The organism is Pseudomonas sp. sp1636, from assembly GCF_030376615.1.
Classification (GTDB): domain Bacteria; phylum Pseudomonadota; class Gammaproteobacteria; order Pseudomonadales; family Pseudomonadaceae; genus Aquipseudomonas.
In genome coordinates, this window is record NZ_JARRAB010000001.1 from 283,319 (window position 1) to 367,290 (window position 83,972).

Sequence of the window (83,972 nt, forward strand, 5' to 3'; positions counted from 1 at the left end):
TCGCTAGCCAGCAAGTTGTTGCGCATGTGATAGATCACCTTGCGCTGCTCGTTGGATACGTCATCGAACTCCAACAGCTGCTTACGCATGTCGAAGTTGCGCCCTTCGACCTTGCGCTGGGCCTTCTCGATGGCGTTGCTGACCATGCGATGCTCGATTGCCTCGCCTGCCTGCATGCCCAGAGCCTTCATGAAATTCTTCACCCGATCCGAGGCGAAGATACGCATCAGGCTGTCTTCCAGCGACAAGTAGAAACGGCTGGAGCCCGGGTCGCCCTGACGCCCGGAGCGGCCGCGCAGCTGATTGTCGATACGCCGCGACTCATGCCGCTCGGAGGCGACCACATGCAGGCCACCCGATTCGATCACCTGCTGATGGCGCTTCTGCCAATCGGCCTTGATCTGCGCGACCTGCTCGGCCGAGGGGTTTTCCAGGGCGGCCACTTCGACCTCCCAGTTCCCCCCCAGGACGATGTCGGTACCACGACCGGCCATGTTGGTGGCAATGGTCAGGGCTCCGGGACGCCCCGCCTGGGCGATGATCTCGGCTTCCTTTTCGTGGTACTTGGCATTGAGCACCTGGTGTTCGATGCCTTCCTGGGTCAACAGGCGCGAGACATATTCGGAGCTGTCGATGGTCGCCGTACCGACCAGGATCGGCCGCCCCTCAGCCTGGCATGCCTTGATGTCGGTGATGATGGCCGCGTACTTCTCTTCCTGGGTCAGGTAGACCAAGTCGTTGAAATCCTTGCGCTCCATCGGCCGGTTGGTCGGAATCACGATCACCGCCAGGCCGTAGATCTGCTGGAACTCGAAGGCCTCGGTATCGGCGGTACCGGTCATCCCGGACAGCTTGCTGTACAGGCGGAAGTAGTTCTGGAAAGTGGTCGAGGCCAGGGTTTGGCTCTCGGCCTGGATCGGCAACCCTTCCTTGGCCTCGATAGCCTGGTGCAGCCCCTCGGACAGGCGGCGGCCCGGCATGGTGCGGCCGGTGTGTTCGTCGATCAGCAGTACCTGATCGTTCTGCACGATGTATTCGACATTGCGCTGGAATAGCTTGTGCGCCCGCAGGCCGGAATAGACATGGGTCAGCAGGCCCAGGTTATGCGCCGAGTAGAGGCTCTCGCCCTCGGCCAGCAAGCCGACCTCGGTGAGCATTTCCTCGACGAACTGGTGGCCGGCCTCGTTCAGCTCGACCTGACGGCTCTTCTCGTCGACCTTGTAATGGCCCTCCTGAGTGACCACCCCCTCCTCTTCCTCGACGTGCAGCTTGAGGGTCGGGATCAGCTTGTTGATCTCGATATACAGCCTGGAGCTGTCTTCGGCCTGACCGGAGATGATCAACGGGGTACGCGCCTCGTCGATGAGGATCGAGTCCACTTCGTCGATCACCGCGAAGTTCAGCTCGCGCTGGAATTTATCTTCCAGGCTGAAGGCCATGTTATCGCGCAGGTAGTCGAAGCCGAACTCATTGTTGGTGCCGTAGGTGATGTCGGCGGCATAGGCCGCACGCTTCTCGTCCGGCGGCATGAACGGGGTGACGATGCCCAATGACAAACCGAGGAATTCGTACAGCGGACGCATCCAATTGGCATCGCGGCGGGCCAGGTAGTCGTTGACCGTGACCACATGCACGCCTTTACCTTCCAGCGCGTTGAGGTAGACCGCCAGGGTTCCCACCAGGGTCTTGCCCTCGCCGGTACGCATTTCGGCAATTTTGCCTTCATGCAAGGTCATGCCACCGATCAACTGCACATCGAAGTGACGCATGCCCATGACACGCTTGCCCGCTTCACGGGCTACGGCGAAAGCTTCCGGCAGCAACTGGTCGAGGGTTTCGCCTTTGGCCAGACGGGCTTTGAACTCGCTGGTCTTGGCACGCAGTTGCTCATCCGAGAGTGCAAGCATCTGCTCCTCGAAGGCATTGACGGCCTGAACCGTCTTGAGCATGCGCTTGACTTCACGCTCGTTCTTGCTTCCAAAGAGTTTTTTCAACAAAGGCGCAAACATATCGGCAGGATCTTCCACGCGTATGGATGGAGGGCGGCCCATGAGTCGCCCATGCAGCCCTCATGGCTGCGTGCGAAGGGGGCATTCTACTCGGAAACGGAGATGAAGAAAGCGGCGTTATTCGACGCTGCTGACTCGCGCGATATAGCTGGAGGGATTGACCACCCGGCCATTTTGGCTAACTTCGAAGTGCACGTGGGAACCGGTAGAGCGGCCGGTGCTGCCAACCTTGGCAATAACCTGGCCGCGCTGCACCAGATCGCCAACCTGCACCAGGTTGCTCCGATTATGCGCATACAGGGTGATGTAACCGTCGGCATGGCTGATTTCCACGGTATTGCCATAGCCGGAGCGCCGGCCCGAGGCGGTCACCACGCCAGCGGCTACCGCAACCACATCACTACCGGCCTTGGCGGCGAAGTCCACGCCCTTGTGCACGCTCAAACGGCCGGTCAGCGGATCGGCACGCCGGCCGAACGGAGACGACACATAGCCTTGCAACACCGGCCGTCCAGCCAGGTATTCGGCCTCATTCAGTTGGCGGTCGGCAAGCAGTTGCTCGAGAACCTCGAGCTGCTGTTCGCGGCTGTCCAGGCGCAGGGCTAGATCATCGAGGGTGCTGATGAATGACGGCGGCGCATAGGCCGAACCACCGAACAGTTCTTCCGGGCCGCCCTGACCGACATTCAGGGAAAAATCGAATTCACTGGCATCCAGCTCGGCCAGCTCGGTAAGCCGCTCGCCCAACGCATCCAGACGAGTCAAACGGGCCTGCAACTCGGCAACATGGGCGGCGAAGGCATCCAGTTGCCGCTGCGCATCGACCCGCACCGCACCCACCTCCGCACGCTGCCGATTCAGCGCTTCGGTCAACTGCGCAGTGCCTGGCAGGCGATCCACTTGCGGCACGACCCACGCCCCTACCGCAATCCCACTGCCCAGCGCCGCCGCTATCAACATGACCAGCGCAACCAGCAACCAACGTAAATCCAGGCTCAGCGAGCGCGCGGCGCCGTGACTCCGATCGAGTAGAATAATGTGCATGGCTTCCCCTTATAGGCGGAGCCCAAGTCGGCGGCAGGGATTCTGCTACCATGGCGGCCCCACAATCTCAGGCGTCCTGCCATGACGTTTCGTCCTTTGCCGGCTAAAGCACCCGCCGCGCTAATGCGCGAAGCGAAGCCCTTGAAAGCGCTGTTCAACCAGGCGCAACGCATCGATCGCCTACAGCACTTACTGGCAAGCCAGCTGCAACCCGCGGCCCGCGAACACTGTCATGTCGCGTCCTGGCGTGAGGGCTGCCTGCTTCTTATCGTCACCGATGGCCACTGGGCCACCCGCTTGCGTTATCAACAACGACGCCTGCTCAGGCAGTTGCAGACCCTCGAAGAGTTCGCGACCTTAACCAAGATCCTGTTCAAGGTGCAACCGCCAGCTGCCGAAAGGCGTGCGTCCGGTCGCACTATCAGCCTCTCCAGCGCCGCCGCCGAGCACATCCAAGCCACTGCCGACGGCATTACCGACCCGAAGCTGCGCGCGGCGCTGGAGCGGTTGGCCAAGCATGGCGAACCCGACGAATGATGCCCAAGCGAGCCGGATCAAGACGCCGCTGCAGGGTCGCCGTGCAGGAAAAAACAAGCCACCCGAGGGTGGCTTGAAAACACAAAGGATGAGAGTTTTGGCTTACACCGCCGCAACCGGGCGCATGTAGGAGATAGGCGCATTCTTGATGTCGTCGAAGGTGACCACTTCCCAAGCATCCGTCTGCTCGATCAACGCGCGCAGTAGACGATTGTTCAAGGCATGCCCCGACTTGAAGCCACGGAACTCGCCAATCAGGCTATTGCCTAGCAGGTAGAGATCGCCGATGGCATCGAGGATCTTGTGCTTGACGAATTCGTCCTCGTAACGCAGGCCGTCTTCGTTGAGCACGCGATGCTCATCCACCACAATGGCGTTATCCACGCTGCCGCCGAGCGCCAGGTTCTGCGAGCGGAGGAACTCGATGTCGCGCATGAAGCCGAAGGTGCGCGCCCGGCTGACTTCCTTGACGAAAGAGGTGCTGGAAAAATCCACGCTGGCCGACTGGGTGCGGTTGCGGAACACCGGGTGATCGAAATCGATCTCGAAGCTCACCTTGAAACCTTCGAACGGCACGAAAGTGGCGCGCTTGTCGCCCTCTTCGACCGTTACTTCGCGAAGGATACGGATGAATTTCTTGTGCGCCTCCTGCTCCTGCAACCCAGCGGACTGAATCAGGAATACAAAGGGGCCAGCACTGCCATCCATGATCGGTACTTCGGACGCGGAGAGCTCGACGTAGGCGTTATCGATGCCCAGGCCAGCCATGGCCGAAAGCAGGTGCTCTACCGTATCCACCTTGACGTCACCATTGACCAAGGTGGTCGACATGGTGGTTTCACCGACATTACCCGCACGCGCGGCGATTTCCACCATGGGCTCGAGGTCGGTGCGACGGAACACGATACCGGTGTCCACAGGTGCCGGCTTCAGGGTCAGGTATACCTTCTCCCCGGAATGCAGGCCGACGCCGGTGGCGCGGATAATGTTCTTCAGGGTACGTTGTCTGATCATGGCTTGGGCCGCTATAGCACTAGTTGCGAATTGTTTTCAACAATGGCCGGCGATGATAGCAGAACCGGCCTTTGCTGAACACCAATCGCCCCAATACTCCCGATGCATTCCATCAATCGACCTGACGCCGCAGGAAGGCCGGGATGTCCAGATAATCCAGGTCATCCTGCGGGTTCAACTTGGCCGCAGTGGCACCGCCGCCATGGCTTTGACGCTGAACGGTGGGGCGTTCGTAGTCCTTGTAATTGACGCTTTGCTCGCCACGCGCCGGGGCGGGTTGGGCGACGGCCGGTGCACTGACTTGCACGGTATTGTCGATCACCTTGACCGGCTTCTCGATTTTCGCGCCCAGACCCGTGGCGACCACGGTGACGTGTAACTCGTCGCGCATGTCCGGATCGATCACGGTGCCCACCTTGACGGTGGCGTGCTCGGAAGCGAACTGCTCGATGATGTTGCCGACGTCGGAGTACTCGCCCAGGGACAGGTCGGGACCGGCGGTGATGTTGACCAGGATGCCACGCGCGCCCTGCAGGTTGACGTCTTCCAGCAGCGGATTGCGGATCGCCGCCTCGGTGGCCTCGCGCGCACGGTTCGGACCGCTGGCGCAGCCGGTGCCCATCATCGCCATGCCCATTTCGCTCATCACGGTTTTCACGTCGGCGAAGTCGACGTTGATCATGCCCGGACGCTTGATGATGTCGGAGATGCCACGCACGGCACCGGCCAGCACGTCGTCGGCCTTGGCGAACGCCGACAGCAGGCTGGCGTCTTTACCGAGGATGGTCAGCAGTTTTTCGTTGGGAATGGTGATCAGCGAGTCGACGCTTTCCGCCAGGGCGCGAATGCCCTCTTCGGCGATCTGCATGCGCTTGCGCCCTTCGAACGGGAACGGACGAGTCACCACCGCGACGGTGAGAATGCCCATTTCCTTGGCCACCTGGGCGATCACCGGCGCGGCGCCGGTGCCGGTACCGCCACCCATACCGGTGGTGATGAAGACCATGTCGCAGCCTTGCAGCACTTCGGCGATGCGCTCGCGATCTTCCATGGCGGCCTGCCGGCCGACTTCAGGGTTGGCGCCTGCGCCCAAGCCCTTGGTCACCCCAGTGCCCAGCTGCAGGATGGTGCGCGCACCGATATTTTTCAGTGCCTGGGCATCGGTATTGGCGCAGATGAACTCGACGCCTTCGATGTTGTTCTTCGCCATGTGGTTGACCGCATTACCGCCGCCGCCGCCCACGCCAATTACCTTGATGACCGCACTTTGCGGGATGTTGTCTACGAGCTCGAACATTTTCCCTCTCCTTTGCTTTTCTAGTTGTAACGCCTACTGCACACACGGTTCTAAATCAGAAATTGCTTTGTACCCAGCGCTTCAAGCGCTCGAATGCCGGCGCCTTGAGTTCATCGCCGTAACTGCCGATGGTCGACATGGAGATGCCGTCGGCCTGCTTCTGCAGGCCATACAGCAACAGGCCCACGCTGGTGGAATAAATCGGGTTGCGCACCACGTCGGCCAGACCCTTGACGCCGTGCGGCATGCCCAGGCGCACCGGCATGTGGAAGATTTCCTCGGCCAGCTCGACCGCCCCCTCCATCTTCGAAGTGCCGCCGGTGAGGACGATGCCCGCCGGAATCAGATCCTCGTAGCCGCTGCGCCGCAGCTCGGCCTGGATCAGGGTGAACAGCTCGTCGTAACGCGGCTCGACCACTTCGGCCAGGGACTGGCGCGACAGGTCGCGCGGCGGCCGGTCGCCGACGCTCGGCACCTTGATGGTCTCGCCGGCACCGGCCAGCTTGGCCAGGGCACAGGCATAACGAATCTTGATTTCTTCGGCATATTGGGTCGGCGTGCGCAAGGCCATGGCGATGTCGTTGGTGACCTGATCGCCGGCAATCGGAATCACCGCGGTGTGGCGAATCGCGCCCTCGGTAAAGATGCAGATATCGGTGGTGCCGCCGCCGATATCGACCAGGCACACACCCAGCTCTTTCTCGTCGTCGGTCAACACCGCATAGGCCGAGGCCAGCTGCTCGAGAATGATGTCGTCGACTTCCAGGCCGCAGCGGCGCACGCACTTCTCGACGTTCTGCGCCGCATTCACCGCACAGGTGACCACATGCACCTTGGCTTCCAGGCGCACGCCGGACATGCCCAGCGGCTCGCGCACGCCTTCCTGGTTGTCGATCACGTAATCCTGCGGCAGGGTGTGCAGCACCCGCTGATCCGCCGGAATGGCCACGGCCTGGGCCGCATCCAGCACGCGCTCGAGGTCGGCCGGGCTGACTTCGCGATCGCGGATGGCGACGATGCCGTGGCTGTTGAGGCTGCGGATATGGTTGCCGGCGACGCCGACGAAGGCCGAATGAATCCGGCAGCCGGCCATCAGCTGCGCCTCTTCCACCGCGCGCTGGATCGACTGTACGGTCGATTCGATATTCACCACCACGCCCTTTTTCAGGCCCCGCGACGGATGGGTGCCGATACCGACGATTTCCAACTGGCCATCGGCGGTCACTTCACCGACCAGCGCCACCACCTTGGAGGTGCCGATATCGAGGCCAACGATCATCTTGCCGCTCTGCACATTTGCCATGGTTGCTGCCTTCTCCTGATTCACTGCACGACAGCGGTATCGGCCGCCGTGGGCGCAACCGGCTCACGCCACGCCACGGCCAGGCCGTTGGCGTAACGCAGATCGATCCGCGCGATATTCGTTTGTTGCTCTTTCAGCGCCTTGTCGTAGATGGCGCTGAAGCGACGCATTTTTTCCACCAGGTGGTCGCGGCCCAACAGCAGCTCGATGCCCTGCCCGGTGGAGAGGAACCAACTGCCGCGCTCACGCAACTCCAGACGCGCCACGGAAAAGCCCATTGGACGCAACATCTGACTGAGCACCTGATACTGCTGCATGACTTTCTGCTGGGCCCGCTTGGGGCCATACAGCTGCGGCAGGTGCTGATAATTCGCCTGTTCCTTGGGCGCGAAAGCTTGCCCCTGGTTGTTCAACAGGGCTTCATCGCCCCAACGGGCAATCGGCAAGTGCTCCTCGAGACGCACCAGCAGCTGATCCGGCCATACCCGACGTACCTGCGCGCTGGCGATCCAGGGCATCTGCTCCAGTTCATGGCGCATACCCGGCAGATCGACACTGAAGAAGCTCGCCTTGGCGAACGGCTCGATACGCTGCTGTACCGCCTGCTGGCTGATGTAGCTGAGGTCGCCCTCGACGCTGATCTTGGCGATCGGCCGATCGGCATAAGGCAGCAGACGCTGCGCCAACTCGTAAGCGGCGAAGCCCAACAGCAACAGCAGCAGCGGCCAGGCGATGCGCTTGAGCAAAGAGAGATTGGGCCTGGGCAAGCGCAGGCTGATCGGCTCCTTGGCCACCAGGCGGCTGGCGCCGCGCTGCGCAGGCTTGCCGCGCAACGGAGCACGTGCAGAACCTGGCTGGTGGCGCAGAGTGGCGATCATGGCTTACCCCCGGGCCTCAAGGCTGTCGGCGAGGATCGCCAACACCAGTTGTTGAAAGTCCAGGCCGGCGGCACGCGCCGCCATCGGCACCAAACTGTGGTCGGTCATGCCCGGCACGGTATTGACCTCTAGCAGCCAGAACTGGCCGGCAGCGTCCTGCATCACATCGACCCGCGCCCAGCCCTGGGTGCCGACCGCCTCGCAGGCCCGCGCGCTGAGGGATCGCAACTCTTCTTCCTTGGCCGCATCGAGGCCGCAGGGGATGCGGTACTGGGTGTCATTGGCCAGGTACTTGGCGTCGTAGTCGTAAAACGAATGCGGCGTGCCCAGGGCAATCGGCGGCAACACCTGGCCACGCAGCACGGCGATGGTGAACTCCGGGCCGTGGATCCATTGCTCGACCAGCACCTGCGAGTCGTAACGGCTGGCGTCCTGCCAGGCGGCGATCAGGGACTCGACATCGGCGACCTTGGCCATGCCGATGCTCGAGCCTTCGTGGGCGGGCTTGACGATCAGCGGAAAACCCAGCTCGGCCGCGGCGGTGCGGCAGTCCTCGGCACTGGCCAATACCGCATGGCGCGGCGTCGGCAGGCCGAGACTCTGCCACACCTGCTTGGTGCGCAGCTTGTCCATGGCCAGGGCGGAAGCCAGAATGCCGCTGCCGGTGTAAGGGATACCGGCGCACTCGAGCAGCCCCTGCATGCTGCCGTCTTCGCCGCCACGCCCGTGCAACACGATGAAGGCACGGTCGATTTTCTCGCGGCACAGACGCTGCAGGAAATCGTCGCCGACATCGATGCCAAAGGCATCCACGCCCGCATCTTGCAGGGCGCCGAGCACCGCATTGCCGGACTTCAGCGAGACTTCGCGTTCGGCACTCTTGCCGCCGAACAGCACGGCGACGCGGCCGAAGGCAGTGACGGGCAGGTGCGATTTCAAGGTTTCGCCGCTCATTTGCACCCCGCCTCTTTCGACTCGCCGGCAGCCGCGGCGAACAGCGCGCTCTGCAACAGTTGCGGGGCCAGGCCGCCGATATCGCCGGCGCCCTGACACAGGAGGATGTCGCCGGCACGCAACAGCGGCTTGATCAGCGGCGCCAGCTCGACGCCGCGCTCGATGTAGATCGGATCCAACTGGCCGCGCTGGCGAATGCTGTGGCACAGGTGCTTGCTGTCGGCGCCGGGGATCGGTTCTTCGCCGGCCGGATAGACTTCCATCAGCAGCAGGACGTTGGTTTCGGCCAGCACCTGGACGAAATCCTCGTAGAGGTCGCGGGTACGGCTGAAACGGTGCGGTTGATAGACCATCACCAGACGCCGCTCCGGCCAACCGCCGCGCACCGCCTTGATCACCGCGGCGACTTCGCGCGGGTGGTGGCCGTAATCGTCGACCAGCATCACGCTGCCGCCGGCCACCGGCAGTTCGCCGTAGACCTGGAAGCGCCGACCGACACCCTGGAAGCCCGACAGGCCCTGGACGATGGCCTGATCGCTGATGCCTTCATCGGTCGCGATGGCGATGGTCGCCAGGGCATTGAGCACGTTGTGGTTGCCCGGCATGTTGACCGACACATCCAGCGGTTCGCAGTCGCGCCGCAATACGGTGAAGAAGGTCTGCATGCCTTGCTGGCGCACGTTGATCGCGCGCACGTCGGCATCTTCGCCGAAGCCGTAGGTCATGACCGGGCGCTTCACCTGTGGCAGGATCTCGCGCACGATGGGGTCGTCGACGCACATCACCGCCAAGCCGTAGAACGGCAGGTTATGCAGGAACTCGACGAAGGTCTTCTTCAACTTGTTGAAGTCGCCCTCGTAGGTGCTCATGTGATCCATGTCGATATTGGTGACCACCGCGACCATCGGCTGCAAATGCAGGAAACTGGCGTCGCTCTCGTCCGCTTCGGCGATCAGGTAGCGGCTGGTGCCCAGCTGGGCATTGGTGCCCGCCGCATTCAGCCGGCCGCCGATGACGAAGGTCGGATCCAGGCCGCCGGCGGCGAACACCGAGGCCAGCAGGCTGGTGGTGGTGGTCTTGCCATGGGTACCGGCCACGGCAATGCCATGCCGGTAACGCATCAGCTCGGCGAGCATTTCCGCACGCGGCACCACCGGCACACGCCGCTCCAGGGCTGCGGCCACTTCCGGGTTGGCGGTATTCACGGCACTGGAGACCACCAGCACGTCGGCACTCTCGGCATTCTCGGCGCGGTGGCCGATATGGATCTGCGCGCCGAAACTCTGCAGACGCTCGGTGACCGCCGACGCCTTGAGGTCGGAACCGGACACCTGGTAGCCCAGATTGAGCAGCACTTCGGCGATGCCGCACATACCGGCGCCACCGATACCGACGAAGTGGATACGGCGGATACGGCGCATTTCAGGCTGCGGGAAAGCTTTGCGACTCTCAACCACGGGCCACCTCCAGGCAAATATCGACAACAGTACGGGTTGCATCGGGCTTGGCCAGACGCCGCGCGGTGCGCGCCATTTCTTTCAATCGTTCTGGGTGCATCAAAACCTCGGACAGCTGGGCGGCCAGCGTGGCGGCGTCTGTGGAGCGTTGCGGCAGAAGGACGGCAGCGCCCTCCCTGGCGAGATAGCCGGCGTTATGGGTCTGGTGATCGTCGATGGCATGCGGCAGCGGCAGCAGGAATGACGGCAGACCGGCGGCGGCCAGTTCGCTGACGGTCAAGGCGCCGGCGCGACACACCACCAAGTCGGCCCAGCCGTAGGCACCGGCCATGTCCTTGATAAAAGGGGCGACCTGCGCTTCGACGCCGGCATCGCGGTAACGTTCGCCAGTAATTGCATCGTGCTGCTTGCCGGCCTGGTGAAACACCTCCGGGCGCAACTCGCCCGGCAGCAACGCCAGCGCGGCCGGCAGCAGTTTGTTCAGCGGCTCGGCGCCCAGACTGCCACCCAGGATCAGCAGGCGCGGGCGGCGATTGCGCAGTGCCGCGCGCGGGGTTTCCAGGAACAGCTCCTCGCGCACCGGATTGCCAGTGGTGCGGCGCTTGGCCGAAGCACCGAAGGTATTCGGGAAGGCCTCGCACACGCGACTGGCGAAGGGCACCAGGCTGCGATTGGCGGTACCGGCCACGGCATTCTGCTCGTGGATGATCAAGGGCGCGCCGCCCAGCCTGGCCGCCAGGCCGCCGGGACCGGTGACGAAACCGCCCATGCCGAGCACGCACACCGGCTGCAGCTCGCGCACCACTTTGCGCGCCTGGAACAGCGCCTTGAGCAGCTGCAACGGCGCCTTGAGCAGCGACAACTTGCCCTTGCCGCGCAGCCCGCTGACGTCGATCAGATGCAACGGCAGGTTGGCGGCCGGTACCAATTCGTTCTCGATGCCGCGCGGGGTGCCCAGCCAGTGCACGCGGTAACCGCGCGCCTGGAATTCGCGCGCACAGGCCAGCGCCGGGAACACGTGCCCGCCGGTACCGCCGGCCATGATCAGCACATTACCGGGCATGGGCAGGCTCCTCGGTAAAATCCGACTCAGCGAAGTCGACATCCTCGCTACCCAGTTGGGTGCGCCGCTCCCACTCGATGCGCAGCAGCAGCGCCAGGCTGACGCAGCAGATCACCAGGGAACTGCCGCCGTAGCTGAGGAACGGCAGGGTCAAACCCTTGGTCGGCAGCAGGCCGATGTTGACCCCAATATTGATCAGGAATTGGCCGATCCACAGGAAAGCCAAGCCGTAGGCGACATAGGCGGCGAAAAACTGCTTGGCCTGCTCCGCCCACAGACCGATGTACAGGGCACGCACGCTGACGAAGACGAACAAGGCCACGGTGGTCAACGCGCCGATCATGCCCAGCTCTTCGGCGAGCACGGCGAAGACGAAGTCGGTGTGCGCCTCCGGCAGGTAGAACTGCTTCTGAATGCTGTTGCCCAGACCGACACCCAACCATTCGCCCCGGCCGAAGGCGATCAGCGCCTGGGTCAACTGATAGCCGGAACCGAATTGGTCGGCCCAGGGGTCGGTGAAGGTGATCAGGCGTTGCAGGCGGTACTCCTGGGTCTGCACCAGGACGAACACCGCGCCGACGGCCAGGGCGACCATCAGGCCGAAACGCAGCAGGCCGACGCCGCCGAGGAACAGCATGGCCGCCGCGGCGCCCATCATCACCACGGTGGCGCCGAAGTCCGGCTCCAGCAACAGCAGGCCGGCCATGGGCAACAGCACGATGAAGGGCTTGAAGAAACCGGCCCAGCTTTCGCGCACTTCCGCCTGACGACGCACCAGGTAACCGGCCAGGTAGATCACCACGAGCAGTTTGGCGATTTCCGACGGCTGCACGTTGAAGGCGCCGAAACCGATCCAGCGCATCGAACCATTGACCTCCCGGCCGATACCCGGCACCAGCACCAGCGTCAGCAAGGCGAAGGCCGCCAGCAGCGCCATTGCGCTGAAGCGTTGCCAGCTTGCCAGCGGAACCAACAGCACCACAACGGCGGCAGCGAGGCCGACCAACAGGTAAATCAGGTGACGGAGCATGTAGTACAACGGGCTGCCCGCATTCACCGCGGCCACCTCGGTGGAGGCGGAAGCGATCATCACCAGACCCAGGCCGAGCAGGGCCAGGCAGCCGGCCAGCAACGGAAAGTCCAGATCCACACCCTGACGGCCGAACAGCGGGGACGGGTACAGGCGCAGGAAGGCCAGCATCAGACGAGTGCCCCCACGGCCTGGGCGAACAGGCGTCCGCGCTCTTCAAAATTCTTGAACATGTCCAGGCTGGCGCAGGCCGGCGAGAGCAGCACCGCATCGCCCGCCTGGGCCAGTTCTGCGGAGCGCCGCACGGCCTCCTCCAGGCTGGTTACCCGGATCAGCGGTACGCCGTCGCCGAGCGCCGCGGCCAGGCGCTCGGCATCGCGGCCGAGCAATAGCACGGCGCGGCAGAACCGTGCGACCGGCTTGGCCAAGGCCGAGAAGTCGGCACCCTTGCCGTCGCCGCCGGCGATCAACACCAGCTTGCCGGCGATATCCGCGCCCAGGCCCTCGATGGCGGCCAGGGCGGCGCCGACGTTGGTCGCCTTGGAATCGTCGTAGTAGCTCACGGCGTCACGCTCGCCGACCCACTGGCAGCGATGCGGCAGGCCGGCGAAGCGCTTCAGGGCCTCCAGCATCGGCTCGAACGGCAGGCCGACCGCATGCCCCAGGGCCAACGCCGCCAGGGCGTTGGCCTGATTGTGCGCGCCACGGATTTTCAGCTCGCGCACCGCCAGCAGTGCGTCGAACTGGTAAGCCAAGTATTTCTCGCCGTTCTCCTCGAGCAGACCGAAGCGCTTGAAGTCCGGCTTGCCCAGACCGAACAACCAGCACGGCAGGTCGTCCGCCACCAGCGGCCGCGACAAAGCATCGTCGCGATTGACCACCACCTGGCGCGCGCCGCGGAAGATCCGGTGCTTGGCCAGGTGATAGGCGGCCAGCGAGGCATAGCGATCCATATGGTCTTCGCTGATGTTCAGGCAGGTCGCCACTTCGGCGTTGAGCTGATCGGTGGTTTCCAGTTGGAAGCTGGACAGCTCCAGGACATACAGCTCCACTTCATCGCTCAACAGGTCGAGCGCCGGGGTGCCGAGGTTGCCGCCGACCGCGACCTTCTTGCCGGCCGCCGCCGCCATCTCGCCGACCAATGTGGTCACCGTGCTCTTGGCGTTGGAGCCGGTGATGGCGACGATCGGTGCCTTGGCATAACGGGCGAACAGGTCGATGTCGCCGGACAGCTTGACCCCGCGCGCGGACGCCGCCTGCAGCGCCGGGGTGGCGATGGCCAGGCCCGGGCTGACCAGCAGCTCGTTGGCGCGGCAGAGGAAGTCCACGTCCAGTTCGCCGCAACGCACTTCCACCTGCGGGAACTGCTCACGCAAGGTGGCCAGTTCCGGCGGGTTGGCACGGGTGTCGACCACGGCGAACGGCAAGCCCTGGCGCGCGAGGAAGCGCACCAGGGACAGGCCGCTCTTGCCGAGGCCGACAACGATGCGGAATTGGTCGGAAGCGATCAGGCTCATAGTCTCCTCAACGCAATTTCAGGGTGGCAAGGCCGATCAACACCAGAATCACGGTGATGATCCAGAAACGCACGATGACCCGCGGCTCGGGCCAGCCTTTCAGTTCGAAGTGGTGATGAATCGGCGCCATGCGGAATACCCGCTTGCCGGTCAATTTGAAGGAGGCGACCTGGATGATCACCGACAGGGTTTCCATGACGAACACCCCGCCCATGATGAACAGCACCACTTCCTGGCGCACGATCACCGCGATGGTGCCCAGGGCCGCGCCCAGCGCCAGCGCGCCGACGTCACCCATGAACACCTGGGCCGGGTAGGTGTTGAACCACAAGAAGCCCAGGCCGGCGCCGACCAGGGCGGCGCAGAACACGATTAGCTCGCCCGCCCCCGGCAAATACGGAATAAACAGGTATTCGGCAAACTTCACGTTGCCCGACAGGTAGCAGAAGATGCCCAGGGCGCCGCCGACCATCACGGTGGGCAGGATCGCCAGGCCATCCAGGCCGTCGGTCAGGTTGACCGCATTGCTCGAACCGACGATGACGAAATAGGTCAGCACCACGAAGCCCGCGCCCAACGGGATGCCCACGTCTTTGAGCAGCGGCAGGATCAGGGTGGTTTCCGCAGGAGTCTGCGCGGTCATATAAAGGAACAAGGCCGCCGCCAGACCGAACACCGACTGCCAGAAATACTTCCAGCGACTCGGCAGGCCGCGCGAATCCTTCTCGATCACCTTGCGGTAGTCGTCGACCCAGCCGATCGCGCCGAACAGCAGGGTCACCGCCAGCACCACCCACACGTAGCGATTGCTCAGGTCGGCCCAGAGCAGGGTGCTGATCGCGATGGCGGAGAGAATCAAGGCGCCGCCCATGGTCGGCGTGCCCTTCTTCGACAGGTGCGACTGCGGCCCGTCATTGCGCACCGACTGGCCGATTTGACGGATCTGCAGGGTGCGGATCATCCACGGCCCCAGCCACAACGACAGCGCCAGTGCGGTCAGCACACCGAGAATCCCGCGCAGGGTCAGGTACTGAAAGACCGCGAAGCCCTTGTAGAACTGTTGCAGGTACTCCGCCAACAGCAGCAGCATTTAATGACTCTCCATTGGGTGATTCTCGCTGGATGTGCCACAGAGCGCCGCCACGACTTTATCCATCGCGGCGCTGCGTGAACCCTTGATTAGAATGGTGGTGTCGCCCTGCTCGGCGCGTAACGCTTCGATCAGGCCGGCTTGCTCGGCAAAATGCCGGCCAGCGGCGCCAAACGCTGCCACCGCATGGGCCATCAGGGGGCCAACCGCATAGAGCGCGGTCACCTTGCCCGCGGCATAGCTACCTAGATCGCGGTGGGCCTGCTCGGCCCAGGTACCCAACTCGCCCATGTCCCCGAGCACCAGAACGGTGCGACCGGAGAAGCCGGCGAGTATATCAATCGCCGCGCACATCGACGCGGGGTTGGCGTTGTAGCTGTCATCGATGACCCGCACGCCATTGTCCGCCAACTGCGCTACGGCGCGGCCTCTGACCGGCTGCAGGTTTTCCAGGCCGGTTTTAATATCGACCAACGGCACGCACAGGGCCTGCGCAGCCGCAGCTGCCGCCAGGGCATTGGCGACGTTGTGCTCGCCGAGCAGATTGAGCTGTATCCGTGCCAGACCCCCGGCGCAGTGCAGGGTGAAGGCCGAGCAACCGCGCGCATCGCGGCTCAGGTCGCGGGCATGGAAGTCGGCCATCGGATTGTGCAAAGCGAAACTGAGGATCCGCTTGGCGCCAACGCGCCGTTGCCAGAGCGCAAAGGCCGCATCGTCGCGATTGAGCACGGCAACCCCGCCCTCGCCCAACCCTTCGAGGATCTCGCCTTTGGCCTCGACGATTTTTTCCGGCCCGCCAAACTCGCCAACATGGGCGGTGCCGGCATTGGTGATGATGGCCACCTGCGGTTGGGTCAGCCCGACCGTGTAGGCGATCTCGCCGACATGGTTGGCGCCCAGCTCGATCACCGCCGCGACATGTTCGGGCGCCAACTCAAGGAGCGTCAGGGGCGCCCCCAGGTCGTTGTTCAGATTGCCGCGGGTAGCGAGCACGGCACCGCCTTGCGCGCCGAACGCCGTGCGCAGAATGCTGGCCAGCATTTCCTTGACCGTGGTCTTGCCGCTGGAACCGGTGACCGCCACCAGCGGACCGCCATAGGCCTGACGATTGAGGGCGCCGAGCCGACCAAGCGCCAGACGCGTATCGGCCACCAGCACCTGTGGCAATGGTGCATCCGCCACTTCCCGCTCGACCAGCGCCGCCACCGCGCCCTTGGCGGCGACATCGGCCAGGTAGTGGTGGCCATCGAAGTTCGGCCCGCTCAGGGCGACGAATAGCTGGCCCGGTTGAATAGAACGGCTGTCGGTGCTGACCGCCGCGAAGGCGCAATCTTCACCGATCAGGCGCGCCTGCAGCGGCGCGCTGATTTCGCTCAAACGCAGGGTTTTAAGCATGCGCCACCTCCCATGCAGCCAGGGCTTTGCCTGCTTCGAGCAAATCGGAGAATGGCTGGCGCACGCCGTTGATTTCCTGATAGTCCTCATGCCCCTTGCCGGCCAGCACCAGCACATCGGCCGGGCTGGCAGTGGCGATCAACTGGGCGATGGCCTGGCCGCGACCATGGACGAACTGCACCCGCTCAGGCGCGGCAAAACCTGTGCGGATATCGCTGAAGATCTGCTCGGGCGCCTCGCCACGTGGGTTGTCGTCGGTGACCAGCACGCCATCGGCGAGACGCTCGACCACGGCCGCCATCAGCGGGCGCTTGCCGCGATCACGCTCGCCGCCGCAGCCGAACAGGCACAGCAGACGACCTTCGACATGCGGGCGCAGGGCTTCGAGCACCTTCTCCAGGGCATCCGGGGTGTGCGCGTAATCGACCACCACCAATGGCTGCCGGGCGCCACCCAGACGCTGCATGCGCCCCACCGGGCCCTGCAACTGCGGGAGCACCCTGAGGATTTCGTCGAGCGGATAATCCATGCCCAGCAGCGCACCGACCACCGCCAGCAGGTTGCTCAGGTTGAAACGCCCCAGCAGCGAGCTGCGCACGTTACCTTCGCCGCGCGGGGTGACCAGCTTGACGCGCACGCCCTGCTCGTCGAATTGGGCATCGCGGCAGTACAGATAGGCCGCGGGGTCTTCCAGGCTATAGCTGATCAGGCGCGAGTCATGCTCGGCACGGGCCAGCTCGCGACCGAATTGGTCGTCCAGATTGAGCACCCGGCAACGCAACCCCGGCCAGGCGAACAAGGCCGCCTTGGCTTCGCCATAGGCGTCCATCGAACCGTGATAGTCCAGATGATCGCGCGACAGGTTGGTGAACACCGCCACGTCGAACGCCAGCGCGGTCACGCGGCCCTGGTGCAAGCCGTGGGAGGAGACTTCCATCGCCACCGCACGGGCACCGGCATTCTTCAGGTCGGCCAAGGTGGCCTGCACGCCGATGGGATCCGGGGTGGTATGCCGGCCCAGGGCCAGCGCGTTGTAAAAGCCGTTACCCAGGGTGCCGACGATGCCGCAGCGTTCCCCCAGCAGATCCAATGCCTGGGCCAACAGCTGGCTGACGCTGGTCTTGCCGTTGGTGCCGGTAATGCCGACCAGATGCAAACCCCGGCTCGGCTCGCCGTAGAAGCGTCCGGCAATGGCCGACAGCTGGCCGGCCAAGCCCTTGATCGCCAGCAACTCGGCGCTGCTGGCCGTCATCGCGGGCGCAGCCTCGGCCTCATAGGCCACCGCAGCGGCGCCGCGGGCAATAGCGTCGGCAATATGCACGCGGCCATCCTGCTGGCTCCCCGGCACGGCCAGGAACAGATCACCGGGGCGCACCTTGCGGCTGTCCAGGGTCAATTCACGGATCAGCACCGCACTGGCGGCTTCAGGTAACAGTTGATTCAGCGGCATGGGCATCAGATGCGCCCTCCCTTGACGACGTTCACCGCAGTCGCTTGCGATTCGACCGGCGGTGTCAGGTTATCCGGCACGACATTCATCAGGCGCAGGGCACCGGCCATGACTTTGCCGAACACCGGCGCAGACACCAAACCACCGTAGTAGCCGCCCTTGCTGGGTTCGTCGATGACGATGGCAACGGCAATCCGCGGATCATTGACCGGGCCGAAACCGGCGAACAGTGAACGGTAGGCATTCTCCCGGTACCCTCTGGAGTCGGTCGAAACCTTGCGCGCGGTACCGCTCTTGCCCGCGACGTGGTAACCCGGAACCTTGGCCCGGAACACTCCACCGGGCGCTTCAATCACCTGCTGCAACATGCCCTGCATGGTCTTGGCGATAGCTTCAGGGATCACCTGCACGTCATCCGGTTTACGATCCATGCGCGTCAACGACAAGGGCACGCTGCGACCGCCATTGGCCAGCACCGAGTAGGCATGCGCCAACTGCACGGCCGTTACCGACAAGCCGTAGCCATAAGACAACGTGGCGGTTTCAGCCTTGCGCCATTCGCGGTAATTGGGCAGATTGCCGACCCGCTCGCCCGGAAAGCCCAAGCCGGTGTCCTGGCCCAGTCCGACCTGCTGCATCACCGAGTAGATGGACTCGCCGCCGATATCGAAGGCGACCTTGCTCATGCCGACGTTGCTCGACTTGATCAGAATCTCGGTGAGGCTCAACGGCCCACTGCTGCGTGAGACATCGCGAATCGTGTAGCGGCCAATCCGCAAGGTGCCCGGGTACACATCGACGGTATCGGTCGGCTTCCAGCGGCCACTCGCCAGAGCGGCACTCATGGAGAAAGGCTTCATGGTCGAACCCGGCTCGAATACATCGATCATCGCCCGGTTACGCATGGCGGCCGGCTGCAGATTGCGCCGGTTATTCGGGTTGTAGGTGGGCTGGTTGACCATGGCCAGCACTTCGCCGGTCTTCACATCAAGCATGACCAGACTGCCCGCCTTGGCCCCGAACTCGACCAGGGCGTTGCGCAGCTCGCGATGCGCCAGATACTGCAGGCGCAGGTCGATCGACAACGCCAGCGCCTTGCCCGCTTTGGCGTTCTGGGTGACCTGGACATCCTTGATCAAACGGCCGCGGCGATCCTTGAGCACTTGGCGCTTGCCCGGCACGCCGGCCAGCCACTCATCGAAAGCCAGCTCCATGCCTTCGCGACCGCGATCATCGATATCGGTAAACCCAACCACATGCGCGGTCACTTCGCCGCCCGGATAGAAACGCCGAAACTCTTCGATGGCGTACACGCCCGGCACCTGCAGATCGAGCACAAGTTGCCCCTGCTCCGGCGTCAGACCACGCACCAGGTACATGAATTCGCGTTCGGCATTGGCCTGCAGACGCACGCCAAACCCCTGCGCCTCCTGCCCCAACGCAGCCGCCAAGGCCGGCCATTGGCCCTTGCCGGCCTGCAATTCCTTGCCATTGGCCCACAGGGTGGTGACCGGGGTACTGACCGCCAACGGCTCGCCATTGCGATCGGTGACCAGGCCACGATGCGCTGGAATCGGGATATGCCGCACGCTACGCGCATCGCCATGGGCCTTGAGAAAGTCATGGTCGACCACATGCAGGTCGACCATGCGCCAGACGATGGCACCGACCATCAGCGCCAGGAGCAGCAGCACCAGGCGAAAACGCCAGGGATAAAGCGCCCCTTCGAGTCTGATCATGGCCCCACCAAGCGCACTTCGGCGGCTTCGGGAATGCGCATCTTCAGCTGTTCGCTGGCCAGGGTTTCGATACGGCTGTGGGCGGTCCAGGTGCTTTGCTCGAGAATCAAGCGCCCCCATTCGGCCTGCGCCCGGTCGCGAATGCTCAGTTCGGCATACAGCCCGTTGAGCAGTTGACGGTTCCAGTGCGCGCTATAAGAGACCGCTAGCGCCGTGCCGAGCACACCCAGGAACAGCACCAGCATCAGCAGGCTGCCCCTGGGCAATGGCTTGGCGAAGACCGTGCTCATCGCATTTTCTCCGCCACACGCATGACCGCGCTACGCGAGCGCGGATTGGCCTTCAGCTCGGCTTCGGAAGCGAATTGCGGCTTGCCGATCAGCTTCAAACGGGGCTCGAAGGCCTTGGGGATGATCGGCAGGTCACGCGGGTACTTGTCCTGCTCGCCCTTGGCCTGCTTGCGCATGAACTGCTTGACGATGCGATCCTCGAGGGAATGGAAGCTGATCACCACCAAGCGCCCGCCCACTTCAAGCGTCTCCAGCGCGGCGTCGAGGCCACGTTGCAGATCGCCAAGTTCGTTATTGATGTAAATGCGCAGCCCCTGGAACGCGCGGGTCGCCGGATTCTTGCCCTTCTCCCAGGCAGGATTGGCCACCGTCAGCACCTGCGCCAGATCGGCGGTGCGCTCAAAGGGCTGCTCCGCGCGGCGCAACACCACGGCTCGGGCCATGCGCCTGGCGAAACGCTCTTCGCCATATTCCTTGAACACCCTGGCGATTTCCTCTTCGCTGGCGCTGGCGATCCACTGCGCCGCGCTGACGCCGCGCGTGGGATCCATGCGCATGTCCAGCGGGCCGTCGTTGAGAAAGCTGAAGCCACGTTCGGCATCGTCCAGCTGCGGCGAGGAAACCCCCAGATCCAGCAGAATCCCACTGACCTTACCAGCCAGGCCGCGGACAACAGCTTCTTCGCCAAGTTCCGCGAAACTGCGCTGCACAACGACAAAGCGGCCGTCTTCGGCCGCTAACTCGTTGCCCGTGGCAATCGCCAAGGGGTCCTTATCGAACCCCAACAAGCGCCCGTCTGACCCGAGCTTTTCGAGGATCAACCGGCTATGCCCGCCACGGCCGAAGGTGCCATCCAGGTAGCAGCCACCCGCACGCACGGCCAACCCGTCGACAGCCTCGTCGAGTAGCACAGTAATATGGCGAAAGCTGCTGGTCATAGTCACAGGATCAAGTCACGTAGTTCGTCGGACAAAGCACCCGGTTGCTTGATGGCCGCCAAATCGGCATCGGCGACCGCATTCCAGGCATCTTCGTCCCACAGTTGAAATTTATTCAGTTGGCCGACCAACATCGCGCGCTTATCCAGCTTGGCGTACTCGCGCAGACGCGGCGGCACCAGAAAACGGCCGCTGGCATCCAGCTCGAGGTCAACGGCATTACCGATCAGCAAGCGCTGTAAACGGCGATTCTCCTCACGAAAGGACGCCAGCTCACGCAACTTGGCCTCAATCAGTTCCCACTCAGCCAGTGGGTAGACACATAGACAGGGGTCGATGGCATCGATGGTCACGATAAGCTGGCCCGCACAACGCGACACGAGCTCGTCCCGATACCGACTTGGTATCGCGAGTCGCCCTTTGGCGTCGAGACTGATGGCGTTGGCTCCACGAAACACAGTTGCGCTTCCCCTTAAATTAGCTATCCATGCCCAAAAAACCCCACTTCATGCCACTTCTTACCACCTGCACACACTATAGAAACGCCCACACCCCACCGTCAAGGCGCGCCTGGAGGGAAAAAGCCTTACAGAACGGCAATTTAGCCAACTAAAGAGGAGTAAGAGCGGAGCATTGGACGGGGTTTTTTGAGGCAATCTGAGCGTGCACAGCAAGCTGCACTTCAAACTTAAAGTAATTTGTTAAGAGTAAGATTTTTTCGGTCTTAAAAAAGCGAGGAGTAAAGGTGTCGCGGATAGAAAGGAAAGGTGGAGAGTCGATCTGTAAGCCGGGTTCTGTCGAGGACAGTCATTCCTCTACGGCGTACATCACTGCACGCCTTTAGCAACCTACCCGGTTCCAGCGCGGGCCACGCCAATGGAACCCTATTTGGTCTTGCTCCGAGTGGGGTTTGCCTAGCCACGGACTGTTACCAGCCGCGCGGTGCGCTCTTACCGCACCTTTTCACCCTTACCGGCGCCGAAGCGCTTAGGCGGTTATTTTCTGTGGCACTTTCCGTAGGCTCACGCCTCCCAGGCGTTACCTGGCACTCTGCCCTATGGAGCCCGGACTTTCCTCCCCCGCATTTCGCAGAACGAAACACGGCAGCGACTGTCCGATCGACTCTCCGCCGCCAAGGTTACCGGCACGCGCCCGATAGAACAAGGCTCAAGCGTCGTTCTGCCGCGCCAACGCCGCCTGATAGAGCAGGTTCTTGCGCACCCCGGTAATTTCCGCCGCCAGCGCCGCCGCTCGCTTGAGCGGCATTTCCTTGAGCAACAGCTCGAGCACCCGCAGCGCCTCGGCACTGACCGCCGCCTCGCCCTCGGGAGCCTGCCAACCCGCCACCAGCACCACGCACTCGCCGCGCTGCTGATTGCTATCGGCCGCCACCCAGGCGCTCAACTCGGCCAAGGGCAGGCCTTTGAGCGTCTCGAAGGTCTTGGTCAGTTCACGCGCCAGCAGTGCCGGGCGCTCGGCGCCGAACACCACCTGCATGTCTTCCAGGCACTCGAGGATGCGGTGTGGCGCTTCATAGAAGATCAGCGTGCGCGGCTCTTCCTTTACCTGCTCCAGGCGCGCACGACGCCCAGCCGTCTTGGCCGGTAGAAAACCCTCGAAAATAAACCGGTCGGACGGCAAGCCCGCCGCCGACAGCGCCGCAATCAGCGCACAGGCGCCCGGCACCGGCACCACGGCGACTCCGGCGGCCCGCGCCTGACGCACCAGGTGGTAACCCGGGTCGGAAATCAACGGCGTACCAGCGTCGGAAATCAACGCCACATCCTCGCCGCCCAGCAAGCGCGCGAGAAAGCGCCCGCCCTGATCGCGCTCGTTGTGCTCATGACAGGCGGCCAGCGGCGTGGCAATCCCGAAGTGCTGCAGCAGGCGGGCGGAGTGGCGGGTGTCCTCGGCGGCAATCAAGCTCACATCGCCGAGCACCTTGAGCGCCCGCGCACTGATGTCGTCCAGGTTGCCAATTGGCGTGGCGACCACATACAGGGTGCCGGGGGTGGAATTCGATGCACCGGAAGTGGTCACAGCACCAGCCTCTTCAATCGCAAAAGCGCGCATTGTAGCCCGTTTCACGCCATCGACATCGCGCCAGGGCCAGGCCTTGGGTACAATTCGCCGTTCATTTGATCAAGTATCAGGAACGCTTACATGATCGCCTGCCTGCGTCCGCTCCTCGTTCTCTGCTTTGCCGGCCTGCTTGGCGCCTGCGCCAGCTCGCCCTCATCTACCCTGGGGGAACTGCCGCGCACCCCTCAAGCCAACATCGAGCAACTGCTGCAGCAAGCCGACGCCAGCAAGCCCGAACCAGCCGCCCTGCTGCGCCTGGCTGCCGCGGATCTGGCTTACCAGCAGAAAAATATCGCGCGCGCCGACAGCATCCTCGAACAAGTGCCACTCAACAACCTGAAACCGGCCCAGCAGATCTACGCCAGCACCCTGGCCGCCGAACTGGCACTGGCACGCGAAAAACCCAAAGCCGCCCTGAAAGCGCTCGGCCATCCGAGCCTGGAGCGCCTGGCAGAGCTGCCGATTGAGCAGCAAATACGCACCCAACTGGCTCGCGCCAACGCCCTGCAGGCCGATGGACAGATCCTTGCCGCCGCGCGCGAACGCGTGTACATCGCCCCACTGCTCAGCGGCGAAACCGCCCAACGCAACCACGAAACGATCTGGGAGCTGACCTCCAGCCTACCCAGCGAGCAACTGCTCAGCAGCGACGGAACCGACCTGGCCGGATGGCTGGGCCTGGCTCGGGCGGCCAAGCCCCCCGGCACCCTGCAACAGCAGCAAGCCGCCATCGATACCTGGCTGGCACAGAACCCGCAGCATCCCGCCGCCCTGCAGTTACCGCCGGCACTGAGCCAACTGCAAGAACTCTCCAGCCAACCTTTGCACGAAATCGCCCTGCTGCTGCCACAACAAGGCCCGCTTGCAGCCGTAGCACGCGCCTTGCGCGACGGCTTTCTCTCCGCCCACTATCGGGCCAAGCAGGCCGGGCAGAACCCGCCCGACATCCAGTTCTATGACAGCTCGAGCATGGACTCCCTGGATGAGTTCTACCGCCAGGCACAGGCGGCCGGCGTCGAGCTGGTGATCGGCCCACTGGAAAAGCCGTTGGTCAAACAACTCAGCGATCGCGAGCAACTACCGATCACCACCCTGGCCCTGAACTACAGCGATCCAGGCCAGGAAGGCCCGGCGCAGCTGTTCCAGTTCGGCCTCGCCGCCGAAGACGAAGCGCGCGAAGTGGCACGCCGCGCCTGGGCCGACGGCATGCGCCGGGCAGCCGCCCTGGTGCCGCGCGGCGACTGGGGCGACCGGGTTCTCGATGCCTTCCGGCAGAGCTGGCAAGCCCAGGGCGGCACCCTGATCGCCGCCGAACACGTCGACCAACCGGTCGAACTGGCCCGGCAAATTGCCGAGCTGTTCCAATTGCGCGAAAGCGAAGCACGCACCAAGCGCCTGAAGAACACCCTGGGCGTTGCGGTGGCCGCACAGCCGGCACGGCGCCAGGACATCGATTTCATCTTCCTGGCGGCGACCCCGCAGCAAGCGCAGCAGATCAAACCGACCCTGGCCTTCCAGTACGCTGGCGACGTGCCCGTGTACGCCACTTCGCACCTGTTTACCGGCAACCACAGCAGCGCCCAGTATCAAGACCTGAACGGCATTCGCTTTTGCGAAACGCCCTGGCTGCTCAACGTCAACGATCCCGTACGTCAGCAAGTCGAAAGCCAGTGGCCGCAAGCCGGTGGCAGTCTCGGCCGGCTCTATGCTATGGGCGCCGACGCCTACCTCCTGGCCCCGCGCCTGAGCCAGCTCAAGGCCCTGCCAGAGACGCGGATCGACGGCCTGTCGGGCAGCCTCGGCCTCAATCCGGCACAGCGCATCGAGCGCCAACTGCCCTGGGCCGAGTTTCGCGGCGGTCGCGTCGAGCACCTGCCAGACAACCTCAATTGATCGACCACAACAGCACCCAGAGCAGCGGCAGGGCCGCCGAAGAGCTGGCCCGCCTGCATCTGCAGCAACACGGTCTGAAGCTTTTGGCGCAGAACTGGAGCTGCCGCCGCGGCGAGCTTGATCTGGTCATGCTCGACGCCGATACAGTAGTATTCGTCGAGGTCCGCTACCGTCGACACTCCGCCTGGGGCGGCGCTGCGGAGAGCGTGGACGCACGCAAGCGCGACAAGCTCACGAGAGCCGCCATGCACTTTTTGCAGGAACAATCGCGCTGGGCCAAACACCCCTGCCGGTTCGACGTGATTGCCATAACCGCCGAAGGCAGCTCGACTCCCCGACTGAACTGGATTCAAAACGCCTTTGACACCTGAACCGGCGCCACACTAAAGGTTAAATCTCCGATGGAAATGCAAGACCGTATCCGCCAACTGTTCCTGGCCAGCATTGAAACCAAGCAACAGGCTCTGGAAGTTCTGGTTCCGTTCATCGAACAAGGCAGCCTGGCCATGGTTCAGACCCTGCTCAGCGAGGGCAAGATCCTCACCTGCGGCAACGGCGGATCCGCAGGCGATGCCCAGCATTTCTCCTCCGAGCTGCTCAACCGCTTCGAGCGCGAACGTCCGAGCCTGCCAGCCATTGCCCTGACCACCGACAGCTCGACCATCACCTCGATCGCCAACGACTACAGCTACAACGAGATTTTCTCCAAGCAGATCCGTGCCCTCGGCCAGCCGGGCGATGTGTTGCTGGCGATCTCCACCAGCGGCAACTCGGCCAACGTGATCCAGGCCATCCAGGCCGCCCACGACCGTGAAATGACCGTGGTCGCGCTAACCGGCCGCGATGGCGGCGGCATGGCCTCGCTGCTGCTACCGGAAGACGTTGAGATTCGCGTACCGTCGAAGGTCACCGCACGCATACAGGAGGTTCACCTGCTGGCGATCCACTGCCTGTGCGACCTGATCGACCGCCAACTGTTTGGGAGTGAAGAATGACCCGTTCGCCACTGATCCTTGCCGGGCTGCTATGCAGCCTGATTCTTGCCGGCTGCGGCAGCCGCAGTATCGGCAACAAAATCGATGACCAGTTCATTGCCCCAGAGGTCAGCGCCAATATCAGCCGCGCCCATATCGATCTGACCGACCCCACCTCGCACATCGTGGTCACCAGCTACAACGGCGCAGTGCTGCTGGCCGGACAGACGCCGCGCAGCGAGCTGAAAGCCGCCGCCGAACAGGCGGCGCGCAAGGTTCAGGGCGTCGCCAAGGTGCACAACGAGCTGCAGATCCTGCAGCCGACTTCGCTGCTCGCGCGCAGCAACGACTCGCTACTGACCACCAAGATCAAGGCCCAGATGGTAGCCGACGCAACCGTACCGGGCTCGCGGATCAAGGTGATCACCGAGAACGGCATCGTCTATCTGCTAGGCCTGGTCTCGCGCCAGGAAGCCAATCGGGCGACCGGCCTGGTGCAGAGCACCTCCGGCGTGCAGAAGATCGTCAAGCTGTTCCAATATATAGATTAGGGACAGCGCAAGCTGCAATGAACATCATCTCGAGAGGAGGCGGGATCGCCCCGCCATCTTCTCGGCGGTTGTGAAAATATCGAGCGCCGTCGCGAGGCTGTCTCCAGACATTCGCGGCGAGCGTTTTTCACCGCCGCAGGCCCCAGCCTATTGATCGCCGACCTCCTGGCGCGCGCTTCGTCCCCCAGGCGCATCAGGTTCCGCCACCCGGTGAAGGGTCGCGGCCATTGCCCGTCAGAACACACAACGAAGTTTGTAACGCTCCCAGCCGTCGGATTCCGAGAGGCCGTTTACTGCGGCTCAACTTGGAGTAGTTGTTCCAGCCACGCGGCACGCTGTTTCACGCCATGTTTGGCGCACGCAAAAGGCTCTGTACCCGTTAGGTGTTGTATCACCAGGCGCGAACTGCCTGCGATCCGTAGGAGGCCCGACCTCGGGGCGAGCTTTGGCTATATCCGCGAAACGATGAGCAGGCAGCCCTGCGGGCTACATTCGCCGCGGGGTCGCGTGACCCACATGGATGTGGGAAATGCCGCTAGCCTGTCAGGAACAGGCGCGGCCCTCCTACAAGAGATCGCGCATGCAACACATAATTGGGACATAGCCAAAAAAGGTTCTTTCCACTCACGCACGCGAACCGGGCTGCTTGAATAAGGTTGCAAGCCATTTGCGCATGTAAATGCAAAGCAATATCATTCGCGCTCTTTTTTATGGAGCGCTTCCGGTGATCGTCTTACGTTTGAATCCACTCTATCTCTCGCTGCTGGGCGCTTTCGCCGTGCAGGTCGTGCATGCCGAATCGAACACCGCGCTGGAAATTCCAGCCGCCGTGGTAACCGCACAGCAGCAACAGACCAGTTACAAGCCCAGCCGCAGCAAGAGCGCGCTGAAGATCGACGCGCCGCTGCGCGACATCCCGCAGACGGTCAACGTCATCCCGCAGAGCCTGATCAAGGATCAGGGCGCCCAGTCGCTGGAAGACGTGCTGAAGAACGTGCCCGGCGTCGGCCTGTCCAACGGCGACGGCCAGCGCGACCAGGTCACCATCCGTGGCTTCAGCGCCATCGGCGACCAGTACATCGACGGCATCCGCGACGACGCCCTGTACTACCGCGACCTGTCCAATATCGAGCGAGTGGAAGTGATCAAGGGCCCCGCCGCCGTGCTTTACGGCCGCGGCTCCTCCGGCGGCCTGATCAACAGCGTGAGCAAGCGCCCGACCTTCGCCCCGGTGCAGGAAGTCGGCGTCAGCGTCGACAGCGAAGGCAAGAAACGCAGCCAGTTCGATGCCGGCTGGGCCGACCAGGAGCACGGCGACAAGGCTTTTCGGGTCACCGGTGCACTGGAGGACAGCGACGGCTTCCGCGACGACGCCTTCCTCGAGCGCAAGGCCCTGGCGCCTTCGGCCTACTTCAAGCTGTCCGACGACCTGGAACTCAACCTGGGCGCCAGCTACCTGTACGACAAGCGCCTGATCGACTTCGGCATTCCGGCGCTGAACGGCCGCCCGGTGAAGGTCGATTCGGGCAAGCGTTTCGGCTCCGCCGACCCGGACCAGGACTACACCCGCAGCGAGGTGTTCTCCCTCACCGCCGGCCTCGACTACCAGATCAACGACGACTTCAGCCTGTCCAACACCAGCCGCTACTACCACTACGATCTGGATCGCAACAACACCCTGGCCCACACCGACGCCAACCGCTTCGTCACCGCCGCCAACGGCGAGCTGCTGGTCAAGCTGCGCCGCGGCAACGTGCAGCGCAAGGAAGATGGCTGGTTCAACCAGACCGAGCTGAAGCAACAGGCCCAGCTCGCCGGCATGCAGCACAACCTGCTCTACGGCGTGGAACTGGGTCGGCAGGACAAGCACCAGTCGGTCTTCAGCCAGAGCGATGTGGCGCGAGTACCGGTGTTCCGCGACGGCCTGGTCGAAGTACCGTTCACGGCCGCGCAACAGACCTCCAAGGGGCTCAACAGCCAGGACACCGCCGGCTTCTATGTGCAGGATCTGATCGAACTGGCGCCGCACTGGAAGGCCCTGCTCGGCGTGCGCTACGACGTGTTCGACCAGAAATTCCAGAATGACCTGGACGACAGCGACATCGCGCGCACCGACCGCACCTGGAGCCCGCGGGTCGGCCTGGTCTACCAGCCGGATCAGGTGCAGTCCTACTACGTGTCGGTGAGCCGCTCCTACCAGCCGTCAGGCGAAACTTTCCCGCTGAATAATTCGATCAAGGATCTGGAACCGGAGCAGACCACCAACTACGAGCTGGGCGGCAAGTGGGATCTGCTCGATCAGCGCCTGTCGCTGACCGCCGCGCTGTTCCGCCTGGAGCGCACCGACATGAAGACCAGCGACCCGGCCAATCCGGGCCAGACCATACTCGCCGGCGAACAACGCACCGACGGTTTCGAGACCACCCTGACCGGCCAGCTCAGCGACAAGTGGCAGGTCTATGCCGGCTACGCCTACCTGGACGCGGAGATCACCAAGTCCAACAGCAAGACCAATGGCGTGGCCAACGAAGGCCAGACCCCGACCCTGACCCCACGGCACAGCGCCAACCTCTGGCTGGTACGCTCGCTGAGCCAACAGTGGCGAGTCGGCATGGGTGCCAACTACGTCGACGAGCGCTACACCGCCCTGGATAACGTCACCGTCATGCCCGGCTACACCACCTTCGATGCCGCGCTGCTGTACAACCAGCCGCAATGGGACGCGGCCCTGCGCCTGCGCAACCTGTTCGACAAGGACTACTACGCCTCGGCTCACGGCTCGGTGGACCTGATCACCCCCGGCGCGCCGCGCAGCCTGGAACTGAGCGCCAACTACCGCTTCTAAACGCTATGGATCCGTTAACTGTTGCCAACACACCCAGGCGTGAGGCTTTACCCGTAGCGGCTTCAACCGCGAATTTCGCGGATAAACCCGCGCCTACAACACTCCCCTCATGCAACGCGTAACCGGACATCGCCTTTCTAAACAGTGAACCCGCGCTCCGGCCCCGCTCGACCGGGGCGCGGACGTTCCCAGCGACGCCCCGCCCTGCCGCCGCCAGCCTCCTGAACAGGCCGTTGAACAATGCAGGCGAGGCGGCCAAGACATCGCTACCCTTTCCCTGGCCGCTTGCCTGCCGCCGGACAGAGTGCCCAGGATTGCGCCCATGCTACAGACAGCAGAAGGCCGCCCACAGGGACGGCCTTCTGCCAAGTTACGGTTGAGCGCGACAGGCTAGCAGGCCGTACTCAAAAGGCGACGTTGCCGCTCAGGCCAACGGCCAGCGGCGAACCCGGCATGATGTTGTTGTTGCCGTGCGCCGAGGCGTAGTACTCCTCGTTCAGCAGGTTCTCCACGTTCAACTGCAGGCGCAACTGCGGGCTGACGGTGTAGTACACGGCCGCATCGACACGGGTGAAGCTCGGCAACACCACCTTATTGTCCGCCGCGGCGAAGACGTCGCTCTGGTAGATCAGGCCCAGCCCCACGCCCCACTGCGGATCGAAGTCGTAGCGGTTCCACAGCGAGAAGGAGTCGCGCGGCACCTGGGCGATTTCGTTGCCCTCGAAGCCTGGAGTCTGCATTTCGCTGTTCTGGTAGGCATAGCCGCCGGTGACCTGCCAAGCCTCGGTCAGGTGGCCGCTGAGGCTCAGCTCGACGCCCCGCACTAGCTGGCCGTCGACCAAGATCGAGCTGGTCGGGTCGCGCGGATCGGCGGTCGCCACGTTGGTGCGCTCCAGGCGATAGAGCGCTGCAGTCGCGGCCAGTCGCTCGGTGACGTCCCACTTGACGCCTATTTCGCGGTTGGTGAACTCCTCCGGGTCGAGCGCACTGTTGCTGGCGCTGAGCGAGGCGAGCTGCTCGCCGGCGCGCGGCACGTAGGCGATGGAGTAGCTGGTATAGAAGGACAGGTTGTCCAGCGGCTTGTAGATCAGCCCCGCACGCGGCGAGAACAGATCGTCCGAGCTGGACAGCTTGGCGTGACCGCCGCCCTTGTAGTCGTCCACATCGACCTTGAAGTTGTCGTAGCGCACCCCCACCAGAACCTCCCACTGCTCGGTCAGCTCGATCTGATCCTGCAGGTAGAACGCCGCGGTCTTGGCGACGCTCTTGTTCTCGGCGTCGGTCGCGCCGTGGCGGAACACCACCGGCCCCCGATAGATACTGTCCTGCGGCGTTACGGTGGTGTTTTTCTGCGTGCCGGCCGCATTGAAGAAGCCGGTTTCGCGGAAGTTTTCCGTGACCTGACGACTCAGCTCGGCGCCAACCAGCAAGGTGTGGTCGAAGCCCAAGGCATGGCCGGAAACGGTCAGGTCGGTCTGGTTGATCAGGTTGGTGCGGTCGGTGGCATTGTTGTAGGCGCCGAGGCTGACCAGGTTGGTAGTCGCGTTGTAGGCAGCGGACGGGTAGACGTTCTGGTAGAACTTCGTGTAATCGGCATAGCGGGTCTGGTTGCTCAGGCTCACCCCATCGGCAAACTCATGGGTGATGCGAGCGTTCAGCGCATCCACCTCAGCCGTGGCGAAGCTGTCGTCGGGGCTGCCGAAGTGGGTGGACTCATTGACCTTCAGCGGCTCGCCACGGCGGTGCCCAGCCTTGATGACGGACGGCAGACCACGGTCGACGGTGCGGTCGTCCTCGAAATGTTCGTAGCCGGCTTCGATCAGGGTGGCGTCGTTCAGGGCGAAACTCGCGGTCGGATTGATCGCCCAGCGCTCCACTTCGCCATAGTCGCGGAAGCTGTTGGAGTCCTCGTAGAGTGCGGTCAGGCGCAGCGCCAGGCGCTCGTTGACTGCTTGGTTGAAATCGCCGGTCATCCGCCGATTCTCCCAGGAACCGTAGGTCAGGCCGAGTTCGCGGCCATCCGTCCAGTTGGCCTGCTTGGTCACCCGGTTGATCAGACCGCCGCTGCCGCCGCGACCGAAGACCATGCCATTGGGGCCCTTGAGCACCTCCACCCGCTCCACGTTGTACAGGTCGCGCAGATACTGCACGTCATCGCGCATGCCGTCGACGAAGAAGTCCGCCGTGGTGGCATTGCCGCGCAGGATAGGCGCATCGCGGTGGCCCTCGCCCTGGGCCATCTGCACGCCCGGCACGTAACGCACCACGTCCGCCATGCCCTGCATGGACTGGTCGCGGATCTGCTCGTCGGTCACCACGCTGATGGCCTGCGGCACATTGCGCAGCGGCGTGTCCGTCTTGGTGGCGGTGCGGACACGTTCGACGCCATAGGCGTTGCGTTTCTGCACCACCTGCATCGGCGCCAGCGTGACGCTGTCCGTTTCTGCCGCGATGACCGGCGGTGCCGAGACCAGTAGCAGACTGGCGGATGCGACCGCACAAGCCAGCAGACGACGCTGCGGCAGACTGCCCATACCCTTGCCACACTTGCGCATGCGAATCACTCCCAGATAGAAAGAGACGCAATTCTATTCAGTAATAATTATCAATCAAGAAATATTTAACGGATCGCGGAACTTTTTGCGTAGCCCGTCAGCGAGCCGTTACTCGCCCCAGGCCCTAGAACGCAAAAACCCGCCAGAAGGCGGGTTTTCAGGTAGCGCGAACGCTTACAGGTAGAAGGCCTTCAACGGCGGGAAGCCATTGAACTCCACCGCGCTGTAGCTGGTGGTGTAGGCCCCGGTGGACAGCCAGTAGAGGCGGTCGCCGCTCGCCAGGTTGAGCGGCAGGCCGTACTTGTAGTTCTCGTACATGATGTCGGCGCTGTCGCAGGTCGGCCCGGCGATGACCACTTCTTCCATCTCGCCTTTCTTCTCGGTGTAGATGGGAAACTTGATCGCCTCGCCCATGGTTTCGATCAAGCCGCTGAACAAGCCGACGTCGGTATACACCCAGCGCTCGACGGCGGTACGCGACTTGCGCGCCACCAGCACCACTTCGCTGACCAGAATGCCGGCGTTGGCGATCAACGAGCGGCCCGGCTCGAGGATGATTTCCGGCAGGTCGTCGCCGAAATCGTCCTTGAGGAAGCGGATGATTTCCTCGGCGTAGGTTTCCAGGCTGTTGGTGCGGGTGATGTAGTTGGCCGGGAAGCCGCCGCCCATGTTGATCATCTTCAGCTCGATGCCGTCTTCTTCCTTGAGCCGTTCGAAGATCACCTTGACCTTGGCAATGGCCGCGTCCCACACGGAAATATCGCGCTGCTGCGAGCCGACGTGGAAGGACACGCCGTAGGGCACCAGGCCCAGTTGCCGGGCGAGGATCAGCAGATCCATGGCCATGTCGGTCTGGCAGCCGAATTTGCGCGACAGTGGCCAGTCAGCGGTGGTGGAACCCTCGGTGAGGATGCGCACATAGACCTTCGAGCCCGGCGCGGCCTTGGCGATATTGCGCAGGTCGGCTTCCGAGTCGGTGGCGAACAGGCGCACGCCCTGCTCGAAGAAGTGGCGGATGTCCTTGGCTTTCTTGATGGTGTTGCCGTAGCTGATGCGCTCCGGGCCGACACCGCGGCTCATCACCCGATCCAGCTCGTAGATCGAGGCGATATCGAAGCTTGAGCCTTTGTCCTTGAGCAGGTCGATGATCTCGACCGCCGGGTTGGCCTTCACCGCGTAGTAGACCTTGGCGAATTCGAAACCGGCGCGCAGGTCATCGTAGGCCTGATCGATAATCTTGGTATCGATCACCACGAACGGGGTTTCCTGCTGGTCGGCGAAGGCCTTCATTTTCTGGAAGGTTTCACGCGGGTAGTAGTCTTCGACCTGAATCGGCATGCGGGGACTCCAATGGCAAAACAAACAAAGGTAATTAGGGGTGCCTCACTAAGTAATAGCAAAGCCACGAACGCCTGATCAGTTTCCCCACTTTGGTTCGCCTACTTCCCAAGGCATGTCGCCGAGTATCGATATCGATCTCTCGTCGTCAGTACTTGAGCCGGATGGATCGTTGCCAGCATGGACGTTCGGCCGCGAACTTTAGGACCCTGGAGCGCTTAGATCAATCAAAAATGTCGTCTTTACGCTGCGTTTTGTCGACTGATTCGGAGGTCGTTGCGGATTCAAAACAAGGCGTCACGAAATGCTGCACAAAGCCCGGTAAATGGCGTTTCTCCCGTCCTGACTACAGGTCGCCGCGCTGAAGGCCGTTTGCCGCTATAATCGCTCCCTTTTTTGACAGACCGACTATCAGTCGACGGGTTCCCCCAGCATGAGCAAGCAGGCCGCCGAAGTCGCCAAAAGGCGCACATTCGCCATCATTTCCCACCCCGACGCCGGTAAAACCACGATTACCGAGAAACTCCTGCTGATGGGCAAGGCGATTGCCATCGCCGGCACGGTGAAGTCGCGCAAATCCGACCGCCACGCGACCAGCGACTGGATGGAGATGGAAAAGCAGCGCGGCATCTCCATCACCACCTCGGTGATGCAGTTCCCCTACCGCGAGCACATGATCAACCTGCTCGACACCCCCGGCCACGAAGACTTCTCGGAAGACACCTACCGCACCCTGACCGCAGTGGATTCGGCGCTGATGGTGCTCGACGGCGGCAAGGGTGTGGAGCCGCGCACCATCGCCCTGATGGACGTCTGCCGGCTGCGCGACACGCCGATCGTCAGCTTCGTCAACAAGCTCGACCGCGACATCCGCGACCCGATCGAACTGCTCGACGAAATCGAGGCGGTGCTGAAAATTAAAGCGGCGCCGATCACCTGGCCGATCGGCTGCTACCGCGACTTCAAGGGCGTCTACCACCTGGCAGGCGACTACATCATCGTCTATACGCCGGGCCACGGCCATGAGCGCACCGAGGTGAAGATCATCGAGAAGCTCGACTCCGACGAAGCCCGCGCCCACCTCGGCGACGAGTACCAGCGCTTCGTCGAGCAACTGGAACTGGTGCAGGGCGCCTGCCACGAGTTCGACCAGGACGAGTTCATGGCCGGTCAGCTGACCCCGGTGTTCTTCGGCACCGCGCTGGGCAATTTCGGCGTCGACCACGTGCTCGACGCGGTGGTGAACTGGGCACCCAAGCCGCTGGCGCGGGTCGCCCACGAGCGCACCGTCGAACCCGCCGAAGAGAAGTTCAGCGGCTTCGTGTTCAAGATCCAGGCGAACATGGATCCGAAACACCGCGACCGCATCGCCTTTATGCGCATCTGCTCGGGCAAGTACGAAAAGGGCATGAAGATGCGCCACGTGCGCACCGGCAAGGACGTGCGCATCGGCGACGCCCTGACCTTCTTCTCCAGCGAGCGCGAGATGCTCGAAGAGGCCTACGCCGGCGACATCATCGGCCTGCACAACCACGGCACCATCCAGATCGGCGATACCTTCAGCGAAGGCGAGAGCCTGGGCTTCACCGGCATCCCCCACTTCGCCCCGGAACTGTTCCGCCGCGTGCGCCTGAAGGATCCGCTGAAATCCAAGCAGCTGCGCCAGGGCCTGCAACAGCTGGCCGAAGAAGGCGCGACCCAGGTGTTCTTCCCCGAGCGCAGCAACGACATCATCCTCGGCGCGGTCGGCGTGCTGCAGTTCGATGTGGTCGCCAGCCGCCTGAAAGAGGAATACAAGGTCGAGTGCGCCTACGAGCCGATCACCGTCTGGTCGGCGCGCTGGATCGACTGCGGCGACAAGAAGAAGCTCGAGGAGTTTTCCAACAAGGCGGTGGAGAACCTCGCCATCGACGGCGGCGGCCACCTCACCTACCTGGCGCCCACCCGGGTCAACCTGGCGCTGATGGAAGAACGCTGGCCGGACGTGAAATTCCGCGCCACCCGCGAGCACCACTAGCAGGCCGCTGAAGAATGTAGGCGAGGCAGCCGAGGCTAGGCAAAAACAGGCGCAAGGTAGCGCAGCGCAGTAACAGCCGCAGGCTGGCCCCGAAGGGGGGAGCGTAGCGAATCAAAAGCGCAGTTTACGGGTTGTAAATGAGCATTTTGAGCCTGTTTTAACGACGCATCGACAACGCAGGTAGTTTTTCAACGGCCTGCTAAGCCCGTGGCCCGCACGGTTAATCCGCTTACCCATGGATTCAAGCCGTGCAGAACCCTGTAGGAGGCGCGCCCCGCGGCAAATGCAGCCCGCAGGGCTGCCCGGGCATGTTGTCGCGGTGCCTTGACCCACTAACAGACGGCGAGGGGCAATCCCTCGCCGCGCAGGGCCGCAGTCAGGCGAGCATCCGCTCGGCGCGTTACACTTAGAAGCCCTGAGCCCCTGTGACCCCGGGAGACCATGGCAACCCCCTCTATTGCCCGCAGCCCCACCCAACGCCTGCGCGAGCGCCGTCGTCGCCTGCGCAGCCTGCGCCAGCGCGCGGCCTTCTGGCTCGGCGCCCTGCTGGTCGGCCTCACCGCCCTGGCCTTCGCCTGGCTGGCCGACCATGCCTTCGAACAGTTCGAATGGCTGCTGGCACAGAGCGCCTACTGGCCCTGGCTGGTCACCCCGCTGGGCTTCGCCCTGCTCGCCTGGCTGACCCAGGGCTGGCTGAAGGAGGCCAAGGGCAGCGGCATCCCGCAGGTCATCGCCTGCCTGGAGCAGCCTTCGACGCGCCTGCGCAACCAGCTGCTGGCGGTGCCCGTGGCCATCGCCAAGATGCTGCTGACCGTGCTGGCCCTGCTCTGCGGCGCCTCGGTCGGCCGCGAGGGGCCCACGGTGCACGTCGGCGCGGCACTGATGTACAACTTCGGCCGACGCCTCGGCCTGCACGGCCGCCACGCGCTGTCCGGGCTGATCATGGCCGGCGGCGCCGCCGGCATCGCCGCCGCCTTCAACACCCCGCTGGCCGGGGTGGTATTCGCCATCGAGGAACTCAGCCAGCGCATGGAGCAGAGCTTCAACGGCCTGATCCTGATGGCCGTGCTGATCGGCGGCCTGGTCACCCTCGGTCTGGTCGGTCGCTACAGCTACTTCGGCGAGCTCAGCGCCGTGCTGCCGCTGAGCCGCGCCTGGCTGGCGGTGCTGGCCTGCGGAGTACTCGGCGGGGTGCTCGGCGGCCTCTACTGCCGCCTGGTACTGCCGGCCAGGCGCGGCCCGCTGGCCCTGCTCGGCACCTGGCGCGCACGTCGTCCGGTGCTGTTCGCCGCGGCCTGCGGCCTGGTTCTGGTGCTGCTCGGGGCGGTCTCCGGACAGCACGTATTCGGCACCGGCTATGCCGAAACCCGCGCCCTACTCGAAGGCCAACCGCAAACCGACGCGTGGTTCATCCTGTGGAAGTTCCTGGCCAACGTGGTGTCCTACCTGGCGGGCATCCCCGGCGGCCTGTTCTCGCCGTCGCTGGCGGTCGGCGCCGGCATGGCGCCCTGGCTGGTCGACTGGATTCCCGGGATCGACCTGCAGACCGCCGGCCTGCTCGGCATGGCCGCCTACCTGGCCGGCGTCACCCGCACGCCGCTGACCGCCACTGTGATCACCATCGAGCTGGCACACAGCCAGGACATGGCCCTGCCGATCCTCGCCGCCAGCCTACTGGCCAGCAGCCTCTCCGCGCGCATCTCGCCGATAGCCCTGTATCGCGCCTTCGCCGAGCAGTTGCTGGATAGCATCGCACCGCTGCGTGGCGCACCGAAGTGACTCCGCGATCGCCCGTGCGGCCCCGCACGCCATCGAGGAGAACGACTACCAACCCGGCCGGAGGCCATCCCGCCCCCTCAAGATCCGCCGCGCACTGTCGGGTGGACTGCAGCCCCCTCTACGGGACGCATGAACTGGCGCAACGGCAAGAAATCGCCGATGCTTTGCCCATGCGCCTGACCGACACCCACACTCACCTCGATTTCCCCGACTTCGATGCCGACCGCAGCGAACTGCTGACACGCTGTCGCGCCCAAGGTGTGGACAAGCTGGTGGTGCTCGGCGTCTACCAGGGCAACTGGCAACGCCTATGGGAGCTGGTGCGCAGCGATGCCGGCCTGTACGCGGCGTTCGGCCTGCACCCGGCCTATCTCGAGCAGCACCGTCCCGAGCACCTGGGCGAGTTGCGCGACTGGCTGCAGCGCCTGGCCGGCCACCCGCAACTCTGCGCGGTGGGCGAGTTCGGCCTGGACTACTTCCTCGAGCAGCTCGACCGCGAGCGCCAGCAGGCACTGTTCGAGGCCCAGCTCGAGCTGGCCGCCGAGTTCGAGCTGCCCGCCCTGCTGCATGTGCGCCGTGCCCACGCGCCGACCATCGCCAGCCTGAAACGCTTCAGGCTCAAGCGCGGCGGGATCATCCACGCCTTCGCCGGCAGCGTCGAGGAAGCCCGCGAATACCTCAAGCTGGGTTTCAAACTGGGCCTCGGCGGTGCGCCGACCTGGCCCCAGGCCAAGCGCCTGCAGCAGACCCTGGCGCGCCTGCCGCTGGAAGCCGTGGTGCTGGAAACCGACGCCCCGGACATGGCCCCGGCCATGCACCCGCACCAGCGCAACAGCCCGGAATACCTGCCGGAAATCTGCACCGAACTGGCGCGGCTGATGGATGTCGAGCCGGCACAACTGGCCGCGGCCAGCAGCCGCAATGCCGCGGAATTGTTCGGTTGGGCGCGATGAACACCACCGAGTAGCCCGGGCAACCCGCGATCTATATCAGGGTGCCACTCGCCGTAGGCAGTGCGCCGATGGTTGCTCGGCGCGGCGCAAATCCGGCGGGCTGCCGCAGCGCCAGCCCTCAGACGCGAAACGCGCCGATCAGCTGCTTCAAACGCGACACCAGCCCGGACAACTCGCGGCTGGCCGACTCGGTCTGGCTGGCGCCTGCGGCGGTGCGCTCACCGGCGCGGTTGATCTCGACGATGTTCTGATCGATATCGTGCGCCACCGCGGTCTGCTGCTCGGCGGCCGCGGCAATCTGCTGGCTCTGGTCGACGATCATGCCCACCGCGCCGAGGATGTTCTCCAGCGCCAACTGCACCTTGCCCGACTCGCTGACCGTGCCACTGGCCACTTGATGGCTGGCGCCCATGGCTTTGACCGCCGCCCCGACACCACCCTGCAGCTTGTCGATCATGCTCTCGATCTGTTCGGTGGACTGCTGGGTGCGCCTGGCCAGGTTGCGCACTTCGTCGGCGACCACGGCAAAACCACGTCCCTGTTCGCCGGCCCGCGCCGCCTCGATGGCCGCGTTGAGAGCCAGCAGGTTGGTCTGTTCGGCGATGCCCTTGATCACATCCAGCACCTGGCTGATCGAAGCGCTGTCGCTGGCCAATTGGTTGATCACCGCCACCGATTGGTCGATCTCGCCGGCCAGGCGCTGAATGCTGCCGACCTGGGACTCGACCAGGGCTCGACCGCTGACGGTTTCGCGGTTCACACTCTGCGCGCTGTCGACCGCCGCGGCGGCGCTGCGCGCGACCTCCTGGGCGGTGGAGGACATCTGGTTCATCGCCGTCGCCACCTGTTCGATCTGGCTGCGCTGCCCGGCGACCGCCTGGTTGCTCTCGCCGGAGACCAGCTCCACGCTGTCGGCCTGACGCTCGACCTCGACCACGGTCTGGCCGACACGCTCGATCAGATCATGAATCTTCTGCACGGTTTCGTTGAACACCTGGCCCAGTTCACCCAGCTCATCCTTGCTCTGCGCCTTGAAACTGACCGTCATATCGCCGGCCGCAACTTTATTCATGACCTCGCCGAGGCTCTTCAAGGTGCTCCGGGTCGACACATAGAAGGCGCCGTAGAGGTAGCCGATCAGCAGGAACACCAGCACCAACGCGGCCACCAACAACACCATCTGCCCACGGTTCTCCTGCAGACGCTCCTGCAGCTGCTGGTCGAGGAACGCCAACACCGCAGCGTTCAGCTCATAGGTCTTGCCCATGGCCATGCCGACTTCTTCATAGAACTGTGTCCAGGGCATATCCAGGGTGTCGGCGATTATTACCTGATCCTCAAACAGCACAGCGCTGGTTTTCAGAGTCGCCTGACTGGCAGTCGCCAAGCCTTCCAGCGCCGCGCGCGCAGCCGGGCTGCTGTTCAAGGCGTCCTGCAGATTCAAACCATACTCGGCATGGAGTTTTTCCAGCTCCAACAGCAAATCGTCGAACTTGGTGCTGGCGGCCGAGTTGAGGAAACCCTGGCCCAAGGAATAGGCGCCCACCGCCCGCCCCTCGCTCAGGGCCGAGGTGACCCGCGGGGTAACACCAACCACCAATTCGGTCATCTGCCGCACTTCGCGCTGACGATCCTGGCTGAGCCCGGCCTGAGCCGCGATCAGCTTGATAAATACCTGCGAACTGCCCAGCAGCTTGTCGGCCAACGCGGCCTTGCCTTGGAGCGAAGTTTCGCGCTGCACGCCTTGCAATTCGGCAATCATTTCGTCGCGCTTGGCGATGAACTCGCCAATCTGCTCGGCTTCGTGCGCCACCGGCGCCAAGCCGCGCATGGTTTCCGCCATGTCGCTTTGCAGGCGCGTAACGCGACTCTCCAGATCGCCGGTCTGACCGGACTGGCCGATCATGGCGTTGATTTGCGCCAAGTCGGCGAAATTTTCCAAATCGCGCCTCAAATTCAGCGACTGACTGAGCAGATTGATGCTCCCCAGGGCCGCCTGGGTACTGACGAACTGGCGATAGGAGTCACGCACCAGATAGAAGTTGGTGACCAGCATGGGCAGAAAGAACAGGACACTGATCAAGCTGAACTTCATGCCGAAGCTGAGGCGATTCATTAGCGCGATGGCCGGATACAGCACGGTCTTCACAAGACGTCTCCCGTTCTCATTATTGTGATGTAGCGATACAAGGTCGACCGCGGAAAGGCTCCTGCGATAGTCATTGCGTCCCTTGCCCCCGACCCGTGGCGTCTCGATCAATGCGCAAACCGGCACGGCTGTTCCGCCTGAGCAGCCACCTAGCCGATTGATCGAGCACGGTGTCTTGTATACCCGTTATCGACACCAATCTCTGTAACTTAAAGTTAAGCATGCACATGCCCCCACACCTTGACCTTCAGCAAGATCGACAGCCCCTTGAAAAGGTCGCGCGCGGAGGCCAGGCAAGGCGGTTACTGCGCTGCGCTACGTTGCAACGCCGCATAGCCGAGCGCGGTAGATACTCGAGGCCATGCCCCCGTTACGTGCGGCATGAGGGGCGCGCTTTCGTAGGCGCGGATTTATCCGCGAACAAGCTCTAGCAGGCTGCGCCCGGGCTCAATACCCCACTGGGGCATAGCCGTTTTCCACGGCCTGCTAATCAATCGATGATGCCGCATGGGCGTCGATGGGTGTCACGGCGCTCAAGCGCGCCCTACGAAATCATCGAGCGCGCTGGCTGGCCGGGAATCAGTAGAACAGTTCCCACAGGGCAAACATGGCGTACCAGAGCACGGCGGCGCGCACCAGCAACTGCCACAAGGCATCCAGACTGCTGACCCCGGCTTCGCCGATGATCGGCTCCGGCGTCTCGCAGGCCGCACGCCCGACATTGATCACCAGCTGCGCCGCGGTAATGTCCCAGCTCAACAACTCATGCAGCAACGCCCGGTTGACCGCAACGAAATTGCCGACCAGGGCGAAACTGGCTGCCAGCACCCGCACCGGCATCCAGTCGAAGGCATGCCGCAGTTGCACGGCGCGCTCACGCAAGATTTCCTGCTCGGTATGTTCGGCCAGTAGGGCCAGCAGCCGATATGCCAAGGCCGCCAACGGGCCAAGTAACGCGTACCAGAAGATCACGGCAAAGAAACTCTGATAGGCCTGCCACATCAGATGCCCCTGCACCCGTTGCAACAGCGCACCCTCTTCGTCGGCCTCCAGGGCCAGATCACGACGGGCGACCAGATAGGCCGCCTCACTGTCGCCGCGGCGCCAGCTGTCGCGAAACGGCCCGAGCGCCGCCTGCAAGTCGCCGCGTCCAAGGCTATATATCAGCACCAGTAGATGCACCGGCAACGCCAACCAACCGTAGGCCAGCGGCTCGAGCACAGCCAGCACCAGCCCCAGTACCAGCAGCGGCAGAACCACCAGCAACACAATCGCCAACCAGGGGCTCTCGATGAAATCCGCTTGCCGCTCCACCTTGGCCAGCAGCCGCAACCAAGGGCCATCCTGCTGGATCTTGTTGCGCCAGGCCGAAAATTTCTCCACCCACAGCACCAGCAACAACACCAGAAAACTCATGATTTCTCCTTCCTATCCATCAGTGCAGCGCGCAGGCGCGTCCAGTCGAACGCCGGGCCAGGGTCGGTCTTGCGGGTCGGGGCGATATCGCTGTGCCCGCAGATCCGCTCTAGGGTGAGCGACGGGTAGACCCTTTGCAACTCAACCGTCAGGCCAATCAATGCGGCATATTGCGCATCGCTGAAGGGCTGTTCATCGGTGCCTTCCAGCTCGATTCCCAGGGAAAAGTCGTTGCAGTTCTCCCGTCCGGCGAAACACGACTGCCCGGCATGCCAGGCGCGCTCGTGACACGAGACAAACTGGGTGACGGCGCCGTCACGCTCGATCAGAAAATGTGCCGACACGCGCAACGCCGCTATCTCGGCAAAGTATGGATGCTCATCGACGCGCAGACGATTCTGGAAGAACTCCTGCACCTTGCCGGTACCGAACTGCCCTGGCGGCAGGCTGATGTTATGGATCACCAGCAGGGAGACCTCCTCCTGCGGGCGCGCATTGAAATTGGGCGACGGGCAGTGGCGCGCACCTTGGCACCAACCACTGCGAGGATCCAGCTGCATAAAGGCTCCTTGAACGAGCCTCCACTCTAGCAGCAGAGCCAAGCATTGGTCATGCCGGGTACAGCCTGGCGAACGCCTGACAGGTTCTCGTCGGAATGAAATCCGCTTAATGCGATGGCTGCTGCTTTTGTAGGAGGGCCGTCCCCGGCGCGATGCTTTTGCTTGCGGAGCGGACGTCGTCCGCTATCGCCGCGGGGCGCGCCATCTCCTGCATAGGATGCAGAAAAACCGGGCGTGTTCAGGCGCCCTTGAGCTTGCGCAGGTTGCCGATCACCGACTCCAGCGCCCGGTCGAACAGCAGCGCATCGTCGAGCAGGCGGATCGCATTGCGGCGGAACTCCACCGCCAGCCCCATGCGGGTTTTTTCCAGAACCTTCATGCCAGTGCGGTTGACGAAAATGTACTTGCCGGTCGGCTTGATCAGCGCCGCCAGCTTGCAGCGCAGCTTGTGTTCCTCATCCTCCTGAAACTCCACCCAGCTGCCTACCCGCAGGCGATCCACCTGCAGCAGGGCTTCGTCGTCATCTGCCAGGCAAAGTTCGGGTTCGCTCGCCCGGCTTTGCCCCGGAGCCAACAGCACGATCTCTTCGACCACCTCGATCATCGCCGTCCCAGCCGCCTCTGCGGTTGCGGGCAGCTCCAGCAAGGGCCGCTCGGCACGGGCCTCAGCCAAGACGAAACACACCTCATCATCGACGCCGGGTACGGCAGCGTCTTCGACCGGCAGCGTCTCGGCCACGGGCATGATCCGCTTGAAACGCTGAAAAGCCTGCACATGCAGCGCCTCCAGCTGATTGAAAAACGCAGCCGTGGCGAACGGATCGAACGCCGCGCTGGCCATGCCTTCGCGCAACGCCTTGAGCAAGCCCGGCACCAGTTCGAGTAAACGCAGGCGCGCTTGCGGATCCTCGTGGGGTTGCGCACTCCAGACCAGGTCATCCATGGTCGCCAACGCCGCCTGCCACTCGGCCGAACCGGCGCCGTGCTTGAGGCAGGTGAGCAGCAGCACCTTGCTCCACGCATCCCGCAGCAGACGCACCACCACTTCGGGCAGAGACTTACCCAGCAGGCGCTCATTCAGCGCCTGCTCGACTTGGCGCCGGGCCAATTCGGCCTTGGCGCTGCCCTCCTCGGCGTCGCGGGTGCGCTGTTCCAGCAGTTCACTGCGCCGCCGCTCATTGCCGGTAAAGGCGAGAAAGTCCGCCAGCAGCTCGGAAAAAATCAGCGGATCATCGACGAAGTCGTTGAGCAAGCGCTGCACTACCTGCTCGATCTTCTGGTACAGGCTGTCGCGCTGAGTATTGTCCTGCTCACCCCAGCCCAGGGCAGCCGAGGCGATTTCATTGAGCAAGCGCCGGGCCGGGTGACTGCCGCGACTGAAAAAAGTCTTGTCCAGCACCGCGACCTTGAGCATCGGAATCTGCAAGCGGGCGATCAGCGCTTTCAACGAATCCGGCAGGGTGCGGTCATCGAGGATGAATTCGAACAGCATCGACACCAGGTTGATGACGTCCTCATCCACCTCGCCAACCACCCGCGCCTTGCCGCTTCGGGCGCTGGCGCGGCTGAGCAGTTGTTCGAGCTGCTCGCGCAGATCGACTTCATCGCTGACCTGAGCCGGTGAGTGCTGCTGCATATGCGAGAGCAGGCGTAGCAGGTCGCGACTGCTGATGGGCGAGGCATCGGCCGGCATGTCGCGCCGCGTTACGCCACTGCCGCGCACCTGCGCAAGCAGCTCCTGCAGCGCCACGAACACTTCCTGCACGCCGTCGCCGGTCTGCTCGCCAACACTGCCAGCCGACTGCTCCGGCGCATCACGCGCAGTCGCTCCGGAACGCTCCGGGTTGCGCCGCGCCGGTGCCGACCTCAGCTCAGGCAGCACGCCCGCCGCAACCAGAGCCTGATTGGCCTCGGCATAGAGTTGATCGAGATCGCCCAACACATACTTTTCGAACAGCTTGAAAATGATCAGCTTGACCTTGATCTCCACGCCCAGACTGCTGCACGCCTCGAGAAAAGCCGCACAGAGGGCGGCGGGGCCGAGCGGATTGGACTTGTCGTCGAGTTTCTTGCTGACCAGGGCATTCAACCGCGTGCTCAGGTGGCCGACCGCCACGCCGTCCCGGCTCATGACCTTGGCCACCATGGCGTCCAACGCCACGGACTCTTCCAGCTCATCGTTCTGCACCAGCGCCAGGCTGTCGAACGAGACAGCCCCCGGCGATGGCTTGCCGATTTCGTATTGATTGAGGGTAGCGAAAGGCTCGAAGACCGTGTGCAGGAAGTTGCGTTCAATACTCTTGCGCTTCAACCGCAGATCGCGCATGGCTTCGAAGAAGGCGTTCTGCTCGGCATTGCTGGCCGCCCGATCCGCCATCTCGAACAGCGTATCGTCGGCATTGTCGAAGAGGGTTTGCAGGGATTTTCTGAGCTGCAACGCAGCCTTGTCGCGTAGGTGAATGAGCGCCACGGGCAGTCGGCCTACCGGCGCAGTGGGCGATTGCTCCGTGGCCACTTGATTCAGGCGCACTACATTCGCATCAGTCTTCATTGCGACTCTCCTGCAGACTGCCCCCTCTTGGGCGAACCGGCCCGCACAACAACCAACCGAGCGCCATCCATGACGTCAAAGCTATGGCGTCAACAATCTTAAAGTTAACGCGATTATAGGGTCGCCGCACACGCCCCAAACAGACTTTTCCTGCAGATATGACACAGGTCACAGATATGCAGCGCCCCGGCAACGACCAGCCGCACCCGCCGTTGCAGCCCAGGTGATCGCCGAAAAATCCAGGCCACCGAGCGACAGGAGGGGTTGAACGCCGCCGACAACAGCCCCAACCACAGAGGTCACGCTAACGCAGATGAGCAATCTCGCTGCAGCGAACCTCGGCAATCCCTATAATCGCCCGATCCTGACCGTGGAGCCCAGCATGCCGAACCTAACCCTCGCCGACCTGACAGCCGAAATCGAGGCCAATGTTCGTCGCGCGCTGACCGAGGATATCGGTAGCGGCGACATCACCGCCCAATTGATCCCCATGGAGCGCCTGGCCCACGCCACCATCATCACCCGTGAAGCCGCCGTGATCTGCGGCACCGCCTGGGTCGATGCCGTGTTTCGCCAGCTCGATCCGCGCGTCGCCGTGCACTGGCAGGTTCGCGACGGCGAGCGCGTCAGCCCCAACCAGGCACTGTTCCACCTCGAAGGCCCGGCCCGCGCATTGCTCAGCGGCGAGCGCAGCGCCCTGAACTTCCTGCAAACCCTGTCTGCCGTCGCCACCCGCTGCCAGCACTATGCCGACCTGGTGCAAGGCACCGCGGTCAAACTACTCGACACCCGCAAAACCCTGCCCGGCCTGCGCCTGGCGCAGAAGTACGCGGTCACCTGCGGCGGCTGCCACAACCACCGCATCGGCCTGTTCGACGCCTTCCTGATCAAGGAAAACCACATCGCCGCCTGCGGTGGCATCGCCCAAGCCGTGCAAGCCGCCCACAAAATCGCCCCCGGCAAACCGGTGGAAGTCGAAGTGGAAAGCCTGGAAGAACTGCGCGAGGCGCTGAACGCCGGCGCCGACATCGTCATGCTCGACGAGCTGTCGCTGGACGACATGCGCCAGGCCGTCGCCCTCAACCAGGGCCGCTCCAAACTGGAAGCCTCCGGCGGGATAAACCAGAGCACCCTGCGCGCAATCGCCGAGACCGGAGTGGACTACATCTCGATCGGCACCCTGACCAAGGATGTGAAGGCGGTGGATTTGTCGATGCGGCTGAGCTTGTAAGCCACGTAGCCGCCCAATACTCCACGGGCCACAAACTCCAACGCCCCACGCATGGCGGCGCACTGACTTACCACCGATAGCGCACTGGCCGGATGATTCGCGGGAAATGGTGGGAGCGTACGCGGCGATTCCACACTACACCCCAAGCCAATCGCCAATCACGCATGGTGGATTAGCCGAAGGCGTAATCCACCATGGGTTGCCAACATGCCATGCCCAAAGACACGCTCAAGTATCACCCGGCACTGTGAACCCAGGGTCGCCCGCCCAATCTGGCGGAGACAACCCGCCACGAACACCACGGTGGAAGGTCGAATAAGGCCAACCCGCCACGCGCGCCAGCCAGCGATGTTTCAGCGGGTTGACATGCACACAATCCACATGCCGACGGTAATCATCCTCGTCGCGGATCAGGTATTCCCAATAGCGGCGCTGCCAAACACCGCGCTCCCTGCGCAGCACGCGGTTGGGCGCGCGGTATTCATCGACAGGTAACGCCCGGCAAAAGAAGCCTGATTACGTATAAACCTCAACCAGGTTGAGGAGCCGGTATGGCATGGGTGGCGTCCTCAGCGCAGCATAGCTGAACCGCTCTATCATGGAGCCCAGATCGAAGCGACGGTTAAACCGATACTCGAACTCAGCCAGATAGCGTGGTGCGTGCTTGAGATCGAACGCATGGAACGTACCGGTCAGTGCGTTCTTCACATTACCCAGCAGGGTATTGACTCATTTGAATGCTGGATGCTGGGCACTGGCACGACCACTGCCCGTCACGATTGACGAGTGCAGGCAATTCCTCGCATCGAAAGCTTTGAAGCAAGCAAGACCGTCGCTGTAAACGGTACTTCCCGGAGCCACCGACCGTTGAGCGTAACGCTCGATTTCCTTAAGCGTGAAAGCTCGCACTCGACGTAACTGCAGATACTGGGGATGGCCTTCAGCGCTGGCCTGCACCACAGCGATAAAGGGAACCTTGTTTTCCGATCCACGGCCGCGCTTTCCCGATTTCTCGCCGCTCAGATAGACATCATCGATTTCGATGCGCCCCGCGAGCACCATGCTCTGTTCTCGCTCGAGCACTACCTGCATGATTTTGTGCTTGAGCTTCCAGGCCGTGTTGTAGCTCACTCCCAGCTCACGCGAGAGCTGTAGAGCTGTAGAGCTGACAAGCTGTTCTTGCGCTGGGTTAGCAGGTAAATCGCCAGAAACCAGGTGGCCAGTGGGAGCTTAGTGCTGTCAAAAATCGCCTGCGCGGCCAGCGAAGCTTGGTGGTGGCAGCGGCTGCACTGATACAACTGGCGCGCCAATTGGCAGCAGGCGCCTTCATGACCGCACGCGGGGCAGCTGAAGCCGGTTGGCCAGCGCAGCTTGAATACCGCATGACGACATTGCCCCCCGGTTCCGTAATGATTGAGGAAATCGGTTAGCGAAAGGCCCGGCTGGAATTGAACCTGGTTACGCGGTATGAGCCATCTCCTGCTGGTTATTCATAGCTAACCGTAGATGGAAATTCCAGCGGAGCAACTGAGCTTGATACGTAATCAGGAAAGAAAGTTTTCAGCAAGCGCCAACGCAAGGGGAAGCTGGCATCGCCGGGCGGCAGCGTCCACACGCAATGCATATGCTCAGGCAGTACCACCCAGGCACCGATGGTAAATGGATGCAGCCGACACACATGGCATATTGATTCGCGCAGCGTATCGATATGCCGGACGAGCAAATCATTGCTCCACCGTTGCAGCAGATTGACGGTAAAAAACCATGTAACCCCAGTCACGCGAGCCCAACGATAGGTCGGCATTCCATGCCTCCAATAGCACCCAAGATGCAAGCACCCTAGCAAACGCAGGGTGGATTGTAAGCGTCCAGCCCGCCCACCTTTTGTTCGACCACCCCGGCCTGCATCCTCTGCGCTTTTCGGCAGGGGATTCACATGGAAACGATGCACGCGCGGCGCGAGTCCTGGGCTCGGCATGTTCATGCCTGGCGGGACAACGGGCTGACACAGGTCGCTTACTGTCAACAGCATGAGCTCAAACCCAAGGCGCTCGCCTACTGGATCAGGCGCAGCAAGCAGACGGCCACCCCGCTGAGTCTGGTGCCGCTGGCGGTGCAGGGGCCATTCGTCAGCGGGGAGTTGCTGCTGCAACATGCCAGCGGCTGGCAGTTGGCGTTGCCGGCAGGCGTCGATGCGATCTGGCTGGCTGGATTGCTGCGAGGGATGGTCTGATGCTGACACCGGCACAGGTTTGGCTGGTGGTTGAACCGGTCGATATGCGCCTGGGGATCGACGGGCTTTCGGCGCACATTCAGCAGGCACTCGGGCGTCCACCCTGCGATGGCACGGCTTACGCCTTTCGTAATCGACGCGGCTCGCGGCTCAAGCTGTTGCAGTGGGACGGCACCGGTGTGTGGCTGAGCCAGCGGCGCTTACATCAAGGCCATTTCCGCTGGCCTAGCGCCGACGACAGGCTGTTCACCTTGACTCGGGCGCGGTGGCAATGGCTCATCACCGGCGTCGATTGGCAGCGCCTCGAGGCGCTGCCAATGGGGCATTGGAAGGTGTGACGAATAACACCTTAGAGCCAGTATTTACGGGTCTTTCAGGCGCCTCTAAGGTAAAATCCGCGCATGCCTTTAACCGTCGAACTCGCCGCCCTCAACCTCGATCCTGCCCAGCAGGAAGGCGTCGCAGCAGCCGTCTTTCCGCTGCACGCCGAGGCCGAAAAACTACGCGCCCAAGCCAAGCTCGATGCCCTGAAAATCCAGGCGCTGACCTTCGAGCTGGCGCAGTACAAGCGCATTCGTTTCGGCGTCAAAAACGAGGCTCTGTCGCCGGAGCAGCGGAATCTGTTCCGCGAGACGGCTGACGCCGACTGCGCCGCCATTGAGGCCGAAGTCGAGCAGCAGGTGCCGGAGCTGCGCAGCCAGCGCCAGCGTGCCGGTCGCCAGCCCTTGCCGGAGCATCTGCCGCGCCTTGAACACCGTCACGAGCCCGCTACCTGCACCTGCGGCCAGTGTGGTGGCGAACTGGTCAAGATCGGCGAAGACATCAGCGAGCAGCTCGACGTTACGCCTGCCAAGTTCTTCGTGCACCGCCACATTCGCCCGCAATACGCCTGCCGCCCGTGCGAAAGCATTACTGCCGCGCCGATTCCACCAGCGGTGATCGACGGCGGCATGGCTGCCCCAGGCCTGATTGCCTGGGTGCTGATCGGTAAGTTCCTCGATCACCTGCCGCTCTACCGCCTCGAACAGATCGCCGCCCGTGACGGTGTCCCTCTGGCCCGCTCGACCCTGGCCGAGTGGGTCGGGCGCTACGGCGTGGCCTTGCAACCCTTGGCGGATCGGCTACGCGAATTATTGCGACGACGACCCGTGCTGCACGCCGATGAAACGCCCGTGCAGCAGCTCGATCCCGGCAAGGGCAAAACCAAATGCGCCTACCCCTGAGCCTACCGCAGCAACGACCTGGACAAAGGGCCGCGCATCGCCGTGTTCGACTATCAAGCCGGGCGTAGCGGTGAGCATGCGCGCGACTTTCTGGGCGACTGGAAAGGGCACCTGGTAGTGGACGGCTTTGCCGGCTACAAGGCGCTGTTCGCCTTGGGCATCCACGAAGTCGCTGGCATGGCTCATGCCCGACGCAAGTTCTTCGACCTGCATGCGGCCAACCAGAGCCCAGTGGCCGCCCGGCACCTGCTGCGCGAGCGCGAGGCCCTGCCCAAACTGCAGGCCATGCACGACTGGCTGCAGTTAACGCGGCAAGGCGCGGCCAACGGCAGTGCCCTCGCCAATACCATGGACTACAGCCTGAAACGCTGGACGGCGCTGTCGCGCTACGCACACAGAGCCAACCTGCCGATCGATAATAATCCGGTCGAGAACATCATCCAGCCGATCGCGGCGGGTAAGAAAAACTGGCTGTTTACCGGTTCAGAGCGTGCCGGCCGTCGCGCCGCCGCCATCCAGAGCCTGTTGGCCACCGCCAAACTGAACGGCATCGAGCCCGCTGCCTGGCTCAAGGATACGCTGGAAAAACTGCCCACCCGGCCCAACAACCGAATCGATGAGCTATTGCCCCTCGGCTCCTCAACCTGAGAAAGGTGGGGCGGCTGGACGCTTACGGTGGATTAGCCGCGCAGCGGTGTAATCCGCCATTTATGTACCGTGGAAAAACAAAATGCCCCGCACAAGGCGAGGCATTTTGTCTCAGTGGTTTCGGGAGCAAGGCAAGTCGCGGTAAACGGTGGAAGCTCCTTCGGAGATTCCACCCTACGATCCGTCATACCGCGATCAAAGAACTCGACCAGCCTCTCATGATTGAACGCACCGTCGACGATAAGCCAACGCGCCGGAACATACGTCGATTAAGCTCACATCGCGGGTTATGCCCATGACCACGCCCCGCATAAATCAGAGCGTGAGATTACACGCAGCACCTGAGACATGCGACTCTCAGGCGAAAGCGCCTTCGACGCCCCTACAAATTCGCCGGCTCACGATACAAATTATCTCGCAACACCACCCAAGGACAAGTCAAAGGTGAACGTCCGGTTGCCCGGTTGCTGCGCCACAAAAGCAAGATCAGTTGTCGCCAAAGTTGCTGCCGCGGTAGCTGCCACAACGCTGTTTGTGCATGCATTATTAGTGTACACCGGGCGGTCTCCCGCCGGATCCTGACCATGCAAGGCAACCATAAGCGCGTTGACGAAGGCCTTGGCCTCAATCTCACAAGCATTTTCAGCAGAACGTACCGTGTAGTCACGATACTGCGGAATGGCAATAGCAGCCAAGATACCGATGATGGCAACAACAATCATCAGTTCGATCAGAGTAAAGCCTTTTTGCATTTTATTAGCTTTCATAACATCTCCTTACCTTAAGTGTGCAAGCCAATGACCTACATTGGACAGGAGGGACGCAAGCAGATTGCATGCCAACCCCAAGAACCCAAGGGTATATGATCCAGCCCTCTTACTCACCCAAACGCCTCCATTATTACCGAGCACTAACTGCCGTTTTTTGTCACCCAGCCCCCACGCATTTGGCAGCTAGAAATAACTAGGCTATAAGGCAGGCATTGTTATGGAGCCCGCATGAACGATCACGCCCCCCTCACTGGCCTAGCTAAACAAATGGTTGCCGCCAAGCTGCTAGACGAAAAAACGGCCTCCCTAGCACAAAATCAAGCGAAACGCAACGCATTATCACTAGTCACTTACCTGGTGCAGAACAAACTGGTTAAAAGCCGGGCACTAGCTGAACTGGCGTCCGAGCAGTTTGGCGTGTCCTTTATCGACCTTAATACCATCGATAAAGAAAGCCAGCCCAAGGATCTGATCAGCGAGAAACTAGTACGCCAGCACCGTGTACTGCCGCTGTATCGCCGCGGCAACAAGCTGTTTATCGGCGTATCCGACCCAAGCAATCACCAGGCCGTCACCGATATCCAGTTCAGCACCGGGCTCACTACCGAAGCCATCCTGGTCGAGGATGACAAGCTCGGCGAGGCCATTGACAAGTTTTTCGACTCCGCGGCCAGCGGCATGGAAGACTTGGCCGACGTTGATCTCGACGGGCTTGACGTACAGGCCATTAATGACGACAAAGAAGACGGTGTCGCCGGCGAAAGCGCCGACGACGCCCCGGTCGTGCGCTTCGTCAACAAGATGCTGCTCGACGCGATCAAGGCCGGCTCCTCGGATCTGCACTTCGAACCCTACGAAAAAACCTACCGGGTGCGCTTTCGTACCGATGGCATTCTGCACGAGATCGCCCGGCCGCCGATTCAACTGGCGCCACGCATCTCGGCACGACTGAAGGTGATGGCGGCGCTGGATATTTCCGAGCGACGCAAGCCGCAGGACGGACGGATCAAGATGCGCATCTCGAAGACCAAGTCGATCGACTTTCGCGTCAGCAGTTGCCCAACCTTGTGGGGCGAAAAGATCGTGATGCGGATTCTCGACCCCTCCAGCGCACAGATGGGCATCGACGCGCTCGGCTATGAAGAAGCGCAGAAAGACCTGTACATGACGGCGCTCAAGCAACCGCAGGGCATGATCCTGGTGACCGGACCGACCGGCTCGGGCAAGACAGTGTCGCTGTACACCGGCCTGAATATCCTCAATACCCCGGACGTGAACATTTCCACCGCCGAAGACCCGGTGGAGATCAATCTGGAAGGCATCAACCAGGTCAACGTCAACCCCAAGCAGGGCATGGACTTCACCGCCGCACTGCGCGCCTTCCTGCGTCAAGATCCGGACATCATCATGGTCGGCGAGATCCGCGACCTGGATACCGCCTCGATCGCGATCAAGGCGGCGCAGACCGGGCACATGGTGATGTCGACCCTGCACACCAACAGCGCCGCGGAAACCCTGACCCGCCTGCGCAATATGGGCGTACCCTCGTTCAACATCGCCACCTCGGTCAACCTGATCATCGCCCAGCGTCTGGCACGCAAGCTGTGCGGCCATTGCAAGAAGGAAGTGCAGATCCCGCGCGAGGCCCTGCTCGAAGAAGGCTTCCCGCAAGACAAGCTCGGCACCTTCAAGATTTATCGCCCGATTGGCTGCGAAAACTGCAACGGCGGTTACAAAGGCCGTGTCGGGATTTATGAAGTGGTTAAAAACACGCCCGCCCTGCAACGGATTATCATGGAAGAAGGCAATTCCATTGATATCTCCGCGCAAATGCGCAAAGACGGCTTTAATGATCTGCGTACCTCAGCCCTGCTGAAGGCCATGCAGGGCATCACCAGCCTCGAAGAAGTCAACCGCGTGACCAAGGATTAACCCATGGCGGAAAAAATACTAAAAACCAGCCTGTTTGCCTGGGAGGGCACCAACAAGCAGGGCGCCAAGCTCAAAGGGGAGCTCAGCGGCACCAATCTCGCCCTGGTCAAAGCGCAACTGCGTAAACAAGGCGTAAACCCGACCAAGGTTCGCAAGAAGGCTGCAGCGTTATTCAGCGCCGGCAAGAAGATCAAGCCCCTGGACATCGCCTTATTTACCCGACAGATGGCCACCATGATGAAGGCCGGGGTGCCGCTGCTGCAGTCCTTCGACATTATCAGCGAGGGCTTTGACAACCCTAATATGCGCAAGCTGGTTGACAACCTCAAACAGGAGGTTGCCGCTGGCAACTCGTTCGCTTCCTCTCTGCGCAAACAGCCGCAGTACTTCGACGACCTCTACTGCAACCTGGTTGATTCCGGCGAACAGTCGGGCTCCCTGGAAACCCTCCTTGAGCGAATAGCCTCTTACAAGGAAAAGACAGAAGCACTCAAGGCCAAGATCAAGAAAGCCATGACCTACCCCATCTCCGTTGTGGTGGTAGCGGTCATTGTCACCGCCATTCTGCTGATCAAAGTCGTGCCGGCTTTTGATGACGTATTCAAAGGCTTTGGCGCCGAACTACCGGCCTTCACGCAGATGGTGGTGGGCCTTTCCGAGGGACTGCAAAAATGGTGGCTAGTAGTTATCGCCGGCATGTTTGCCTTTGCCTACACCTTTAAACAAGCCCACAAGCGCTCGGAGAGCTTCCGCAATTGGCTGGATCGCAGCCTATTGAAGCTGCCAATTATTGGCGACGTTCTCTACAAGTCAGCCATCGCCCGCTATGCCCGTACCCTGTCCACGACTTTCGCCGCCGGCGTTCCCTTGGTCGAGGCACTGGACTCTGTTTCAGGCGCTACCGGTAACGTCGTCTTTAGAAATGCAGTGCAAAAAGTCAAACTCGACGTTTCCAGCGGCGTGCAGCTGAATTTTGCCATGCGCACCACAGGCGTATTCCCGAGCATGGCGATTCAAATGACCGCCATCGGCGAAGAGTCCGGCGCCCTGGATCAAATGCTCGACAAGGTAGCCGCCTACTACGAAGACGAAGTAGACAACTTAGTTGATAATCTAACCACCCTGATGGAGCCGATGATCATGGCGGTATTGGGCGTACTGGTGGGCGGCCTGATCATTGCCATGTACCTGCCAATCTTCCAATTGGGTAACGTAGTCGGCGGATAATCGATGACCCTGATTAACTTGTTGGCCAGCAACATGCTGGCCTTTGTTTTGTCTGTACTGCTGCTCGGCTTGTTGATCGGCAGCTTCCTCAACGTCGTCATCTATCGCCTGCCCAAAATGATGCAACGCGACTGGCAGGCCCAGGCGCGGGAAATCCTCGAACTGCCAGCGCTGCCCAGCGGGCCCATTTTCAACCTGATTCTGCCGCACTCAAGCTGCCCGCACTGCGGCCACGAGATCCGCCCCTGGGAGAATATCCCGCTGCTCAGCTATCTGTTTCTGCGCGGCAAATGTTCAAGCTGCAAAGCCCCGATCAGCCTGCGCTACCCGCTGGTGGAATTGGCCTGCGGGTTGCTCTCGGCGTATGTGGCCTGGCACTTCGGCTTCAGCTGGCAGGGCGCCGGCATGCTGTTGCTGACCTGGGGTCTGCTGGCGATGAGCCTGATCGACGCCGACCATCAGTTGCTGCCGGATGCACTGGTGTTGCCGCTGTTGTGGCTGGGGCTGATCGCCAACTACTTCGGCCTGTTCACCAACCTGGAAGCCGCGCTATGGGGCGCGATTGGCGGCTACCTGAGTCTATGGTCGGTGTATTGGCTGTTCAAGCTGGTGACTGGCAAGGAAGGCATGGGTTACGGCGACTTCAAACTGCTGGCCATGCTCGGCGCCTGGGGCGGCTGGCAGGTGCTGCCGCTGACCATCCTGCTGTCGTCGCTGGTCGGCGCCGTGCTCGGCTTGTTCATGCTGCGCCTGCGCAACGCCGAAACCAGCACGCCGATCCCGTTCGGCCCCTACCTGGCCATCGCCGGCTGGATCGCCCTGCTTTGGGGCGGGCAGATCACCGCAAGCTACTTGCAATTTGCCGGGTTTGGCTAAGACAGGCTGATTACAACCCTCAATCCGCAGGGTGTATCTCGCCGCAGGCAGTGCACCATGGTTCGGCGGCGCAGCACAAAAATGGCGGGTTGTCGCTGCGCTCCGAAGTCGCCCTACGCCCTGCACGGAACGCCGCCCGAACCGCCCAACAAGCAACAGCATCGCGCCGGGGCGGCCTTCCTACAAGAGCGGCAGACACCGCATTGGGCACCTGATTCGCCAGAGTGCCGGCTCCTGCTCTACAATTGTCGCCCTGTTTAGGGCCAACGAGAGCCGCACCCGATCATGAAACCCTGGATTCTTGGCCTTACCGGCGGTATCGGCAGCGGTAAGAGCGCGGTCGCCCAGTACTTTATCGATCAAGGCGTGCACCTGGTCGATGCGGATCATGCGGCGCGCTGGGTGGTCGAGCCGGGCAGGCCGGCGCTGGCCAAGATTGTCGAGCACTTCGGTGAAGGGGTGTTGCGAGCGGATGGCCAACTGGATCGCGCGGCCTTGCGCAGCCTGATCTTCAAGAACCCCGAGCAACGACGCTGGCTGGAAACCCTGCTGCACCCGCTGATCGGCCAGGAAATCAGCCAATACCTGGCGCGCGCCGAGTCGCCTTACGCGATTCTGGTGTCGCCCCTGCTGGTCGAGTCCGGCCAGCATCGCTTGACCCAGCGTGTGCTGGTGATCGATGCACCCGAGCAGTTGCAACTACAGCGCGCCATGCAGCGCGACCAGAGCTCGGCCGAACAGGTGCAGGCGATCCTCAAGGCCCAGGCCAGCCGCGCACAACGTCTACAGCATGCCGATGACGTGCTGCTCAATGATCGCGACCTGGCCTGGCTGCAAGGCGAAGTCGAACGCCTGCATAATTTTTATCTGACCCTGCGCGGAGGCCAGCCATGAGCCAACCCACCATCGTGAAATGCCCCACTTGCAATGCCCCGGTTGAATGGGGCCCACAAAGCCCGCAACGGCCCTTCTGCTCGGAGCGCTGCAAACTGATCGACCTCGGCGCCTGGGCCTCGGAAGAACACGCCATCCCCGGCGACAGCCTGGAAGACGAACTGTTCTCCAGCGATCTGGATCAGCCGCCGCGCCAGCACTGACGGCGACAGCCCGCGCTATCAAAGCGGCTTGTTGTCATCCTTCCAGGGAGCCGCCAGGTAGCGTGAGCGGTTGAAGGTTTCCAGCCAGTCGGGGCAGAACACCACCAGCGCGGTGACCAGCATTCCATTGATGAACGCCTCGGGAAAGATCACCAGCCACAGGTAGCCGACGAAGTCCTCTAGCCAGGGCGGCATCGGAAACAAGCCATCGACCCACAACACCCCCAGCCCGGCCAGAATGCACAGCAAGGCGGCCAGGGCCGCAGGGAAAAATCCGCTGAAGAAGATATAGACGAACAGATTGCGCGACTGCACGCGCTCGACCCGCCGCGCGCAGAGTTCGGTGACCAGCACCGGAATCAACACCAGCAGCACGCCGTTCACCCCCAGCGCAGTCATATCCTGCCGGCCCAGCAGGAGCATGCCGAGCTGGGCGACAAACCCGGCCAGGATCGCCAACGGCCAATCGAGCAGCAAGGTCACCGCCGTCATGCCGATGACGTGGTAAGACAGTCCCGAGGCGAAATCGCGGCGCACCAGCCACAGCACAAACAGCGCGAGCAGCGTCCCGCAGACCAGATGCTGGCGCCGCAGGTCGCTGAACAGCTCCAGCCATGGCGCCCGCCACATGGCCCAGAGCAACAGCGGCAAATAGAGCATCCAGCCGACGACCTGGCTGGCGGGTGAGAGCAATTCAGCAGCGATCATGGGTAGCGCCCAACGCTTGAGTGACGAACGCCGCCAGTCTACACCGGCGCTCAGGCATCGTGCCGGATCGCCCTCCCACAACAGCAGCCAGCGCATCTCCCTGCAGGAGGGCCGCGCCCGTTCCTGACGGCCTAGCGGCATTTCCCACATCCTTGCGGGCCACGCGAGTCGCGGCGATAGCGGACGCAGTCCGCCCAACCAGCAAAAGCATCGCGCCGGGACGGCCCTCCGCCATCGCATTCATCCAGGGGGGTACCAAGCCCCCGTGACGGCGGGCTAAGCTGTAGCCATGGATGATTCAGACTATCTGCGTCTGCTCACGCACCAGGCCGAGCAGGCTAATGCGTTTCTTTCCAACGCCCGCAAGTGGGAGCGCGAGCGCTGGGTGTGTCAGCGCCTGTTGCAAGCCCTGAACGTCAGCCATCGACTCGAGGAATTCAGCGCAGCCGAGCAGGAACCGCCGGACGTGCTGTTCCGCGAGGCCAGCTTCGAGGTGTTTTTCGTGCTCGACGAAGGCCGGCGCCTCAACGATGAGTGGCGCGCCGAGCTGGAGCGGCGGCGCAGTGCCTTCTCGCTCAGCCAGCTGGTGCGGCGCGAGGCCAAGCCCCGGCGCATCGGGGCCACCGAGCTGCAAGCACGCCTGGCTCCGACCCTGCGCAAGAAAGCGCACAACTACAGCGAGCGCGGCCTCGACCTCAGCGAACTGGATCTGCTCGCGTTCGTCAGCCTGAAGCGCGCCGTACCCGACTTCAACAGCCACTTCCCGCCACCCACCGAGTACCTGCGCCAGGGCTGGCGTTCGCTATCGCTGGTCGGCCCGACCTTCGCCCGGGTATTGTTCGCGCACCCCGATGCGCCAGACTTCCTGCGCAGCAACCTCGGCCGCAGCGTGGTGTTCGATGTCGGCATCAGCCTGTGATGGCCGAGCCCGTGGGAAGATACTGCAACGGCGTGCCGCCCCCCTACAACCTGGCTTCGGGGCTGATCCACCCAACGAAACCACGCGAGAGACATTGAGCTGCAATGAGCCCATTACAAGAACTGCTCGCGACCGTGCCGCAACGCGGCCAGGTGCGCTGGATTGGCGTACGCCCCGCCTCGCGCGGCGCCATGCTCGAACTGGATGCCGTGGAGGCACGCCGCGAAGCCGGTCTGAGCGGCGACCACAGCCGTCCCGGGCCGCGCAACGCACGGCAGGTCACCCTGATCCAGTGGGAACACCTGGCGGTGATCGGCGCCCTGCTCGGCCGCCCCGCCAGCCAACCGATTCTGCCGCAGGAGCTGCGCCGCAATATCGCTATAAGCGGCATCAACCTGTTCAGCCTCAAGGGCCGGCGCTTTCGCATCGGCCAGGCCGTGCTGGAAACCACCGGCTGGTGCCAGCCCTGTGCGCGGCTCGAAGAACGCTTGGGGCCAGGTGCCTTCCAGGCGGTACGCGGCCACGGCGGCATCACCGCCCGCGTACTGCAAGGCGGCATTATTCGTCTGAATGACGACCTGTGCGTTGAGCCCTTGTGAACGCCATGGCTAAAATAGCCACCATTCACAGGCCGACCGAGAACCGCAGGGTTTTCCCACGGCCTGATCCTTCGAGGTTCCTATGTCCAGCCGCCTGAGTCCCGACGATCAAGAACGCGTCGACCAGTACCTGAGCGCCCCCCAGCATCAAGTCGAACGGCAACCCTTCAAGGTGTGGCGCCTGCTGTTGATCATTGTCGGCGCGGTGATCGCCCTCGGCCTGCTGAGCCGTCTTCTGAGTCGCCTGGTGCTATGAGCTGCTTCGCGCTCGCCCAGCACGATTTAACGAATTTTTTTCCAAACCTTGCGAGAACGATCCATGTCCCATCGAATCCTGATCGTCGGCGGTGGCGCCGGCGGCCTGGAGCTTGCTACCCGCCTGGGTAGAACTCTGGGTAAACGCGGCAAAGCCAAAGTCACCCTGGTCGACGCCAACCTGACGCATATCTGGAAACCGCTGCTGCACGAGGTGGCCGCCGGCTCGCTGAACTCGTCGGAAGACGAGCTGAACTACGTAGCCCAGGCCAAGTGGAATCACTTCGAGTTCCAGCTCGGGCGCATGACCGGGCTCGACCGCACCGAGCAGCGCATCAGCCTCAGCGCCACGCTCGACGAGCGCGGCGAAGTGCTGGTGCCCGAGCGGCAGCTGGGCTACGACAGCCTGGTGATCGCGGTCGGCAGCACCACCAACGATTTCGGCACCGCGGGCGCAGCCGAACACTGCCTGTTTCTCGACACCCGCGAGCAGGCCGAACGCTTCCATAGCCAGTTGCTCAGCCACTATTTGCGCGCCCACGCCAGCCAGAGCGATACCACCGAGCAAATCAGCGTGGCCATCGTCGGCGCCGGCGCCACCGGCGTGGAACTGGCCGCCGAGCTGCACCATGCGGCGCATCAACTGGCGGCCTATGGCCTGGACAGCATCCGCCCGGAAAACATGCGCATCACCCTGATCGAAGCCGGGCCGCGGGTACTCCCGGCCCTCCCGGAGCGGATCGGCAAGCCGGTGCACAAAACCCTGGAAGGCCTCGGCGTCACGGTCATGACCAACGCCTCGGTCAGCCAGGTGACCCGCGATGCCCTGCACACCGCCCAGGGCGACACCATCACCGCCGGCCTCAAGGTCTGGGCCGCAGGGATTCGCGCGCCCGCCTTCCTCAAGGATCTCGCCGGCCTGGAAAGCAACCGGATCAACCAGCTGCAGGTGCGCCCTACCCTGCAAACCACCCGCGACGACAACATCTTCGCCTTCGGCGACTGCGCCGCCTGCCCGCAACCCGGCAGCGAAGGCCGCAACGTGCCGCCACGCGCCCAAGCCGCTCACCAGCAGGCCTCGCTGCTGGTCAAGTCGCTGAAACTGCGCATCGACGGCCAAGGCCAGGCGCTGCCGGAATACCGCTACCGCGATTACGGCTCGCTGATCTCGCTGTCGAGTTTTTCGGCGATCGGCAACCTGATGGGCAACCTCACCGGCAGCGTGATGCTCGAAGGCTGGCTGGCGCGGGTGTTCTATGTCTCGCTCTACCGCATGCACCAGATGGCGCTGTACGGCCCGCTGCGCACGATGCTGCTGATGCTCAGCGACCGCATCGGCCGCAGCACCGAACCACGCCTGAAACTGCATTGAGATACGCGGGCGCCGAACGACGAGCTTGATGGCGCCGGCTGCTCTTGTAGGAGGGCCGACCCCGGCGCGATGCTTTTGCTTGCGGAGCGGACGCTGTCCGCTATCGCCACGGGCCCGTCAGGAGCGGCCCCGCCTACAGGGTTCTTGTGACGTTGCGGCAAATCGCGCCCATAAAAAAAGCGCCCCTAAGGACGCTTTTTATGGTTTCGATGAACATCTCATCTCAACCTAAGATTCAACGCCGCAAACATCTGCAGGTGAAAATGGTGGGTCGTGTGGGATTCGAACCTACGACCAATTGGTTAAAAGCCAACTGCTCTACCAACTGAGCTAACGACCCAAAAATGGTCGGGGTAGGGGGATTCGAACTCCCGACATCCTGCTCCCAAAGCAGGCGCGCTACCGGACTGCGCTATACCCCGATTGAAAGATTGGCTCCGCGACCAGGACTCGAACCTGGGACCCAATGATTAACAGTCATTTGCTCTACCGACTGAGCTATCGCGGAACTACGTGCTTCCAAATCTCTTCTACTAGGCTGCGGGGTGAACCGTTTCCCGTATCTGAGGCGCGCCATTTTACGGTTCCGCAGCCGCCTGTCAACCCCTTAAATTGCTTTTGTGACAATGCTTTGCACGTGAGTGGCGTGCCTGCTATATCTTCACTGAGTGCGATTACGCAGGATGCACTCGCCACAAGGCTTCAATCAGGAAAGCCCATGAGCAATCAGGACATGCCTCCGACCCCCCCAAGACCCAATCCAACCTTAGCCAGCCGCGGCATTCAGCCACGCTTTGGCGAGCTGGTGCAGAACTGTCGCAAGCTGGTGATGAACCGATTGGCGGAGCAGCTGACCAGCGTTTTCGGACAGGTCGATGACAGCTTGTTCGAGTGTGCGGAAAAGGCCGAGAACAATCAGGTGCAAACCCTGTTCTTCGACAGCATGCGCGAGATTCGCAAGCAACGGCCGCAGATCGAACGAAGCTACCACCAGAAAATCTCACAGAATTTCTCCGACTTTCTCGATGGCAAGCTCAAACCAGCACCCGGCACCGCTGAACTGGATGCCGAACAACTCACCCTGGTACAAAACGAGGAGTACGAGGAAAGCCTGCTGATCAGCAACATGGTCAGCCAGGTCAAATCACGCTGCGCACTGCAGCTATTTGCCCTGGAGCAGCGCCTGGCGCTGCTCAACAATGGACAGCAGCTAGGCGAGGACAGCAACCCCTTCGGCCCACAGATGATTGCCCTGGCATTTCGTCAGGCTCTGGCGCCCAGCCCGTTCCCGCTGCAGATCAAAGCCATCCTCTACAGTTTGTTCGACAAACACATCATGCTCAGCCTGGACACCGTGTACAGCGCTCTGAATCAGCGCCTGATCGATGCGGGCGTACTGCCCGCGCTCAAGCACAGCGCCCAGCACGCCGCCCACCCCGAGCGACCGGGCACAACCCAGAGCGCGCCCGAGACCACGGAGAAACGACCGACCGGCAACAACCTGCAGCCAGCCGCCAGCCCCTCAACAACTACGACCCACCACTCGGCAACGGCAACGCCTGACCTCGACGGCCCGCCCCCCGGCAATCCGACAGAGCTGCTGCAGAGCCTGGCTGCTCTCCTCGGCGAACACCGTCAACGCGACATTGACGCCCCCCTGCTCGGCGGCACGCCCAGCATTGCCAGCTTGTCCCCGCGCGATGCCACCAGCACTTACAGCGCCAACGATCTGCTTGGCGCCCTCAATCGTATGCAACGCCAGTCTGCCGACGACCTGGCGCAGCGCCTGCACAGCCCGCAGCAGGTTGCAGGATTGAAAACCGATTTGCAGCGACAACTGGAAGCCTTCAGTCAGCGCCCGGGGCAACAGAAGCTGTCGGACAAAGAGGCCGACGTGATCGACCTGGTCGGCATGCTGTTCGACTTTATCCTTGACGACAGCTGCCTGACCGACAGCTACAAGACCCTCCTCTCTCACCTGCACACGCCTTATCTGAAAGTCGCGCTGCAAGACAAGGCGCTATTCACCCAGCACCAGCACCCCGCGCGCCGCCTACTCAACAGCATGGCTCAGGCGGGTGTGCTCTACGGCGACGAGACCAATGAACGCGGCCTGCTGGCCAAGATGCAATGGGTGGTGGAACGGGTGATCGACGCCGACACCGGCACTCCATTGCTGTTCGAGGCGCTACTCGAGCAGTTTGACGAATACACCGCCACCCTCAAGCACAAGGTCGAACTGCGTGAACGCCGCGCCGTGGAAGCGGCCAAAGGTCGCGACAAACTGTTAGGCGCCCGCCAACAAGCCATCGACATCATCGCCAGCTGCCTGAGCGAACGCCGGGCGCCGGGGATCATCCGCAACTTCCTCGAACTGACCTGGAGCGATGTCCTGGTCTTCGTCTTGCTCCGCCATGGCGAGGGCAGCAGCGAGTGGCAGCGTGCCTGTGAAGTGGCCGAGCAATTGGCCTGGAGCGGCACTCCCCTCGATGAAAGCGGCCGCCAACAACTGCAAACGCTGCGCGTAGCGCTGCTGGATGACTTGCGCAGAGGCCTGCAATTGCTCGGCGGCTACCATGAGGACGGCATTCGTCGTTTGCTGCAGGATTTGGTCGCCTGCCAATACGCCGCCCAGGCCAAACAACCGCAACTCGCCGACACCTTCGACCCACAGCTACCGGCGAGCGCGCTCGGCGCCATGCTCGGCGAAGACGCCATGCTCGCCACCCTGGCGCCGCGCGAATCCGGCCTGTCGGCACGCGCACAGGCATTCGCCCAGGAGCTGATGCATATCGAGTTCGGCACCTGGTTTGAGTTTCTCGCGGACAATCAACCCCGCCTGCTCAAGCTCTCCTGGTTCAGCCCGACCACGCGCAATTACATGTTTGTCGATCACAGTGGCCAGCGGGCGGCGATCAAGCCATTGACCCTCCTGGCCACAGAAATGGAACAGGGCCTGGCCCGCATCGTTCCGCCTGAACACGATGCGCCGCTGGTGGATCGTGCCCTCAACGCCATTTATCGTGTGCTGCAGAGTTTTAGCAAACGCACGAACAAAACCCATTAACCCATCAAGGAGCTTCCATGGAAGAGCGTCGTCAGCACAGCCGGCATAGCATCGAGCTGCAGCTGGAAGTCTTCGACTTGCATACCGGGCAGCGCCTCGGTCGCGTGGCAGACTTCTCTGCCGACGGCTTCATGCTGTTCAGCGACAAGCCGCACCAAGCGGACACCCTGGTCGAATGCCGCCTGGTCAGCGAACAGGTGATCGACGGCGTCTGCGAGGTCAAATTGAACGCCGACTGTTTATGGAGCCGCCCCGGTGCCGACGGTCAACACTGCTGGGCCGGTTTTCATATCGTCGACCTGGAGCAAGACCAGGCCGCCGCGCTGGACGTGCTGCTCAAGCACCTCTAAGCGACAGGTCGATTATCCCGCAAGATCCGCAGGATGGCGTTGAGCGCAGCGATAGCCATCACCGCGACCGGCAGGCAAGCCGGGAAATTTCGGCGCCTGCCCAACCGCCCCCGGATTGCGCCGGGGCTACGGGCTACGTCACAGACTCATATCGATAAAAAAGCATCGCGCCGGGGCGACCCTCCTACAAGAGCAGCCAGCAATCCCCTGTAGGAGGGCCGCGTCCGTTCTCGAAAATGCTCCCGGCATTTTTCCTACCTCCCCCATCCATGGGGTCGCTGACGGGCTTGCGGCACTCCCCACATCCCTGTGGGTCACGCGCCCCGCGGCGGTTGCGGACAACGTCCGCTCAAAAAGCAACCTTTTTATGCTGCACGCCTAGACGAAGACGATTTCGTCGTTTGCGACCGTGCCGGTCACGGTGCTGCCCGGGCCGAACTTGCCGGCCAGGATCAACTGTGCCAGTGGATTTTCGATCCAACGCTGGATCGCTCGCTTCAACGGCCGCGCGCCGTAGACCGGGTCGTAACCGATGGCGACCAGCTTGTCCAAGGCCTCGTCGCTCAGCTCCAGGCTCAGCTCGCGCTCGGCCAGGCGCTGGCGCAAGCGGCTCAGCTGGATTTGCGCGATGCCGGCGATCTGCTCGCGGGCCAGCGGTTCGAATATCACCACCTCGTCGATACGGTTGATGAATTCCGGGCGGAAATGGCTGCTCACCGCATCCATCACCGCCGCCCGCTGCGCCTCGCGATCGCCGAGCAGCTCCTGGATCTGCACCGAGCCGAGGTTGGAGGTCATTACCAGCACGCAGTTCTTGAAGTCGACGGTGCGCCCGTGGCTATCGGTCAGACGGCCGTCCTCCATGACCTGCAGGAGGATATTGAACACATCCGGATGGGCCTTCTCCACCTCGTCGAGCAACACCACCGAGTAAGGCTTGCGGCGCACCGCCTCGGTCAGGTAGCCGCCTTCCTCGTAGCCGATGTAGCCGGGCGGAGCACCGATCAGCCGCGACACGGAATGTTTCTCCATGAACTCGGACATGTCGATGCGCACCAGCGCCTCCTCGGTGTCGAAGAGGAACTCGGCCAAGGCCTTGCACAGCTCGGTCTTGCCCACCCCGGTCGGGCCGAGGAAGAGGAAGGAGCCGCTCGGCCGGTTCGGGTCGGACAGCCCGGCGCGCGAACGCCGCACCGCGCTGGCCACGGCGACCACCGCCTCGTTCTGGCCGATCACCCGCTGGTGCAATAGCCCTTCCATCTTCAGCAACTTGTCGCGCTCGCCTTCGAGCATCTTCGCCACCGGGATACCGGTCCACTTGGACACCACTTCGGCAATTTCTTCCTCGGTGACCTTGCTGCGCAGCAGCTGGTTCTCGGTCTTGCCGTGCTGGTCGACCATCTGCAGACTGCGCTCCAGATCCGGAATGATGCCGTACTGCAGCTCGGCCATGCGGCTAAGATCACCCTTGCGCCGTGCGGCCTCCAGCTCCTGGCGCGACTGTTCGATCTTCTGCTGGATCTGCGCCGAGCCTTGCACCTCGGCCTTTTCCGCCTTCCAGATGTCTTCCAGGTCGGCGTACTCGCGCTCCAACCGGGCGATGTCTTCCTTGAGTTTTTCCAGGCGCTTGATCGCCGCCTCGTCGTCTTCCTTCTTCAACGCCTGGGCCTCGACCTTGAGCTGGATCAGGCGGCGCTCCAGACGGTCGAGCACTTCCGGCTTGGAGTCGATCTCCATGCGAATCCGGCTGGCCGCCTCGTCGATCAGGTCGATGGCCTTGTCCGGCAGCTGGCGGTCGGTGATGTAGCGGTGGCTGAGCTTGGCCGCGGCGATGATCGCGCCGTCGGTGATCGCCACCTTGTGGTGCACCTCGTAGCGCTCCTTGAGGCCGCGCAGGATGGCGATGGTGTCTTCCTCGCTCGGCTCGTCGACCAGCACCTTCTGGAAGCGGCGCTCCAGGGCGGCGTCCTTCTCGATGTACTGGCGGTATTCGTCGAGCGTGGTGGCGCCGACGCAGTGCAGTTCGCCGCGCGCCAAGGCCGGCTTGAGCATATTGCCGGCATCCATGGCGCCCTCGGCCTTGCCGGCGCCGACCATGGTGTGCAACTCGTCGATAAACAGGATGATCCGCCCTTCCTGCTTGCCCAGCTCGTTGAGCACCGCCTTGAGGCGCTCCTCGAACTCGCCGCGGAACTTGGCGCCGGCAATCAGCGCGCCCATGCCCAGCGACAGCACGCGCTTGTCTTTCAGGCCATCCGGCACCTCGCCGTTGACGATACGCTGGGCCAGGCCTTCGACGATCGCGGTCTTGCCCACGCCCGGCTCGCCGATCAGCACCGGATTGTTCTTGGTACGCCGTTGCAACACCTGGATGGTGCGGCGGATCTCGTCGTCGCGGCCGATCACCGGATCCAGCTTGCCCTCTTCGGCGCGCTTGGTCAGGTCGATGGTGTATTTATCCAGAGCCTGACGCGACTCTTCGGCATTCGGGTCGTTCACCGCATCGCCGCCGCGCAGGTTGCTGACGGCGTTTTCCAGGGCTTTCTTGCTCACGCCCTGGCCGAGCAGCAATTTGCCCAGCGTGGTGCCTTCGTCCAGCGCGGCGAGCAGCACCAGTTCGCTGGAGATGAACTGGTCGCCCTTCTGCTGGGACAGGCGGTCGGCCTGGTTGAGCAGGCGCGCCAGATCCTGGGACAGGTTGACGTCGCCGGTCGGGTTCTGGATCTTGCCCAGGTGATCGAGCGCTTTGCTCAGCGCCTGATGCAAGCTGGCCACGTCGAAGCCAACCTGCCTCAGCAGCGGCTTGATCGAACCGCCCTGTTGGTCGAGCAGTGCCTGCATCAGGTGCAGCGGCTCGATGGCGGCATGGTCGAGGCCGACGGCCAGGGACTGGGCGTCGGATAACGCCAGTTGCAGCTTGCTGGTTAAACGGTCGATTCGCATTGCGTCATCCTTCCTTTTAAGAGCAGGCCGGCGCGATGGACACCTCTGTATTGAAAGCCTGCCGAGATGAAGACTAGATGAGGACGATTGTGCGAGTTTCAAGCGCCGCGACGTTGATCTGGGTCATAGCCCCGTAGGGCGCACCCTAGCCCAGAGCACGCATGGAAAGGATCAGTTGGCCAGCCAGATCAACGAAGCGAAGCGTCCGGTACGGGCAGCACGGCGATAGGAGTAGAAGCGCGGGTCGCTGTAGGTGCACAAACCGCCTCCGTAGACGGCCGTAATACCCCGCGCCGCCAGGCGGATACGCGTCAGCTGATAGATATCGGCCATATACCGACCCGGATTGACGCTGACAACGAAGGCATCGGCCGCCTGAGGGTGCACGGCCATGAACGCTGCGCGCACCTCGGCACCGACTTCGAAGGCCTGCGGGCCAATCGCCGGCCCGAGCCAGACCAGTACGTCCTCTGCCGGTACGGCCAACGCATCCAGGGTCGCCTCCAGCACGCCGCCAGCCAACCCGCGCCACCCGGCATGGGCCGCGGCGACCCGACTGCCGGCCCGATCGCAGAACAGCACCGGCAGGCAATCGGCGGTCATCACGGTACAGGCGAGACCCGGCGTGGCAGTCCAACTGGCGTCGGCTGCGACCACTTCGCCCGGCTCAGCCGGCACGACGGCAACGCCATGCACCTGACGCAACCAGGCCGGCTTGCAGCCCAACTGGCTGATCAGGCGCTGGCGGTTCTTGGTCACGGCCACGGGATCGTCCTCGACATGCTCGCCGAGGTTGAAACTGTCGAAGGGCGCGGCGCTGATGCCGCCGCTGCGCGTCGTGATGCAGGCCTTGACCCAGGCGGGCGCCGGCCAATCTGGCGTCAGCCAGTCATGGGCTGGGGGTGCGCTCAGGTTCACCCGATAAACGCCTCGCGATCCTGACGCAATAGCGTCAGCAACCAGACGAAGTCATCCGGCAGCGGCGACTGCCACTTCATGCGTTGCCCGGTAATCGGGTGATCCAGTTCGAGGAAACGTGCATGCAAGGCCTGACGCGGGAACTCCTTGAGGCTCTGCACCATGGTCTGGCTGGCCGCGGGCGGGATGCGGAAACGCCCTCCGTAGACCGGGTCGCCGACCAGCGGATAACCGACATGGCTCATGTGCACGCGAATCTGGTGAGTTCGTCCGGTTTCCAGCTTGACCCGTGCATGGGTATGCGAGCGGAAGCGCTCCAGCACCCGGTAATGACTGACGGCCGGCTTGCCGCCGTCGCTGACCGCCATGCGCTGACGCTGCGCCGAACTGCGGCCAATCGGTGCGTTTATCTTGCCACCGGCGGTAATCACGCCGATCACGATGCACTCGTAGATGCGGCTGACCGTGCGCTTTTGCAGTTGGTCGACCAGGCGGGTCTGCGCCTCGATGGTCTTGGCCACCACCATCAACCCGGTGGTGTCCTTGTCCAGGCGATGGACGATGCCGCAGCGCGGCACGTTGACGATATCCGGCACGTGGTGGAGCAAGGCGTTGAGCAGGGTGCCGTCGGCATGCCCGGCAGCCGGATGTACCACCAGCCCCGCCGGCTTGTCGATCACCAGGATCTGCTCGTCCTCGAAGACGATATTCAGGGCGATGTCCTGGGCGACCCACTCGCCCTGGGCCTCCTGCTCGGCGCGCAGCGCCAGTAGCGCGCCGCCATGCACGATGTCGCGCGGGCGTACCACGGCACCATCGACAGTCAGCAGCCCCTCTTTGATCCAGGCAGACAGGCGCGAACGCGAGTGCTCGGCGAACAGCTGGGCGGCGACTTGGTCGAGGCGTTGACCGCCCATTTCGGTGGGCACCTCGGCGTTCAGTTCAATGGTCTGCTTATTAATAGAGGACATGCTCGGCAACGGTGGGGGACCTGAGGGTCGGTTGATGTTTCATTGCGCGCCGCCTTGCGGCGACGAATCAAGCCAGGCAAGGCATGGCACGCCGCCGAATGCTCGCGACCTTGGCAAGTCCCGTCATGCGGTTAGGCGGTATTTGCCGCACACGCTAACGGGCGGCAGGCAAAATGCAACGGCAACAGGCCCTACTTTTGGTTTCGGCTACGCGCTTGTGGTTAAATACGGCGTCTTTGCCCCAGGATCACCGGGGCGCTCATCATAACAGGACGGCTTTGCTCAAGACAGCCGCCGTCACAGGGACGCAAGCCGCCATGCAAGTGAGACACCTGCTGCTGATCGCCATCCTCGCCCTTACCGCTGCCTGCTCGTCCAACGAGGTACTCGACGAGAACCTGAGCGAAACCGAGCTGTACCAGCAGGCTCAAAGCGATCTGGACAACAAGAGCTACACCAGTGCGGTGACCAAGCTCAAGGCGCTGGAGTCGCGCTACCCGTTCGGCCGCTATGCCGAACAGGCTCAGCTGGAGCTGATCTACGCCTATTACAAAAATGTCGAGCCGGAAGCCGCAAGATCCGCCGCCGAGCGGTTCATCCGCCTGCACCCGCAGCATGCGAACGTCGACTACGCCTATTACGTCAAGGGCCTGGCTTCTTTCGACCAGGATCGTGGCCTGGTCGCCCGCTTCCTGCCGCTGGACATGACCAAGCGCGACCCGGGTGCCGCCCGCGATTCCTACAACGAGTTCGCCCAGCTCACCAGCCGCTACCCGAACAGCCGTTACGCCCCGGATGCCAAGCAGCGCATGATCTACCTGCGCAACCTGCTGGCCGCCTATGAAATCCATGTAGCCCACTATTACCTGAGCCGCCAAGCCTATGTCGCCGCCGCCAACCGTGGCCGCTATGTGGTGGAAAATTTCCAGGAAACCCCTGCCGTCGGCGACGGCCTGGCGGTGATGACCGAGGCCTATCAGCGTCTGACCCTGGACGAGCTGGCCGCGACCAGCCTGGCAACCCTCAAGCTCAACTATCCGGAGCATCCGAGCCTGGTCGACGGCCAATTCGTGCCCCGCGAAGAAGAAGCCGACAGCCGCTCCTGGCTGGCCAAGGCCACTCTCGGCCTGATCGAAACCGATACGCCGCTGCCACCGGGCGAAACCCGTGCCAGCCAGGACGTGATCCGCCAGTACGAAGACGCCGCGGAGCAAATCCCCGACGAACTGAAATCGCCCAGCGCAGACGAGCCAAACCAGGAGACACAAAGCCGCAAGCGCTCCTGGTTCAGCTACATGACCTTCGGCCTGTTCGACTGAATAGCTGAAACGCCTTAACAGCGAGCTTCAGAATAGATGCCGCGCCCTTGAGACAAGTGCGCGGCATTTTTCATGGCAAGCATCGCGCCGAGGTCGACCCTCCCACAGAAGTCGCAGACCGCGCATTCTCCTAAAGGGCGCGCGCCCCGCGACGATAGCGGACGCAGTCCGCTCAACCATCGCAAGCATCGCGCCGGGGCGGCCCTCCTGCACGAACCGCCCCGCGCCTCAATCGCCGATCTGCCAACCCGAGGTGATCGGGTAACGCCGATCACGACCGAAGCCGCGCTGGGTGACCCGCACGCCAACCGCGGCCTGACGGCGTTTGTGCTCGTTCAGGTCGATCAGGCGCAGCACGCGCTTGACCGTATCCGCATCGAAGCCCTCGGCGATGATCGCATCGGCCGACAGGTCGTACTCGATATACAGTTTGAGTATCTCGTCGAGCAGCGGATACGGCGGCAGTGAGTCTTCGTCCTTCTGATCCGGCGCCAGTTCGGCCGATGGCGGCCGGTCGATGATCCGCTGCGGGATCACCTGTCCGCGGCTGTTGCGGTATTCGCAGAGGCGGAATACCAGGGTCTTGGGCACATCCTTGAGCACATCGAAGCCACCCGCCATGTCGCCATAGAGAGTGGCGTAGCCGACCGCCATTTCACTCTTGTTGCCGGTGGCCAGCAGCAGAGAGCCCTGCTTGTTGGAGATAGCCATCAGCAGGGTGCCACGGCAGCGCGCTTGCAGGTTTTCCTCGGCGGCATCGCGGGCCATACCCTCGAAGATCGGGGCCAGGGTGCCCATGAAGGCTTCGACCATGGGGGCAATCGGCAGCACCCGATAGGTCACGCCCAGTGTACGGGCCTCGGCCTCGGCGTCCTCCAGGCTGATCCGCGCGGTGTAGCGGTACGGCATCATCACCGCCTCGACCCGCTCGGCGCCCAGCGCATCGACCGCCACCGCCAGGGTCAGGGCCGAGTCGATGCCGCCGGACAGCCCGAGCAGCACGCCCTTGAACCCGTTTTTATCCACATAGTCGCGCACCCCCACGACCAGAGCCTGATAGACACTGGCTTCCAGCTCCGGCAAGGGCACGCAATTGGCCGGCCGCGGGCTGACCCGCCGGCCATCGAAGATCAGGTCGACGGGGTACAAACCCTCGGTGAAGGCGGCCATGCGCTGACAGACCTGGCCACTGGCATCGACCACGCAGCTGCCACCGTCGAACACCAACTCGTCCTGGCCACCGACCTGGTTGACGTAGACGATCGGCATCGCCCCTTCGCGCGCGCGCTCGGCCAATACTTCCTCGCGCTCGCGCTGCTTATCCAGATGGAACGGCGAGGCGTTCAGGCTCAGCATCAGTTGCGCCCCGGCGGCCCGGGCCTGCGCCATCGGCTCGGCGAACCAGGTGTCCTCACAAATATTCAGCGCCACCGCCACGCCCTTGATGTCGACCACACAGGGCTGGTTGCCGGGTTCGAAATAGCGCTTCTCGTCGAAGACCCGGTAATTCGGCAGTTTCTGTTTGAAGTAGCTGGCCAGTAATTGGCCATCGGCGATCACCGCGCAGGCGTTGTAGCGCAGTTCATCCTCCAGCCAGGGATAGCCAACCACCAGATAGAGGCCGCTGACTTCATCCTGCAAGCGCCGCAAGCCCTGCTCGATGCGCCGCTGCATGCTCGAGCGCAGCAGCAGATCCTCTGGCGGATAACCGCAGAGCGCCAACTCGGGGAACACGATGACATCCGCCTGCCACTGATCGCGGGCGTTGCATGCCGCCTCGATGATGCTCTCGACGTTGCCATGCACATCGCCAACGCGCAAATTCAACTGGGCCATCACGACCCGCAGGGTTTGGCTCATGGCTGCCTCCACCAAGTAAGTCCCACTTTCGAGTGAGCCCAGCGGCTCAGTCGCAACAGAGTTGCATCGTTCAACCCACAGCATAGGGTTTAACCGCTCGATAAGCATGTCGCGCGCGCGAGGATTCATGGACGCGGCCCGACACGTAGACGCTAAACTGCGGACTGCGGCACTCATCGCAGCTAAACCCGAGGTCAGCCGCTGTGCTGGCGCGACATCCTTGGCTAAACTGCCAGGCTTTCCAACAAACTGCCTTGCCAACAAGAAGAGAGCGTTATGGGCCTGTTTCGCCTGCTGTTCTGGATCGCCATTATCGCCGCAGCCTTCTGGCTTTGGCGGCGCTTTAGCCGCCCCGCACGCCGCCCCCAGCACAAAGACCAAGGCCCCGCGCCCATGGTGCGTTGCGCCCATTGCGGCGTTTACCTGCCCCGCGAAGAAGCACTAAGCAGGGCTGATAACTGGTATTGCAGTCCGGCCCACCTCAAGCAGGGTCCCAAACCAGGTGAGCATTGAAGCCCTAGCGCTCAGCGGTGCCCAGGGCCGCCGCGTACTGCGGCTCTATCACCTGTATCGCCTGACCGTCGGCCTGGTACTGGTACTGCTGATTTCCAGCGACATGGACAGCCAGCTGCTGAATCTGGCCCACACCGAGCTGTTCCGTTACGGCAGCTGGCTTTACCTGATCCTGAATGTCCTGGTGGCCGTGCTGGTGCAGCGGCCCAAGCACCTGGCGCAGATATTCAGCCTGGCCCTGGTCGATGTGATTCTGCTGGCCGCGCTGTTCTATGCGGCAGGCGGCACGCCCAGCGGCATTGGCAACCTGTTGATAGTCGCGGTGGCCATCGCCAACATCCTGCTGCGCGGGCGCATCGGCCTGCTGATCGCCGCCGTCGCCGCCATAGGCCTGATCTACCTGACCTTCTACCTCAGCCTCAGCCGCCCGGAAGCCAGTGCTCAATACGTCCAGGCCGGCGCTCTTGGCGCCCTGTGCTTTGCCGTCGCCCTGCTCCTGCAGGGGCTGACCCGACGCCTGCAAGTCAGCGAAAGCCTGGCCGAACAGCGCGCGGCGGATGTGGCCAGCCTGGAAGCGCTGAACGCCTTGATCCTGCAGCGCATGCGCACCGGCATCCTGGTGCTCGACGACCAGCATCGGGTGCTGCTGGCCAACCAGGGCGCGCTGCGCCTGCTCGATCGCGCCGCGCTGACCGGCAAGATTCTCGACCCGCACTGCCCGGAGCTGATCAAGCGCCTGCAGCAATGGCAGCACAACCCGACCCTGCGCCCATCGAGCCTGCAGGCCGCTGTCGATGGCCCAGTGGTGCAACCGAGCTTCATCGCCCTGCAACGCAGCGGCGAGCGACACACCCTGGTGTTTCTCGACGACATTTCGCAGATCGCCCAGCAAGCCCAGCAGCTCAAGCTAGCCTCCCTCGGCCGCCTGACCGCCGGCATCGCCCATGAGATTCGCAATCCGCTCGGCGCCATCAGCCATGCGGCGCAGCTGCTGCAGGAGTCGGAAGACCTGCATGGCCCGGATCAACGCCTGGCACAGATCATCCAGGATCACTCGCGGCGGATGAACCTGGTGATCGAGAACGTCCTGCAGCTGTCGCGCCGGCGCCAGGCCGAGCCGCAACTGCTGGATCTGAAATACTGGCTGCACCGCTTCGCCAGTGAGTTCCGCAGCTCGGCTGCGCCGGGGCAGAGCCTCCACCTGGAGACCCAGAGCGGCACCGTGCAAACCCGCATGGATCCGCACCAGTTGACCCAGGTGCTGACCAACCTGGTACAGAACGGCCTGCGCTACAGCGCGCAAAAGCATCCGCAAGGGCAGGTCTGGCTGAAACTGTTCCGCGACGCAAGCAACGACCTGCCGGTGCTGGAAGTGCTCGACGACGGCCCAGGCGTGTCGGCCGAGCAACTGCAGCACATCTTCGAGCCGTTCTATACCACGGAAAACAAAGGCACCGGCCTGGGCCTGTATATTTCCCGCGAGCTGTGCGAAAGCAACCAGGCGCGGCTCGACTACAAACCTCGTGAAGGCGGCGGCAGCTGCTTTCGCATCACCTTCGCCCATCCACGCAAACTGAGCTGACCATGACCCGCCAGAGAGCCCTGATCGTCGACGATGAGCCCGATATCCGCGAACTCCTGGAAATCACCCTGGGCCGCCTCAAGCTCGATACCCGTAGCGCCCGCAACGTCAAGGAAGCCCGCGAATGGTTGGCCAAGGAACCGTTCGACCTGTGCCTGACCGATATGCGTCTGCCCGATGGCACCGGCCTGGATCTGGTGCAGCACATCCTGCAGCGCCATCCGCAGGTGCCGGTGGCGATGATCACCGCCTATGGCAGCCTGGACACCGCGATCAACGCGCTGAAAGCCGGCGCCTTCGACTTCCTGACCAAGCCGGTCGATCTCGGCCGCCTGCGCGAACTGGTGGCCACCGCCCTGCGCCTGCGCCCGACGGACAGCGAAGAGCTGCCGGTCGACAGCCGCCTGCTCGGCGATTCGCCGCCGATGAAGGCGCTGCGCAAGCAGATCCTCAAACTCGCGCGCAGCCAGGCGCCGGTGTATATCAGCGGCGAATCCGGCAGCGGCAAGGAGCTGGTCGCCCGCCTGATCCACGAACAAGGCGGCCGCAGCGAACAACCCTTCGTGCCGGTGAACTGCGGCGCGATCCCGTCGGAACTGATGGAAAGCGAGTTCTTCGGCCACAAGAAGGGCAGCTTCACCGGCGCCATCGAAGACAAGCAGGGGCTGTTCCAGGCGGCCCATGGCGGCACCCTGTTTCTCGACGAAGTCGCCGATCTGCCCTTGCCGATGCAGGTCAAGCTGCTGCGCGCGATCCAAGAGAAAGCCGTGCGCGCGGTCGGCGGCCAGCAGGAGCTGGTGGTCGATGTGCGTATTCTCTGCGCCACCCACAAGGACCTGGCCGCCGAGGTCGCTGCGGGACGCTTCCGCCAGGATCTCTACTACCGTCTGAACGTCATCGAACTGCGCGTGCCACCGCTGCGCGAGCGGCGCGAAGACATCGCCCAGCTGACCGAGGCGATGCTCAAACGCCTGGCCGAAGGCCCCGGCCTGAGCCCGGCAAAGCTCGACAGCGAGGCGCTGGACAAGCTCAAGAGCTATCGCTTCCCCGGCAACGTGCGCGAGCTGGAGAACATGCTCGAACGCGCCTACACCCTGTGCGAGGACGACCGCATCAGCGCCAGCGACCTGCGCCTGGCCGACGCCTGCGGAGCGAGCGAAACAGGCGACGCCAGCCTGGCGCAGATCGACAACTTGGAAGACCATCTGGAAGACATCGAGCGCAAACTGATCATGCAAGCCCTCGAAGAAACCCGCTGGAACCGCACCGCCGCCGCCCAACGCCTGGGGCTGAGCTTCCGCTCGATGCGCTATCGCCTGAAGAAACTGGGGATCGATTGAGCGAGCGATCCTGACGCTCTCGCAGGGTCACTCGCCACAGGCGGTGCACCATGGCTCGGCGGCGCGACGCAAAGCTAACGGGCTGTCGCTGCGCTCCGAACGGAACGCAGCCCAGCAAGCTGCCGTCTAAACCCTCAACCCAAACGCCCTTCGGGCGCATAGGGAGCCGGATCGATGATCGGTTCCTGCCCGAGCAGCAGATCGGTCAGCAACTGGCAAGAGGCCGGCGCCAGTACCAGGCCATTGCGGAAATGGCCGCAGTTCAACCAGAGCCCTGCATGCCCCGGCACCGGGCCGATAAAGGGCAGGCTTTTCGGTGATCCGGGACGCAACCCGGCCCAATGGCCCACCACCTCGGCATCGGCCAGCGCCGGCAACAGCCCGACTGCCGACGCCTTGAGACCGGCCAGAGCCTCTGCGGTGGGCACCTTGTCGAACCCTACATGCTCGAGCGTACTGCCAATCAGGATATGGCCATCGCGGCGGGGAATCGCATAACGCCCATTGGCCAGCACAATACTGGTCAGGAAATCCTCGGCGCACTTGTAGAGAATCATCTGCCCCTTTACGGGCTCGACCGGCAACTCGATGCCGAGGCTGCGCAATAGCTCGCCACTCCAGGCGCCAGCGGCCACCACCACGTGATCGCCACGGATTTCCCCTGCCGCGGTGCGTACGCCACAAATTCGCGCACCCTCGCGGATAAATCCGCTGACCGCACACTGCTCATGCACGGTCACATTCGGCATCTGCGCCAATGCCGTCCGCAAGGCCTTGAGCAGTCGCGGGTTACGCACATTGGCCACCTCCGGCATGTGCAGCGCCCGCGAGAAGCCCCTGGCCAACGCCGGCACCGCCCGATACACCGCCTCGACAGGCACCGCCCGCATCGGCCGCTGCTCGCGCGCGGCCCAGGCCAGGGGCGCGGCTTGCTCCTGGTCGAGCCAGTACAGCCCGGTGACATACACCTCGGGGTCGATGCCGGTGTCCGCCAGCAACTGCGCCCCCAGCTGCGGGTAGAAATCCTGCGACCAGTGCGCCAGCGCCGTCACCGCCGGGCTGTAGCGCCAGGGATAGAGCGGCGACACTATGCCGCCACCGGCCCAGGAGGCTTCCTGGCCAATCTCGCTCTTCTCCAGCAAACAGACACTCGCGCCAGTCAAGGCCATTGACCTGGCACTAAGCAGGCCAATTACCCCGCCACCCAGAATGACGACCTTCGGCCCATTAGAACTTTGCATTTACTCAACCTGTTCTAGTCTTTATCCAGCAACACTCTCTATCACACTCTGGCAAGGACGCTGGAATATGGAACGTTATGCTCGTGGTATTTCGCTTATCGAGCTGCTGTTTGCCCTACTGATTCTCGGGATTGTTTCCGCAATGGCAGTGCCCGCGTTCAACGTAATGCTCGAAGGCAATCAACGCACTCAAGCAACCAACCAACTGCTCTCAGCCTTGCATTTTGCACGAAGCACGGCGGTTTACGAACGCCGTGTCGTTACGCTGTGCTCCGGCATGGCAACCTGCACAGGCAAATCCGCCTGGAACGACGCCCTTCTTATCTTCCATGACCGCAATGCCAGCGGCCAACTCGACCCGAAAGAATCGCTGCTCAGGGTAGAACCGCTGCCCGAGCATTACACATGGCACTGGGCAAGCTTTCGCCAGGATGGATTCGTGCAGTTCGAAGGCAATGGCACGACGCGCGCGCAAAATGGCACCTTTACCCTGTGCCGGGAACAGATACCGCAGCGACAAATAGTCATCAGCCTTTCCGGCAGAGTCAGAACCCAAGCGCCTGGCAACAAGGCCAAATGCTGAGCTCCATGATTCGCGTCGACTGCCTCACATATTTTGAGCAGCTGACGCTGCGCTAGATCCTGTTGGTAACCAAATGCGCCCGCTTGTCCGTCATGGCTCAGTGTCGCCAGTAGGCGCTGCTAAATTACCCTGCATACAGGCTGACCTTTCGGCCCAAGCCTTACCGAATGACGTGGAGAACTTCATGGCTTCAAGCAAAGGCTTCACGCTGATCGAATTGATGATAGTTCTCGCCATCATCGTCATCGTTTCAGCTGTAGCGGTTCCAGGCTATCAGGCAATGATCGCCAGCAATCGCCTGACCTCTTCTAGCAACAACCTAATCGGCGCCCTGCAATTGGCACGTAGCGAGGCAGTCACTCGCAATCAGGCCGTTTTCGTCTGTAACAGCAATGACCAGGCTAGTTGCAGCGGCTCATGGGCTGACGGCGGCATCGTTCTGCTCGCGGATGGCGAAGTATTGAGAGTGCTTTCACCACTTCCTAATGATGTCGCGGTAAATGGCAACACCATTCAGTACAACGCCAATGGCCAACTAGCCGGCGTGGCTGCACTGGTCGTGAGCAACACTGCTGGCGTACGAACCATTCAGGTTAACCGTATCGGCCAGGTATCCGTCTGTCATGGGAGCAGTTGCTGATGTATAGCACGCATCACACCGAGGGTTTCACGCTCATCGAAGTAATGATTGCCGTCGTCATTCTGGCCATCGGCCTACTGGGCATGGCCACGCTGATGACCCAGAGCCTGCAGTCCAGTGAAAGCGCCTACTCACGTGGGCAAGCCAGCTTGCTCGCTTACGACATCATCGACCGGATGCGCGCAAACAAAGTGCTCGACCCCGACAAGCCCAACCAGAACTTCCGCATCAGTCAGGCCACGCTGAACAATGATTATGTACTGGCCAATCCAACCGCATGCCCGAATGCCATATGTGACGACTGCGAAGGCACGGAAAAAGCCATCAGCGACCTGACCCAATGGTGCACTGAACTCAACGGCAGCTTGCCCAATCTTCTACCTAGCACCTCGATCACACGCAATGGCGCCAATGGCTACATTGTTGAGGTGCAGTGGCAAGAGCCAAGTGGCGATGTCGGTAGCGTCAGAGTGGAGGTCGAACTGTGAATAAGTATCAACGGGGCCTGTCCCTCATAGAGTTGATGGTCGCAGTTCTAATCAGCACACTGTTGATCCTCGGCGTAACAGAATTGTTCTCCAGGACATCGGCAGCCGACAGGGCCAACACCGAACTTGCCAGAATGCAAGAAAGCGGTCGCCTAGCCCTCGAAATCATCGGACAGGATGCACGTCGAGCAGGCTACCAAGGCTGCGTCGCCGCTGACACCAGCACTCCGTTCCCGAGCGGCGGCACTCTACCAGATGACGCGATTTCGAGCACCGCCACTACTAATCTGACATTTCGCTATGCAACTCCGGGCAGCGGATGCGGCCCCGTTGCACTCAATTTTGAGCCCGCTATTACTTATACCAACGCAGGTAGCGGCATCAGCCGCAATAACGACCCAATTCTGGATAACGCCACTATGCAGGTGACATTTATCCCTGCCGGCAATGCGGCCTTCGCCAGGGCCATCAATGTCCAGATAACCGTTTCCGATTCGCGCCAGGGCAATGAAAACTTGGCAAACCGGACATTCAGTGCCACCTACGAACTACGGAATCGCCTCTGATGAAAGGTCATGCCAAACAACAAGGTATCGTTCTGCTCGTTAGCCTGGTTCTGCTATTGATGCTGACCATAATAGCCATCACTGCCGCTTCGCAATCAAACCTGCAATTGAGGATATCCTCCAATAGCGAGCAGCAAAACGCCGCCTTCCAGGCTGCGGAAAGTGGCTTACAAAGGTGGACGACCCAATACTTTGCTGCTTACAGCAATAGCAACTTCCCGTCACCGATAGACCCTCCGATACCGTTGGGGGCAAAAGAACAATTCAGTGTCGCTGTCATCTATGCCGGCCCCTGCCCTGGGAGCGGGGAACGGATCGGCCTGAACTGCTTCGATATTCTGAGCACGGGCGAAACCTGCGAAGCCGGGAACTGTAGTACCACTGCAATTCACCGCCAGGGTGGCCAACGCCGCCAACTCCAGCAATAGATCGGCAGGGCATTACAGCCGCCTCGTACTCTCTTTGGGCCCAATGAGGCCAAGGAACCGCAACATGAAAAGCACTCACTTCCTGCGCACGACCCTTTCTTCCTGTCTGGCCGGCGCCCTGCTCCTGCAAAATGCACTAAGCTATGCCGACGACACCGAAATCTTCTTTGGCGGCCCTAGCGCCAGTGAGGGCATCAAGCCTAATGTGTTGTTCATCTTGGACAACTCCGGCTCCATGGCCTGGCGCTTAGATAGGGACTCGACTCCAACCCAAACCTCTCACGGCCCCAGCCGCATGACCGTGTTAAAAGAGTCATTCAACGACATCATCAGCAACACTAATAACATCAACGTGGGGGTCATGGCGTTGAATGCGCGCAGCGACTATGGCGGCAGCCGCCTGGCGTACCCGGTGGAATACATTGACGGCCCCGTCGGTATCGCTGCCGCCACCCCAGAAATCATTGTTTCAGCAGACGATGCCAGCCGGCAGAACAGCAGTACGGTGATCGATGCGCCGACCTTGGTCATGGGGCATATCAACAACCATTCGAACAATACACTGATCCGTGATCTGGGTAATGCACCTGCGGACGGATACTCGAATGACAACTCGTCTTACTACCTAAACGGCAACTACAGTTGTTCAGTCAAGATCGGAACTGCCCGCGATAACTGCGACACCGGCACTAAGACCCAACTCAACGCCAGGAGCGGCAGTAGCGGTCAGACAGGCTTGTTCCTGTTTCGCAACCTTAATATTCCGAGCAACGTGACCATCACATCGGCCAAGCTTATTCTGACGGCAGCAAACAACCAAACTACCAACAAACCTGGTATTGATATCAGACTCGAGAACAGCAAAACCCCTGCAGCGATCAACGATGCAACATTAATCAGCGACCGGGACTTTTCCATTGCTTCGAGCATTGCCCGCACTGACGCCATCAAGCTACCTAATAACTGGGCAGCCGGTGCACCCTTCAGTATTGATTTGACCGACTTACTGAACAGCAGCCTAAAACCACTCGCACCAAGCGCCGACCCTATAGCGGATGTGGCCTTACGCCTGCGGGCAACCCGAGACAGCAACTACAACTATTATGTGGGCGATAATGCCAATGCTCCACGCCTAGAGATCACCTACAGCGGCGGAACGAACTCCTCCCGCTCTACCGGCCTGCGCTTCCAGAACGTCGCCGTGCCCCAGGGGGCTACCATCACCTCGGCGCGCATCGATTTCGTACCGACAGGTTCGGACAACCGCCCCGTTACCTTTGCTGTCAGCGCACAGAACACTGGAGATGCCAGTGCATTCAGCACCAGTGAAGACTTCACCGGACGCACCAAAACATCCACCGCCAACTGGGCAGCAGCCGAGTGGAGAACGGAAAACCCACCGGCCTATATCGAAGGACCTAGCGTCATACAACAAGCCCAGGAAGTTATAAGTAGTAGTGCTTGGTGCGGTAATAACGCCATGGCCTTCTTCCTTGAGCCAACTACAGGAGACGGCAGTCGCACCACATACAGCGTCGACGGTTCACCCCTTAAACCTGTACTCAAACTCACTTATGAAGGTGGCGAAACCGGCTGTTTCCGCCCAGTGCTTGAAACCCGTGTTACCGCCCCGAAAAATGATGCCCGACAATACACCATCGAATCATGCAACTGGTGGGGGTGCACCACTAGTCAACCGGTTGCGGTCAATGAGAACACCATGACTTTGGGAAGCAACACTACCCACATTGGCGCTCGTTACGAAAATCTGCCAGTTGTCCAGGGTGCCCAAGTCATTGACGCCCAGGTAATAGTCACTCGCAGCGGCACCAGCGGAAGCGCCAATGTCACCATCCATGTCGAGGACACCGGCAACTCAAGTGAACTGCTAACAAATAATAACAATCTTGGCTCACGGACGCTGAGTAGCGGCATCAACTGCACCCTTAGCGGCGAAGAAAGCATCTGCAGTGGTGCAAACTTGACAAGCGCGCTGCAGAGCGTATTTGCCAAAAGCGGTAGCGGTAACAATGGCTGGAACGACGGCAACGCCCTCTCTGTAATTCTCAAGCCGAGCAACAATAGCGGTTACAGCGCCATGGCCTACGACAGCAGCCCCGCCGACTCCATCAAACTGCGTATAAAACTAGGTACTGGCGGTCTGGGCACCAACTTTCGGAGCGTACGCACCCACGTCAACGGCTTAGTACAGGGTATGAACGCCAGCGGTGGTACCCCCATCGTCCCCGCCTTGTACGATGGGGCACAATACTTGTCGGAGAAATACCACACAGGGACTAACGCCAGCCCAATAACCAGCTCCTGCCAAGCCACGCACCTGGTACTGCTCACAGACGGCAAGCCTGAAGGCACCTCTAGCACGGCAACCAGCGGTATCGCTAGCCTGGCCGGCGGTTGCAGCACAAGTGGTATCGGCTTCGCTGATGAAAAATGCGCCCGCGAACTGGTGCGTTGGATGGCGGACACCGATCAATCCACCTTCGCTGGCGATAATTACATTCTTACTCATACCGTTGGCTTCGCCCTAGACGCGCGTAGCGACACAGAAGCAGCCCAGATCAAAACCTTCCTTGCAGACTTGGCGAAGGAAGGCGGCGGCGGCTTCTATTCGGCCGATAACGCCTCCTCACTCTCCAATGCGTTCAACCAAATCCTGCAACAAGTACTGGCTACCGACACCACCTTCGTCAGCGCCAGTGCCCCCGTGAACACCTTCAACCGTCAAGACAACAAGGATCAGCTGTATTTCTCCCTGTTCCGCCCGTCCATCACCGACCGCTGGATAGGCAATCTCAAGCGTTATGGCATGGCTACAAGCAATGGCGCTGCCTTTATCGTCGACAAGGACGGTTTGGCTGCCATCGATACCAACACCGGTTTCTTCCGCTCTGACGCCCGCAGTTGGTGGTCCACCAGTAACGACGGCAGCAATGTAGGAGCCGGTGGTGCTGCCTCCAGGCTGCCAACCCCTAATGACCGCAGCCTGCTAACCAACGTATCGACCAATAATGCGCTGACCGCCATCAGCGTAGCGAATGCCGAACTTACCAGTGAAAAACTGGGGGCAGCCAACATCACCGAACGGGAAAATCTGATCAGTTACATCCGCGGCTTCGACCCTAATAACCCTAGCCTCGAACGGAAATCCCTTGGCGACCCGATCCATGCCACCCCTAGCCTGGTGACCTATGGCTGCAGCGCTTACACCAATGGCATTTGTACCAACGAGCAACAGAGCGTTATCTTCGGCACCAATGAAGGCTTCGTGCAGATGTTTGATACCGAAAGCGGTACAGAGCAGTTCGCCTTTATGCCCAGCACCCTGTTGCCGAATATCAAGCGCCTGCGGGCCAACGCCGCAACCGGCACCAACAGCCATATGTATGGCATGGACAACACCGTTACCGTATGGGCCAACGATGCCAACAACAACGGTGTGATCCTTAACGGCACCTCAGCTGAGACCGGCGAATTCGTCTACGCCTACGCCACCATGGGCCGCGGTGGACGTGATATCTACGCCTTGGACATCACGAACCGCACATCACCGCAGCTACTCTGGACAATCCAGGGTGGCAGCGGCAGCTTCGCCCGCCTGGGCCAGACCTGGTCTGCCCCTGTGAAGACCAAGATCAAGGTCGGCAACACTATCACCGATGTCCTAGTCTTCGGCGGTGGCTATGACCCGGATCAGGACAACGCCACCATCCGTACCCTTGATGACCAAGGCAATGACCTGTTTATCGTCAACGCCCGAACTGGCGCGCTGATCTGGTCAGCCTCCGGCGCCAGCATCAGCGGCATGAACTACAGCATCCCCAGCGGGGTCAACGTGACCGCGCTGCAGACCAACGACCAAGGCAAAATTTTCACTGACCCGGATGGATTGGCCGGACAAATTTTCGTCGGAGACATGGGAGGACAAGTATGGCGCTTCCATATCAACAATGGTGAAAGTGGTAATGGATTGGTGACTGGCGGTATTTTTGCCAGTGTTGCAGGTAACGATGCTGTCAGTGCCCGACGCTTCTATCACGAACCAGAAATTGCCTTGGTTACTGCCAAGAACAAACTCAATCTCACCGTAAACATTGGTTCCGGCTATCGCGGTCACCCTCTAAATAAAGTTATCGACGACCGTTTCTACTCCTTCCGTACGGAGTATCTGGACGAAATTGGAAGCGTACTAACAGAAACAGATCTCTACGACGCCACTAGTTTGGAACAAGCCACCACCACTGAAGTGGAGGAGTTACTCTCCAAACAGGGCTGGTATATCCGCTTGGTTCCCGATGGTGAAAAAGCCCTTTCGCGCCCGCTGGCCATTGGCGGGAAGCTCTATTTCAATACCTATGAACCCAAAGCTAACCAGAACTCCTGCCAGGCCGCGACTGGCATAACCCGTGCCTATAGTGTGAACCTGCTGGACTCGACCGCCCTCAGCACTTCGCGTTATGTAATAGCCAAAGGCGGTAGCCTTCCGTCCAACCCTCAGGTTTACTGCAAGGGCAACTATTGCTGGGTCTACAATGACCCATCACAGCTGATTCCAAAACCAGATGAGCCTGAGTGCGAAGACTCGCCTAATCCTGAGAAATGTCTTTGCGATAAGAACCCACAGTCGTGTAGCCGGACGCTATCGACACCGCGCACCTACTGGATTGATGAAGAGTGAGGATAGACTCGATGCGTAAACAGACTGGATTCACGCTAATAGAGCTAATGATCACCATCGTCATAATCGGGATATTAGCGGCTATTGCCATTCCTCAGTATGGTGCCTACGTCAACCGAGCGGCCTGCGAAGACGGCAAGTCATTACTCATGCAGGCATCTGCCAATATGGAACGTAGCAGAGCTCAAAACAATGGAGCCTACAACGCCAATGCGCCCATGCCGGGAAATACCGAGGAATTTCAGGTGGCAGTCGCCAACGTCACGGCTAGCGCCTACACATTGACTGCGACGGCTAGGGGCAGATTGAACGGAACACTTACTTTGACGGCAGCCAACCAGCGCGGAGGTAATTTGGCAGGGCAATGTAACTTCTAACTGATACCGTTCGTTTGGACATTAAAAAGCCGGCAATGCTGGCTTTTTAATGTCCAAATATTCAAATTTCTGTTTATAGGTAACCGCTCCATAAACCCCGTCTTTTTATGATGGGGTTTGGCTGCCAGGATGCGATTGCAGGTGCGCAGTTCTGACCTTGCCCCCGAAATACGTATCCCATAGCCCGTGTCATGGGTTGGGCCCACGGTAAAACAGGAGACCAGCTTCGGGGAGCACCCGCTTCATTTGAAGATGGGGCGGTTGCAGGAGCTGAGTGCAACACGGTTATTGAATTGACGCGGGTGCATCATGTTGCATCGTCACCGCTTTTC

At 62.2% G+C, this 83,972-nt stretch carries 65 protein-coding genes, 3 tRNA genes, 1 other RNA gene and 5 pseudogenes (1 of these 74 cut by a window edge); 35 read left to right on the top strand and 39 right to left on the bottom strand.

What is annotated here, in order from left to right; all coding sequences use genetic code 11:
* Both secA and P8H27_RS01330 read right to left on the bottom strand, forming a co-directional pair.
* Window positions 1-2,009, bottom strand: the 5' portion of a protein-coding gene (gene secA, locus P8H27_RS01325; protein WP_289634814.1) for a preprotein translocase subunit SecA. Its footprint begins 727 nt before the window's first position; only the first 2,009 of its 2,736 coding nucleotides appear in the window; the start codon lies at window positions 2,007-2,009; its stop codon lies off the left edge, out of view.
* Window positions 2,010-2,126: 117 nt separating this feature from the next.
* The gene (locus P8H27_RS01330; protein ID WP_289634815.1) at window positions 2,127-3,053 is read right to left on the bottom strand and encodes a M23 family metallopeptidase; all 927 of its coding nucleotides are present in this window, start codon (window positions 3,051-3,053) and stop codon (window positions 2,127-2,129) included.
* A gap of 81 nt (window positions 3,054-3,134) precedes the next feature.
* Here P8H27_RS01330 and P8H27_RS01335 point away from each other — a divergent pair, with 81 nt between their 5' ends.
* Window positions 3,135-3,590 (top strand): DciA family protein, encoded by a 456-nt coding sequence (locus tag P8H27_RS01335; RefSeq protein WP_289634817.1) that lies wholly within the window; start codon window positions 3,135-3,137, stop codon window positions 3,588-3,590.
* A gap of 102 nt (window positions 3,591-3,692) precedes the next feature.
* Here the strand turns inward: P8H27_RS01335 and lpxC are convergent, their stop codons facing one another.
* The 18 genes from lpxC to rsmI all read right to left on the bottom strand — a co-directional run bounded on the left by lpxC (window position 3,693) and on the right by rsmI (window position 23,078).
* Window positions 3,693-4,604: a UDP-3-O-acyl-N-acetylglucosamine deacetylase gene (lpxC, locus tag P8H27_RS01340; protein ID WP_289634818.1), complete on the bottom strand. Its 912-nt coding sequence runs from the start codon at window positions 4,602-4,604 to the stop codon at window positions 3,693-3,695.
* Window positions 4,605-4,716: 112 nt separating this feature from the next.
* Window positions 4,717-5,901 carry a cell division protein FtsZ gene (ftsZ, locus tag P8H27_RS01345; protein ID WP_289634819.1) on the bottom strand — a complete coding sequence of 395 codons (1,185 nt, stop codon included), beginning with the start codon at window positions 5,899-5,901 and terminating at the stop codon, window positions 4,717-4,719.
* A gap of 55 nt (window positions 5,902-5,956) precedes the next feature.
* Entirely contained in the window at window positions 5,957-7,204 is a 1,248-nt protein-coding gene (gene ftsA / locus P8H27_RS01350) for a cell division protein FtsA (protein ID WP_289634820.1), read from the bottom strand.
* A 20-nt stretch (window positions 7,205-7,224) separates the two neighbouring features.
* A complete protein-coding gene (locus tag P8H27_RS01355; protein ID WP_289634821.1) occupies window positions 7,225-8,082 on the bottom strand; it encodes a cell division protein FtsQ/DivIB in 858 nt (285 codons plus the stop codon).
* A 3-nt stretch (window positions 8,083-8,085) separates the two neighbouring features.
* Entirely contained in the window at window positions 8,086-9,036 is a 951-nt protein-coding gene (locus P8H27_RS01360) for a D-alanine--D-alanine ligase (protein WP_289634822.1), read from the bottom strand.
* Entirely contained in the window at window positions 9,033-10,457 is a 1,425-nt protein-coding gene (murC, locus tag P8H27_RS01365; protein WP_289634887.1) for a UDP-N-acetylmuramate--L-alanine ligase, read from the bottom strand. The genes P8H27_RS01360 and murC overlap by 4 nt, the downstream gene beginning before the upstream one ends.
* Before the next feature lie 28 nt (window positions 10,458-10,485).
* Window positions 10,486-11,556 (bottom strand): undecaprenyldiphospho-muramoylpentapeptide beta-N-acetylglucosaminyltransferase, encoded by a 1,071-nt coding sequence (gene murG / locus P8H27_RS01370; RefSeq protein ID WP_289634824.1) that lies wholly within the window; start codon window positions 11,554-11,556, stop codon window positions 10,486-10,488.
* A complete protein-coding gene (ftsW, locus tag P8H27_RS01375; protein ID WP_289634825.1) occupies window positions 11,546-12,757 on the bottom strand; it encodes a putative lipid II flippase FtsW in 1,212 nt (403 codons plus the stop codon). The genes murG and ftsW overlap by 11 nt, the downstream gene beginning before the upstream one ends.
* Window positions 12,757-14,103 carry a UDP-N-acetylmuramoyl-L-alanine--D-glutamate ligase gene (murD, locus tag P8H27_RS01380; protein WP_289634826.1) on the bottom strand — a complete coding sequence of 449 codons (1,347 nt, stop codon included), beginning with the start codon at window positions 14,101-14,103 and terminating at the stop codon, window positions 12,757-12,759. Before murD ends, ftsW begins: the two co-directional genes overlap by 1 nt.
* A 7-nt stretch (window positions 14,104-14,110) precedes the next feature.
* Entirely contained in the window at window positions 14,111-15,193 is a 1,083-nt protein-coding gene (gene mraY / locus P8H27_RS01385) for a phospho-N-acetylmuramoyl-pentapeptide-transferase (protein WP_289634827.1), read from the bottom strand.
* Window positions 15,194-16,588 (bottom strand): UDP-N-acetylmuramoyl-tripeptide--D-alanyl-D-alanine ligase, encoded by a 1,395-nt coding sequence (gene murF, locus P8H27_RS01390; RefSeq protein WP_289634828.1) that lies wholly within the window; start codon window positions 16,586-16,588, stop codon window positions 15,194-15,196. It lies immediately after the preceding gene.
* Entirely contained in the window at window positions 16,581-18,044 is a 1,464-nt protein-coding gene (locus P8H27_RS01395) for a UDP-N-acetylmuramoyl-L-alanyl-D-glutamate--2,6-diaminopimelate ligase (protein WP_289634829.1), read from the bottom strand. The genes murF and P8H27_RS01395 overlap by 8 nt, the downstream gene beginning before the upstream one ends.
* Window positions 18,044-19,777: a peptidoglycan D,D-transpeptidase FtsI family protein gene (locus P8H27_RS01400; RefSeq protein WP_374761309.1), complete on the bottom strand. Its 1,734-nt coding sequence runs from the start codon at window positions 19,775-19,777 to the stop codon at window positions 18,044-18,046. Before P8H27_RS01400 ends, P8H27_RS01395 begins: the two co-directional genes overlap by 1 nt.
* On the bottom strand, window positions 19,774-20,067 hold the full coding sequence (ftsL, locus tag P8H27_RS01405; protein ID WP_289634830.1) for a cell division protein FtsL: 294 nt from the start codon (window positions 20,065-20,067) through the stop codon (window positions 19,774-19,776). The genes P8H27_RS01400 and ftsL overlap by 4 nt, the downstream gene beginning before the upstream one ends.
* On the bottom strand, window positions 20,064-21,005 hold the full coding sequence (gene rsmH / locus P8H27_RS01410; RefSeq protein ID WP_289634831.1) for a 16S rRNA (cytosine(1402)-N(4))-methyltransferase RsmH: 942 nt from the start codon (window positions 21,003-21,005) through the stop codon (window positions 20,064-20,066). The genes ftsL and rsmH overlap by 4 nt, the downstream gene beginning before the upstream one ends.
* A gap of 2 nt (window positions 21,006-21,007) precedes the next feature.
* Window positions 21,008-21,463, bottom strand: a complete 456-nt coding sequence (mraZ, locus tag P8H27_RS01415; protein ID WP_289634833.1) for a division/cell wall cluster transcriptional repressor MraZ — start codon at window positions 21,461-21,463, stop codon at window positions 21,008-21,010.
* Window positions 21,464-21,772: 309 nt separating this feature from the next.
* An RNA gene (rnpB, locus tag P8H27_RS01420) (RNase P RNA component class A) lies at window positions 21,773-22,131 on the bottom strand.
* A gap of 41 nt (window positions 22,132-22,172) precedes the next feature.
* Window positions 22,173-23,078 carry a 16S rRNA (cytidine(1402)-2'-O)-methyltransferase gene (gene rsmI / locus P8H27_RS01425; RefSeq protein WP_289634834.1) on the bottom strand — a complete coding sequence of 302 codons (906 nt, stop codon included), beginning with the start codon at window positions 23,076-23,078 and terminating at the stop codon, window positions 22,173-22,175.
* 90 nt (window positions 23,079-23,168) lie between these two features.
* Here rsmI and P8H27_RS01430 point away from each other — a divergent pair, with 90 nt between their 5' ends.
* From P8H27_RS01430 to P8H27_RS01450, 5 genes are all read left to right on the top strand, one after another.
* The gene (locus P8H27_RS01430) at window positions 23,169-24,980 is read left to right on the top strand and encodes a penicillin-binding protein activator (protein ID WP_289634835.1); all 1,812 of its coding nucleotides are present in this window, start codon (window positions 23,169-23,171) and stop codon (window positions 24,978-24,980) included.
* Window positions 24,977-25,351: a YraN family protein gene (locus tag P8H27_RS01435; RefSeq protein WP_289634836.1), complete on the top strand. Its 375-nt coding sequence runs from the start codon at window positions 24,977-24,979 to the stop codon at window positions 25,349-25,351. Before P8H27_RS01430 ends, P8H27_RS01435 begins: the two co-directional genes overlap by 4 nt.
* A 30-nt stretch (window positions 25,352-25,381) precedes the next feature.
* Entirely contained in the window at window positions 25,382-25,975 is a 594-nt protein-coding gene (locus tag P8H27_RS01440; RefSeq protein WP_289634837.1) for a phosphoheptose isomerase, read from the top strand.
* Complete coding sequence (locus tag P8H27_RS01445; protein WP_289634838.1) at window positions 25,972-26,505, top strand: BON domain-containing protein; 534 nt, start codon at window positions 25,972-25,974, stop codon at window positions 26,503-26,505. The genes P8H27_RS01440 and P8H27_RS01445 overlap by 4 nt, the downstream gene beginning before the upstream one ends.
* 724 nt (window positions 26,506-27,229) lie before the next feature.
* Window positions 27,230-29,350: a TonB-dependent receptor gene (locus P8H27_RS01450; RefSeq protein ID WP_374761310.1), complete on the top strand. Its 2,121-nt coding sequence runs from the start codon at window positions 27,230-27,232 to the stop codon at window positions 29,348-29,350.
* A 404-nt stretch (window positions 29,351-29,754) separates the two neighbouring features.
* On the opposite strand, the gene P8H27_RS01455 is transcribed toward P8H27_RS01450, so the two are convergent.
* Both P8H27_RS01455 and P8H27_RS01460 read right to left on the bottom strand, forming a co-directional pair.
* Complete coding sequence (locus P8H27_RS01455) at window positions 29,755-31,905, bottom strand: TonB-dependent siderophore receptor (protein WP_289634840.1); 2,151 nt, start codon at window positions 31,903-31,905, stop codon at window positions 29,755-29,757.
* Window positions 31,906-32,079: 174 nt separating this feature from the next.
* Complete coding sequence (locus tag P8H27_RS01460; RefSeq protein ID WP_289634841.1) at window positions 32,080-33,243, bottom strand: type III PLP-dependent enzyme; 1,164 nt, start codon at window positions 33,241-33,243, stop codon at window positions 32,080-32,082.
* Between the two features lie 433 nt (window positions 33,244-33,676).
* Here P8H27_RS01460 and P8H27_RS01465 point away from each other — a divergent pair, with 433 nt between their 5' ends.
* From P8H27_RS01465 to P8H27_RS01475, 3 genes are all read left to right on the top strand, one after another.
* Window positions 33,677-35,260, top strand: coding sequence for a peptide chain release factor 3 (locus P8H27_RS01465; protein ID WP_289634842.1), 1,584 nt, complete (start codon window positions 33,677-33,679; stop codon window positions 35,258-35,260).
* Window positions 35,261-35,701: 441 nt separating this feature from the next.
* Complete coding sequence (locus tag P8H27_RS01470; protein WP_289634843.1) at window positions 35,702-37,039, top strand: chloride channel protein; 1,338 nt, start codon at window positions 35,702-35,704, stop codon at window positions 37,037-37,039.
* Between the two features lie 170 nt (window positions 37,040-37,209).
* Window positions 37,210-37,992, top strand: a complete 783-nt coding sequence (locus P8H27_RS01475; RefSeq protein ID WP_289634844.1) for a TatD family hydrolase — start codon at window positions 37,210-37,212, stop codon at window positions 37,990-37,992.
* 118 nt (window positions 37,993-38,110) lie between these two features.
* Here P8H27_RS01475 and P8H27_RS20570 read toward each other — a convergent pair whose 3' ends face one another.
* The 5 genes and pseudogenes from P8H27_RS20570 to P8H27_RS01495 form a co-directional block, all read right to left on the bottom strand.
* The gene (locus P8H27_RS20570; protein WP_374761313.1) at window positions 38,111-38,824 is read right to left on the bottom strand and encodes a methyl-accepting chemotaxis protein; all 714 of its coding nucleotides are present in this window, start codon (window positions 38,822-38,824) and stop codon (window positions 38,111-38,113) included.
* 141 nt (window positions 38,825-38,965) lie between these two features.
* Window positions 38,966-40,108: pseudogene (locus P8H27_RS20575) on the bottom strand (HAMP domain-containing protein); the annotation flags it as partial.
* A gap of 612 nt (window positions 40,109-40,720) precedes the next feature.
* A complete protein-coding gene (ampE, locus tag P8H27_RS01485; protein WP_289634846.1) occupies window positions 40,721-41,557 on the bottom strand; it encodes a regulatory signaling modulator protein AmpE in 837 nt (278 codons plus the stop codon).
* Window positions 41,554-42,117, bottom strand: a complete 564-nt coding sequence (gene ampD, locus P8H27_RS01490; protein ID WP_289634847.1) for a 1,6-anhydro-N-acetylmuramyl-L-alanine amidase AmpD — start codon at window positions 42,115-42,117, stop codon at window positions 41,554-41,556. The genes ampE and ampD overlap by 4 nt, the downstream gene beginning before the upstream one ends.
* Window positions 42,118-42,355: 238 nt before the next feature.
* Window positions 42,356-44,668, bottom strand: coding sequence for a DUF1631 domain-containing protein (locus P8H27_RS01495; protein ID WP_289634848.1), 2,313 nt, complete (start codon window positions 44,666-44,668; stop codon window positions 42,356-42,358).
* Window positions 44,669-45,050: 382 nt separating this feature from the next.
* Between P8H27_RS01495 and nadC the strand changes: the two genes are divergently transcribed.
* Entirely contained in the window at window positions 45,051-45,899 is an 849-nt protein-coding gene (nadC, locus tag P8H27_RS01500; RefSeq protein ID WP_289634849.1) for a carboxylating nicotinate-nucleotide diphosphorylase, read from the top strand.
* Window positions 45,900-46,415: 516 nt separating this feature from the next.
* Here the strand turns inward: nadC and P8H27_RS01510 are convergent.
* Window positions 46,416-47,368, bottom strand: a pseudogene (locus P8H27_RS01510) (IS1595 family transposase).
* A gap of 80 nt (window positions 47,369-47,448) precedes the next feature.
* Window positions 47,449-47,703 (bottom strand): annotated as a pseudogene (locus P8H27_RS01515) (transposase); the annotation flags it as partial.
* 132 nt (window positions 47,704-47,835) lie between these two features.
* On the opposite strand from P8H27_RS01515, the gene P8H27_RS01520 reads away from it, so the two are divergent.
* From P8H27_RS01520 to P8H27_RS01530, 3 genes and pseudogenes are all read left to right on the top strand, one after another.
* The gene (locus tag P8H27_RS01520; protein ID WP_289634850.1) at window positions 47,836-48,132 is read left to right on the top strand and encodes a hypothetical protein; all 297 of its coding nucleotides are present in this window, start codon (window positions 47,836-47,838) and stop codon (window positions 48,130-48,132) included.
* Complete coding sequence (gene tnpB / locus P8H27_RS01525; RefSeq protein WP_289634851.1) at window positions 48,132-48,470, top strand: IS66 family insertion sequence element accessory protein TnpB; 339 nt, start codon at window positions 48,132-48,134, stop codon at window positions 48,468-48,470. The genes P8H27_RS01520 and tnpB overlap by 1 nt, the downstream gene beginning before the upstream one ends.
* Window positions 48,471-48,533: 63 nt before the next feature.
* A pseudogene (locus P8H27_RS01530) lies at window positions 48,534-50,003 on the top strand (IS66 family transposase).
* A gap of 649 nt (window positions 50,004-50,652) precedes the next feature.
* Here the strand turns inward: P8H27_RS01530 and P8H27_RS01535 are convergent.
* Window positions 50,653-50,770, bottom strand: a pseudogene (locus tag P8H27_RS01535) (prepilin-type N-terminal cleavage/methylation domain-containing protein); the annotation flags it as partial.
* A 231-nt stretch (window positions 50,771-51,001) separates the two neighbouring features.
* On the opposite strand from P8H27_RS01535, the gene pilB reads away from it, so the two are divergent.
* From pilB to yacG, 5 genes are all read left to right on the top strand, one after another.
* The gene (pilB, locus tag P8H27_RS01540) at window positions 51,002-52,705 is read left to right on the top strand and encodes a type IV-A pilus assembly ATPase PilB (protein WP_289634852.1); all 1,704 of its coding nucleotides are present in this window, start codon (window positions 51,002-51,004) and stop codon (window positions 52,703-52,705) included.
* Between the two features lie 3 nt (window positions 52,706-52,708).
* Complete coding sequence (locus P8H27_RS01545) at window positions 52,709-53,932, top strand: type II secretion system F family protein (protein ID WP_289634853.1); 1,224 nt, start codon at window positions 52,709-52,711, stop codon at window positions 53,930-53,932.
* Between the two features lie 3 nt (window positions 53,933-53,935).
* The gene (locus P8H27_RS01550) at window positions 53,936-54,808 is read left to right on the top strand and encodes an A24 family peptidase (RefSeq protein WP_289634854.1); all 873 of its coding nucleotides are present in this window, start codon (window positions 53,936-53,938) and stop codon (window positions 54,806-54,808) included.
* A 282-nt stretch (window positions 54,809-55,090) separates the two neighbouring features.
* On the top strand, window positions 55,091-55,702 hold the full coding sequence (coaE, locus tag P8H27_RS01555) for a dephospho-CoA kinase (protein WP_289634889.1): 612 nt from the start codon (window positions 55,091-55,093) through the stop codon (window positions 55,700-55,702).
* Window positions 55,699-55,905 (top strand): DNA gyrase inhibitor YacG, encoded by a 207-nt coding sequence (yacG, locus tag P8H27_RS01560; protein WP_289634855.1) that lies wholly within the window; start codon window positions 55,699-55,701, stop codon window positions 55,903-55,905. Before coaE ends, yacG begins: the two co-directional genes overlap by 4 nt.
* A gap of 18 nt (window positions 55,906-55,923) precedes the next feature.
* Here the strand turns inward: yacG and P8H27_RS01565 are convergent, their stop codons facing one another.
* Window positions 55,924-56,613, bottom strand: coding sequence for an energy-coupling factor ABC transporter permease (locus P8H27_RS01565; protein WP_289634890.1), 690 nt, complete (start codon window positions 56,611-56,613; stop codon window positions 55,924-55,926).
* Between the two features lie 289 nt (window positions 56,614-56,902).
* On the opposite strand from P8H27_RS01565, the gene P8H27_RS01570 reads away from it, so the two are divergent.
* From P8H27_RS01570 to P8H27_RS01585, 4 genes are all read left to right on the top strand, one after another.
* Complete coding sequence (locus tag P8H27_RS01570) at window positions 56,903-57,532, top strand: DUF1780 domain-containing protein (RefSeq protein ID WP_289634856.1); 630 nt, start codon at window positions 56,903-56,905, stop codon at window positions 57,530-57,532.
* Between the two features lie 104 nt (window positions 57,533-57,636).
* The gene (locus P8H27_RS01575) at window positions 57,637-58,131 is read left to right on the top strand and encodes an MOSC domain-containing protein (RefSeq protein ID WP_289634857.1); all 495 of its coding nucleotides are present in this window, start codon (window positions 57,637-57,639) and stop codon (window positions 58,129-58,131) included.
* Between the two features lie 82 nt (window positions 58,132-58,213).
* A complete protein-coding gene (locus tag P8H27_RS01580) occupies window positions 58,214-58,387 on the top strand; it encodes a DUF3094 family protein (protein WP_289634858.1) in 174 nt (57 codons plus the stop codon).
* 63 nt (window positions 58,388-58,450) lie between these two features.
* Window positions 58,451-59,758 (top strand): NAD(P)/FAD-dependent oxidoreductase, encoded by a 1,308-nt coding sequence (locus P8H27_RS01585; protein WP_289634859.1) that lies wholly within the window; start codon window positions 58,451-58,453, stop codon window positions 59,756-59,758.
* 264 nt (window positions 59,759-60,022) lie between these two features.
* Here the strand turns inward: P8H27_RS01585 and P8H27_RS01590 are convergent.
* The 3 genes from P8H27_RS01590 to P8H27_RS01600 all read right to left on the bottom strand — a co-directional run bounded on the left by P8H27_RS01590 (window position 60,023) and on the right by P8H27_RS01600 (window position 60,266).
* A tRNA-Lys gene (locus tag P8H27_RS01590) sits at window positions 60,023-60,098 on the bottom strand.
* A 5-nt stretch (window positions 60,099-60,103) separates the two neighbouring features.
* A tRNA-Pro gene (locus P8H27_RS01595) sits at window positions 60,104-60,180 on the bottom strand.
* A 10-nt stretch (window positions 60,181-60,190) separates the two neighbouring features.
* A tRNA-Asn gene (locus tag P8H27_RS01600) sits at window positions 60,191-60,266 on the bottom strand.
* 210 nt (window positions 60,267-60,476) lie between these two features.
* Between P8H27_RS01600 and P8H27_RS01605 the strand changes: the two genes are divergently transcribed.
* Both P8H27_RS01605 and P8H27_RS01610 read left to right on the top strand, forming a co-directional pair.
* Complete coding sequence (locus tag P8H27_RS01605; RefSeq protein WP_289634860.1) at window positions 60,477-62,825, top strand: DUF1631 domain-containing protein; 2,349 nt, start codon at window positions 60,477-60,479, stop codon at window positions 62,823-62,825.
* Between the two features lie 17 nt (window positions 62,826-62,842).
* Window positions 62,843-63,175: a PilZ domain-containing protein gene (locus tag P8H27_RS01610; RefSeq protein WP_289634861.1), complete on the top strand. Its 333-nt coding sequence runs from the start codon at window positions 62,843-62,845 to the stop codon at window positions 63,173-63,175.
* 378 nt (window positions 63,176-63,553) lie between these two features.
* Here the strand turns inward: P8H27_RS01610 and clpB are convergent, their stop codons facing one another.
* The 3 genes from clpB to rluD all read right to left on the bottom strand — a co-directional run bounded on the left by clpB (window position 63,554) and on the right by rluD (window position 68,007).
* Entirely contained in the window at window positions 63,554-66,118 is a 2,565-nt protein-coding gene (gene clpB, locus P8H27_RS01615) for an ATP-dependent chaperone ClpB (protein WP_289634862.1), read from the bottom strand.
* A 171-nt stretch (window positions 66,119-66,289) separates the two neighbouring features.
* The gene (gene pgeF, locus P8H27_RS01620) at window positions 66,290-67,036 is read right to left on the bottom strand and encodes a peptidoglycan editing factor PgeF (RefSeq protein WP_374761311.1); all 747 of its coding nucleotides are present in this window, start codon (window positions 67,034-67,036) and stop codon (window positions 66,290-66,292) included.
* A complete protein-coding gene (rluD, locus tag P8H27_RS01625) occupies window positions 67,033-68,007 on the bottom strand; it encodes a 23S rRNA pseudouridine(1911/1915/1917) synthase RluD (protein ID WP_289634863.1) in 975 nt (324 codons plus the stop codon). The genes pgeF and rluD overlap by 4 nt, the downstream gene beginning before the upstream one ends.
* A gap of 317 nt (window positions 68,008-68,324) precedes the next feature.
* Between rluD and P8H27_RS01630 the strand changes: the two genes are divergently transcribed.
* A complete protein-coding gene (locus P8H27_RS01630; protein WP_289634864.1) occupies window positions 68,325-69,326 on the top strand; it encodes an outer membrane protein assembly factor BamD in 1,002 nt (333 codons plus the stop codon).
* A 228-nt stretch (window positions 69,327-69,554) separates the two neighbouring features.
* On the opposite strand, the gene P8H27_RS01635 is transcribed toward P8H27_RS01630, so the two are convergent.
* On the bottom strand, window positions 69,555-71,186 hold the full coding sequence (locus P8H27_RS01635; protein WP_289634865.1) for an NAD+ synthase: 1,632 nt from the start codon (window positions 71,184-71,186) through the stop codon (window positions 69,555-69,557).
* Between the two features lie 276 nt (window positions 71,187-71,462).
* On the opposite strand from P8H27_RS01635, the gene P8H27_RS01640 reads away from it, so the two are divergent.
* Genes P8H27_RS01640 through P8H27_RS01650 form a run of 3 tightly spaced genes read left to right on the top strand, consistent with a single transcriptional unit; the run spans window position 71,463 to window position 74,621 of the window.
* A complete protein-coding gene (locus tag P8H27_RS01640; protein ID WP_289634866.1) occupies window positions 71,463-71,699 on the top strand; it encodes a PP0621 family protein in 237 nt (78 codons plus the stop codon).
* A complete protein-coding gene (locus P8H27_RS01645) occupies window positions 71,689-73,281 on the top strand; it encodes a PAS domain-containing sensor histidine kinase (RefSeq protein WP_289634867.1) in 1,593 nt (530 codons plus the stop codon). The genes P8H27_RS01640 and P8H27_RS01645 overlap by 11 nt, the downstream gene beginning before the upstream one ends.
* A 2-nt stretch (window positions 73,282-73,283) precedes the next feature.
* Window positions 73,284-74,621, top strand: a complete 1,338-nt coding sequence (locus P8H27_RS01650) for a sigma-54 dependent transcriptional regulator (RefSeq protein ID WP_289634868.1) — start codon at window positions 73,284-73,286, stop codon at window positions 74,619-74,621.
* A gap of 134 nt (window positions 74,622-74,755) precedes the next feature.
* Here P8H27_RS01650 and thiO read toward each other — a convergent pair whose 3' ends face one another.
* Complete coding sequence (gene thiO, locus P8H27_RS01655; RefSeq protein WP_289634869.1) at window positions 74,756-75,862, bottom strand: glycine oxidase ThiO; 1,107 nt, start codon at window positions 75,860-75,862, stop codon at window positions 74,756-74,758.
* A 67-nt stretch (window positions 75,863-75,929) separates the two neighbouring features.
* On the opposite strand from thiO, the gene P8H27_RS01660 reads away from it, so the two are divergent.
* The 7 genes from P8H27_RS01660 (at window position 75,930) to P8H27_RS01690 (ending at window position 83,640) form a co-directional block, all read left to right on the top strand.
* Window positions 75,930-76,445 carry a GspH/FimT family pseudopilin gene (locus tag P8H27_RS01660; RefSeq protein ID WP_289634870.1) on the top strand — a complete coding sequence of 172 codons (516 nt, stop codon included), beginning with the start codon at window positions 75,930-75,932 and terminating at the stop codon, window positions 76,443-76,445.
* A gap of 184 nt (window positions 76,446-76,629) precedes the next feature.
* Window positions 76,630-77,085: a GspH/FimT family pseudopilin gene (locus P8H27_RS01665; protein WP_289634871.1), complete on the top strand. Its 456-nt coding sequence runs from the start codon at window positions 76,630-76,632 to the stop codon at window positions 77,083-77,085.
* Window positions 77,085-77,573 carry a type IV pilus modification protein PilV gene (gene pilV, locus P8H27_RS01670; RefSeq protein ID WP_289634872.1) on the top strand — a complete coding sequence of 163 codons (489 nt, stop codon included), beginning with the start codon at window positions 77,085-77,087 and terminating at the stop codon, window positions 77,571-77,573. Before P8H27_RS01665 ends, pilV begins: the two co-directional genes overlap by 1 nt.
* The gene (locus P8H27_RS01675) at window positions 77,570-78,139 is read left to right on the top strand and encodes a PilW family protein (protein ID WP_289634873.1); all 570 of its coding nucleotides are present in this window, start codon (window positions 77,570-77,572) and stop codon (window positions 78,137-78,139) included. The genes pilV and P8H27_RS01675 overlap by 4 nt, the downstream gene beginning before the upstream one ends.
* Window positions 78,139-78,567, top strand: a complete 429-nt coding sequence (locus P8H27_RS01680; protein WP_289634874.1) for a PilX N-terminal domain-containing pilus assembly protein — start codon at window positions 78,139-78,141, stop codon at window positions 78,565-78,567. The genes P8H27_RS01675 and P8H27_RS01680 overlap by 1 nt, the downstream gene beginning before the upstream one ends.
* 64 nt (window positions 78,568-78,631) lie before the next feature.
* Window positions 78,632-83,263, top strand: coding sequence for a PilC/PilY family type IV pilus protein (locus P8H27_RS01685; protein ID WP_289634875.1), 4,632 nt, complete (start codon window positions 78,632-78,634; stop codon window positions 83,261-83,263).
* 11 nt (window positions 83,264-83,274) lie between these two features.
* On the top strand, window positions 83,275-83,640 hold the full coding sequence (locus P8H27_RS01690) for a type IV pilin protein (protein ID WP_289634876.1): 366 nt from the start codon (window positions 83,275-83,277) through the stop codon (window positions 83,638-83,640).
* Window positions 83,641-83,972 lie beyond the last annotated feature (332 nt).

Coding starts and splice junctions, on each gene's coding strand:
- P8H27_RS01545 (WP_289634853.1), top strand. CDS start 52,709: ATGGCGGAAAAAATACTAAAAACCAGCCTGTTTGCCTGGGAGGGCACC.
- P8H27_RS01465 (WP_289634842.1), top strand. CDS start 33,677: ATGAGCAAGCAGGCCGCCGAAGTCGCCAAAAGGCGCACATTCGCCATC.
- murD (WP_289634826.1), bottom strand. CDS start 14,103: ATGAGCCTGATCGCTTCCGACCAATTCCGCATCGTTGTCGGCCTCGGC.
- ftsZ (WP_289634819.1), bottom strand. CDS start 5,901: ATGTTCGAGCTCGTAGACAACATCCCGCAAAGTGCGGTCATCAAGGTA.
- ampD (WP_289634847.1), bottom strand. CDS start 42,117: ATGCAGCTGGATCCTCGCAGTGGTTGGTGCCAAGGTGCGCGCCACTGC.
- P8H27_RS01635 (WP_289634865.1), bottom strand. CDS start 71,186: ATGAGCCAAACCCTGCGGGTCGTGATGGCCCAGTTGAATTTGCGCGTT.
- mraY (WP_289634827.1), bottom strand. CDS start 15,193: ATGCTGCTGCTGTTGGCGGAGTACCTGCAACAGTTCTACAAGGGCTTC.
- P8H27_RS01640 (WP_289634866.1), top strand. CDS start 71,463: ATGGGCCTGTTTCGCCTGCTGTTCTGGATCGCCATTATCGCCGCAGCC.
- rsmI (WP_289634834.1), bottom strand. CDS start 23,078: ATGCGCGCTTTTGCGATTGAAGAGGCTGGTGCTGTGACCACTTCCGGT.
- ftsW (WP_289634825.1), bottom strand. CDS start 12,757: ATGCTGGCCTTCCTGCGCCTGTACCCGTCCCCGCTGTTCGGCCGTCAG.
- P8H27_RS01580 (WP_289634858.1), top strand. CDS start 58,214: ATGTCCAGCCGCCTGAGTCCCGACGATCAAGAACGCGTCGACCAGTAC.
- P8H27_RS01330 (WP_289634815.1), bottom strand. CDS start 3,053: ATGCACATTATTCTACTCGATCGGAGTCACGGCGCCGCGCGCTCGCTG.
- P8H27_RS01685 (WP_289634875.1), top strand. CDS start 78,632: ATGAAAAGCACTCACTTCCTGCGCACGACCCTTTCTTCCTGTCTGGCC.
- P8H27_RS01690 (WP_289634876.1), top strand. CDS start 83,275: ATGCGTAAACAGACTGGATTCACGCTAATAGAGCTAATGATCACCATC.
- P8H27_RS01520 (WP_289634850.1), top strand. CDS start 47,836: ATGGAAACGATGCACGCGCGGCGCGAGTCCTGGGCTCGGCATGTTCAT.
- P8H27_RS01660 (WP_289634870.1), top strand. CDS start 75,930: ATGGAACGTTATGCTCGTGGTATTTCGCTTATCGAGCTGCTGTTTGCC.
- P8H27_RS01445 (WP_289634838.1), top strand. CDS start 25,972: ATGACCCGTTCGCCACTGATCCTTGCCGGGCTGCTATGCAGCCTGATT.
- P8H27_RS01575 (WP_289634857.1), top strand. CDS start 57,637: ATGAGCCCATTACAAGAACTGCTCGCGACCGTGCCGCAACGCGGCCAG.
- P8H27_RS01400 (WP_374761309.1), bottom strand. CDS start 19,777: ATGATCAGACTCGAAGGGGCGCTTTATCCCTGGCGTTTTCGCCTGGTG.
- P8H27_RS01440 (WP_289634837.1), top strand. CDS start 25,382: ATGGAAATGCAAGACCGTATCCGCCAACTGTTCCTGGCCAGCATTGAA.
- P8H27_RS01455 (WP_289634840.1), bottom strand. CDS start 31,905: ATGCGCAAGTGTGGCAAGGGTATGGGCAGTCTGCCGCAGCGTCGTCTG.
- P8H27_RS01605 (WP_289634860.1), top strand. CDS start 60,477: ATGAGCAATCAGGACATGCCTCCGACCCCCCCAAGACCCAATCCAACC.
- P8H27_RS01585 (WP_289634859.1), top strand. CDS start 58,451: ATGTCCCATCGAATCCTGATCGTCGGCGGTGGCGCCGGCGGCCTGGAG.
- P8H27_RS20570 (WP_374761313.1), bottom strand. CDS start 38,824: ATGAACCAGATGTCCTCCACCGCCCAGGAGGTCGCGCGCAGCGCCGCC.
- P8H27_RS01650 (WP_289634868.1), top strand. CDS start 73,284: ATGACCCGCCAGAGAGCCCTGATCGTCGACGATGAGCCCGATATCCGC.
- ftsA (WP_289634820.1), bottom strand. CDS start 7,204: ATGGCAAATGTGCAGAGCGGCAAGATGATCGTTGGCCTCGATATCGGC.
- P8H27_RS01665 (WP_289634871.1), top strand. CDS start 76,630: ATGGCTTCAAGCAAAGGCTTCACGCTGATCGAATTGATGATAGTTCTC.
- P8H27_RS01335 (WP_289634817.1), top strand. CDS start 3,135: ATGACGTTTCGTCCTTTGCCGGCTAAAGCACCCGCCGCGCTAATGCGC.
- yacG (WP_289634855.1), top strand. CDS start 55,699: ATGAGCCAACCCACCATCGTGAAATGCCCCACTTGCAATGCCCCGGTT.
- rsmH (WP_289634831.1), bottom strand. CDS start 21,005: ATGACCAGCAGCTTTCGCCATATTACTGTGCTACTCGACGAGGCTGTC.
- murC (WP_289634887.1), bottom strand. CDS start 10,457: ATGCGCCGTATCCGCCGTATCCACTTCGTCGGTATCGGTGGCGCCGGT.
- ftsL (WP_289634830.1), bottom strand. CDS start 20,067: ATGAGCACGGTCTTCGCCAAGCCATTGCCCAGGGGCAGCCTGCTGATG.
- rluD (WP_289634863.1), bottom strand. CDS start 68,007: ATGTCCTCTATTAATAAGCAGACCATTGAACTGAACGCCGAGGTGCCC.
- pilV (WP_289634872.1), top strand. CDS start 77,085: ATGTATAGCACGCATCACACCGAGGGTTTCACGCTCATCGAAGTAATG.
- murG (WP_289634824.1), bottom strand. CDS start 11,556: ATGCCCGGTAATGTGCTGATCATGGCCGGCGGTACCGGCGGGCACGTG.
- P8H27_RS01610 (WP_289634861.1), top strand. CDS start 62,843: ATGGAAGAGCGTCGTCAGCACAGCCGGCATAGCATCGAGCTGCAGCTG.
- lpxC (WP_289634818.1), bottom strand. CDS start 4,604: ATGATCAGACAACGTACCCTGAAGAACATTATCCGCGCCACCGGCGTC.
- P8H27_RS01430 (WP_289634835.1), top strand. CDS start 23,169: ATGATCGCCTGCCTGCGTCCGCTCCTCGTTCTCTGCTTTGCCGGCCTG.
- thiO (WP_289634869.1), bottom strand. CDS start 75,862: ATGCAAAGTTCTAATGGGCCGAAGGTCGTCATTCTGGGTGGCGGGGTA.
- P8H27_RS01495 (WP_289634848.1), bottom strand. CDS start 44,668: ATGAAGACTGATGCGAATGTAGTGCGCCTGAATCAAGTGGCCACGGAG.
- clpB (WP_289634862.1), bottom strand. CDS start 66,118: ATGCGAATCGACCGTTTAACCAGCAAGCTGCAACTGGCGTTATCCGAC.
- P8H27_RS01680 (WP_289634874.1), top strand. CDS start 78,139: ATGAAAGGTCATGCCAAACAACAAGGTATCGTTCTGCTCGTTAGCCTG.
- ampE (WP_289634846.1), bottom strand. CDS start 41,557: ATGAGTTTTCTGGTGTTGTTGCTGGTGCTGTGGGTGGAGAAATTTTCG.
- nadC (WP_289634849.1), top strand. CDS start 45,051: ATGCCGAACCTAACCCTCGCCGACCTGACAGCCGAAATCGAGGCCAAT.
- P8H27_RS01565 (WP_289634890.1), bottom strand. CDS start 56,613: ATGATCGCTGCTGAATTGCTCTCACCCGCCAGCCAGGTCGTCGGCTGG.
- P8H27_RS01550 (WP_289634854.1), top strand. CDS start 53,936: ATGACCCTGATTAACTTGTTGGCCAGCAACATGCTGGCCTTTGTTTTG.
- P8H27_RS01355 (WP_289634821.1), bottom strand. CDS start 8,082: ATGATCGCCACTCTGCGCCACCAGCCAGGTTCTGCACGTGCTCCGTTG.
- P8H27_RS01360 (WP_289634822.1), bottom strand. CDS start 9,036: ATGAGCGGCGAAACCTTGAAATCGCACCTGCCCGTCACTGCCTTCGGC.
- pilB (WP_289634852.1), top strand. CDS start 51,002: ATGAACGATCACGCCCCCCTCACTGGCCTAGCTAAACAAATGGTTGCC.
- P8H27_RS01475 (WP_289634844.1), top strand. CDS start 37,210: ATGCGCCTGACCGACACCCACACTCACCTCGATTTCCCCGACTTCGAT.
- P8H27_RS01470 (WP_289634843.1), top strand. CDS start 35,702: ATGGCAACCCCCTCTATTGCCCGCAGCCCCACCCAACGCCTGCGCGAG.
- P8H27_RS01395 (WP_289634829.1), bottom strand. CDS start 18,044: ATGCCCATGCCGCTGAATCAACTGTTACCTGAAGCCGCCAGTGCGGTG.
- tnpB (WP_289634851.1), top strand. CDS start 48,132: ATGCTGACACCGGCACAGGTTTGGCTGGTGGTTGAACCGGTCGATATG.
- P8H27_RS01570 (WP_289634856.1), top strand. CDS start 56,903: ATGGATGATTCAGACTATCTGCGTCTGCTCACGCACCAGGCCGAGCAG.
- murF (WP_289634828.1), bottom strand. CDS start 16,588: ATGCTTAAAACCCTGCGTTTGAGCGAAATCAGCGCGCCGCTGCAGGCG.
- P8H27_RS01630 (WP_289634864.1), top strand. CDS start 68,325: ATGCAAGTGAGACACCTGCTGCTGATCGCCATCCTCGCCCTTACCGCT.
- P8H27_RS01460 (WP_289634841.1), bottom strand. CDS start 33,243: ATGCCGATTCAGGTCGAAGACTACTACCCGCGTGAAACCTTCCAGAAA.